The sequence below is a fragment of the Micromonospora sp. NPDC000089 genome (genome assembly GCF_042899365.1).
Classification (GTDB): Bacteria; Actinomycetota; Actinomycetes; order Mycobacteriales; family Micromonosporaceae; genus Micromonospora.
Genome location: NZ_JBIAZT010000003.1, coordinates 225,881 through 334,817 on the forward strand (window position 1 = coordinate 225,881; position 108,937 = coordinate 334,817).

General features: G+C 73.8%; 116 protein-coding genes, 3 tRNA genes and 1 riboswitch (2 of these 120 cut by a window edge). Of the genes, 55 read left to right on the forward strand and 64 right to left on the reverse strand.

The features are described 5' to 3' along the window. The 9 genes from clpB to ACFY3U_RS07680 form a co-directional block, all read left to right on the forward strand. A protein-coding gene (gene clpB / locus ACFY3U_RS07640) for an ATP-dependent chaperone ClpB (RefSeq protein ID WP_387196587.1) crosses the window boundary here: on the forward strand, positions 1 to 80 show its 3' end. The gene continues 2,512 nt to the left of window position 1, outside the view; only the last 80 of its 2,592 coding nucleotides appear in the window; the start codon falls outside the window, past its left edge; the stop codon is at positions 78 to 80. 107 nt (positions 81 to 187) lie between these two features. Continuing rightward, positions 188 to 565 (forward strand): hypothetical protein, encoded by a 378-nt coding sequence (locus ACFY3U_RS07645; protein ID WP_387196590.1) that lies wholly within the window; start codon positions 188 to 190, stop codon positions 563 to 565. Positions 566 to 703: 138 nt separating this feature from the next. Beyond that, positions 704 to 1,279, forward strand: a complete 576-nt coding sequence (locus ACFY3U_RS07650; protein ID WP_387196593.1) for a DUF4178 domain-containing protein — start codon at positions 704 to 706, stop codon at positions 1,277 to 1,279. Positions 1,280 to 1,350: 71 nt separating this feature from the next. Continuing rightward, on the forward strand, positions 1,351 to 2,151 hold the full coding sequence (locus ACFY3U_RS07655) for a hypothetical protein (RefSeq protein WP_387196596.1): 801 nt from the start codon (positions 1,351 to 1,353) through the stop codon (positions 2,149 to 2,151). Between the two features lie 127 nt (positions 2,152 to 2,278). Further along, a complete protein-coding gene (locus ACFY3U_RS07660) occupies positions 2,279 to 3,223 on the forward strand; it encodes a hypothetical protein (protein WP_387196599.1) in 945 nt (314 codons plus the stop codon). Between the two features lie 84 nt (positions 3,224 to 3,307). Continuing rightward, on the forward strand, positions 3,308 to 3,994 hold the full coding sequence (locus ACFY3U_RS07665) for a hypothetical protein (protein WP_387196602.1): 687 nt from the start codon (positions 3,308 to 3,310) through the stop codon (positions 3,992 to 3,994). Beyond that, positions 3,991 to 4,824 (forward strand): SDR family NAD(P)-dependent oxidoreductase, encoded by an 834-nt coding sequence (locus ACFY3U_RS07670; RefSeq protein WP_387196606.1) that lies wholly within the window; start codon positions 3,991 to 3,993, stop codon positions 4,822 to 4,824. Before ACFY3U_RS07665 ends, ACFY3U_RS07670 begins: the two co-directional genes overlap by 4 nt. Positions 4,825 to 4,989: 165 nt before the next feature. Next, a complete protein-coding gene (gene pyrE / locus ACFY3U_RS07675; RefSeq protein WP_387196609.1) occupies positions 4,990 to 5,529 on the forward strand; it encodes an orotate phosphoribosyltransferase in 540 nt (179 codons plus the stop codon). 57 nt (positions 5,530 to 5,586) lie between these two features. After that, entirely contained in the window at positions 5,587 to 5,964 is a 378-nt protein-coding gene (locus ACFY3U_RS07680; protein ID WP_088969178.1) for a helix-turn-helix transcriptional regulator, read from the forward strand. 191 nt (positions 5,965 to 6,155) lie between these two features. Here ACFY3U_RS07680 and ACFY3U_RS07685 read toward each other — a convergent pair whose 3' ends face one another. Next, on the reverse strand, positions 6,156 to 7,004 hold the full coding sequence (locus ACFY3U_RS07685) for a DedA family protein (RefSeq protein ID WP_387197603.1): 849 nt from the start codon (positions 7,002 to 7,004) through the stop codon (positions 6,156 to 6,158). Positions 7,005 to 7,222: 218 nt separating this feature from the next. On the opposite strand from ACFY3U_RS07685, the gene ACFY3U_RS07690 reads away from it, so the two are divergent. Next, a complete protein-coding gene (locus tag ACFY3U_RS07690; protein WP_387196613.1) occupies positions 7,223 to 7,732 on the forward strand; it encodes a DUF2690 domain-containing protein in 510 nt (169 codons plus the stop codon). A gap of 98 nt (positions 7,733 to 7,830) precedes the next feature. On the opposite strand, the gene ACFY3U_RS07695 is transcribed toward ACFY3U_RS07690, so the two are convergent. From ACFY3U_RS07695 to ACFY3U_RS07705, 3 genes are all read right to left on the reverse strand, one after another. Next, on the reverse strand, positions 7,831 to 9,438 hold the full coding sequence (locus tag ACFY3U_RS07695) for an LPXTG cell wall anchor domain-containing protein (RefSeq protein WP_387196616.1): 1,608 nt from the start codon (positions 9,436 to 9,438) through the stop codon (positions 7,831 to 7,833). 206 nt (positions 9,439 to 9,644) lie between these two features. Beyond that, the gene (locus ACFY3U_RS07700; RefSeq protein ID WP_387196619.1) at positions 9,645 to 11,231 is read right to left on the reverse strand and encodes an LPXTG cell wall anchor domain-containing protein; all 1,587 of its coding nucleotides are present in this window, start codon (positions 11,229 to 11,231) and stop codon (positions 9,645 to 9,647) included. Positions 11,232 to 11,383: 152 nt separating this feature from the next. Further along, complete coding sequence (locus ACFY3U_RS07705) at positions 11,384 to 11,602, reverse strand: hypothetical protein (RefSeq protein ID WP_387196622.1); 219 nt, start codon at positions 11,600 to 11,602, stop codon at positions 11,384 to 11,386. A gap of 137 nt (positions 11,603 to 11,739) precedes the next feature. Here ACFY3U_RS07705 and ACFY3U_RS07710 point away from each other — a divergent pair, with 137 nt between their 5' ends. Further along, on the forward strand, positions 11,740 to 12,123 hold the full coding sequence (locus tag ACFY3U_RS07710; protein ID WP_387196626.1) for a phage holin family protein: 384 nt from the start codon (positions 11,740 to 11,742) through the stop codon (positions 12,121 to 12,123). A 125-nt stretch (positions 12,124 to 12,248) separates the two neighbouring features. Further along, complete coding sequence (gene fbaA / locus ACFY3U_RS07715) at positions 12,249 to 13,271, forward strand: class II fructose-bisphosphate aldolase (protein WP_387196629.1); 1,023 nt, start codon at positions 12,249 to 12,251, stop codon at positions 13,269 to 13,271. A 70-nt stretch (positions 13,272 to 13,341) separates the two neighbouring features. On the opposite strand, the gene ACFY3U_RS07720 is transcribed toward fbaA, so the two are convergent. Continuing rightward, positions 13,342 to 14,553: an LOG family protein gene (locus tag ACFY3U_RS07720; RefSeq protein ID WP_387196632.1), complete on the reverse strand. Its 1,212-nt coding sequence runs from the start codon at positions 14,551 to 14,553 to the stop codon at positions 13,342 to 13,344. A 239-nt stretch (positions 14,554 to 14,792) separates the two neighbouring features. Here ACFY3U_RS07720 and ACFY3U_RS07725 point away from each other — a divergent pair, with 239 nt between their 5' ends. Further along, a complete protein-coding gene (locus ACFY3U_RS07725) occupies positions 14,793 to 15,218 on the forward strand; it encodes a DUF3151 domain-containing protein (protein WP_387196635.1) in 426 nt (141 codons plus the stop codon). Positions 15,219 to 15,267: 49 nt separating this feature from the next. Here the strand turns inward: ACFY3U_RS07725 and ACFY3U_RS07730 are convergent, their stop codons facing one another. Both ACFY3U_RS07730 and ACFY3U_RS07735 read right to left on the reverse strand, forming a co-directional pair. Further along, entirely contained in the window at positions 15,268 to 17,196 is a 1,929-nt protein-coding gene (locus ACFY3U_RS07730) for a chromosome partitioning protein (RefSeq protein WP_387196638.1), read from the reverse strand. Positions 17,197 to 17,272: 76 nt separating this feature from the next. After that, a complete protein-coding gene (locus tag ACFY3U_RS07735; RefSeq protein WP_387196641.1) occupies positions 17,273 to 18,283 on the reverse strand; it encodes a hypothetical protein in 1,011 nt (336 codons plus the stop codon). Positions 18,284 to 18,404: 121 nt separating this feature from the next. On the opposite strand from ACFY3U_RS07735, the gene ACFY3U_RS07740 reads away from it, so the two are divergent. From ACFY3U_RS07740 to ACFY3U_RS07760, 5 genes are all read left to right on the forward strand, one after another. Then, a complete protein-coding gene (locus ACFY3U_RS07740) occupies positions 18,405 to 19,694 on the forward strand; it encodes an adenylosuccinate synthase (RefSeq protein WP_387196644.1) in 1,290 nt (429 codons plus the stop codon). Positions 19,695 to 19,920: 226 nt separating this feature from the next. After that, the gene (locus ACFY3U_RS07745; RefSeq protein ID WP_387197606.1) at positions 19,921 to 20,829 is read left to right on the forward strand and encodes a type IV toxin-antitoxin system AbiEi family antitoxin domain-containing protein; all 909 of its coding nucleotides are present in this window, start codon (positions 19,921 to 19,923) and stop codon (positions 20,827 to 20,829) included. Positions 20,830 to 20,997: 168 nt separating this feature from the next. After that, on the forward strand, positions 20,998 to 22,251 hold the full coding sequence (gene purD / locus ACFY3U_RS07750) for a phosphoribosylamine--glycine ligase (protein ID WP_387196647.1): 1,254 nt from the start codon (positions 20,998 to 21,000) through the stop codon (positions 22,249 to 22,251). Between the two features lie 59 nt (positions 22,252 to 22,310). After that, complete coding sequence (locus ACFY3U_RS07755; RefSeq protein WP_387196650.1) at positions 22,311 to 22,829, forward strand: SigE family RNA polymerase sigma factor; 519 nt, start codon at positions 22,311 to 22,313, stop codon at positions 22,827 to 22,829. After that, positions 22,822 to 23,661 (forward strand): hypothetical protein, encoded by an 840-nt coding sequence (locus ACFY3U_RS07760; protein ID WP_387196653.1) that lies wholly within the window; start codon positions 22,822 to 22,824, stop codon positions 23,659 to 23,661. The genes ACFY3U_RS07755 and ACFY3U_RS07760 overlap by 8 nt, the downstream gene beginning before the upstream one ends. Positions 23,662 to 23,699: 38 nt before the next feature. Here ACFY3U_RS07760 and ACFY3U_RS07765 read toward each other — a convergent pair whose 3' ends face one another. From ACFY3U_RS07765 to ACFY3U_RS07775, 3 genes are all read right to left on the reverse strand, one after another. Continuing rightward, positions 23,700 to 25,262, reverse strand: coding sequence for an AMP-binding protein (locus ACFY3U_RS07765; RefSeq protein WP_387196656.1), 1,563 nt, complete (start codon positions 25,260 to 25,262; stop codon positions 23,700 to 23,702). A 151-nt stretch (positions 25,263 to 25,413) separates the two neighbouring features. After that, positions 25,414 to 26,628 (reverse strand): acyl-CoA dehydrogenase family protein, encoded by a 1,215-nt coding sequence (locus tag ACFY3U_RS07770; protein ID WP_387196659.1) that lies wholly within the window; start codon positions 26,626 to 26,628, stop codon positions 25,414 to 25,416. Between the two features lies 1 nt (position 26,629). Further along, positions 26,630 to 27,082, reverse strand: a complete 453-nt coding sequence (locus tag ACFY3U_RS07775; RefSeq protein WP_387196663.1) for an SCP2 sterol-binding domain-containing protein — start codon at positions 27,080 to 27,082, stop codon at positions 26,630 to 26,632. Positions 27,083 to 27,159: 77 nt separating this feature from the next. On the opposite strand from ACFY3U_RS07775, the gene ACFY3U_RS07780 reads away from it, so the two are divergent. Beyond that, a complete protein-coding gene (locus ACFY3U_RS07780) occupies positions 27,160 to 27,795 on the forward strand; it encodes a TetR/AcrR family transcriptional regulator (RefSeq protein ID WP_387196666.1) in 636 nt (211 codons plus the stop codon). Here the strand turns inward: ACFY3U_RS07780 and ACFY3U_RS07785 are convergent. The 3 genes from ACFY3U_RS07785 to ACFY3U_RS07795 form a co-directional block, all read right to left on the reverse strand. Continuing rightward, complete coding sequence (locus ACFY3U_RS07785; RefSeq protein WP_387196669.1) at positions 27,790 to 28,419, reverse strand: DedA family protein; 630 nt, start codon at positions 28,417 to 28,419, stop codon at positions 27,790 to 27,792. The genes ACFY3U_RS07780 and ACFY3U_RS07785 overlap by 6 nt on opposite strands. 89 nt (positions 28,420 to 28,508) lie before the next feature. Further along, positions 28,509 to 29,528: a MaoC family dehydratase gene (locus ACFY3U_RS07790; protein WP_387196672.1), complete on the reverse strand. Its 1,020-nt coding sequence runs from the start codon at positions 29,526 to 29,528 to the stop codon at positions 28,509 to 28,511. Next, a complete protein-coding gene (locus ACFY3U_RS07795; RefSeq protein WP_387196675.1) occupies positions 29,528 to 30,883 on the reverse strand; it encodes a 3-oxoacyl-ACP reductase in 1,356 nt (451 codons plus the stop codon). Before ACFY3U_RS07795 ends, ACFY3U_RS07790 begins: the two co-directional genes overlap by 1 nt. Before the next feature lie 56 nt (positions 30,884 to 30,939). On the opposite strand from ACFY3U_RS07795, the gene ACFY3U_RS07800 reads away from it, so the two are divergent. The 4 genes from ACFY3U_RS07800 (at position 30,940) to purB (ending at position 37,538) form a co-directional block, all read left to right on the forward strand. After that, entirely contained in the window at positions 30,940 to 32,232 is a 1,293-nt protein-coding gene (locus ACFY3U_RS07800) for an acetyl-CoA C-acetyltransferase (RefSeq protein ID WP_387196678.1), read from the forward strand. A 205-nt stretch (positions 32,233 to 32,437) separates the two neighbouring features. Further along, complete coding sequence (locus tag ACFY3U_RS07805) at positions 32,438 to 34,816, forward strand: hypothetical protein (protein WP_387196681.1); 2,379 nt, start codon at positions 32,438 to 32,440, stop codon at positions 34,814 to 34,816. Positions 34,817 to 34,919: 103 nt separating this feature from the next. Beyond that, entirely contained in the window at positions 34,920 to 36,032 is a 1,113-nt protein-coding gene (locus tag ACFY3U_RS07810) for a glycosyltransferase family 2 protein (RefSeq protein WP_387196684.1), read from the forward strand. 66 nt (positions 36,033 to 36,098) lie between these two features. Continuing rightward, positions 36,099 to 37,538, forward strand: coding sequence for an adenylosuccinate lyase (gene purB / locus ACFY3U_RS07815; protein WP_387196687.1), 1,440 nt, complete (start codon positions 36,099 to 36,101; stop codon positions 37,536 to 37,538). An 11-nt stretch (positions 37,539 to 37,549) separates the two neighbouring features. Here the strand turns inward: purB and ACFY3U_RS07820 are convergent, their stop codons facing one another. Then, entirely contained in the window at positions 37,550 to 38,164 is a 615-nt protein-coding gene (locus ACFY3U_RS07820) for a YbjQ family protein (protein ID WP_387197609.1), read from the reverse strand. 264 nt (positions 38,165 to 38,428) lie between these two features. Here ACFY3U_RS07820 and purS point away from each other — a divergent pair, with 264 nt between their 5' ends. The 4 genes from purS (at position 38,429) to ACFY3U_RS07840 (ending at position 43,025) form a co-directional block, all read left to right on the forward strand. Then, positions 38,429 to 38,692 carry a phosphoribosylformylglycinamidine synthase subunit PurS gene (gene purS, locus ACFY3U_RS07825; RefSeq protein ID WP_387196690.1) on the forward strand — a complete coding sequence of 88 codons (264 nt, stop codon included), beginning with the start codon at positions 38,429 to 38,431 and terminating at the stop codon, positions 38,690 to 38,692. Further along, the gene (purQ, locus tag ACFY3U_RS07830; RefSeq protein WP_387196694.1) at positions 38,689 to 39,375 is read left to right on the forward strand and encodes a phosphoribosylformylglycinamidine synthase subunit PurQ; all 687 of its coding nucleotides are present in this window, start codon (positions 38,689 to 38,691) and stop codon (positions 39,373 to 39,375) included. The genes purS and purQ overlap by 4 nt, the downstream gene beginning before the upstream one ends. A gap of 70 nt (positions 39,376 to 39,445) precedes the next feature. Further along, the gene (gene purL / locus ACFY3U_RS07835; protein ID WP_387196697.1) at positions 39,446 to 42,265 is read left to right on the forward strand and encodes a phosphoribosylformylglycinamidine synthase subunit PurL; all 2,820 of its coding nucleotides are present in this window, start codon (positions 39,446 to 39,448) and stop codon (positions 42,263 to 42,265) included. A 4-nt stretch (positions 42,266 to 42,269) separates the two neighbouring features. Continuing rightward, the gene (locus ACFY3U_RS07840) at positions 42,270 to 43,025 is read left to right on the forward strand and encodes a 2-phosphosulfolactate phosphatase (RefSeq protein WP_387196700.1); all 756 of its coding nucleotides are present in this window, start codon (positions 42,270 to 42,272) and stop codon (positions 43,023 to 43,025) included. A 210-nt stretch (positions 43,026 to 43,235) separates the two neighbouring features. Here the strand turns inward: ACFY3U_RS07840 and ACFY3U_RS07845 are convergent, their stop codons facing one another. Next, positions 43,236 to 45,257 (reverse strand): carboxypeptidase-like regulatory domain-containing protein, encoded by a 2,022-nt coding sequence (locus tag ACFY3U_RS07845; protein ID WP_387196702.1) that lies wholly within the window; start codon positions 45,255 to 45,257, stop codon positions 43,236 to 43,238. Between the two features lie 179 nt (positions 45,258 to 45,436). Between ACFY3U_RS07845 and ACFY3U_RS07850 the strand changes: the two genes are divergently transcribed. From ACFY3U_RS07850 to amcA, 5 genes are all read left to right on the forward strand, one after another. Then, positions 45,437 to 45,760, forward strand: coding sequence for a sterol carrier family protein (locus tag ACFY3U_RS07850; RefSeq protein ID WP_387197612.1), 324 nt, complete (start codon positions 45,437 to 45,439; stop codon positions 45,758 to 45,760). A gap of 171 nt (positions 45,761 to 45,931) precedes the next feature. Then, the gene (purF, locus tag ACFY3U_RS07855) at positions 45,932 to 47,458 is read left to right on the forward strand and encodes an amidophosphoribosyltransferase (RefSeq protein ID WP_387196705.1); all 1,527 of its coding nucleotides are present in this window, start codon (positions 45,932 to 45,934) and stop codon (positions 47,456 to 47,458) included. A gap of 63 nt (positions 47,459 to 47,521) precedes the next feature. Beyond that, positions 47,522 to 48,676 (forward strand): phosphoribosylformylglycinamidine cyclo-ligase, encoded by a 1,155-nt coding sequence (gene purM, locus ACFY3U_RS07860; RefSeq protein WP_387196708.1) that lies wholly within the window; start codon positions 47,522 to 47,524, stop codon positions 48,674 to 48,676. Positions 48,677 to 48,799: 123 nt separating this feature from the next. Further along, the gene (gene amcB / locus ACFY3U_RS07865) at positions 48,800 to 49,903 is read left to right on the forward strand and encodes a cyclophane-forming radical SAM peptide maturase AmcB (RefSeq protein ID WP_387197615.1); all 1,104 of its coding nucleotides are present in this window, start codon (positions 48,800 to 48,802) and stop codon (positions 49,901 to 49,903) included. Beyond that, positions 49,872 to 50,105, forward strand: a complete 234-nt coding sequence (gene amcA, locus ACFY3U_RS07870; protein ID WP_387196711.1) for a multiple cyclophane-containing RiPP AmcA — start codon at positions 49,872 to 49,874, stop codon at positions 50,103 to 50,105. The genes amcB and amcA overlap by 32 nt, the downstream gene beginning before the upstream one ends. A gap of 163 nt (positions 50,106 to 50,268) precedes the next feature. On the opposite strand, the gene ACFY3U_RS07875 is transcribed toward amcA, so the two are convergent. Together ACFY3U_RS07875 and ACFY3U_RS07880 are read right to left on the reverse strand one after the other, a co-directional pair. Further along, positions 50,269 to 50,487, reverse strand: coding sequence for a DUF3073 domain-containing protein (locus tag ACFY3U_RS07875; RefSeq protein ID WP_088641959.1), 219 nt, complete (start codon positions 50,485 to 50,487; stop codon positions 50,269 to 50,271). A 282-nt stretch (positions 50,488 to 50,769) separates the two neighbouring features. Next, the gene (locus tag ACFY3U_RS07880; RefSeq protein ID WP_387196715.1) at positions 50,770 to 51,852 is read right to left on the reverse strand and encodes a Glu/Leu/Phe/Val dehydrogenase; all 1,083 of its coding nucleotides are present in this window, start codon (positions 51,850 to 51,852) and stop codon (positions 50,770 to 50,772) included. Positions 51,853 to 52,025: 173 nt separating this feature from the next. Here ACFY3U_RS07880 and ACFY3U_RS07885 point away from each other — a divergent pair, with 173 nt between their 5' ends. Both ACFY3U_RS07885 and ACFY3U_RS07890 read left to right on the forward strand, forming a co-directional pair. Continuing rightward, complete coding sequence (locus ACFY3U_RS07885; RefSeq protein WP_387196719.1) at positions 52,026 to 52,865, forward strand: hypothetical protein; 840 nt, start codon at positions 52,026 to 52,028, stop codon at positions 52,863 to 52,865. Positions 52,866 to 53,116: 251 nt separating this feature from the next. Continuing rightward, entirely contained in the window at positions 53,117 to 53,326 is a 210-nt protein-coding gene (locus tag ACFY3U_RS07890) for a BldC family transcriptional regulator (RefSeq protein ID WP_007073996.1), read from the forward strand. 88 nt (positions 53,327 to 53,414) lie between these two features. Here the strand turns inward: ACFY3U_RS07890 and ACFY3U_RS07895 are convergent, their stop codons facing one another. After that, positions 53,415 to 53,795, reverse strand: coding sequence for a PPOX class F420-dependent oxidoreductase (locus ACFY3U_RS07895; RefSeq protein WP_387196722.1), 381 nt, complete (start codon positions 53,793 to 53,795; stop codon positions 53,415 to 53,417). A gap of 54 nt (positions 53,796 to 53,849) precedes the next feature. Here ACFY3U_RS07895 and ACFY3U_RS07900 point away from each other — a divergent pair, with 54 nt between their 5' ends. Next, positions 53,850 to 54,629, forward strand: coding sequence for a class I SAM-dependent methyltransferase (locus tag ACFY3U_RS07900; RefSeq protein WP_387196725.1), 780 nt, complete (start codon positions 53,850 to 53,852; stop codon positions 54,627 to 54,629). Positions 54,630 to 54,666: 37 nt separating this feature from the next. Here the strand turns inward: ACFY3U_RS07900 and ACFY3U_RS07905 are convergent, their stop codons facing one another. Beyond that, a complete protein-coding gene (locus tag ACFY3U_RS07905) occupies positions 54,667 to 54,966 on the reverse strand; it encodes a hypothetical protein (RefSeq protein ID WP_387196728.1) in 300 nt (99 codons plus the stop codon). 250 nt (positions 54,967 to 55,216) lie between these two features. On the opposite strand from ACFY3U_RS07905, the gene ACFY3U_RS07910 reads away from it, so the two are divergent. Together ACFY3U_RS07910 and ACFY3U_RS07915 are read left to right on the forward strand one after the other, a co-directional pair. Continuing rightward, positions 55,217 to 56,107 (forward strand): 3-hydroxyacyl-CoA dehydrogenase family protein, encoded by an 891-nt coding sequence (locus ACFY3U_RS07910; RefSeq protein ID WP_387196731.1) that lies wholly within the window; start codon positions 55,217 to 55,219, stop codon positions 56,105 to 56,107. After that, entirely contained in the window at positions 56,104 to 56,847 is a 744-nt protein-coding gene (locus ACFY3U_RS07915; RefSeq protein ID WP_387196734.1) for an enoyl-CoA hydratase/isomerase family protein, read from the forward strand. The genes ACFY3U_RS07910 and ACFY3U_RS07915 overlap by 4 nt, the downstream gene beginning before the upstream one ends. A 78-nt stretch (positions 56,848 to 56,925) precedes the next feature. Here ACFY3U_RS07915 and ACFY3U_RS07920 read toward each other — a convergent pair whose 3' ends face one another. After that, on the reverse strand, positions 56,926 to 58,278 hold the full coding sequence (locus ACFY3U_RS07920) for an ABC transporter substrate-binding protein (RefSeq protein ID WP_387196737.1): 1,353 nt from the start codon (positions 58,276 to 58,278) through the stop codon (positions 56,926 to 56,928). Positions 58,279 to 58,445: 167 nt separating this feature from the next. On the opposite strand from ACFY3U_RS07920, the gene ACFY3U_RS07925 reads away from it, so the two are divergent. After that, the gene (locus tag ACFY3U_RS07925) at positions 58,446 to 58,835 is read left to right on the forward strand and encodes a hypothetical protein (protein ID WP_387196740.1); all 390 of its coding nucleotides are present in this window, start codon (positions 58,446 to 58,448) and stop codon (positions 58,833 to 58,835) included. Between the two features lie 45 nt (positions 58,836 to 58,880). On the opposite strand, the gene ACFY3U_RS07930 is transcribed toward ACFY3U_RS07925, so the two are convergent. After that, positions 58,881 to 59,315 carry a hypothetical protein gene (locus ACFY3U_RS07930; RefSeq protein ID WP_387196743.1) on the reverse strand — a complete coding sequence of 145 codons (435 nt, stop codon included), beginning with the start codon at positions 59,313 to 59,315 and terminating at the stop codon, positions 58,881 to 58,883. 122 nt (positions 59,316 to 59,437) lie between these two features. Here ACFY3U_RS07930 and ACFY3U_RS07935 point away from each other — a divergent pair, with 122 nt between their 5' ends. Beyond that, entirely contained in the window at positions 59,438 to 60,145 is a 708-nt protein-coding gene (locus tag ACFY3U_RS07935; protein WP_387196746.1) for a DUF2786 domain-containing protein, read from the forward strand. Positions 60,146 to 60,215: 70 nt separating this feature from the next. Here ACFY3U_RS07935 and ACFY3U_RS07940 read toward each other — a convergent pair whose 3' ends face one another. Continuing rightward, positions 60,216 to 60,728 (reverse strand): SRPBCC family protein, encoded by a 513-nt coding sequence (locus ACFY3U_RS07940; protein WP_387196749.1) that lies wholly within the window; start codon positions 60,726 to 60,728, stop codon positions 60,216 to 60,218. A 203-nt stretch (positions 60,729 to 60,931) separates the two neighbouring features. On the opposite strand from ACFY3U_RS07940, the gene ACFY3U_RS07945 reads away from it, so the two are divergent. Then, on the forward strand, positions 60,932 to 62,017 hold the full coding sequence (locus ACFY3U_RS07945; protein WP_387196752.1) for a hypothetical protein: 1,086 nt from the start codon (positions 60,932 to 60,934) through the stop codon (positions 62,015 to 62,017). Positions 62,018 to 62,120: 103 nt separating this feature from the next. Here ACFY3U_RS07945 and ACFY3U_RS07950 read toward each other — a convergent pair. The 8 genes from ACFY3U_RS07950 to ACFY3U_RS07985 all read right to left on the reverse strand — a co-directional run bounded on the left by ACFY3U_RS07950 (position 62,121) and on the right by ACFY3U_RS07985 (position 67,678). Then, positions 62,121 to 62,194: transfer RNA gene (locus ACFY3U_RS07950), tRNA-Phe, on the reverse strand. A gap of 75 nt (positions 62,195 to 62,269) precedes the next feature. Beyond that, positions 62,270 to 62,343, reverse strand: a tRNA-Asp gene (locus ACFY3U_RS07955). A gap of 33 nt (positions 62,344 to 62,376) precedes the next feature. Continuing rightward, positions 62,377 to 62,449, reverse strand: a tRNA-Glu gene (locus ACFY3U_RS07960). A 144-nt stretch (positions 62,450 to 62,593) separates the two neighbouring features. Beyond that, positions 62,594 to 63,400 (reverse strand): polysaccharide deacetylase family protein, encoded by an 807-nt coding sequence (locus ACFY3U_RS07965; RefSeq protein ID WP_387196755.1) that lies wholly within the window; start codon positions 63,398 to 63,400, stop codon positions 62,594 to 62,596. A 72-nt stretch (positions 63,401 to 63,472) separates the two neighbouring features. Beyond that, positions 63,473 to 64,414, reverse strand: coding sequence for a MerR family transcriptional regulator (locus ACFY3U_RS07970; protein WP_387196758.1), 942 nt, complete (start codon positions 64,412 to 64,414; stop codon positions 63,473 to 63,475). After that, positions 64,404 to 65,009, reverse strand: coding sequence for an isopentenyl-diphosphate Delta-isomerase (gene idi, locus ACFY3U_RS07975; protein ID WP_387196761.1), 606 nt, complete (start codon positions 65,007 to 65,009; stop codon positions 64,404 to 64,406). Before idi ends, ACFY3U_RS07970 begins: the two co-directional genes overlap by 11 nt. Before the next feature lie 4 nt (positions 65,010 to 65,013). Next, the gene (gene crtI / locus ACFY3U_RS07980) at positions 65,014 to 66,495 is read right to left on the reverse strand and encodes a phytoene desaturase family protein (protein WP_387196764.1); all 1,482 of its coding nucleotides are present in this window, start codon (positions 66,493 to 66,495) and stop codon (positions 65,014 to 65,016) included. Positions 66,496 to 66,523: 28 nt separating this feature from the next. Then, positions 66,524 to 67,678: a polyprenyl synthetase family protein gene (locus tag ACFY3U_RS07985; RefSeq protein ID WP_387196767.1), complete on the reverse strand. Its 1,155-nt coding sequence runs from the start codon at positions 67,676 to 67,678 to the stop codon at positions 66,524 to 66,526. Between the two features lie 65 nt (positions 67,679 to 67,743). Here ACFY3U_RS07985 and ACFY3U_RS07990 point away from each other — a divergent pair, with 65 nt between their 5' ends. The 3 genes from ACFY3U_RS07990 to ACFY3U_RS08000 all read left to right on the forward strand — a co-directional run bounded on the left by ACFY3U_RS07990 (position 67,744) and on the right by ACFY3U_RS08000 (position 70,974). Continuing rightward, positions 67,744 to 68,661 (forward strand): phytoene/squalene synthase family protein, encoded by a 918-nt coding sequence (locus tag ACFY3U_RS07990; protein WP_387196770.1) that lies wholly within the window; start codon positions 67,744 to 67,746, stop codon positions 68,659 to 68,661. Beyond that, the gene (locus tag ACFY3U_RS07995; protein WP_387196773.1) at positions 68,658 to 69,986 is read left to right on the forward strand and encodes a cryptochrome/photolyase family protein; all 1,329 of its coding nucleotides are present in this window, start codon (positions 68,658 to 68,660) and stop codon (positions 69,984 to 69,986) included. The genes ACFY3U_RS07990 and ACFY3U_RS07995 overlap by 4 nt, the downstream gene beginning before the upstream one ends. Before the next feature lie 499 nt (positions 69,987 to 70,485). Continuing rightward, positions 70,486 to 70,974 carry a GNAT family N-acetyltransferase gene (locus ACFY3U_RS08000; protein WP_387196775.1) on the forward strand — a complete coding sequence of 163 codons (489 nt, stop codon included), beginning with the start codon at positions 70,486 to 70,488 and terminating at the stop codon, positions 70,972 to 70,974. Positions 70,975 to 70,978: 4 nt separating this feature from the next. Here ACFY3U_RS08000 and ACFY3U_RS08005 read toward each other — a convergent pair whose 3' ends face one another. After that, positions 70,979 to 72,028: a serine hydrolase domain-containing protein gene (locus ACFY3U_RS08005; protein WP_387196779.1), complete on the reverse strand. Its 1,050-nt coding sequence runs from the start codon at positions 72,026 to 72,028 to the stop codon at positions 70,979 to 70,981. A gap of 92 nt (positions 72,029 to 72,120) precedes the next feature. Between ACFY3U_RS08005 and ACFY3U_RS08010 the strand changes: the two genes are divergently transcribed. Further along, on the forward strand, positions 72,121 to 73,605 hold the full coding sequence (locus ACFY3U_RS08010; RefSeq protein ID WP_387196782.1) for a dihydrolipoyl dehydrogenase family protein: 1,485 nt from the start codon (positions 72,121 to 72,123) through the stop codon (positions 73,603 to 73,605). Here the strand turns inward: ACFY3U_RS08010 and ACFY3U_RS08015 are convergent. Together ACFY3U_RS08015 and ACFY3U_RS08020 are read right to left on the reverse strand one after the other, a co-directional pair. Continuing rightward, positions 73,598 to 74,359 carry a crotonase/enoyl-CoA hydratase family protein gene (locus tag ACFY3U_RS08015; RefSeq protein WP_387196785.1) on the reverse strand — a complete coding sequence of 254 codons (762 nt, stop codon included), beginning with the start codon at positions 74,357 to 74,359 and terminating at the stop codon, positions 73,598 to 73,600. The two genes, ACFY3U_RS08010 and ACFY3U_RS08015, sit on opposite strands and share 8 nt — an antisense overlap. 55 nt (positions 74,360 to 74,414) lie before the next feature. After that, positions 74,415 to 74,963: an RNA polymerase sigma factor gene (locus ACFY3U_RS08020; RefSeq protein WP_387196789.1), complete on the reverse strand. Its 549-nt coding sequence runs from the start codon at positions 74,961 to 74,963 to the stop codon at positions 74,415 to 74,417. 53 nt (positions 74,964 to 75,016) lie between these two features. Here ACFY3U_RS08020 and ACFY3U_RS08025 point away from each other — a divergent pair, with 53 nt between their 5' ends. Then, on the forward strand, positions 75,017 to 76,459 hold the full coding sequence (locus ACFY3U_RS08025) for a serine/threonine-protein kinase (RefSeq protein ID WP_387196792.1): 1,443 nt from the start codon (positions 75,017 to 75,019) through the stop codon (positions 76,457 to 76,459). Here the strand turns inward: ACFY3U_RS08025 and ACFY3U_RS08030 are convergent. The 5 genes from ACFY3U_RS08030 to ACFY3U_RS08050 form a co-directional block, all read right to left on the reverse strand. Next, positions 76,420 to 77,160, reverse strand: a complete 741-nt coding sequence (locus tag ACFY3U_RS08030; RefSeq protein WP_387196795.1) for a hypothetical protein — start codon at positions 77,158 to 77,160, stop codon at positions 76,420 to 76,422. The genes ACFY3U_RS08025 and ACFY3U_RS08030 overlap by 40 nt on opposite strands. A 115-nt stretch (positions 77,161 to 77,275) precedes the next feature. Further along, positions 77,276 to 77,911, reverse strand: a complete 636-nt coding sequence (locus tag ACFY3U_RS08035) for a dihydrofolate reductase family protein (RefSeq protein ID WP_387196798.1) — start codon at positions 77,909 to 77,911, stop codon at positions 77,276 to 77,278. A gap of 134 nt (positions 77,912 to 78,045) precedes the next feature. Continuing rightward, positions 78,046 to 78,243 (reverse strand): DUF397 domain-containing protein, encoded by a 198-nt coding sequence (locus tag ACFY3U_RS08040; RefSeq protein ID WP_387196801.1) that lies wholly within the window; start codon positions 78,241 to 78,243, stop codon positions 78,046 to 78,048. Between the two features lie 40 nt (positions 78,244 to 78,283). Continuing rightward, positions 78,284 to 78,475: a DUF397 domain-containing protein gene (locus ACFY3U_RS08045; protein WP_387196804.1), complete on the reverse strand. Its 192-nt coding sequence runs from the start codon at positions 78,473 to 78,475 to the stop codon at positions 78,284 to 78,286. Continuing rightward, positions 78,466 to 79,233 carry a DUF5753 domain-containing protein gene (locus ACFY3U_RS08050; protein ID WP_387196807.1) on the reverse strand — a complete coding sequence of 256 codons (768 nt, stop codon included), beginning with the start codon at positions 79,231 to 79,233 and terminating at the stop codon, positions 78,466 to 78,468. Before ACFY3U_RS08050 ends, ACFY3U_RS08045 begins: the two co-directional genes overlap by 10 nt. Before the next feature lie 191 nt (positions 79,234 to 79,424). On the opposite strand from ACFY3U_RS08050, the gene ACFY3U_RS08055 reads away from it, so the two are divergent. After that, the gene (locus ACFY3U_RS08055; RefSeq protein WP_387196810.1) at positions 79,425 to 79,628 is read left to right on the forward strand and encodes a hypothetical protein; all 204 of its coding nucleotides are present in this window, start codon (positions 79,425 to 79,427) and stop codon (positions 79,626 to 79,628) included. Continuing rightward, positions 79,625 to 79,873: a flavin reductase gene (locus ACFY3U_RS08060; RefSeq protein ID WP_387196813.1), complete on the forward strand. Its 249-nt coding sequence runs from the start codon at positions 79,625 to 79,627 to the stop codon at positions 79,871 to 79,873. Before ACFY3U_RS08055 ends, ACFY3U_RS08060 begins: the two co-directional genes overlap by 4 nt. A 370-nt stretch (positions 79,874 to 80,243) precedes the next feature. Here the strand turns inward: ACFY3U_RS08060 and ACFY3U_RS08065 are convergent, their stop codons facing one another. The 6 genes from ACFY3U_RS08065 to ACFY3U_RS08090 all read right to left on the reverse strand — a co-directional run bounded on the left by ACFY3U_RS08065 (position 80,244) and on the right by ACFY3U_RS08090 (position 86,379). Beyond that, the gene (locus ACFY3U_RS08065; RefSeq protein ID WP_387196817.1) at positions 80,244 to 81,305 is read right to left on the reverse strand and encodes a DNA glycosylase AlkZ-like family protein; all 1,062 of its coding nucleotides are present in this window, start codon (positions 81,303 to 81,305) and stop codon (positions 80,244 to 80,246) included. 13 nt (positions 81,306 to 81,318) lie between these two features. Continuing rightward, positions 81,319 to 82,296, reverse strand: coding sequence for a ribonucleotide-diphosphate reductase subunit beta (locus ACFY3U_RS08070; protein WP_387196820.1), 978 nt, complete (start codon positions 82,294 to 82,296; stop codon positions 81,319 to 81,321). A gap of 20 nt (positions 82,297 to 82,316) precedes the next feature. Further along, positions 82,317 to 84,698, reverse strand: coding sequence for a ribonucleoside-diphosphate reductase subunit alpha (locus ACFY3U_RS08075; RefSeq protein WP_387197618.1), 2,382 nt, complete (start codon positions 84,696 to 84,698; stop codon positions 82,317 to 82,319). A 193-nt stretch (positions 84,699 to 84,891) separates the two neighbouring features. Beyond that, positions 84,892 to 85,100, reverse strand: a riboswitch (cobalamin riboswitch). A 114-nt stretch (positions 85,101 to 85,214) separates the two neighbouring features. Then, positions 85,215 to 85,436: a hypothetical protein gene (locus ACFY3U_RS08080; RefSeq protein ID WP_387196823.1), complete on the reverse strand. Its 222-nt coding sequence runs from the start codon at positions 85,434 to 85,436 to the stop codon at positions 85,215 to 85,217. A 17-nt stretch (positions 85,437 to 85,453) separates the two neighbouring features. Then, the gene (locus ACFY3U_RS08085; protein ID WP_387196826.1) at positions 85,454 to 85,828 is read right to left on the reverse strand and encodes a hypothetical protein; all 375 of its coding nucleotides are present in this window, start codon (positions 85,826 to 85,828) and stop codon (positions 85,454 to 85,456) included. A 233-nt stretch (positions 85,829 to 86,061) separates the two neighbouring features. Continuing rightward, positions 86,062 to 86,379, reverse strand: a complete 318-nt coding sequence (locus tag ACFY3U_RS08090; protein WP_387196829.1) for a PadR family transcriptional regulator — start codon at positions 86,377 to 86,379, stop codon at positions 86,062 to 86,064. A 211-nt stretch (positions 86,380 to 86,590) separates the two neighbouring features. Here ACFY3U_RS08090 and ACFY3U_RS08095 point away from each other — a divergent pair, with 211 nt between their 5' ends. Next, positions 86,591 to 87,442: a Rieske 2Fe-2S domain-containing protein gene (locus ACFY3U_RS08095; RefSeq protein WP_387196831.1), complete on the forward strand. Its 852-nt coding sequence runs from the start codon at positions 86,591 to 86,593 to the stop codon at positions 87,440 to 87,442. Between the two features lie 107 nt (positions 87,443 to 87,549). Here ACFY3U_RS08095 and ACFY3U_RS08100 read toward each other — a convergent pair whose 3' ends face one another. From ACFY3U_RS08100 to ACFY3U_RS08155, 12 genes are read right to left on the reverse strand one after another with little or no spacing between them, the layout of a single operon-like run. Further along, on the reverse strand, positions 87,550 to 88,842 hold the full coding sequence (locus ACFY3U_RS08100) for a LysM peptidoglycan-binding domain-containing protein (protein WP_387196834.1): 1,293 nt from the start codon (positions 88,840 to 88,842) through the stop codon (positions 87,550 to 87,552). 15 nt (positions 88,843 to 88,857) lie between these two features. Continuing rightward, positions 88,858 to 89,289, reverse strand: coding sequence for a hypothetical protein (locus ACFY3U_RS08105; protein WP_387196837.1), 432 nt, complete (start codon positions 89,287 to 89,289; stop codon positions 88,858 to 88,860). Then, positions 89,286 to 89,753, reverse strand: coding sequence for a TadE/TadG family type IV pilus assembly protein (locus tag ACFY3U_RS08110; RefSeq protein ID WP_387196840.1), 468 nt, complete (start codon positions 89,751 to 89,753; stop codon positions 89,286 to 89,288). Before ACFY3U_RS08110 ends, ACFY3U_RS08105 begins: the two co-directional genes overlap by 4 nt. Next, positions 89,750 to 90,202 (reverse strand): TadE/TadG family type IV pilus assembly protein, encoded by a 453-nt coding sequence (locus ACFY3U_RS08115; protein WP_387197621.1) that lies wholly within the window; start codon positions 90,200 to 90,202, stop codon positions 89,750 to 89,752. The genes ACFY3U_RS08110 and ACFY3U_RS08115 overlap by 4 nt, the downstream gene beginning before the upstream one ends. A gap of 35 nt (positions 90,203 to 90,237) precedes the next feature. Further along, positions 90,238 to 90,429, reverse strand: coding sequence for a hypothetical protein (locus tag ACFY3U_RS08120; RefSeq protein WP_387196843.1), 192 nt, complete (start codon positions 90,427 to 90,429; stop codon positions 90,238 to 90,240). Between the two features lie 27 nt (positions 90,430 to 90,456). Beyond that, the gene (locus tag ACFY3U_RS08125; protein WP_387197625.1) at positions 90,457 to 91,314 is read right to left on the reverse strand and encodes a type II secretion system F family protein; all 858 of its coding nucleotides are present in this window, start codon (positions 91,312 to 91,314) and stop codon (positions 90,457 to 90,459) included. Then, positions 91,314 to 92,255 (reverse strand): type II secretion system F family protein, encoded by a 942-nt coding sequence (locus tag ACFY3U_RS08130; RefSeq protein WP_387197628.1) that lies wholly within the window; start codon positions 92,253 to 92,255, stop codon positions 91,314 to 91,316. The genes ACFY3U_RS08125 and ACFY3U_RS08130 overlap by 1 nt, the downstream gene beginning before the upstream one ends. Beyond that, positions 92,207 to 93,748, reverse strand: a complete 1,542-nt coding sequence (locus ACFY3U_RS08135) for a CpaF family protein (protein ID WP_387196846.1) — start codon at positions 93,746 to 93,748, stop codon at positions 92,207 to 92,209. Before ACFY3U_RS08135 ends, ACFY3U_RS08130 begins: the two co-directional genes overlap by 49 nt. Continuing rightward, the gene (locus ACFY3U_RS08140; RefSeq protein ID WP_387196849.1) at positions 93,738 to 94,538 is read right to left on the reverse strand and encodes a ParA family protein; all 801 of its coding nucleotides are present in this window, start codon (positions 94,536 to 94,538) and stop codon (positions 93,738 to 93,740) included. The genes ACFY3U_RS08135 and ACFY3U_RS08140 overlap by 11 nt, the downstream gene beginning before the upstream one ends. Positions 94,539 to 94,540: 2 nt before the next feature. Next, positions 94,541 to 95,191, reverse strand: a complete 651-nt coding sequence (locus tag ACFY3U_RS08145; protein ID WP_387196852.1) for an SAF domain-containing protein — start codon at positions 95,189 to 95,191, stop codon at positions 94,541 to 94,543. Beyond that, complete coding sequence (locus ACFY3U_RS08150) at positions 95,188 to 96,156, reverse strand: hypothetical protein (protein ID WP_387196855.1); 969 nt, start codon at positions 96,154 to 96,156, stop codon at positions 95,188 to 95,190. Before ACFY3U_RS08150 ends, ACFY3U_RS08145 begins: the two co-directional genes overlap by 4 nt. Continuing rightward, entirely contained in the window at positions 96,150 to 96,713 is a 564-nt protein-coding gene (locus ACFY3U_RS08155; RefSeq protein WP_387196857.1) for a hypothetical protein, read from the reverse strand. Before ACFY3U_RS08155 ends, ACFY3U_RS08150 begins: the two co-directional genes overlap by 7 nt. 523 nt (positions 96,714 to 97,236) lie before the next feature. Here ACFY3U_RS08155 and ACFY3U_RS08160 point away from each other — a divergent pair. Together ACFY3U_RS08160 and ACFY3U_RS08165 are read left to right on the forward strand one after the other, a co-directional pair. Next, a complete protein-coding gene (locus tag ACFY3U_RS08160; protein ID WP_387196860.1) occupies positions 97,237 to 97,929 on the forward strand; it encodes a prepilin peptidase in 693 nt (230 codons plus the stop codon). Between the two features lie 68 nt (positions 97,930 to 97,997). Further along, positions 97,998 to 100,355 (forward strand): glycoside hydrolase family 65 protein, encoded by a 2,358-nt coding sequence (locus ACFY3U_RS08165; protein ID WP_387196863.1) that lies wholly within the window; start codon positions 97,998 to 98,000, stop codon positions 100,353 to 100,355. On the opposite strand, the gene ACFY3U_RS08170 is transcribed toward ACFY3U_RS08165, so the two are convergent. Together ACFY3U_RS08170 and ACFY3U_RS08175 are read right to left on the reverse strand one after the other, a co-directional pair. Further along, positions 100,356 to 101,267 carry a hypothetical protein gene (locus ACFY3U_RS08170; RefSeq protein ID WP_387196866.1) on the reverse strand — a complete coding sequence of 304 codons (912 nt, stop codon included), beginning with the start codon at positions 101,265 to 101,267 and terminating at the stop codon, positions 100,356 to 100,358. Positions 101,268 to 101,333: 66 nt separating this feature from the next. After that, a complete protein-coding gene (locus ACFY3U_RS08175) occupies positions 101,334 to 101,801 on the reverse strand; it encodes a hypothetical protein (RefSeq protein ID WP_387196869.1) in 468 nt (155 codons plus the stop codon). Positions 101,802 to 101,953: 152 nt separating this feature from the next. On the opposite strand from ACFY3U_RS08175, the gene ACFY3U_RS08180 reads away from it, so the two are divergent. Next, a complete protein-coding gene (locus tag ACFY3U_RS08180) occupies positions 101,954 to 102,733 on the forward strand; it encodes an SAM-dependent methyltransferase (RefSeq protein ID WP_387196871.1) in 780 nt (259 codons plus the stop codon). 55 nt (positions 102,734 to 102,788) lie between these two features. Here ACFY3U_RS08180 and ACFY3U_RS08185 read toward each other — a convergent pair whose 3' ends face one another. Further along, on the reverse strand, positions 102,789 to 103,460 hold the full coding sequence (locus ACFY3U_RS08185) for a TetR/AcrR family transcriptional regulator (RefSeq protein ID WP_387196874.1): 672 nt from the start codon (positions 103,458 to 103,460) through the stop codon (positions 102,789 to 102,791). Positions 103,461 to 103,566: 106 nt separating this feature from the next. Here ACFY3U_RS08185 and ACFY3U_RS08190 point away from each other — a divergent pair, with 106 nt between their 5' ends. Together ACFY3U_RS08190 and ACFY3U_RS08195 are read left to right on the forward strand one after the other, a co-directional pair. Next, complete coding sequence (locus ACFY3U_RS08190) at positions 103,567 to 104,391, forward strand: alpha/beta fold hydrolase (protein WP_387196876.1); 825 nt, start codon at positions 103,567 to 103,569, stop codon at positions 104,389 to 104,391. Between the two features lie 55 nt (positions 104,392 to 104,446). After that, positions 104,447 to 105,445: an alpha/beta hydrolase family esterase gene (locus tag ACFY3U_RS08195; RefSeq protein WP_387196879.1), complete on the forward strand. Its 999-nt coding sequence runs from the start codon at positions 104,447 to 104,449 to the stop codon at positions 105,443 to 105,445. Positions 105,446 to 105,499: 54 nt separating this feature from the next. On the opposite strand, the gene ACFY3U_RS08200 is transcribed toward ACFY3U_RS08195, so the two are convergent. From ACFY3U_RS08200 to ACFY3U_RS08220, 5 genes are all read right to left on the reverse strand, one after another. Further along, entirely contained in the window at positions 105,500 to 105,916 is a 417-nt protein-coding gene (locus tag ACFY3U_RS08200) for a type II toxin-antitoxin system VapC family toxin (RefSeq protein WP_387196882.1), read from the reverse strand. Beyond that, entirely contained in the window at positions 105,898 to 106,152 is a 255-nt protein-coding gene (locus tag ACFY3U_RS08205) for a hypothetical protein (protein WP_387196885.1), read from the reverse strand. Before ACFY3U_RS08205 ends, ACFY3U_RS08200 begins: the two co-directional genes overlap by 19 nt. Positions 106,153 to 106,248: 96 nt before the next feature. Then, a complete protein-coding gene (locus ACFY3U_RS08210) occupies positions 106,249 to 106,839 on the reverse strand; it encodes a maleylpyruvate isomerase family mycothiol-dependent enzyme (protein ID WP_387196888.1) in 591 nt (196 codons plus the stop codon). After that, the gene (locus ACFY3U_RS08215; RefSeq protein ID WP_387196891.1) at positions 106,836 to 107,276 is read right to left on the reverse strand and encodes an SRPBCC domain-containing protein; all 441 of its coding nucleotides are present in this window, start codon (positions 107,274 to 107,276) and stop codon (positions 106,836 to 106,838) included. Before ACFY3U_RS08215 ends, ACFY3U_RS08210 begins: the two co-directional genes overlap by 4 nt. Further along, complete coding sequence (locus ACFY3U_RS08220) at positions 107,273 to 107,620, reverse strand: ArsR/SmtB family transcription factor (RefSeq protein WP_387196894.1); 348 nt, start codon at positions 107,618 to 107,620, stop codon at positions 107,273 to 107,275. The genes ACFY3U_RS08215 and ACFY3U_RS08220 overlap by 4 nt, the downstream gene beginning before the upstream one ends. A 76-nt stretch (positions 107,621 to 107,696) precedes the next feature. On the opposite strand from ACFY3U_RS08220, the gene ACFY3U_RS08225 reads away from it, so the two are divergent. Next, the gene (locus ACFY3U_RS08225) at positions 107,697 to 108,164 is read left to right on the forward strand and encodes a DIP1984 family protein (RefSeq protein ID WP_387196897.1); all 468 of its coding nucleotides are present in this window, start codon (positions 107,697 to 107,699) and stop codon (positions 108,162 to 108,164) included. A gap of 268 nt (positions 108,165 to 108,432) precedes the next feature. Beyond that, a protein-coding gene (locus ACFY3U_RS08230; RefSeq protein WP_387196899.1) for a class I mannose-6-phosphate isomerase crosses the window boundary here: on the forward strand, positions 108,433 to 108,937 show its 5' portion. Its footprint extends 446 nt past the window's final position; 505 of the gene's 951 nt are visible here — the first part of the coding sequence; its start codon is at positions 108,433 to 108,435; the stop codon falls past the right edge of the window.

The window sequence follows — 108,937 nt, forward strand, 5'->3', positions numbered from 1 at the left end:
GCGGCCAGGTGCGCGACGGCGACACCGTCCACGTCGACCTCTCCGACGGCAAGGACGCGCTGACCGTCACCGCCGTCTGAGCGTCACCCGTCGACGGGGCTCGTGCAGCCCGGGCCCCGTCGACGGCGGGACACGAAGTCCTTGATCAGCAGGGTGACGGGGTGCGCCGCGGGGAAAGGATGAGGGCATGTTGGGCATGGGCAAGAAGGACAAGGAACTGGACGCGGCCGTCAAGGAGCTCGCCGCGGCCGACACGGTCGCCTTCGGCGGCGTGGGGTTCGCCTCGCAGGTGCTGCCGGTCACCGAGGCGTACCGGCACGTCGAGCGGGTGCTCGACGAGCGGCCGGAGGACGGCCGCAAGAAGGTCGACTGGTTGCTCCGGCACGGTTCGCCGGCCGGCAGGGCGTACGCGGCCACGCTGCTGGAGCGGGTCGACCCGGCCGCGGCGCGCGAGGCGTGGACCGGGCTGCGCGACGACAAGGGCGAGCTAACCGCCTTCACCGGCTGCGTGATGAACAAGTCCACGCTCCGGGAGTACGCCGCCGAACGACTCGCCGATCAGTGAGCGGCGCCGCCCGCCGACCCTCGCCGCGCTCGGCGCCCGACGAGGGATGACGGCCCGGTAACGGCGTCGCCCAGCGGTTTCCCCGGCCGCGGCGGGGTTGTTACCGTTCCCGCCAGTGCTGGTGGGGAGGCGGGGCCGGTGAGCGGGTCGGTGGGGTACCTGGTGGCGGCGGTGCTCGCCGTCGCCGCGGCGATCGTGGGCGCGGTGCTGGCCCGCCGGCGGGCGGCCGGCTCCGATCCGCTGCCCGGCCCCGGTCACCCGGGGGACGACCCACGCCGGTTGAAGCCGGGCGACGTGGTGGAGATCCGCCGGGTCCGTCATCCGGTACGCGGCTCGGTGCACCTGGTCGAGGGCGAGTGGAGCTGGGCCGTGCACCTGCTGGACGCCGACGGGCCGAAGCGGTGGATCTCGGTCGGCGAGGATCCCGAGCTGGAGCTGCTGCTCTGGGCCGCCGAGCCCGGCGCGAAGCTGGCGCCCGGCGCCCCGGCCCTCGACTTCGCCGGCCGTCGCTACTCCTGGGCGGAGTCCGGCCAGGCCCGGTACTCGGCCACCGGCGACACCGGGCTGGACCCGAGCGGCACGGTCCGCTACCACGACTACCGGGCGGCGGACGGGTCCCGGCTGGCCTTCGAGGCGTACGGGGAGTCGGGCTGGGAGGTCGCCCGCGGCGAACGGCTGCGCCGTGCCGAGGTGACGGTGCACCCGCGGAACTGACCCGGGTCGACGGGCCGCCCGGGGTGCCGGAGTCGGCCCGCGGGGTCGGCCGGGCGGCTAGCGTCCAGGGTGTGCCGCTCCGGCCGTACCGCCGTCGACTGCCGCCGCGGGCGGTGGACGCCGCGGCGTACCTGCAGGCGTTCGTGCTCTCCGGCAAGTTCGTGACCGCCCGCACCGACTACTTCTACCGGCCCGCCGCCGGCCTGATCTACGGGGTGTTCGCCCTGCTGGTGGTGATCACCCAGGCGATCCGCGGCCGGACCCGGTTGACCGGCCCGGAACGGCTGGCCAACGCCCTGGACACGGTGGCCGGTGGAGTCGGGCGCGGGCTGACCACGCACCGGCGGGCGGACGCGCTGCGCCTGGTCCGTGGGGCCGACGCCACGGTCGAGGCGGCGATGGCCCGGCTGCTCGACGCGGTGCCGTACCGGCAGCCGCCGCCCCGCCGGTTCTGGCAGCCCTGGGCAGCCCGCGGCCGCGCCCTCGTCACCCGGCTGACCTCCCGCCGTTGGCTGGTCGCGCTGGTGGTGGTCTACCTGGTGGTCGAGCCGACGGTCACCGTGCTGGCCACCGTGGTGGACGGAGTGACCGGCGAGCTGGACCAGGCCCGCGAGTGGGGCGCGGTGCTCGGCGTGTCCGGCTCCGCGCTGGTCGCCGCCGTGCTCGCCGTACGGGCGGCGTTCCTGCTGCGCCGGAACCGGGCGCACGCCTTCCGGCTGTTCAAGCTGGCCCTCCTGGTCGACCTGCTGTTCGGTCAGATCTTCAACTTCACGGTCAACCAGTTCGGTGCGGTGGCGGTCCTCGGGGTGGCCCTGTTCCTGCTGGCGGTGGTGACCGCCGAGCACCGGCGGCTGCGCCGGCGGTCCGGCTGACCCGCCCGGCGCCCGGCGACGCCTCTCACCGGGCTCCCGCCGGCCCCGGGCGGCAGTTCGCCGATTACCGACGCGCCCCGGTGGGCCGGAGTCGATACGGTGGACGCGATCTAGGGGAAGGAGAATCATGGTCGATTCCCAGCACACTCCGGCCCGTATCCGACCGGCCGTGGTCACGACGTCCAGCTACCTGCTGATTCTGTACGCCCTACTGCAGGTGATCAGCCTGATCGTGTCGCTCAGCACCATCGGCACCGTCCGGCGGGTGCTGAACGACGCCTACAGCGGCAGCTCGGCGAGCGGTGCGCAGAACATCGCCGACGTGGCGGTCGCCTTCACCGTCGGCGCCGGCATTCTCACCCTGCTGCTCGCGGTGGGTCTGATCGTGCTCGCGCTGATCAACAACCGGGGCAAGAACGGCTCCCGGATCACGACCTGGGTGCTCGGCGGCATCCTGCTCTGCTGCAACGGCGGCGGGCTGATCAGCAACGCGACCGGCGGCTTCACCGGCGGCACGGGATCCACCAGCGGCGACATGCCCAGCGGCGAGGAGGTCCAGCGTCGGCTCAGCGACGCCCTGCCCGGTTGGTTCACCCCGGTCACCACCCTGCTCGGCCTGCTCAGCCTGCTGGTGCTGCTGACCGCGCTCATCCTGCTGGCGCTGCCGAAGGCCAACGAGTTCTTCCGCAAGCCGCAGCCGGCCTGGGAGCCTCCGGTGCCGGGGGCCGCCTACCCCGGTCAGTCGCAGCCCGGCTATCCGCACCCGGGCCAGCCGCAGACCGGTTACCCGCAGGCCGGCTACCCGCCGGCGGGGCCGGCGGACCAGCCGGCACCGTCCGCACCGGACGCGCCGTCGGCCACCCCCTCGACCGGTACGCCGGACGCCCCGACCGGCGGCGCCCCGCACGCCCCGCACCACCCGCAGGCCACCGGGGCGCCGGACGCCTCGCCCCCCGGCGGCCACGACGGCCCGCCGTCCACCGGCGGCTCGGACAGCTCCCCGGGTGGCTCGTCCACCGGCGGCTCGGACGGCTCCTCCGGCGGCTCGTCCGGCGGGGGCAGCTCGGACTGACCGGGCAACCGGCGGGCGCGTAGCCACGACACCGACGATTCCCTCCGAGTAGGTTGCTCCGTACGCCTACCGGAGGGAATCGTCGTGTCGTACCCGGATCAGGTGCCGGCCCGCCGGCCGGTGGTCGTCACGCTCGCGGCGGCGGTGCTGGGCATCATGGCCGTCGTCGCCGGGGCGTACGCGGTCGCGACGCTGCTCGCCCTCGGCGGCACGGTGGACCGGTTCCGCGCCGCCGCGCCCACCGCGGCGGCCGGCCAGGACGACGTCGACACGGTGGTGGCCCTGGTCCGCGCGGTGGTGATCGTGGGCGCGGTGCTGACCGTCCTGGTCGGCCTGCTGCTGGTCGGTCTCGCCGCCGGGCTGCTGGCCCGCCGCGCGGGCGCCCGGGTGGCTACCTGGGTGGTCTGCGGGTTCGGCCTGCTCTGCGGCTGCGGCGGCCTGGTCACGCTGATCGGTCAGCGGGTCAACCGGCTGCCGGCGGACGCCGGGTCCACCGAGCGCCTGGTGGGCCTGCTCGGTGACGCCTACCCCTCGTGGTGGTTGCCGGTGAACGGCGCGCTGCTGGTGGGGCAGGCGCTCGGTTACCTGGTGGTGGCCCTGCTGCTGGTGCTGCCCGCGTCGGCCGCCTGGTTCCGCCGCCCCCGCCCGACTCCGCCGCCCGGCCCGCACCCGCCGGCTTCGCCACCGTACGGCCCGCTCCCGCCCCCCGGCCCGTACCCGCCGCACCCGGCAACTCCCCACCCCACCGCACCCCCGCAGGAACGCCCGTGACATCGTCCGCGGACCGGGGCGCCGGTCGGCCGAGCCCTTCCGTCGAGCGGTGGGCGCTGGTCACCGGCGCCACCGCCGGCATCGGCGAGGCGTTCGCCCGCCGGCTCGCCGCCGAGGGCTGGCACCTGGTGCTGGTGGCCCGGGACGCCGCCCGGCTCGCCACGGCCGCCGCCGACCTCACCGGCCGGTACGGCCACCAGGTCGAGACCATCTCCGCCGACCTGTCCACGGACGACGGTTGCGCGGCGGTGGAACGGCGGCTCGCCGGCGGCGCCCCGGTCGACCTGCTGGTCAACAACGCCGGGATGAGCCTCGGCCGGTCGTTCCTCAGGTCCGCGGTCACCGACGAGGCCCAGTTGCTGCGGCTCAATGTGCACGCGGTGCTGCGACTGACCCACGCGGCCCTGGGCCCGATGACGGATCGACGGAGTGGGGCAGTGATAAATGTCTCTTCCGTCGCCGGTTTCGCGCCGGTCATGCCGGGCTCGACATATCCGGCCAGCAAGGCGTGGGTGACCAGCTTCAGCGAGTCCGTGGGGCAGTCGGTGCGGCCATTCGGCGTGACGGTGATGGCGCTCTGCCCCGGTTACACCCGCACCGGCTACCACGAACGCAACGGCATCGATATGTCCGGCACGCCCGGCTGGATGTGGCTGCGAGCCGACGATGTCGCCGCCGAGGCCCTTCGTCACCTGCGAAAAGGCAGACCGGTGAGCGTCCCCGACTGGCGGTACAAGTTGGCCGTGGCGGGCCTGCGGCACGCGCCGCGCCGGCTGCTGCGGGCGGCGTACCGGGACCGGCGGGGACGGGTGGACCCCGCCCAGGGGTGAGCCGGCGGGGTCGCGCTGGTGCCGGCCGGGGCGGTGTCGGCGTCCCCGGGAGCGGGTTCCGATCGCGCAGCGTAGCCGTCCATAGCCAGCCATCGGTCGCCCGGGCGGCTGACCGGGGTGGACCGGGCAGCTGCCACACAGCGAGGGGCAGTACCCTCTATCGCCATGGGGGACCACGACGACCTGCGTAAATTCATCACTGACCTGGCTGTCGTCCACGGCCGGGTGGTGCTCTCCTCCGGTGCTGAGGCGGACTGGTACGTCGATCTGCGTCGCGTCACCCTCCATCACCGGGCCGGGCCACTGGTCGGCCGAGTGATGCGGGAGTTGACCGCGGACTGGGAGTACGACGCGGTCGGCGGGCTGACCCTGGGCGCCGACCCGATCGCGATGTCGATGCTGCACGCCACGGCGGAGACCGAGCGGCCGCTGGACGCCTTCGTGGTGCGCAAGACCGGCAAGGCGCACGGTCTGCAGCGGCGGATCGAGGGGCCGGAGGTGAGCGGCCGGCGGGTGCTCGCGGTGGAGGACACCTCGACGACCGGCGGCAGCGTGTTGACCGCCGTCGAGGCGTTGCGTGAGGCCGGGGCGGAGATCGTGGGTGTGGCGGTTATTGTTGATCGAGGTGCTGGCGACGCGGTGCGAGCCGCCGGCCTGCCATATCGGGCGGCCTATACGTTGGCTGACCTCGGCCTTGTGGCGTAAAAATTTGCCGATTCGGATCTGCTGATATGCAGCCGAATCGATGCTTCTGGTGGAAGGATGGAATTCGTGGGAACTGCGTTGGCTGAAATGACCATGCCTCAGATCTCGCCGCTCGCCGGCGAGCCGATCGAACGTGCCGATGCCGAGCGGCTGGCCGGGGTGCTCAAGGCCCTTGCCGACCCCGCTCGACTGCGGCTGCTCAGCCTGATCCAGTCGGCCCCCGAGGGCGAAGCGTGCGTGTGCGACCTGACCGCGCCGCTCGGTCTCTCGCAGCCGACGGTCAGTCACCACCTGCGTATCCTCACCGAGGCCGGCTTGCTGGAGCGGGAGAAGCGCGGTGTCTGGGCGTACTACCGGCTGGTGCCGTCCGCGATCGCGACGATCGCTGATCTGCTCACCCCGCCGCGCAAGCGGGCCACCAAGAAGGCCCGCTGACCGAGCACGACTGTCACCCTGCCCGGGGTGACGACGTCCGGTGGCGTGCCAGGGGTGGCGTCATCGGGCGGTGACGCCTGCGCGTCACCGATCCGCCGCCGGGCTGCCCCGGTGACGTACGACGTTCGAACGGCCGGTCCCGCCCGGGACCGGCCGTTCGTCGTACCGATGTGCGCGGGATCCCCGGCCGGTCAGCTTCCCTGACCGGGCTGCTGGTCGTCGTCGGTGCGGCCGGGCCGGGTGCCGTAGGTGCGGGGCGGGAACTGCTGCCGCGGGTGCTCGGCGGACGGCTGCTCGATGGCGTCCCGGATCGCGTCCACCGCGCCGGCGGCGCTGGCGGTGGCAACCATCGCGACCGCCTCGGCGCGCTTGCGGGCCTTCCGGTCCCGGAGGAACTCGAAGAAGATCGGCAGCAGCGAGATCAGCACGATCAGCACGACCACCGGCAGGATGTAGCGGTCGATGCTGTCGCCGATGGCGTGGTAGATCTGCTCGGCGAGCAGGTAGCCGACCAGCAGGATGCCGTCCACCCAGAGGACCGCGCCGACGATGTTCCAGATCAGGAACGTGCGGGCGGGCATGCCGAGCACGCCGGCCACCGGGTTGAGGAACGTCCGCACGATCGGGATGAAGCGGGCCAGCACCACGGCCTTGGCCGGGCCGAACTTCTGGAAGTAGTACTCCGCCTTCTCCACGTACTCCCGCTTGAACAGCCGGGAGTTGGGGCGCTCGAACATCCGCCGGCCGTAGCGGGCGCCCAGCCAGTGACCGAGCTGCGCACCCAGGATGGCGAAGACCGGGCCGCCGATCAGCAGGCCGACCAGGGACAGCCGGGTGCCGTCGCCGAAGATCGCGTCAGCCACCGGCGACGCCGCGACACCGGCCAGGAACAGCAGCGAGTCACCGGGGAAGAAGAAGCCGACCAGCAGGCCGGTCTCGGCGAAGAGGATCGCCCACACGCCGACCAGCCCGAAGGTCTGCAGCAGATCCTTGGGATCGAGCGGGTTCAGCGCGACCGTCTCGACGACGGCCCGGGTCATCTCAGCTGTGTCCACGGCCACACAGGCTACCCGCACCTGCGCCCGCACCACCTTCGGACCGGTGGGCCGGGGTGCGGCGTCACTGATGTGCATGGGACCGCAGATGATGCCGAGTCGATGATCAGCCTGTGAACAGAACGTGGCCGGCCTTGCGACGCTTTCCGCAGACGGCATCCGGACACGAGCGATGCCTCAGGACCAGAGGACAAGGCATGCGAATGCGAATCCGAACGGGCATCGCCGGAATGGCCACCGCGGCGTCGGTGCTCGTCGCCACGCCGGCGATCGCGGCACCCTCGGGATCGGCGGTAGCGGCACCCGATGGCGCCGCCTCCGTCGCCCTCTCGACGCTGGCGGCCAGCGGCTGCGGGTCCAGCTGTGACTTCAAGGACCCGAACACGTTCAAGATCTACTACGACGGCACCCACTACACCACCTGCGTGGACGGTCGGCCCGGATACAGCGAGGCAGCCAAGACCGTCGACAGCGTCTGGTTCCCCGGTGGCACCATCTTCCTGCGTTACAGCCCGTTCTGCCGCACCATCTGGACCAAGCGCAGTGGCAGCGTCGGCGTCACCACGACGAGCTTCTACACCAGTGGCTCCAAGCGGACCTCGGCCGGTCAAATCTCGGGTACGGACTGGACGGAGATGCTGAACGACTCCGGCCTGCTCGGCCAGGGCAAGGGAGCCGATGGCCCGGCGGTCGCTTACACGATCAAGTACTGACCGAGCGATCCGTCACCGGTGCCCAGGGTCCCGCCTCGACGGATGACGGTGCCCCGTCGAACACCGGTTCGACGGGGCACCGGATGGTGGCGGGTGGATCAGGCGACGAAGTTGGTCCGGCGGCGCCGCGCGACCAGGTAGCCGGCGGCACCGGCGACGAGCAGCAGGCCGCCGGCGCCGGCGATCAGGGTGGTGGGGGAGCCGGTGATCGGCAGGGTGCCGCCGTCACCGTCGCCGCCGCCCTGGCCGTCGCCCTCGCCGCCGCTCGGGCCGGTGCCACCGCCGGCGCCGGCGGGGTTGAGCACGAGCTTGGCGGTGTCGTTGGCCGGGTTGGTGTCCTTGGTGAAGCCGTCGCACTCGCACGTGGCGTTGATGGTGACGGCGCCGGTGGAATTCGGCACCACCTGGTCGACACGCAGGCCGAAGGTGAAGGTCTGCCGGGTGCCGGTGGCGAGGTAGGTGCCGGTCTCGCACCGGTACGCCTTGGCGCCGGGCTTGCCGGCGTCCTGCTGGTCGGCGGTGCGGCCGTCGAAGGGCGCACAGGTGTCGGGCACGTCGACGGCGGTGGCGCCGGCGGGGACGGTCACGTCCACCCGGGTGATCGGGTTGCCGGAGCGGCCGAAGTCGAGCGACGCGGGGCCGTTGTTCTTGACGCCGACGATGGCCTTGACCACGGCGTTGGCCTTGCCGGTCACCGAGCCGCCGACGGCCGCCAGGTCGGCGCCGTTCTTCCCGGTGATGGTGATGTCGACGGTCCCCGTGTTGTCGCTCGGGTCCGGGTCCGCCTGGAGGCTGTTGGGATCGGGGTTGGTCTGGGTCGGCAGGAGCCCGAGCTCGTAGCCCTTGCCCGGCGTTCCGGTGGAGACCCCGATGTGGTCCAGGTAGGCCTTGTAGTCCTCGAATTCGGCGGTGGTGAACCAGGTGTAGGAGGCGTGCGCGGATCCGGGCGCGTAGGCGTCCTTGCGGACCTGCCAGGGCATGAACGCCGCCCAGATGTTGCCCCGCGGGAACGTGTCCCTACCCCAGGAGCAGGTGCGGATCTGGTCGCCGTCGTAGGTGCAGTTCCGGTGCTTCTCACCTGGTTGGATGGCCCGGTCGTGGTCGAAGACGGCGACGACTCCGTCAAGCCGACCTGCGGTGATGTTGATGAGAGTCATCTGGGTCGAGGTCTTCTCGCCCGGGGCCAGCGACGCCTCGACGGGTTGCGGCCCGCCGGCCGAGAGGTTCGCGGCTCCGCCGACGCGGACCTGGGCGGTGTGGGTGGCCGGGGAGTGGCCGTCGGCGGTGAGGGTCACCTTGATCTCGCCGGTGTCGCCGTCCTGGGCGGCACCGGTGGGCGCGATGCTGACCTTGAACAGGCCCTGCAGGCCCCAGTCGTCGAGGCCCACGGGCGAGGCCTCGGCGCAGACCAGCACGCCCTCCGCCGGGGACGAGCAGCCCTCGCCGTCGGCCTTGACGGTGGCCTTGCCGGCGAGGCCGCGGTAGTCGTACCGGACGGTGGCGCCGTCGAGCACGACCGGCTTCGCGGCGGAGAGCAGCGGCGAGATGACCTTCCCGTCGCTCTTCACGGCGACGGTGGTGTCGGGGAGGTAGATGTTGAGGTCAGCGGCCGGCGCGGCGGCGTGGCCGGGCGCGGCGGAGGCGGCGACGAGCGCGCCTGCGACGCCGAGGCCGGCCAGCCATCGCCGGGTCGGGTGCGTGAGCATGTCGGGTCCCCACGTGATGTCTGGCGCCGGACGCTTCCGGCGCGGATCGAGGGAGAGCCTAGGGAAACCGCTCCGGCCGTGCTGCCCCGGCGGCGGTCCGGCGTGGACGTTCGACCCGAACGGACGACCGGGCGCTCACCCGCCCCCGGAACGCCGGTGCCCCGCCGACCTGAGCGGTCGACGGGGCACCGGACGGTACGGGTGGATCAGGCTACGAAGCGGGTCCGGCGGCGACGGGCCACCAGGTAGCCGCCCACACCGGCCACCAGGAGCAGGCCGCCGACGCCGGCGATCAGCGCGGTGGACGAGCCGGTGATCGGCAGGGTGCCGCCGTCGTCGTCACCACCACCGCCCCCCTGGCCGTCGCCCTGACCGCCGCCGGTGCTGCTGGCATTGACCAGCAGCTTCGCGACGTCGTTGGCCGGGTTGGTGTCCTTGGTGAAGCCGTCGCACTCGCACTTGGCGTTGATGGTGACGGTGCCGGTGGCGTTGGGGACCACCTTGTCGATCCGCAACCCGAAGTCGACGGTCTGGGTCTCACCGGCCGCGATGGCGAAGTCCGTCCAGCAGCGGTACTGCCGGAATCCGGGCTTGCCAGCGTTCTCGTAGTCCTCGTCCTTGCCGGTGAACGGCACGCAGTCGTCGGGCACCTGCACGGCGGTGGTCCCGGTGGGTACGGTCAGGTCGACCTTGGTCACCGGGTTTCCAGAGCGGCCGAAGTACAGCGAGGCCGGGCCGTCGTTGCGCAGTCCGACGGTGGCCTTGACCACCGCGCCCGCCTCGCCGGTCAGCGAGCCGCCGACGGCGACCAGGTCGGCCCCGTTCTTGCCGGTGGCCGTGACCTCCATGCCGGACCAGTTGTTGTCCGGGTTGATGTCGGCCTGGACGCCACGGGCGGCCGACTTCCTGGCCAGCGTCAGCGGGCCACCGTCACCCGGCTTGCCGACGGAGATCCCCAGGCTGTCGAGGAATTTCGTGAAGTCCTCGAACTCGGCCACGGTCATCCAGTTGTGGTACCCGTAATCCTGGCCGGGCGCGTAGGCGTCCTTCGCCAGCGCGTACGGCACCTCGGCCGACCAGGTCTCGCCGGCCGCTACGGTGAGGTCGGGGAAGCTGCAGGTACGCAGCTCGTCACCCTCGTAGGTGCAGTTGCTGTACTTGCGGCCCGGCTTGATCGACGGGTCGTGGTCGAAGATGACGGCCGCGCCCTTCGCGGTGGTCTTGCCCGGGTTGCCGAGCACCAGCGGGGCGGTGAAGGTGCCCCCGGGCGCGGCGGAGCGCTGCACCTCGGGGCCGCCGGCCAGGTCGACCCCCTCACCGATGCGCACCTTGCCGGTGTTGCTGGCCGAGGTGACACCGGCGCCGCTGACGGTGACCTTCACGTCACCGGTGTCGCCGTCCACGGCGGCGGCGGTCGGGGTGATCTTCACGTCCGAGAGGCCGCCGTAGGCCCAGTCGTAGAGCTCGACCTCGAACGGGCTGGTGCAGACCAGCACGCCACGCTCCGGCGTGGCGCAGTCGCCGCTGCCGGACTCCGGCGAGAGCGTCACCTTGTCGGCGAGGTCGCGGTAGTCATAGCGGATGCTGAAGTCGTGCACCGTCACCGGCTCGGAGGCGTACACGGTGGGTGAAGCGATCTTGCCATCGCTGCCGAGGGCCAGGGTGGTGTCGTCGAAGTAGACACCGAGGTCGACGGTCGCCGCGGCGGCCGACGCCGAGGTGGCGGAGGCGGCGACGAGCGCGCCTACCGCGCCGAGCCCGGCGAGCCAACGCCGGGTCGAGGGCTTGAGCATGGGGGTGGTTCCTCCCGTGGGGGGTGTCCAGGTGGAGCCAGCGGATCTTAAGGGCGACTTAAGGCGCTGCGCTGTCCCGAAACCCGCGCGGGCGGGGCGATCGAGCCGAAAGGTTGATCACCGCCGAGCCGTGGCGCGGCGACGCTGCCGACTCAGCGGTAGTCGTCCTCGTCGGCGGTGACCACCCGGGCCTGCTCCATCGCGTCCCAGTCGTCGACCTCGAGGCCGCGGTGCGGGGCGTCGTCGTCGGCGCCCGGCTCGGCGTCCACCACGGTCGCCTGCTCGACCGCGTCGGCCGGCTCGGCCTCCGGGTCGCGCTCGGCCGGGTCGAGGTGGTCGCCCGGGGCGAAGTCCTCGTCGGGCTGGCCCATCGTCGTCCCTCCCTGCTGCCGGTGGAGTCCTCTCCCACACACCGTACGGGCTGCTCGCGGCCGGTGCCGGGCCGCCACCGGAAGCGACTCGACGGATCGTCCCACCGGGGGGTGCGCGGCGGTGTCAGGATGGAGGCGTGGGCTTCCTGATCCGACTGGTGATCACCGCGGTCGCGCTCTGGGTCACCACGCTGATCGTGCCCGGGGTCGACGTCACCGGCCGCAACGGCGCCACCTCGGCGCTCACCCTGCTGGCGGTGGCGCTGATTTTCGGCGTGGTCAACGCGGTGCTCAAGCCGGTCATCAAGGTGGTCGGCTGCGTCTTCTACCTGCTCACCCTCGGCCTGTTCGCGCTGGTGGTGAACGCGCTGCTGTTCCTGCTCACCGACTGGATCGCCCGGGTGCTGGACCTGCCGTTCCGGGTGGACGGGTTCTGGGCCGCCTTCTGGGGTGCGATCGTGATGGCGGTGGTGAGCTGGCTGATCAGCGTCGCCGTACCGGACCGGCTGGAGGGCCGGTGAGGGAGTCGGTTGTGCCCCGCGCCACCTCCTACGGGATACTGCCCGCGGTGGACAGCGCGGTCCGGCGCCAGCCCAGGACGACAGCGGCCAGACCGGCCGACAGCGGTAAGTAAGGAGCGCATCACATGCCCATCGCTTCCCCCGAGGTCTACGCGGAGATGCTGGACCGGGCCAAGGCCGGCCGGTTCGCCTATCCCGCGATCAACGTGACCTCCTCGCAGACCCTGAACGCGGCGCTGAAGGGCTTCGCCGACGCGGAGAGCGACGGCATCATCCAGGTCTCCACCGGCGGCGCCGAGTACCTGTCCGGCCCGTCGGTCAAGAACATGGTGACCGGCGCCGCCGCGTTCGCCGCGTACGCCCGCGAGGTGGCGAAGAACTACCCGGTCACCGTCGGCCTGCACACCGACCACTGCCCGAAGGACAAGCTGGACGGGTTCGTCCGGCCGCTGATGCAGCTGTCCAAGGAGCGGGTGGCGCGCGGCGAGGAGCCGCTGTTCCAGTCGCACATGTGGGACGGTTCGGCCGTGCCGGTGGCGGAGAACCTGGAGATCGCCGCCGAGCTGCTCGACCGGGCCGCCGAGGCCAAGATCGTCCTCGAGATCGAGGTCGGCGTGGTCGGTGGCGAGGAGGACGGCGTCGAGAACGCCATCAACGACAAGCTCTACACCACGGTCGAGGACGGCCTGGCCATGGTGGACGCGCTCGGCCTGGGCGAGAAGGGCCGCTACATGGCGGCGCTGACCTTCGGCAACGTGCACGGCGTCTACAAGCCGGGCAACGTCAAGCTCCGCCCCGAGGTGCTCAAGCAGATCCAGGACGCGGTCGGCGCCAAGTACGGCAAGGACAAGCCGCTCAGCCTGGTCTTCCACGGCGGCTCCGGCTCGCTGCTGGAGGAGATCCGCGAGGCGCTGGACTACGGCGTGGTGAAGATGAACATCGACACCGACACCCAGTACGCCTTCACCCGCCCGGTCGCCGACCACATGCTGCGCAACTACGACGGCGTGCTGAAGATCGACGGCGAGGTCGGCAACAAGAAGCAGTACGACCCGCGGACCTGGGGCAAGCTGGCCGAGGCCGGCCTGGCCGCCCGCGTCGTCGAGGCGTGCGAGCACCTGCGCTCCACCGGCACCAAGCTCAAGTAACCGCACCACACTCAAGTGGCCGCCCCGCCCGACGGCCGGCTCCCCACCCTGGGAGCCGGCCGTCGGCGTCTCACGAGGTGGCGGTGAGCACCCGGACGGCCTCCCGGACGTCGTCGGTGAGGTGCACGCTCGTCGACAGGTCACCGAACGGGGACGCCGCGAACAGCGGCCGCAGCAGCGACTCGATCGGCAGCTCCTTCGTCCAGTACTCCCGGTCCAGGAAGACGTACGCGCCGCTCGCCCCGTCGGTGCCGTAGTACGTCTTCGTCGCCGCCTGGAACACCTCCTGCACCGTGCCGGCCCGGCCGGGCGCGAACACGATCCCGCCCCGGGCCAGCCGCAGGATGGTGTCCTCCCGGATGGCGTTGGAAAAGTACTTGGCGATCTTCCCGGCGAACAGGTTCGCCGGCTCGTGCCCGTACAGCCAGGTGGGGATGGCCAGTCCGCCGCCGCGGGCCCAGTCCAACCCGGGGCCGCGCTGCTGCGGCACCGCGGGCGCCGCCGCGTACCGTTCCCGCACTGCCAGCGCGGCCGCCGTGTAGCGGTCGTGGTCGGTGAAGTCGGGCGCCGCCGCCAGCAGGTCGATCGCCGCGTCCAGCTCCTCGGCCGGCCAGCCGGCGAGGAACGCGCCCAGGTTCGCCGCCTCCATCACCCCGGGGCCGCCGCCGGTGACCACCAGCCGGTCGGCCCGGGCCAGCTCCCGGCCCAGCACCGCCGCCATCCGGTACGCCGCCGCGCCGCGCGGCACGGCGTGCCCACCCATCACCCCGACCACCGACTGCGGCCCGTGCGCGGTCAGCCAGGTGCGGACGGCGTCGACCAGCGCGTTGTCCACCCCGTGGTCGTGCAGCCGCTGGCCGAGCGCCTCCCGGACGTCCGGCAGCGCCCCGCCGTGCGCCCGGAAGTGCTCGTACACCCGGGTGTCGTACATCCCGGCGAACCCGCCCTCGGCGAAGCCGGCGGCGAGGTCGTCGGGGGTGTAGAGGTGGCCCGGCTGGGTCGGGTACGGCAGGCCGGAGAACGGCGGCACCACGTTCGCCCCGCGCCGGACCAGGTCCGCGCCGACCTCGCGGTTCGCGAACCGGCACCCCACGAACAGGGTGCCGGCGACGTCCGTGCCGGTCAGGTCGGGGACCGGGGCCAGGTCGAGGCGCAGCCCCTGGACCGTCAGGCCGGCGAGGGTGCCGGCGGCGTGGTGCCGGTCGAACTCGGCGCGGGTCTCGATCTCGTCGGGGCTGCTGTCGTGCGGCGCGATGACGTCCGCGGGAGGTGGGGTCGGCACGCAGCCATCCTGCCCGGACGAGGCAACCCGGCAAACCCGCCGGTACGACGGAAGCCCGGCGGTGGGTACCGCCGGGCTTCCGCGTAGCCGGGTCCTGGGGAGGCTCCGGACCAATAGTTGTAGTGGAAGACATCTCGCGGCGGCATGGGCCGCAGGCGTGACGAACACCTCCACCGTTCAGCCGACGCACCGGCCGGGCCCCCTCGCGCGCCGCGGGGCGAAGCGGGTTGAATGGGGCGATGCAGAACCTGTTGCCCGAGCCACCGGCCACTCTCCTGCCCGCGTCCGAGGACGCCGACGCCGCCCTGGCCGCCGCCCACGACGGTGGCGACAAGGCGTACGCCGAGGTCGCGGCCCATTACCCGACCTACAGCGCCGCCTGGGGTGCGCTGGCCACCCGGGCCTTCGACGCCGGCCAGATCGTGACCGCGTACGCCTACGCGCGCACCGGCTACCACCGGGGCCTGGACCAGCTGCGCCGCAACGGCTGGAAGGGGCACGGTCCGGTGCCCTGGTCGCACGCGCCCAACCAGGGCTTCCTGCGCTGCCTGTACGTGCTGTCCAAGGCCGCCGGCGAGATCGGCGAGGCGGACGAGGCGGCCCGCTGCGCCCAGTTCCTGCGCGACTGCGACCCGGCCGCCGGGGACGCCCTGGCCAGCGCCTGACCCCGAGGTCGACGGCCGGCCCGACCGGATCTCCGGGCCGGCCGTCGGCTCACAACCCCTCGGCCACCGCCGCCGCGATCTTCAGCCAGGCGTCCCGGGTGGCCGAGGAGAGCCCGGCGTACCGGATCGGCTCCCCGGTGTCGATCAACCGCTCGTACGGGGCCAGCAGCACCGCCCGGGTGCGGGCGGCGAAGTGCGCCTCGATCGCCGGCAGGTCGAGCTCCTTGCGCGACGGCGGCATCGAGACCACGGTCACCGCCTGCCGGACCAGCCGGTGCCGGCCGCTCTGCTCCAGATGGTCGAGCATCCGGGCGGCGGTCTCCGCCGAGTCGTTCCGCGCCGACATGGTGACCACCAACTGGTCGGTGGCGTCCATCGCGGCCTGCCAGTTCTGCGCCCGGACGTTGTTGCCGGTGTCCACGAAGATCAGCTTGTAGAAGCGGCTGACCACGTCCCGGATCTCGGCGAACGCCGCCGCGGTGAGCATCTCGCCACCGGTGGCCGACTCGTCCGAGGCGAGCACGTCGAACATCCCCTCGCCCTGCGAGCGGACGTACTGGGACAGGTCCCCGATCCGGCCGTGCGCGCCCTGGAACTGCCCGAGGTCGCGCAGCATGTCCCGGACCGTCCGGGAGTGGAAGTCCTGCTGGGCGCGCATGCCCAGGGTGCCCTGGGTCTCGTTGTTGTCCCAGGCCAGCACGTAGCCCCCGCGCTTCTGCCCGAACGTCATCGCCAGCAGCAGGATGGCCACCGTCTTGCCGGCGCCGCCCTTGGGGTTGACCACGGTCACCTGACGCAGGCCGCCGAAGTTGCGGCGCACCATTTCGATGTCCTGCCGCAGCTCCTGCTCGTGCCGCCCGGGCGGGAGCTTCACCAGCCCGATCCGGTTCACCACCGCCCGGACGCCCAGGGTGGCCACCGGGTCCGCCGGGCGGACCTGCCGACGCCGGGCGAAGTCCTCCGCCGTGGGCGCCCCGCCGCCCTCCGGCGCCCAGGTCGGGTCGGGGAAGCCGGCCGCCGGCTGCGGCTGCGGGTACGACTGCTGCGGCAACCCGGTGTACGGGGTGCCCTGCTGCCACGCCGGCGGCTGCGGCGCGGGCCCGGGCTGCGACGTCGGTGCGAGCGGTGCCGTCGGCCAGGCGTACTGCGTCAGCCCGGGCTGCGGCGTCGACCCGGGCTGCGGCGTCAGCTCGGGGTGCGGCGTCGGCCCGGGGGGTGTGGGCTGGCCGGGCGGTGGCGGCACCGCCGTGGGTGGGGCCGGTGACGTGGGCGGCGGGGGCGGGAACGGGCCCAGCGGGGTGCCCGGCGAGGGCGGAAACGGGCCCAGCTTGGGCGGCTCGGGCGGGGGCACCTCGTGGCCCGGGACGGTCGCGGTGCCGACCGCCTCGTCGGTAACGGACCGCTGCGGGGGCTGGCTCCAGGGCGACTCGTTCCGGGCCACCACCGGCGTCCCCGGAGCGCCCTCCAGCCCGTCCCGCCCAGGCCCGTGCGCGGCCGGTGCGGGCATGGACCCGGCTGGTCCGGGCGTCGACGCGGCAGGTTCGGGCCCGGAGGCGGCCGGTTCGGGCTCGCCGGGGCGTGCGGGCGGTGGGCCGCTGCGCTCGGGCCGGAGGCGGCCGGCCTGGTCACCGTGCCGGGGTGCCGGTGCGGCGGTGGGTCGGCGGGCCGGTTCGGCCGGGGCGGGCCGGGGCTCCGGCGCGACCGCCCGGTCCAGGGTGAACGGCAGGTCGAGGTCCACCGGGGCGGGCTGGTCGGGCGAAGGGCGGGTGGTCGGGTCGTACCCCTCGCCGTTCGGCGTCCAGCCGAACGACGGCGCGGGACCGACCTCGGCGTGCAGGGACGGGTACGTGACCGGCTGCGGGCCGCCCCAGGCCGGGCCCGGGTCGGCCGGCTCCGGCGGCCACAGTGGTTCGATGTCCCGCTCGGCCGGCGGCTGTCGGCCGGGCAACCGACCCCGGTCGGCGTTCTCGTCCACCACGGTTCCTCCCCAGTCCTCCCGCAAGAGGATAGGCCGTCCCGCTCCGATCACGGAGGGTAGCGAGCCCCCGGGCGGGTCACCCGGTGAAGACCGCCCAGGCGCCCCGCTCGGTCCACCAGGACCGCTTGCGGCTCAGCTCGCCGGTCACCCCGTCGTCCAGGAACGGCACCTTCTCGTCCCGTGGGATGACCGCGACCGCCCGCCCCCGGGCCCGGCGTACCTCGAAGCGGACCTTCTGCCGGCGCCACCGGGACCGGGTCAACACCGGCACGGCCACCGCCACCTCGACCAGCCCGTCCGTCGGGTCGGGCGCGGTGAGCAGCGGCAGCCGGTCGAGGGTGGCGTATCCACCGGCGTTGCCCACCGCGCAGGCCAGGATCGGGTCCTCGCCGTCGGAGAGCACCGCGTCGTCCACCTCCACCCGGCCGCGCCAGTGCAGCGGGCGGCCGGCGTCGTCGGCGGCGCCGAGCAGCGCGCCGTCCAGGGTGACCGAGCCGGCGTCGTTGCGCAGCAGGTCGAGCCGGCGTACGTCGCCGTCCAGCACCGCCGCGGCCACCGCGGCCGGGTCGCGGGGCAGCCCGAGCTGCGCGGCCAGGTCCCGCGCCGAGTCGCCCCGGGCCGGGTCGAGCGGGAGTACGCCGATCGCCGGCAGGTCCGGCACGGTCCGGTCGCCGGCCAGGTCCGCCGGGCGGCGGCTGGGCGGTGGGGCGTACCGGCGGACGAGCCGGCGCACGACGGCGCGCAACTGTGCGTCACTGGCGACGGCGACGATCAGCCGGGTCTTCGAGTCGGGGTCGGGCCAGTCGAGGCCGTCCGGGCGGGGCGGGCCGTCGAGCCGGGCCAGCACCGCGTCGATTTCGGCGTCCGAGCGGGCGGTGACCGTCTCCACCCGGGCGCCCCGCGCGGTCAGCGCGTCCGCGCACGCCAGCACCGGCACCCGTGGCGTCTCGCAGCGCTCCTGCGCGCTTCCGTCGCCCGTCTTCCCGGCGCTCTCGTCGGCGCCGCCGCAGCACGCTCCGCCGCTGCCGCAGCCCCCACCGGGAGCGTCCCGCTCCGAGCCGAGGGTGAGCAGCACCACGTCGTACACTCCGGCCTCCCGCCTTCGGACGCGACCCCTGCCGGCCGCACCGTCACTACTTGTTAGCCTGACACCCCGGGCTCGCCAACCGGTCGCCACCTGGCACCCGAGCCTTCTGGAGGCGGAGAAGATGCCAGCGATCGTGCTCCTCGGCGCCCAGTGGGGCGACGAGGGCAAGGGCAAGGTTACCGACCTGCTGGGTGAGCGGGTCGACTACGTCGTGCGCTACTCCGGCGGCAACAACGCCGGGCACACGGTGATCACTCCGGACGGGCAGAAGTACGCGCTGCACCTGATGCCGTCCGGCGCGCTGTCACCCAGCGCGATGATCGTGATCGGCAACGGTGTGGTGGTCGACCCGAAGGTGCTGCTGGAGGAGATCGACGGGCTCGCCGAGCGCGGCGTGGACGTCTCCCGGCTGCGGATCTCCGGCGACGCGCACCTGATCATGCCGCACCACCGGGCGCTGGACCGGGTGGTCGAGCGCTACCTGGGCTCCCGCCGGATCGGCACCACCGGCCGCGGCATCGGCCCGGCGTACGGCGACAAGGTCGCCCGGATGGGCATCCGCCTGCAGGACCTGCTCGACCCGGGCATCCTGCGCAAGAAGCTCGAGCTCGCGCTGCGCGAGAAGAATCAGCTGTTGTTCAAGATCTACAACCGCAAGGCGATCGACCTCGACGAGACCGTCGAGGAGTACCTGGCGTACGCGGAGCGGCTCAAGCCGTACATCGCGGAGACCCGGGTGATGCTCTGGGACGCGCTGGACCGCGGCGAGACCGTGCTGCTGGAGGGCGCCCAGGCCACCATGCTCGACATGGACCACGGCACTTACCCCTTCGTCACCTCGTCGAACCCGACGGCCGGTGGGGCGTGCGTGGGCGCCGGCATCCCGCCGACGGCGATCAGCAAGGTGATCGCGGTGAGTAAGGCGTACACCACCCGGGTGGGTGCCGGTCCGTTCCCGACCGAGCTCTTCGACGACAACGGCCAGCACCTGCGCAAGGTCGGCCACGAGTACGGCACGACCACCGGCCGGGAGCGCCGCTGCGGCTGGTTCGACGCGGTCGTCGCCCGGTACGCCTGCCGCCTGAACGGCGTCACCGATCTGGTGGTCACCAAGCTGGACGTGCTCACCGGCCTGCCCAAGGTGCCGATCTGCGTCGGGTACGAGATCAACGGCGAGCGCTTCGACGACATGCCGATGACCCAGACCGACTTCCACCACGCCACCCCGATCTACGAAGAGCTCGACGGCTGGTGGGAGGACATCACCAAGGCAAGAACCGAGGACGAGCTCCCGGAAAACGCGCGCCGCTACATCGCGAGGATCGAGGAACTCGTAGGCACCCGAGTGAGTGTCGTAGGAGTAGGCCCCGGCCGCGAGGAAAACGTCCTCCGCCACCCCCTCCTCCCCTAACACGCCCACCCCCCACCCCACCCCACCCGGGTCCACCCGGGCCCGGCCTCCTCGTTGATCAAGGAGTTTGGGTCAGAATCGGCGCGATTCTTGACGCAAACTCCTTGATCAACGCTCGTGCGCGCTCCGTTGTCCACAGGGTGGGCGGGGTTGTCCACAGGGGGTGGGCAGGGGGTGGGGTGGCTGGGAGCCTCGGTGCGTGGGCGAGATCGACGTTCTTCGGCAGGTGGCCGGCCGCCAAGGCGGGATGGTGACGACGGAGCAGGCACTCGGTGCCGGCTTCAGCCGCGATCAGATCCGCCACCTGTGCCGCTCGGGTCGATGGGTGCGGGTGGCCCGGGGTCGCTTCGTGCCCGCGCCGGTGGTGTCCCTCGGCGCTGGAGCGCTGCGTCGGGCCAGGCTTCGCGCGGCGGTCGACAGTCTCGGGCCGCACGCGTTCGCGGTGCTCGACACTGCTGCGGAGCTGCACCGGTTGGCCGGCCTCCGACCGACATCCACTATCCATGTGTCGGTGCCGGTGGACTGTCCTCGGCCGCAACGGCCCCGTGACCCGGCGCTCGTGGTGCACCAGCTCACCGTGGACCGTCGGGACCTGTGCGTCGTCTCCGGGGTTCGCGCCACGACCGTCCTGCGTACCGTCGCCGACGTGATCTTGCGGGTCGACCGCTGTCCGGCGGTCTGCGTGCTGGACTCCGCGCTGAACCGGCAGCTGCTCACCGAGGACGACATGTCGTTGCTTCCGGCGCTCATCGCCCGTCGGCGTGGTGCCGTCGGCGCGCGGGCCTGCCTGACCGAGGCGGACGGGAGGGCGCAGTCCCCACTCGAGACCCGGGCGCGACTGCGCTGTGTCGACGGCGGCGTTCCGCCCGACGAGCTGCAGATCGAGGTCCGCGACGACGAAGGTCATCTGCTGGGCATCGGTGACCTGGGCTGGCGCGCGGCACGGCTGATCGCCGAGGCCGACGGTCAGGAACCGCACCGCGGCCCCGAGGCGCTCTATGCGGATCGGACGAGGCAGAACCGCCTGGTCAACGCCGGTTGGCGGATCCTCCGCTTCACCTGGGCCGACACCCTCCGCCCCGACTACATCCCCTACGCGGTCAAGGCCGCCCTCGCTTCCACCCCGCCTCGTTGATCAAGAGGTCTGCGTCTGGATCCCCACGAATGCTGACGCAAACTTCTTGATCAACGGGGCGGGGCGGGGCGGGGCGAGGCGGGGCGGGGCGGGGCGGGGCGGGGCGAGGTGGGGTGGGGCGGGGCGGGGGCCGGGGGTGCGGTGGGGTGGTCGGTAGGGTGTGGGGTCGTGCGGGTTCTTCTGGTGGGTGGTGGGGGGCGGGAGCATGCGCTCGCGCTCGGGTTGACGGCCGACCCGGCGGTTGACGGGTTGGTCGTGGTTCCGGGTAATCCGGGGATCGCCGCGGTCGCTGCTGAGCTGCGGGCGGTGAACTCTGTCGACCCGGCGGCGGTGGCGGCGCTCGCAGTCGAGACCAGCGCGGATCTGGTGGTGATCGGGCCGGAGGCGCCGCTGGTCGCCGGGGTGGCCGACGCCGTGCGGGCCAAGGGGATCGCGGTGTTCGGGCCGTCCGCCGAGGCCGCCCGGCTGGAGGGGTCGAAGACCTTCGCCAAGGAGATCATGACCGCCGCCGGGGTGCCGACCGCGCGGGCGCACACCTGCACCGATCCGGAGAGCGCGGGCCGGGCCCTGGCCGAGTTCGGGCCGCCGTACGTGGTGAAGGACGACGGGCTGGCCGCCGGCAAGGGCGTGGTGGTCACCGACGACCGGGAGGCCGCCCTGGCCCACGCGCGCGAGTGCGGCCGGGTGGTGATCGAGGAGTACCTGGACGGCCCCGAGGTCTCGCTGTTCGTGGTCACCGACGGCGAGGCGGCGGTGCCGCTGCTGCCGGCGCAGGACTTCAAGCGGATCGGCGACGGCGACACCGGCCCGAACACCGGCGGCATGGGGGCGTACGCGCCACTGCCCTGGGCCCCGCCCGGCCTGGTCGACGAGGTGATGCGCGACGTGGTGCACCCGACGCTGGCGCAGCTGCGCCACCGGGACACCCCGTTCGTCGGGCTGCTCTACGTCGGCCTGGCGCTCACCGCCGCCGGCCCCCGGGTGATCGAGTTCAACGCCCGCTTCGGCGACCCGGAGACGCAGGTCGTGCTCGCCCTGCTGGAGACCCCGCTGGCCGGCCTGCTGCACGCCGCGGCCACCGGCACGCTGGCCGCCCACCCGCCGCTGCGCTGGCGCGACGGCGCCGCCGTGACCGTGGTGGTCGCCGCCGAGGGCTATCCGGCGAAGCCGCGTACCGGTGACGTGATCACCGGCGCGGACCGCGCCGGGATCATCCACGCCGGCACCGCCCGCCGGGCCGCCGACGGCACCCTGGTCTCCGCCGGCGGCCGGGTGCTCTGCGGTACGGCCACCGGCGCCGACCTGGCCGCCGCGCGGGACGCCGCCTACGCCCTGGTACGCGGCGTCGAGCTGGCCGGCTCCCAGCACCGCACCGACATCGCCGCCGCCGCGATCGACGGCACCATCACGCTGCCCGACTGAGCGAGCAACCTCCGGCCTCCTCGTCTCCGTTCGAACAGTGAGGCGAGGAGGTGGCGGGATTGCCTGCCGACATCGAGGGTTACCGCGAGTACGTCGCGGCGCGGCTGGAACCGCTGCGGCGCACCGCGTACCTGCTCTGCGGCGACTGGCACACGGCCGACGACCTGGTGTCGACGGCGCTGGTCAAGCTGCTGCGTCACTGGCGGCGGGTCTCCGCGATGGACAACCCCGACGCGTACGTGCGGCGGACCCTGCTGCGGGTCTGGCTCGACGAACGACGTCGCCCCTGGCGGCGGGAGTCCTCCTGGGCCGAGGTCCCGGACGTCGCGGTGCATGCCGGCAGCGACGCCACGGCCGACCGGGTCACGCTGATCGCACTGCTCGCCGAGCTGCCGCCGCGCCGCCGCGCGGTGCTCGTGCTGCGCTACTTCTGCGATCTCTCCGTCGAAGAGACGGCCAACGAGCTGGGCTGCACTGCCGGAACCGTGAAGAGCCAGGCCGCGCGGGCCATCGAGGCGCTGCGGGGCCGCCTCGTACCCGCGCCGGCCACTAGTCGGGAGGTGCGTACCGATGGATGAGATGTCGGCGCAGATGCGAGTCGCTACGGCCGCGGCGCCACCCACCAGGATCGACGTCGACGTGTTGATCAGTGCGGAACGGCGCCGCCGCCGGCACCGGTTGCGGGCCGTGAGTGGAACGGGGCTCGGGGCGGCCGTCGCCGCCGTGCTGGTCACACCCGCCCTGTTCGGCGGGAGTCCGGCTCCGGTGGCGGTCGCGCCGCCGCCGCTGTCCCCATCGGGCACTGGCGGTCCTTCGAGCGGGGCGCCGCTGTGCGCCGTCCCGGCGCCGAAGGCCAGCGGGCCCCCGGCACCCCTGCAGACCTACGACACCGTACGGGCCCGGCCGACCGAGGCCCCTGGTGCGGGCGTCCCTCGGCTGACCGCCGCCCTGCGGCAGGCGCTCGTCGACCAGATCGAGCGCGGGACCCGGGTGACCGGCGTTCAGCCGGGTTGTGCCGGACCGCAGTTCGATTACCAGGACCGGTACCGCGAGTACGAAACGGTGCTGGAGCTGCGCTCGGCTTCGGGTCGGGGGCATCTCGTGGTGAGCCTGCGTCCCACCCCCGCCGGGTCGAGGCCGGACTGTGCGCATGCTCCGGACCCGAACTGCAAGGTGCGCCGGGCGGCCGACGGCAGCGTTCTGCTGACCGCGACGACGACCGAACCGGGTGGTGCAACGTACCGCTGGGCCCAGGTCCGCCGTCCCGATGGCACGTCGGTCGAGGTCAAGACCGACAACTTCTTCATCCTCAAGGACGGCCGACCGGAGGTGACCGCGGCGGCCCCGCTGCTCACCCTCGACCAGGTGGTGGCGATCGCCGGCTGGCCGGCCCTCACCCTGTATCCGTGACCGGCGCGATCCGTCCGTGGGCCGGGGGCAGCGGCTGCTCAGCCGTAGTAGCGGCGCAGTTCCCGGCCGAGCACCTTGCCGGTGGCGTTGCGCGGCAGGTACTTCACGAAGATCACGTCCCGGGGCACCGAGAAGCGGGCCAGGTAGTGCCGGACGTACTCGCGGACCGCCTCCGGGTCGAGGGTCTCGCCCGGGTGCAGGCCGAGGAAGGCGGCCAGCCGCTGGCCGTACTCGGGGTCGGGGACGCCGATGACGGCGGCCTCGCGCACCTGCGGCAGCCGGGTGAGCAGGTCCTCCACCTCGGAGGGGAAGACGTTCTCGCCGCCCGAGACGATCATGTCGTCGGCCCGACCGTCCACGAAGAGCAGGCCGTCGGCGTTCAGCCGGCCCAGGTCGCCGGTGTCGAGCAGCCCGTCGCGGGTCTCCCGGCGGGCCCCGGAGGTGTATCCCTCGAAGAGCATCTCGTTGCCCACGAAGATCCGGCCGACCCGCCCGTCGGGCACCGGTCGCCCGTCGTCGTCGAGGATCTCCAGTCGGGTGCCGTGCGGCGGGCGGCCGGCGGTGGTGGGCGCCTCGCGCAGGTCGGCGGGGGAGGCGATGGACGCCCAGGAGACCTCGGTCGAGCCGTACAGGTTGAACACCACGTCGCCGTAGACGTCCATGAAGCGCGACGCGAGGCCGCCGGGCAGCGCGGAACCGCTGACCGCGACCACCTTCAGCGGCGGCAGCGGGTCCGGTGGCGGCACGTCGAGCAACCGCTGCACCATCACCGGTACGGCGAAGAGCGCCTGGCACCGGTGGGTCACCAGCGCGGCCAGCGTGGCGGCCGGGTCGAAGCGGCGGTGCAGCACGATGGTGGCGCGCAGCGCGAAGGCCACCTGGAGGGCGGCGTACCCCCAGGTGTGGAAGAGCGGCGCCGCGATCAGCACGGTGTCCTTCGCGTGCAGCGGGATCCGGTCGATGATGGACACCAGCGGGCCGAACCCGTGCGGGGTGGGCCGGCGGGCGCCCTTGGGGGCGCCGGTGGTGCCCGAGGTCAGCACGATGGTCCGGCCGTCCCGCTCCGGGGGCTGCAGGTCGCCGGGGAACGTGCCGGCGAGGAGCTCCTCGTGGCCACGCTCGTCGACCCGGTTGACCTCGGCGGGCAGCCCGGTCAGCCGGTCGGCGAACTCGGCGTCGTGCACCAGCACCCGCAGGCGCTGTTCCTCGGCGACGGTGGCGAGCTGCGCGGCGGAGAGCCCGGTGTTGACCAGCACCGCGTCGGCGCCGAGCACGGTGGCCGCGACGACCGCCTCGATCAGGCCCCGGTGGTTGCGGCAGAGCACCCCGACCCGGTCGCCGGGCTGCACGCCGAGCGCGGTACGCATCGCGCGGGCCAGCCGTTCCGCCCGGTCGAGCAGCTCGCGGTACGTGGTGGTGTCGCCCCGTTCGTCGATCACCGCGATCCGGTCGGGGTCACGGGCGGCGGCCTGGCGCAGCTCGCCGGCGAGGCTCCAGCCCCACGTGCGCAGCGCGCCCAGCTGGGAGGCGACCCGGATCGGCCGGCCCGGGGTGAGCAGCCCACGGCGGGTCAGTGTCGCCACGACGAACGGCAGGTCCATGGCGTCGGCCTCCTTCCCGGGGTGCGGTGAAGGGCCCCACGGGGCCCTTCACCGGGGTGTCACCAATCGATCATGCACCGGACGCCTGCCGGTGCCAAAGCCGCGCCGGCGGATCCGACCGTGGGTCACCGACCCGGTACGCGCCGTCGGGTCAGCGGATCTGCATCCCGGAGATCGCCCGGGAGATGACCAGCCGCTGGATCTCACTGGTGCCCTCGAAGATGGTGTAGATCTTCGCGTCCCGGTACCAGCGTTCGACCGGATGGTCGCGCAGGAAGCCGGCGCCGCCGAGCAGCTGCACCGCCTTCTCGGTCACCGAGACCGCCACCTCGCCGGCCTTGAGCTTGGACATCGAGCCCTCGCCGGCGGTGAACGGCCGGTTGTTGCGACCCATCCAGGCGGCCCGCCAGACCAGCAGCCGGGCCGCGTCGATCTCGGTGCGCATGTCGGCGAGGGCGAACGCGACGGCCTGGTTGTCGATGATCGGCCGGCCGAACTGGACCCGGTCCTTCGCGTAGTCCAGGGCGTACTCGTAGGCGGCCCGGGCCACCCCGATCGCCTGGGCGCCGACCGTCGGCCGGGACAGCTCGAAGGTGCGCATGGCGGCCTGGCCGGAGGTGCGCCGACCGGACCGGGCCCGGGCCAACCGCTCGTCCAGGGCGTCCCGGCCGCCGAGCAGGCAGCGCCCCGGCACCCGTACGTCGTCGAGGAAGACGTCGGCGGTGTGCGAGGCGCGCAGCCCGAGCTTGCGCAGCTTGCGGGTGGCGCTGAGCCCGGCCGTGCCGGGCGGTACGACGAACGCGGCCTGCCCCCGCGAGCCGAGCGACGGGTCGACCGAGGCGGTGACCACGTGCACCCCGGCGATCCCGCCGTTGGTGGCGTACGCCTTCTGGCCGCGCAGCACCCACTCGTCGGTGGCCTCGTCGTACTCGGCCCGGGTGCGCATCGCGCCCACGTCGGAGCCGGCCTCCGGCTCGGACGTGCAGAACGCGGCCACGGCGGGTCGGTCGACGTCGCCGAAGCACTGCGGCACCCACTCGAGCAGCTGCTCGGGGGTGCCCGCGCCGTAGATGGCGGCGACCGCGAGGGAGGTGCCGAAGATGCTCATCCCGATGCCGGCGTCGCCCCAGAAGAGCTCCTCGCTGGCGATCGGGAGGGAGAGGCCGGTCGGGTCGGCCCAGCAGGTGGCGAGGAACTCGAAGCCGTAGAGCCCGACCTTCGCCGCCTCCTGGACGATCGGCCAGGGAGTCTCCTCCCGGGCGTCCCACCCGGCCGCGGCCGGGCGCACGACCTCGCTGGCGAAGCCGTGCACCCAGTCGCGCAGATCCCGCTGTTCCTCGTTCAGGTCGAGCGAGAACTCGGCCATCTCAGGCCTTGGGGATGTCGAACAGGTTGGCGATGTTGGCGGCCAGGCCCAGGTCGCCCTTGGCCTTCAGCTTGCCGGTCATGAACATCATCACCGGGTTGGCCGCGCCCGCGACGATCTTCAGAAACTCCACCGGGCCCATGGTGAGGCTGAGCTTCGGGTCGCGCTGCGGGGTCTCGTTGACCACGCAGGTGCCGTTCTCGACGACGACCTCGTAGCTGTCGGTGCCACCGTCGGGGCGGCCGGTGATGTTCCAGTGGATCACCGCGTTGGTGGCGCCGGCCCGGTCCGCCCGGAACAGTTGCGGCATCCGGCTGAAGACCTCGTGCAGGATCTTGCCGCGGGCGTCGCCGGACATCACCTGGGCGATCTTGTCGTCCGGGGTGGACTTGACCAGCTGGGCGAACTCCTTGGGGCCGACGTTGGCGAAGGCGCTCGGGTCGAAGTCAGTCATGGGGGATGCACCTCTCGGGGCGGGCCGACTTTGGTTACTCCGGCGTAACCTTACGCACGAGTAGGTATGCTCGCAAGGTGTCCAGCAGCCCGACCTTCAAGCGCCTGCCCCGGGCCGTACGCGAGCAGCAGATGCTCGATGCGGCGGTCAAGGTCTTCTCCCGGCGTGGCTTCCACGCCGCCAGCATGGACGAGATCGCCGAGGACGCCGGCATCTCCAAGCCGATGGTGTACGCGTACCTCGGCACCAAGGAGGAGCTCTTCGTCGCCTGCCTGCACCGCGAGGGCACCCGGATGACCGAGGCGATCGCCGGCGCCGCGGCCCCGGACCTGCCCGCCGACGAGCGGCTCTGGCGCGGCCTGCGGGCGTTCTTCGGCTTCGTCGGGGCGCACCGGGACGGGTGGGCGGTGCTCTACCGGCAGGCCCGCGGCTCCCAGCCGTTCGCCACCGAGCTGGCCGCGATGCGCGCCCGGCTGGTCGAGGTGGTCGCCGGGATGCTCGACCACGCGCTGCGCGCGCAGGGGCGCGAAGTGGCCGAGACCGAGCTGGAGGTCGTCGCGTACGCCCTGGTCGGCGCCGCCGAATCGCTGGCCGACTGGCTCGCCGACCACCCCGAGGCCGACCCGGAGAAGACCGCCACCCGGATGATGAACGTGGCCTGGCTGGGCGCCGGCCAGCTGCTCCAGGGGGTCACCTGGCGGGCGCCGTCATGAGCCGTCCCCGCGCCGGACGGCGGCCCTGCGGTGCGCCCGCCGGCGCAACCAGCGGGCCAGCTCCAGGCCGACCGTGACGACGACCGAGAGGCCCACCCCGGCCAGCACGCCACGCACCGGGTCCCGCTCGAAGGCCAGCCCACCGAAGTAGCCGAGCAGCCCGCAGTAGACCGCCCAGGTGCCGGTGGCGATCGCGTCGAAGAGCAGGAACGACCGTCGCGGGTAGCAGACCGCGCCCATGGTCAGGGTGACCGCCGTCCGACCGCCCGGGACGTACCGGGAGGTGGCCAGGATCAGCCCGCCGCGCGCGTCCACCGCCCGGCGGGCCCACTCGGAGCTGGCCCGCCGGCGGCTGTCCGCGGGCAGCCGGGCCAGCCGGTGCGCGCCGCCGCGCCGGCCGATGGCGTACGAGACGTGGTCGCCGGCTAGCGCGCCGAGCGCGGCCACCACCATCACGCCGATCAGGTTCGGCCCGTCACCGGTGGCGAACACCGCGGCGGCGATCACCACCGTCTCGCCCGGCACGGCCGGGAAGAACGCGTCGACCGCGGTCACCACGACGATCACCAGGTACACCCACGGCGAAGTGACGGTGTGGTGGAGCAGGTCGAGCACCGACTGCATGCCCCCATGCTCCGGTGACCGACCGGGCCGGGAGGCGCATCCGGCCAGAACGGCCGGCGCCGGGGACGCCGGCACGCCCCCGGCGCCGGTCAGCGGACGGTGCCGACCAGGTGCGGCCGCCCGCTGCGCGCGTCGTGCAGGGCCACCTCCCAGCCCGGGGTGGCGCTGAACGCCACCGTGGACGGCAGCGGCACCGGCGTCTTGAACGCCACGTCGACGGTGTACGCGTCGGGCAGCCGGCTCTCCAGCGCGGCCAGGCAGCGGGCCTTGCTCCACATCCCGTGCGCGATCGGCCGGGGGAACCCGAACAGTCGCGCCCCCAGCCGGGAGGTGTGGATCGGGTTGTGGTCGCCGGAGACCCGGGCGTAGTCCCGGCCGACCCGGGCGCCGACCCGCCAGTGCGCGGTCGCGGCCGGCGGCGCGGGCCGGTCGGCCCGGTCGCGCCGGGCGCCGCCGCCCGCCGCACGCTCCTTGCCGAGGTACGTCGAGACGCCGCGCCAGACCTCCTCCCCGTCGACGGAGGCGACCAGGACGACGTCGAGCTGCCGGCCGCGCTCGTGCGGGCGCAGGTTCTCCGCGTGGGTGCTGAAGTCGAGCGTCTCGCCGGCCTCGATCGGCCGGTGCGCGGTGATCCGGTTGGCGACGTGCACCACCCCGGTCAGCGGGATCGGGAACTCGGGCGTGGTCATCAGCCGCAGCGCCAGCGGGAACCCCAGCACGTGCGGATAGCTGGCCGGCAGCCGGTCGGTCAGCCGGAACCCGCAGACCCGGTCGTACTCGGCCAGGTGCGCCCGGTCGACGGTGATCCCCCGCACGGCGAGCTTCGTCGCCGGGACGGTGGCCGGCCGGCGGGACGGCCCGAGGCCGGGCACCGCGCCGAGCAGGGCCCGCCGGTAGAGCGCCCCCGCAGCCGGCATCCGGGGCAGCTCCAGCCGGGCCCGGGAGGCGTGCGCGGACAGGTCGTGGGTGGCCTCGTCGTCGACGTCGTGGCCGGCCGGGGCGGCCGCGCGGACGGCGGCCAGCTCCCGGGCGGAGATCACCTCGGTCGGGCCGTCGATCAGCTCGTGCAGCGAGAAGTCGTCGGAGTGTCGTTCCTGCCGGCCCGCCATCACGCCCCCAGCAGACTCTGGCCGCAGACCCGGACCACGTTGCCGCTGACCGCGCCGGACGCCGGCCAGGCCAGCCAGCCGATCGTCTCGGCCACGTCCACCGGCAGGCCGCCCTGGGACATGCTGTTCATCCGGCGGCCGGCCTCGCGCAACGCCAGCGGGATCCGCGCGGTCAGCCGGGTCTCGATGAACCCGGGGGCGACCGCGTTCACGCTGACCCCGCGGCCGCGCAGCATCGGGGCGAGCGAGTCGACCAGCCCGATCACCCCCGCCTTGCTGGTGGCGTAGTTGGTCTGGCCGCGGTTGCCGGCGATCCCGGCGATCGAGGAGACCGCGACGATCCGCCCGCCGGCCGGGATCAGCTCGCGCTCCAGCAGCACGTCGTTGATCCGCTCCTGGCTGGAGAGGTTCACGTCGATCACCTGGTCCCACCGGTCGGCGTCCATCCGGCCGAGCGTCCGGTCCCGGGTGATGCCCGCGTTGTGCACCACCGCGTCGACCCGGCCGTGCCGGGTGGCGAGGTGCTCGGCGAGCCGGGTCGGCGCGTCCGGGGCGGTCAGGTCGAGCTGCACCGCGCTGCCGCCGATCTCGTTGGCCACCGCGGCCAGCGCGTCGCCCGCGGCGGGCACGTCCAGCGCGACGACCGTGGCGCCGTCCCGGGCGAGCACCTTCGCCAGCGCGGCGCCGATGCCCCGGGCCGCGCCGGTGACCAGCACGACCTGCCCGTCCAGCGGGCGGTCCCAGTCGGCCGGCGGCTCGGCCGGGCCGGCGCCGATCCGGACCACCTGCCCGGAGACGTACGCGGAGCGACCCGAGAGCAGGAAGCGCAGGGTCGATTCGAGGCTGATCGGGGTGCCGGCGTCACCATCGGCGGTGACGTACACCAGTTGGGCGGTGACACCCCGGCCGAACTCCTTGCCGATGCTGCGGGTCAGGCCCTCCAGCGCGCGCTGGGCGGTGGCCTCCCGGGCGGTGCCGCACTCCTGCGGCGGGGTGCCGAGCACGATCACCCGGCCGCTGGGCAGCACCGCGCGGGCGTACGGGTGGAAGAAGTCGTACAGCTGGCGCAGGCCGGTGGAGTCGGTGATGCCGGTGGCGTCGTACACCAGGGCGCCGAAGCGGGCGTCGGCGTCGGCGGCGCCCGGTTCGCGCGGCTCGACCCCGGCGGCGGTGAGGATCTTCCCGACCGGCCCGGCGAGCCGGCCGCCGGTGGCCGCGCCGAGCAGCGCCGGCCCGGGCAGCAGCGGGTCGCCGGGCGCGTGCCGGCGCAGTAGCGGCGGGTCGGGCAGGCCGAGGCGCTTCACCAGCGCCCGGCCGGCCCCGGATTGGACGAAGCTCGCGTACCTGTCGGTCATGGGCGTAGCCTACTGGCCAGTAGGTTGTGGGCAAGTCCTGAAACGGAGGCGGGATCGTGCAGAGCATCCGGCGGGTCGCGGTCATCGGCGGCAACCGCATCCCCTTCGCCCGGTCCGGCTCCCGGTACGCGGGCGCGTCCAACGCGGACATGCTGGGTGCGGCGCTGGACGGCCTGGTGGCCCGGTTCGGGCTGGCCGGGCAGCGGGTCGGCGAGGTGGTGGCCGGCGCGGTGCTCAAGCACTCGAAGGACTTCAACCTCACCCGCGAGGTGGTGCTCGGCTCGAAGCTCGACCCGCACACCCCCGCGTACGACATCCAGCAGGCCTGCGGCACCGGCCTGGAGGCGGCCATCCTGGTCGCCAACAAGATCGCCCTCGGCCAGTACGACGTGGGCATCGCCGGCGGGGTGGACACCACCTCCGACGCCCCGCTCGCGGTCAATGAGGAGCTGCGCCGCACCCTGCTGCGGCTGAACTCGGCGCGGACCGTCGGCGAGCGGCTGAGGATCGCCGCCAAGCTGCGCCCGCACCAGCCGTTCCGGCCGGAGATCCCGCGCAACGCCGAGCCGCGTACCGGGCTGTCCATGGGTGAGCACGCCGCCCGGACGGCGGTGCGCTGGGAGATCGACCGACAGGCCCAGGACGAGCTGGCGCTGCGCTCGCACCAGCGGCTCGCCGCCGCGTACGACCGGGGCTTCTTCGACGACCTGGTCACCCCGTACCTCGGGCTGACCCGGGACCAGAACCTCCGCGCGGACACCACCCTGGAGAAGCTCGGCGCGCTCAAGCCGGTCTTCGGCCAGCACGGCCCGGACGCCGAGCGGGCCACCATGACCGCCGGCAACTCGTCCCCGCTGACCGACGGCGCCTCCACCGTGCTGCTGGCCAGCGAGGAGTGGGCGCGGGAGCACAGCCTGCCGGTGCTGGCCTGGTTCTCCTGGCACGAGACCGCCGCGGTCGACTTCGTGCACGGCGACGAGGGGCTGCTGATGGCCCCCGCGTACGCGGTGCCGCGGATGCTGTCCCGGGCCGGCCTGACCCTGCGGGACTTCGACTACTACGAGATCCACGAGGCGTTCGCCTCGCAGGTGCTGGCCACCCTGGCCGCCTGGGAGTCGCCGGAGTTCTGCAAGGACCGGCTGGGCCTGGACGCCCCGCTGGGCGCGATCGACCGGGCGAAGCTCAACGTCAACGGCTCCTCGCTGGCGGCCGGGCACCCGTTCGCCGCCACCGGCGGGCGGATTGTGGCCACCCTGGCCAAGCAGCTCGCCGAGGCCGGCGGCGGTCGGGGCCTGATCTCCATCTGCGCGGCCGGCGGGCAGGGCGTGACGGCGATCCTGGAGCGCTGATCGCCTTTGATCGATGCCCATACCGGCGTCACCCGAAAGAGTGTCATGCGGCCATAATGGGTCGCCACCCGGCGTGTCGGGGGCAGGGGACTCTCGTATCCGGATCGGGGCCGGCATTCCATGGGTACCAGCGTGAGTGGCCGTCGGGCCACCTCGTCCACCAGCGGTGCGGTGGTCGGCCGCCGGGTTCAACCGGTGTCGTGCCGTGGCTGAGGCCGCCGTGATCACCGCGCCGGAAGCGGTGGAGCCGTCGCCCGTCGCCGCCCGTCCTCGCGCGGTCGGACGCCGGTTGGTGTCCGCGGCCGCCTGGACGTCCGTCCTGGTCGTGCTCGTGCTGGCCTGGTGGTGGACCGACACCCCGGTCGCGAACATGATCGCCTATCCGACCTACTGGCTGCTGTGCCTGGTGCTGCCCGGCGCCCTGGTTCATCGGGCGCTGCGGGGCAGCCGCGGCAACCTCCAGGAGGATCTCGGCTACGGCGCCGCCACCGGCCTGCTCCTCGAGCTCGCCGCCTGGTGCGCCGCCACCGCCACCGGCCAGCAGGCGTCGCTGCGGTGGTGGCCCGTGCCGGTGGTGCTGCTCTTCCTCGCCGTGCCCCGGCTGCGCCGGCACTGGCGGATGGGGACGTCCCGTCCGCTGCCGGTCGGCTGGGACCTCGCCATGGCCGCCCTGTCGATCGTGGTGATCTGCTGGGCCGCGACCCAGTGGCGGGACCTGCCGTTGCCGCCGGTGGAGTTCATCTACTACCAGGACCTGCTCTACCACCTCGGCTTCGTGCACGAGCTGACCCGGACCATGCCCTTCGAGCTCCCGCAGGTCGCCGGCGAGCCGCTGCGATACCACTACCTGTCCGACGCGCACATGGCCAGCGCCTCGCTGATCACCGGCAGCCAACCGGCCATCGTCCTGCTGCGCCTCTGGCTGGTGCCGGTGGCGGTGACCGCGATGGTGGTGACGGCCGGGCTGGCGCGGGATCTCTCCGGCTCCTGGTGGGCCGGCCCGGTGGCGGCGGCCGGGGGGTACGTCGGGGTGTCGATCACCCTCGGCACGCCGACGATCGCCACCGGCACGATGCCACTCTCGCTGATCAGCCCGTCCCAGACGTACATGCTGCCCCTGCTGGCCCTGCTCGCCGGCCTGTGCATGGAGGTGGTCCGGGGGCGTCCCCTCGGCCCCGGCTGGGCGCTGACGCCCGCGCTCGGTCTCGCCTGCGCCGGGGCCAAGTCCAGCTCGTTGCCGCCGCTGATCGCCGGCCTGGCCCTCGCCGTGCTGGTCGCCGGCGGGCGCGCCCGGCGGGTGCCGTGGGCGGCGTTGTCGCTGCTGGCCGTGCTGGTCGGCGCCATGGCGGTCGGTTACCGGCTCTTCGCCGGTGGCGGCGCCGGAGTGCTGTCCCCGCAGGTCTTCGGTCTGCTGCGGTTCCTGGCGCCCTACTCCACCACGATCGGTGCGGGCAGCGACCGGACCGCCGGCGGCCTGTTGCCGCCGGGGCTCGCCGAGGCCGGTGTCGCCGGCTGGCTCTTCTGCTTCGCCGTGCTGGTCTGGTGGGTGGTGATGCAGGCCCCGCGCTTCGTCGGCCTGCTGATGCTCGCCCGACGGGGCGAACGCTCCGGCGCGGGGGACCCGGCGGCCTGGCTGATCGCCGGTGCGACCGTCGCCGGTACCGGCGCCACCTGGTCGTTCTTCCACCCGTCGGTAAGTCAGATCTACTTCTACACGGCGGTGATCCCGTTCGGAGCGCTGCTCACGGCGTGGTTGCTGGCCGCCATGCGGCCGCCGTGGCCGGTGCTGGCCGTCGCCGCGGCGCTGGGTGTGATCGCCCAGCTGACCCTGCCCGCCTCGACGCCGCCCGGACCGGACCGGGCGGCCTGGTTGTGGGGGCTCGCCGACCCGGTCGCCCGGGTGATCGGGCTCTGCCTGCTGGCGGCGCTGCTGTCGGCGGTGCTGGCGCACCTGGTGAGCCGCCGGCGCGTCCGCGGCGAGGGCGAGTCGTCGACCACGGGCGCCCGCCGCCCCAGGGCCATGCTGGTCGCCGGGATGACGGCGGCGCTGCTGGCGGCCAGCGTCGCCGAGGGTGTCGCCGGCCCGACGCGGATGCTGCTGGGCGGGCCCGCGGCGCCTCCGGAGGCCGGCCACCCGCTCGCCGTCACCGAGGACGAGATGCGCGCGGCGCTCTGGTTGGACGCCACCGCGGGGCCGGACGACGTGGTGGCCACCAACGTGCACTGCCGCCCGGCGCAGACCAGGCCGCACTGCGACGCCCGGGCGTTCTGGGTCACCGGGCTCGGCGGCCGGCGGGCCCTCGTGGAGAGCTGGGGCTACACGGACGAGGCTCTCGCCGCGAACGGCCGCGACGGCTTCGGCTATCCCCGGCAGCCGGCACCGGACCCGGCGGTGTTCGCGTTCAACGACGGCGTGTTCACCGATCCCACCCCGACGGCCCTGGAGCGGATGCGCCGGAAGTACCAGGTCCGCTGGCTGCTCGCCGACTCGCGCGCCGGGCAGGTGTCACCGGAGCTGGCCCGGCTGGCCCGGGTCCGGTACGTCGCCGGCCCGGTCACCATCTACCAACTGGATCCACCGTGAGCCCGCGTCGGGCACCCGGCGGCCGGAGGGCCCGCCTCCGGCCGGGTAGCGTCCTTCACTCGTACTGCTGCGCGCATTCTGTACCCGAACGGGGCCGGTAGCGATGGAATCAGTGATCTCCGAGCCGACCATCCTCTCCGTGGTCGTCCCGATGTTCAACGAGGCGGCGGTCATCCCCGCCCTGGTCGATCGGCTGCGGCCGGTGCTCGACGCGCTCGGCGTCGACTACGAGGTGGTGGCCGTCGACGACGGCAGCCGGGACGACACCGCCGCCCTGGTCGCCGAACGGGCGCGCGAGTGGCCGCAGCTGCGGCTGATCCGGCTGCGCCGCAACAGCGGGCACCAGGCCGCGCTGACCGCCGGGCTGCACCGGGCCCGGGGCCGGTGGGTGGTGAGCATCGACGCCGATCTGCAGGATCCGCCGGAGGCGATCGCCGAGATGCTCCGGCTGGCGCGCGAGGACGGCGTCGACGTGGTCTACGGGGTCCGCTCCGACCGCAGCACCGACACCCCGTTCAAGCGGAACACCGCGCGCGGCTACTACTGGCTGATGCGCCGGTTGGTCGGCGGCGACATGCCCGCCCAGGCCGGCGACTTCCGGCTGGTGAGCAGGGACGTCGTCGAGGTGCTGCGCCGGCTGCCGGAGCGCGCCCCGGTCTACCGGCTGCTGGTGCCCTCGCTGGGCTTCCCCAGCGCCGAGGTGCGCTACGTACGGGAGGCGCGCGCCGCGGGGGAGACGAAGTACCCGCTGCGCCGGATGGTCGCCCTCGCCTGGGACAGCACGGCGAACTTCACCGCCGCGCCGCTGCGGGTCGCGACCTGGCTCGGCCTGATCAGCTTCGTCGCCTGCCTGGCGTTGGTCGCCTTCGGGGTGACCGCGTACGCCTCCGGCACCGCGATCCCGGGTTGGACGTCCATGTTCGTGGCGGTGCTCATGCTCAGCGGCGTGCAGTTGATCTGCCTCGGCCTGCTCGGCGAGTACGTCGGCCGGATCTACGCCACCGTCCAGAACCGGCCGAGCTTCCACGTCGGCTACGACTCCCTCGACGGCCCGCCCCTGCCAGCGACCTCGGCGGACGCCGGCGCCGACCCGGACGCCGGCACCGACCCGGACGCCGCGCCGGTCGACGCCCAGCTGCCGCATCCGCGCGACGGCGAGCGGCCGACGCCCGGCGACGCCACCTCGTCGCGATCGGTGGCCGCCGCCCGCGGCTGACGCCCTTCGCCGCGGCCGCGCCCGCGGCGAAGGGTGGTATGGCCCCGGCCGCGGCGGGCGGCGCAGATGCCGGACAATGGCCCGGTGACGATCCCGAACGTGCTCGCCAACCGGTACGCCTCGCCCGAGCTGGTCGCCCTCTGGTCGCCCGAGGAGAAGGTCCGGATGGAGCGGCGGCTCTGGCTCGCCGTCCTGAAGGCCCAGCGGGACCTCGGCGTGCCGGTGCCCGACGGGGTGGTCGAGGCGTACGAGCGGGTGGTCGACGACATCGACCTGGCCTCGATCGCCGAGCGGGAACGGGTCACCCGGCACGACGTGAAGGCCCGGATCGAGGAGTTCAGCGCGCTCGCCGGGCACGAGCACGTGCACAAGGGGATGACCTCCCGGGACCTCACCGAGAACGTCGAGCAGTTGCAGGTCCGCGCCTCGCTGGAGCTGATCCGCGCCCGGGTGGTCGCCGCGCTGGCCCGGCTGGCCTGGCACGCGGACGAGTACTCCGGCGTGGTGCTGACCGGCCGGTCGCACAACGTGGCCGCGCAGGCCACCACGCTGGGCAAGCGCTTCGCGTCGGCGGCGGAGGAGCTGCTGATCGCGTACGAGCGGCTGACCGAGCTGATCGAGCGGTACCCGCTGCGCGGGATCAAGGGCCCGGTGGGCACCGCCGCCGACCAGCTCGACCTCTTCGACGGCGACGCCGCCAAGGTGGCCGAGCTGGAGCGCCGGGTGGCCGCCCACCTCGGGTTCCGCCGGGTGCTGGACAGCGTCGGCCAGGTCTACCCGCGGTCGCTGGACTTCGACGTGCTCTCCGCGCTGGCCCAGGTCGCCGCGGCGCCCTCGTCGCTGGCCACCACGATCCGGCTGATGGTCGGCCAGGAGCTGGTCACCGAGGGCTTCAAGCCCGGGCAGGTCGGGTCCAGCGCCATGCCGCACAAGATGAACACCCGCTCGTCGGAGCGGGTGAACGGCCTCGCGGTGATCATCCGGGGCTACCTGTCGATGGTCGGCGAGCTGGCCGGCGACCAGTGGAACGAGGGGGACGTCTCCTGCTCGGTGGTCCGCCGGGTCGCCCTGCCGGACGCGTTCTTCGCCGCCGACGGGCTGTTCCAGACCTTCCTCACCGTGCTGGACGAGTTCGGCGCGTACCCGGCGGTGATCAGCCGCGAGCTGGAGCGCTTCCTGCCGTTCCTGGCCACCACGAAGATCCTGGTCGCCGCGGTGCGCCGGGGCGTCGGCCGGGAGGTCGCCCACGAGGTGATCAAGGAGCACGCGGTCGCGGTCGCGCTCGGCATGCGGGAGCGCGGCGCGGCGGAGAACGACCTGTTCGACCGGCTGGCGGCCGACGGCCGGCTGGGCCTGACCCGGGCCGAGATCGACGCCCTGGTCGCCGACCGCACCGCCTTCGTCGGCGCCGCCGAGGCCCAGGTGCACAGCGTCACCCGGCGGATCAGCGAGGTGGTCAAGGCCCACCCGGAGGCCGCCGTCTACTCCCCGCCCCCCATCCTCTGACACCCCGCCGGTCAGGTCTTGCGGGTGGGGGTGTCGGCGGCCGAGGAGAGGTTGGGGGCGCTCGCCGGTTCGGCGATGCCGCCGGGGGCCTCGGCGAAGCCCGGCTCGTGCGCGGTCTCCGCGGCGATCAGCGGCTGGTCGTGCGGCATCTCGTCCGGGACCTTGGCGGCCACGATCACCGCCGTGCCGTACGCGCAGATCTCCATCCACATCTCGCCGCAGTCCCGGCTGTCGAACCGCATCCCGATCACCGCGTTCGCGCCCAGCCGCAGGGCCTCCTCGCCGAGCCGGGCCACCGAGTCGGTCCGCCACCGGGTGAGGTTGTCCGGCGCCATCGGGTCGTACGCGCCACCGCGCAGGTTCTTCACGCCCTCGCGGTACGGGTTGCGGGTCCGGGCCATCGAGGAGACCACCTCGCCGAGGATCTGGCGGATCTCGTAGCCGGGCAGTTGATCCGTCGTCACGACCAGCACGGTTCCGATCGTGTCAGCCGTCGCGCGACCGGTTCGTGAGCCGTGTTCACCTGATCGGATGCTGCAAAACGGCGCGGCCCGGACGGCGGGCGCGTAGGCGGCGAACCGGGCCGGCCGGCCCCGCTCCGTCGGACATCGGCCAGTGCGCTTGATCGAACCGTTACCGGCCGCAACACCCCGGATCGTCCCGCCCCGCTCAGGTAACGATTTGATAGCCCTCCTGGTCGGCAAAACGCCTGGTCAGACCCCTTTCGGGCGGTCGGTGCGCGGGCCGGCCGCCCGAGTCGTGCCGGTCACGTCGATCATTGACCGGACTGCGTCCGGCCGGTGCGTTCGGAGCGGAATCTGCCAGGTACGCTGGCTGCGCTCGCCCGTAGTGGGCCGGCACCCAACTGCGTACACAGTCAGGAGTGCCCAGTGCCTCGCGTCGTCGTCGACGTCATGCTCAAGCCCGAGATCCTCGATCCGCAGGGCCAGGCCGTCGCAAACGCGCTGCCCCGGCTCGGCGTCGATGACGTCGCCTCGGTTCGGATCGGCCGGCGGATCGAGATCGAGTTCACCGGCGCACCGGATCTGGACCGGGCCCGGGAGATCGCCGACAAGCTGCTCGCCAACCCCGTCATCGAGGACTTCACCGTCCGCGTGGTCGAGGCCGACGAGACCGTGGACGCACGCCGGTGACCGCGCGCGTCGGTGTGGTGACGTTCCCCGGCTCGCTGGACGACGGGGACGCGGCCCGGGCGGTCCGGATCGCCGGCGCCGACCCGGTCCGGCTCTGGCACGGGGACGCGGCCCTGCACGGCGTGGACGCGGTCGTCCTGCCCGGCGGCTTCTCCTACGGCGACTACCTGCGCTGCGGCGCCATCGCCCGGTTCGCCCCGGTGATGGAGTCGATCGTCGACGCGGCCCGTGGCGGCCTGCCGGTGCTCGGCATCTGCAACGGCTTCCAGATCCTCTGCGAGGCCCACCTGCTGCCCGGCGCGCTCACCCGCAACCAGCACCTGCACTTCCGCAACCGCGACCAGGTCCTGCGGGTGGAGTCGGCGGGCACCGCCTGGACGAACGCCTTCCAGCCCGGCCAGGAGATCCTGATCCCGGTGAAGAACGGCGAGGGCTGCTACGTCGCGGACACCGCCACGCTGGACGCGCTGGAGGCCGAGGGCCGGGTCGTCGCCCGCTACGTGGGCGGCAATCCGAACGGCTCGCAGCGGGACATCGCCGCGATCAGCAACCCCGCCGGCAACGTGGTCGGCATCATGCCCCACCCGGAGCACGCGGTCGAGGCGCTCACCGGCCCGTCCCTGGACGGCCTCGGCTTCTTCACCTCGGTGCTCAAGCACCTGGTGGGGACCCCGGGCCGGTGAACGTGCCCGGCCGGAACATCGGTCTGCTCCACCGCCCGGCGGGCGGCGACCAGCGCAGCGAGGAGAGGTCATGACCACCCACCAGGACCCGGCCGTACGGGAGACTCCGGCCGCCGTGGTGCCGCAGGGCGGCCCGGCCCACGCAGGTCGGCACGCCGGCCCGGCGCCGGCCGCCGACTGGGCCGACGGCGTGGACACCGTGCAGCGGGCCGCCGGCAGCCCTCAGGAGCTCCAGCCGTACGCCGAGCTGGGCCTGCGCGACGACGAGTACGACCGGATCCGGCACATCCTCGGCCGCCGGCCCACCCAGTCCGAGCTGGCCATGTACTCGATCATGTGGAGCGAGCACTGCTCCTACAAGTCGAGCAAGGTGCACCTGCGCCAGTTCGGCGAGAAGGCCCCGCCGAGCGACCGGATGCTCGCCGGCATCGGGGAGAACGCCGGCGTGGTCCGGATCTCCGACGAGCTGGCGGTGACCTTCAAGGTCGAGTCGCACAACCACCCGAGCTTCGTCGAGCCGTACCAGGGCGCGGCGACCGGCGTCGGCGGCATCGTCCGGGACATCCTCGCCATGGGCGCCCGCCCGGTGGCCGTGATGGACCCGCTGCGCTTCGGCGCGGCCGACCACCCGGACACCGCCCGGGTGCTGCCCGGCGTGGTGGCCGGCGTCGGCGGCTACGGCAACTGCCTGGGCCTGCCGAACATCGGCGGCGAGCTGGTCTTCGACCCCTGCTACCAGGGCAACCCGCTGCTCAACGCGCTCTGCCTGGGCGTGTTGCCGGTGGACCGGCTGCAGAAGAAGGACGCGGCCGGCCCGGGCAACGTCGTGGTGCTGCTCGGCGCCAAGACCGGCCGGGACGGCATCGGCGGCGTGTCGGTGCTGGCCAGCGCCTCCTTCGACGAGGGCAGCGAGCAGCGCCGCCCGTCGGTGCAGGTGGGCGACCCGTTCACCGAGAAGCTGCTGATCGAGGCCTGCCTCGAGCTGTACGACGCGGAGCTGGTCGTCGGCATCCAGGACCTGGGCGGCGCCGGCCTGACCTGCGCGCTGACCGAGACCGCCGCCTCCGCCGGCACCGGCATGCGGGTCTGGCTGGAGCGGGTGCCGCTGCGCGAGCCGTCGATGGAGCCGCACGAGATCCTGGCCAGCGAGTCCCAGGAGCGGATGCTGCTGGTGGTCGCGCCCGACAAGCTGGACGCGGTGCTCAAGACCGCCGACAAGTGGGGCGTGCTGGCCACCGCGATCGGCGAGGTCACCCCGCCCGGGCCGGACGGCCTGCCGGGCCGGCTGCTGGTCACCTGGAACGACCACGTGGTGGTCGACGTGCCGCCGGGCTCGCTGGTCGATGACGGTCCGGTGTACGCGCGCCCGATGCGGGAGCCGGCCGACCTGATCCTGCTGCAGGCCGACCGGGCCGAGACGCTGCCCCGGCCGAGCACCCCGGACGCGCTGCGGGAGACCGTGCTGCGCATGATCGCCTCGCCGAACCTGGCCGACAAGACCTGGGTCACCGAACAGTACGACCGATACGTGCTGGGCAACACCGTGCTGGCCCAGCCGGAGGACTCCGGCGTGATCCGGATCGACGAGCGCACCGGGCTGGGCGTGGCGCTCTCCGTCGACGGCAACGGCCGGTACACCCGCCTCGACCCGTACCACGGCACCAAGCTGGCGCTCGCCGAGGCGTACCGGAACGTGGCGGTGACCGGCGCGAAGCCGATCGCCGTGACCAACTGCCTCAACTTCGGCTCGCCGGAGGACCCGGGCGTGATGTGGCAGTTCGCCGAGGCCGTGCGCGGCCTGGCGGACGGCTGCCTGGAGCTGGGCATCCCGGTCACCGGCGGCAACGTCAGCTTCTACAACCAGACCGGCGCCGCGGCGATCCACCCGACCCCGGTGGTCGGCGTGCTCGGCGTGCTGGACGACGTGGCCGCGCGGGTGCCGATGGGCTTCGTCCCGCGCGCCGGTGGCGACCACGACCAGCTCTTCCTGCTGGGCGAGACGCACGTCGAGCTCTCCGGCTCGGAGTGGGCCTGGGTGACCCACGAGCACCTCGGCGGCCTGCCGCCGCAGGTCGACCTGGCCCGCGAGCGGCAGCTGGCCGAGCTGATGGCCGAGGCGGCCCGGGTGGGTCACCTCAGCTCGGCGCACGACCTCTCCGACGGCGGCCTGGCCCAGAGCCTGGTCGAATCCTGCCTGCGCCGGGGCGTCGGCGCCCGGATCGCGGTGCCGGAGCGGTTCGCCGACGGCTCGCTGCCGTTCGTCTTCCTGTTCAGTGAGTCCGCCGGTCGGGTGCTGGTGTCGGTGCCGCGCGGGCACGAGAAGGCGTTCACCGCGCTCTGCGGCGAGCGGGGCGTGCCGTGGGAGCGGATCGGGGCGACCGACCCGGGCGCCGGCGCCCTCGAGGTGCAGGGCCAGTTCCGGATCACCCTGGACGAGCTGCACACCGCGCACACCGAGACCCTGCCCCGGCTCTTCGGTGGCCCCGAGGCCGCCAAGGTCCAGGTCGAGGCGGTCCGGACCGGCACCACGACGGTCGCCCCGGCGACCGCCGCCCAGCCGGTGGACGTGCCGGCGGCCGCCGCCCCGGGCGCGGCCGAGCAGCCGGGCGCGGCCGAGCAGCCGGACGCGCCGGACGCGCCGGGCGCGGCCGAGCAGGTGGGCGTGCCGGCCGCGGCCGAGTCCGCGGCGCCCGCCCGTCCGGAGTCGTCCCCGCAGGCGACCGCCCCGCAGGCGACCGCCCCGCAGGCGACCGCCGCGCCGGAGGCCGCCGCGGCGGCCGGGCCGGCCCACCCGAGCACGGAGGTCACCGGAGATGCGGCTACCGACGCTCCGGCGGCCCCGGCCGGTGCCGGTGCCGACGAGCAGCCGTCCCCGCCCGCTGAGCGCTGAGGCGTTGGCCGCGACCGTCTACGCCCAACCCGGTTCCGGGGCCCGCTTCGACTGGGGCCTGACCGGGGCGGCGGAGCTCGGTCGGGTCTGCGCCGTGCTGGTGGTGGTGGACGTGCTGTCGTTCACCACCGCCGTGGAGGTGGCCGTCGGCCGGGGCATGCGGGTGCACCCGTTTCCCTGGGGCGAGCAGGCGGCCGACTACGCGCTGCGGGTGGGCGCGGTCGCCGCGGTGGGCCGCCGGCGGACCACCCCGGAACACCCGTGGTCGCTCTCCCCGGCGGCGCTGAGCACCGCCCCGGTGGTGGCCGACCTGGTGCTGCCCTCCCCGAACGGCTCGGCGATCAGCGCCGCCGCGAGCGCCACCGGGCTGCCGGTGGTCGCGGCGTGCCTGCGCAATGCGCGCGCCGTCGGGCGTTGGCTGCGCCGCCAGGGGTACGGCTCGACGGACGCGCCGATCGGGGTGATCGCCGCCGGTGAACGCTGGCCGGACGGCATGCTGCGCCCCTCGGTCGAGGACCAGCTCGGCGCGGCCAGTGTGCTGGACGCGGTGTCCGGGGTGCCCGGCGGCCTGTCGGTGGAGGCGGCGACGGCGCTCGCGGCGTTGGCCAGCATCCCGGACGTCCCGGCCGCGATCCGTGGCTGCGTCTCCGGCCGGGAGCTGATCGAGGGCGGCTTCGGCCAGGACGTCGAGGTGGCCGTCCAGGTCGGCGTCTCCGACGTGGTGCCGGTGCTGCGGCAGGGCGTCTTCTCCGCCGCCTGACCCGGCGGGCGACGCAGCGTCCGCGCCGACCACGGTCGGCACGGCCAGGACGCCGCAGTCGCTGCCGTCCGCCGTCGCCGCCCGCGAGGTGGAGGACGGCCCGGCCCACCTGCAAGGCGCCACGACTCCGGTGACACGGCGAAGGGCCGCCCTCGCGGACGGCCCTTCGTGATGCCCTGCTCAACCCGGTCGAGGCGGTGCCCCGACCGGTCAGTCGTCCAGCCAGTCCAGTCGGCGTCCGCCGCGGTCCTGCGGAGCGACGTCCGCCGGCCGGGCCCGACCCGAGGCGGCGGCCTGGTCGCCGTAGTGGTTGTCACCCGGTCGCTGGTCGTAGGCGTGGTTGTCGTACCCGCCGGAGCGCTGCTGCGGCGGCTGCTGGCCGTAGCCGCCCTGGTCGTAGCCGCCCTGCTGGTCGTAACCGGTTTGCTGGTCGTAGCCGCCGGGCTGGTCGTACCCGCGCTGGGCGCCGCCGTAGCCGGCCGACTGGTCGTAGCCGCGCTGGGCGCCGCCGTAGCCGGCCGACTGGTCGTAGCCGCCGCGCTGCTGGTCGTACCCGTTGTCGTGGTCGCCGGCCGGGTAGCCGCCGTCCTGACCGCCGGCGTAGCCGTAGCCACCGGAGGGCTCCGCCCCGTGCCCGTAGCCGCCGGGCTCGGGCTGGCCGTAGGCGCCCGCCTGCTCGGGCTGGTAGGTGCTGGTCGGGTACGGGTCTGCCGGCGGGGTGTACGACTGGGTGCCGTCGCCGGTGTACCGGCCGGTCGGCTCGTCGTACCGCTCGCCGTAACCGCCGCCCTGGTCGGCGCCGTAGCCGCTCTGCTGGCCGTAGCCGCTCTGCTGGCCGTAGCCGGGCGCCGAGGCCGCGCCGTAACCGCCCGCCGCCGCGCCGGCCGCGCCGTAACCGCCACCGGAGGCCGGGGCGCTGCCGTAACCCCCACCGGAGGAGGGGGCGTTGCCGTAGCCGGCCGGCTGGCCGTAACCGCCCGGGGCGGGCTCGTCGCCGTAGCCGGCACCGGCCCAGCCGCCCGCCGCGGCGCCGCCGTAGGGCTGCGCCGGCGCGCCGTACGGATCCGGCGGCACGTCGTCGACGACCGGCCGCTGGAGCATCGTCGGCGCGTCGCCCAGCGCGGTGCCGCCGACCATGGTCGGGTCCGGGCCGGCACCGACCCGGTCGACCACCCGGGTCTGGTCGTCCGGGCCGCGGAACGCGCCCCGCGCCGCGGGCACCGCGCCGACGCCGGCCGGGCCGGCCGCGTCGTCGTCCTCAGCGTTACGGCGGCGCATCATCAACAGCACGATGGTGCCCACCCCGGCGGCCACCAGCAGGCCGCCGAGCAGGATGATCAGGAACGAGCCGATGCCACCGCCGTCGTCCTCGGTGGCGGCCGGCGCCGCCGCGGCCGGAGCGTCGGTCGCCTCCGAGTCCTCCTCGGTGGCCGCCGGGGGCGGCGCGGCCTCGGCGGTCGCCGACGGCGTCGCGCTCGGGCTGACCTCGACCTTGATCGCCAGAGGCAGCCGCTGGCCGGTGATGCTCTGGCCGGCGTTGGCGTTGAACGACTTGGTGGCGACGATGGCGTCCTTGCTGGCGCCCAGCTCGAGCCGGCCCGGGACGATCGGCTTCTCGGTGCTGCCGGTGATCCGGAAGTTGCCGCTGTCGTCGCTGGTGGTGCTGAACTGGTGCTGCTGGGAGTCGACCAGCATCACCACCGCGTTCGGGACCGGCTCGCCGTTGGCCGCGATGGTCACCTTGCCGGAGACCGACTTGACCGTCTGCACCTGTTGGGGCTGCTGCGGCGGCGGCGGTTGCTGCGGCTGGGTGGTCTGCGGCGCGGCCTTGGCCTTCACCGTCAGCGCGAAGTCCCCGGTGGCGGGATCGGACTTGTCCGGCTGGACCTGCGCGGTGATGGTGCCGTTGGCGTCCGCGGCGTTGTCGTTCGCCTTGAGGGTCAGCAGGACGGTCTTCGGCGAGCCGCTCAGCGGGACGTCGCCACAACCGCTGGTGCAGCTCACTCCGGCCGGTAGGCCGGTGAGGGCAACCTTGGCGGTGGTGTCCTCCGGCCCGGGGATCACGGTCAGTCGTACCGTGGTGTCACTGCCGGCGTTGAGGTTCACCGAGCCGGGCGACACCCGGGCCTCGGCGGCCAGGGCCGGTGTCGCGGGGACGGTGAGCAGGGCGCCGGCAACCAGCGCTGCGACCACACCGGCCCGCTGCTTCCAGGCATGTCGGTGTGTTGACACGTCCACCGCCTTCCGGTCTGACCTCCCCGGCCGGGGTCGGGGATCATCACGGTACGAATACGCCGTCGGCAACTATGCCTTGTCTGACCGGATCGGCGCGACCCAGGGCCAGCGAGCGGTGCCGCGCGACCGAGTCGTATCGTCCCGTCGTGTCCTCTCCGTACATTAAGTCCGCCGCGGTGGCGGCGGCGCTGACGGCGCTCGACGAGGGGCGTACGCCCGATCGGCCGGTGTACCGGGAGGCGGTCCGTGCCCTTCTGACCGCCCTCGCGGAGCGCGCCCCCGGCCGATCGGTGGAGGTGCGTGTCCCACCTTACGGTGCAGTTCAGTGCGTTCCCGGTCCGCGACACACCCGCGGCACCCCGCCGAACGTGGTGGAGATGGATCCGCCGACCTGGCTGGCGCTCGCCACCGGCCGGCTCTCCTGGGCGGACGCGGTGACGGACGGTCGCGTACGGGTGAGCGGCAACCGAGCCGACCTCTCCGCCCTGCTGCCGCTCTAGCTGGGCCGGAAGGGGCTGATCGGTGACACCCCGGAGCCGAATCGTGACTATCTGTATCGACTTCGATTCGCGTACACTGTCGGACGACGACAGTGGTCCCGGCCGAGTAGTGCGGATCAGTGCCTGCTGAGCCCGCCCGGCGGAGTCCCAGACCAGCATGAGGGAGCGGCAGTGCCCCGAGGCGACGGCCGGCTGAGCCACGATCTCGACCCCCAGCGTCCCGGCCCCCAGGACGCCTGCGGCGTCTTCGGCGTCTGGGCCCCCGGCGAAGAGGTCGCGAACCTCACCTACTTCGGCCTCTACGCGCTCCAGCACCGCGGCCAGGAGGCGGCCGGCATCGCGGTGAGCGACGGCTCCGGCGTGGTGGTCTACAAGGACCTCGGCCTGGTCGCCCAGGTCTTCGACGAGCCGACCCTGGCGAGCCTGCGCGGCCACCTGGCGATCGGCCACGCGCGGTACTCCACCACCGGCGGCTCGACCTGGGAGAACGCCCAGCCGACCATCCGCTCGAACACCTCCGGCACGACCATCGCGCTGGCCCACAACGGCAACCTGGTCAACACGGCCGACCTGCAGAAGGAGGTCGCCGACCGGGGCCTGGTCGCCGACGGCGCCACCAACGACACCTCGCTGGTGACGATGCTGCTGGCCAGCCACCCGGACCTCTCGGTGGAGGCCGCCGCGCTGCGGGTGCTGCCCCAGCTGCGCGGCGCGTTCAGCTTCGTCTTCATGGACGAGTCGACGCTCTACGCGGCCCGTGACCCGCACGGGGTGCGCCCGCTGGTGCTCGGTCGGCTGGAGCGCGGCTGGGTGGTGGCCAGCGAGACCGCCGCGCTCGACATCGTCGGCGCCAGCGTGGTCCGGGAGGTGGAGCCGGGCGAGCTGATCGCGATCGACTCCGACGGCCTGCGGTCGGCCCGGTTCGCCGCGCCGGAGCCGAAGGGCTGCCTCTTCGAGTACGTCTACATCGCCCGCCCGGACGCCACCATCGCCGGGCGGAACGTGCACGCCGCCCGGGTGCAGATCGGCCGGCAGTTGGCCAAGGAGCACCCGGTCGAGGCGGACCTGGTGATCCCGGTGCCCGAGTCCGGCACCCCGGCCGCGATCGGCTACGCGGAAGCGTCCGGCATCACCTACGGCGCCGGCCTGATGAAGAACCCGTACGTCGGGCGCACCTTCATCCAGCCCTCGCAGACGCTGCGCCAGCTCGGCATCCGGCTCAAGCTCAACCCGCTGCGGGAGAACGTGCGGGGCAAGCGGCTGGTGGTGGTGGACGACTCGATCGTGCGGGGCAACACCCAGCGGGCCATCGTGCGGATGCTGCGCGAGGCGGGCGCGCTGGAGGTGCACGTGCGGATCTCCTCCCCGCCGGTCAGCTGGCCGTGCTTCTACGGCATCGACTTCGCCACCCGGGCCGAGCTGCTGGCCAACGGGCTGGACAACGAGGGCATCCGGCGCTCGATCGGCGCGGACACCCTCGGCTACGTCTCGCTCCCCGGCCTGATCGCCGCCACCGAGCAGCCGAAGACCCGGCTCTGCCGGGCCTGTTTCGACGGCGAGTACCCGATCGAGCTGCCGGCCGGGAACCTGATCGGCAAACACCTGCTCGAAGGAGTAGGGCGTCGGGTCGCCGGCGCCGCCGAGCACACCGCCCCACCCCTCGTCGCCACTCCGGGCGGCGCGACCGTCCACCCGTAGCACCGCCGGGGCCGTCCGGGCACACTGCCGCAGGCGGCGCCGAGAACCACAAAGGGGAGAACCGTGACGCACGTGTCCGAGCGCAGCGGCGCAGGAAGCAGCCCGACCGGCGCCGGCGGCGACCGCCAGCCGTGGACGGGCGGCGCCGGCCGCACGGCGCGCAAACGCTCGGTCTCGTACGCCGACGCCGGAGTGTCCATCGACGCGGGCGACCGCGCCGTCGAGCTGCTGAAGTCCAAGGTCAAGTCGACCCGGCGGCCGGAGGTGATGGGCGACCTGGGCGGCTTCGCCGGCCTGTTCCGGCTGGACACCAAGAAGTACAAGAACCCGATCCTGGCCTCGTCCACCGACGGCGTGGGCACCAAGCTGGTGATCGCCCAGCAGATGGACATCCACGACACGGTCGGCATCGACCTGGTCGCGATGGTGGTCGACGACCTGGTGGCGTGCGGCGCCGAGCCGCTGTTCCTGCTCGACTACATCGCCACCGGCGAGGTCGTGCCGGACAAGGTCGCCGAGATCGGCGCCGGCATCGCCGACGGCTGCCGGTACGCCGGCTGCGCGCTGCTCGGCGGCGAGACGGCCGAGCACCCGGGCGTGCTGCGCCCCGACGAGTACGACATCTCCGCGACCGGTGTCGGCGTGGTGGAGGAGAGCGACATCCTCAGCCCGGAGCGGGTCGAGGTGGGTGACGTGGTGATCGCCATGCGCTCGTCCGGCCTGCACTCCAACGGGTACTCGCTGGTGCGGCACGTGCTGCTGGGCGCCGCCCGGATGCGGCTGGACGTGGTGATCGAGGACTTCGGTCGGCAGCGCACCCTCGGCGAGGAGCTGCTCACCCCGACCAAGATCTACGCGCAGGACTGCCTCAAGCTGATCGCCGAGGCCGAGGTGCGGGCGCTGGCCCACGTCACTGGCGGCGGCATCCCCGGCAACCTGGTCCGGGTGCTGCCGGAGCACGTGGACGCGGTGGTCAACCGGTCCACCTGGAAGCCGCAGCCCGTCTTCGACCTGCTCCAGTCCAAGGGGCGGATCGACGACCAGGACATGGAGGCGACCTTCAACATGGGCGTCGGCATGTTCGCGATCGTGTCGGCCGAGGACGCCGACCGGGCGCTGGCCACCCTGGCCGGTCGCGGCGTGGACGCCTGGCAGGCCGGCGAGATCATCGAGGGCACCGGCAACGTGCAGATGATCGGCCAGCACACCCGGGGATGATCACGATCGGGTGATCATCCGACCACCTGATGGGGGGTTCACCCGAGTGGCCGTCGCCGCCTAGCCTGAAGGGCACTTCGAGCCGGGCGGAGGTGGCGGATGGCCACTGGTACGGGCAGCGGGATGCGCGGCGTCGCCGCCGTCCCCTCGTACGTGGTGATGCAGCCGACCACCCTCTGCAACCTGGACTGCGCCTACTGCTACCTGCCGATGCGGGCGGCGGACCGGCGGATGCCGGTGGCCGTCGCCGAGGCGGTGGCGGCGTCGGTGAACCCGTGGGCGGCCGCCGGCCGGTTCTCCGTGGTCTGGCACGGCGGCGAGCCGCTGGCGACCGGGCGGGAGCACCTGGCCGCCCTGATCGCCCCGTTCGGTCCGGCGGTGGAGCACCACGTGCAGACCAACGCCACGCTGATCGACGACGCCTGGTGCGCGTTCTTCGTCGAGCACGGGGTCCGGGTCAGCGTGAGCGTGGACGGGCCGCGGGAGCGCAACGGCGAGCGGGTCACCCGGGGCGGGCGGCCGGCGTACGACCGGATCCTGGCCGGGGTGGAGACGCTGCGCCGGCACGGGCTGCCGTTCTCGGCGCTCGCGGTGGTCTCCCGGCCGGAGCCGGGCCGGGCGACCGAGCTGTACGACTACTTCCTCGAGCTGGGCTGCGAGGTGCTGGGGGTCAACATCGAGGAGACCGAGGGGGTCAACACCCGCAGCAACGCCCGGGACGCCGGCGCGGTGACCGGGTTCTGGGCGGAGCTGGTGGCCGCCTGGCGGAGGGATCCCCGGATCCACCTGCGCGAGGTGGAGTGGTCGCTGCGCTACGCGGGCGCCGTGCTGGACGGCACGGCGGAGGGGCTGCTGCCCCGGCAGCTCGACCCGATCCCGACGGTCGGGCACGACGGCTCGGTGGTGGTGCTCTCGCCCGAGCTGGCCGGCTTCACCGACCCGGCGTACGGGGATTTCAGCAGCGGCAACGTGCTGGCGACCCCGCTGGCCGAGATCCTGGCCGGCGCGGCGGGCACCCCCTGGGTGGGCGAGTTCCTCGCCGGGGTGGAGGCCTGCCGCTCGTCCTGCCCGTACTTCGGCTTCTGCGGCGGCGGCCACGCGGCGAACCGCTACTTCGAGCTGGGGCGGTTCGACGGCACCGAGACCGACCACTGCCGCAACAGCAAGATCCGCCTACTGGAGGGAGTGTTGGAGCATGCCCGAGACCACGAGTCACCGGCAGCCTGAGCGCGTCGACGCAGGTGTCCCCGAGCCGGTCGTCCACCGGGTGCGGGAGGCCGCCGCGGGGCTGACCGTGCTGCTGCGGGAGGCCGAGGCCGCGCGCCGCTCCCGGGCTGAGGTGTCGGGCGACGGCGCCGGCGCGGTGTGCGCCTGGAACCACTTCGAGAACATCCCGACGTTCTACAACTGGAACAACCGGCCGCGCTGAGCCGGCCGGAGGGGGACGCGCCCACCGCGATCAGGGACCTGCCGACCGGCCGGCACGCTGGCCGGCCCTGCGGGGTCCCTGATCATCGGTGGTGTGGCGCCGCTTGGTCGGGCACATACGTGAGCACGCGGGGAGTTACCGCGTGCTCAACTGTGACCGGAGGTCAGCGGGTCGGAGGAGCCCAGGGGTCCGGGTCGTCGTCCGCATGATCCTCATCATCGTCGTCGACATACTCTTTGTAGTCGTCGTCGAAGTGCTGCTCAGACTTCCCACCAGCACCCGCCAACTCGCGCTGCAAGGCGGTGAGGTCGGTGTTCGGGGAGTGGTACTTCAACTCCCGGGCCACCTTCGTCTGCTTGGCCTTAGCACGGCCGCGCCCCATGGCTCGACCCCCTCGCACAGAATGCGGGGCAGCCCGAAGGCGGGCCCCGATGACGTCAGGCATCTCTCGTGGCTCTTACGGTACATGGGGATGCCGCGGTTCGGCACCTCGGGTTACCGTTAGCCGGCCCTGCGCGTCGCAGTCATCCGGCCGTCACCGATTGTACCGGGTAAGGGGCACCGACCGGGGGTGCCCGTGACACCGGTCAGCCAGCCCGGAAACACCCCAAAAGCCCCGGCGCGTCCCCCGGGGCGCGGGCGGGCCCGCACCCCGGGAAACGGGTCAGCGCAGGTGGATCGTGCGCAGCCGGCCGACGTCGGCCATCCGCCGCTCGGCCAGCCGGTCCGCGGCCACCGCCGGGGGCACGCCCTCGTCGTCGGCGAGCCGGAGGATCTCCCGGGTGGTGTCGTAGATCTTCGTGGCGCGCAGCTTGGCCCGGTCGAAGTTGAAGCCCTCGATCTCGTCCGCCACCTGGATCACGCCGCCCGCGTTCACCACGTAGTCGGGGGCGTAGAGGATGCCCCGGTCGGCGAGCAGCTTCTCGATGCCGGGGTGGGCGAGCTGGTTGTTGGCCGCGCCGGCGACCACCTTGGCGCGCAGCGCCGGCACGGTGTCGTCGTTCAACGCGCCGCCCAGCGCGCACGGGGCGTACACGTCGATGTCGGCGGCGGCGAGCGCGGCGGCGTCGTGCACCAGCTCGACCTGCGGGTGGTTGGCGCCCACCCATTCCACCGCCTTCGGGCTGACGTCGGTGGCGACCACCTCGGCGCCGTCGTCCAGCAGATGGCCGGTGAGGTGCTTGCCGACCTTGCCCAGGCCGGCCACGCCGACCCGGCGACCGCGCAGCGTCGGGCTGCCCCAGACGTGCTCGGCGGCGGCGCGCATGCCCTGGAAGACGCCCCAGGCGGTGAGCACCGACGAGTCGCCGGCGCCGCCGTGCTCGACGCTGCGGCCGGTGACGTAGCTCGTCTCCCGGGCGATCACGTCCATGTCGGCGACGTACGTCCCGACGTCGCAGGCGGTGTAGTAGCGCCCGGCCAGCGACTCCACGAAGCGGCCGTACGCGCGCAGCAGCGCCTCGCTCTTGAGCTGCTCCGGGTCGCCCCAGATGACCGCCTTGCCGCCGCCCAGGTCCAGCCCGGCCAGCGCGTTCTTGTACGCCATCCCGCGGGACAGGTCGAGCACGTCCGCCAGCGCCGCCTCCTCGCTGGCGTACGGGTAGAACCGGGTGCCACCGAGCGCGGGGCCCAGCGCGGTGGAGTAGATGCCGATGATCGCCTTCAGCCCGGACTGCTTGTCCTGGCAGAACACGACCTGCTCGTGACCGGTGGATCCCGGGTCGTCGGTACTCGCGAATACGCCCATGGCTTGCTCCTGGAGTCGGTGGCGTCCTTGTGGGACGCGGACCTGGTGGACGCCGGCGGGATGCTGCCGGTGTCGCTGAGCCTAATATCGTCCGGGCTCGCGCTGTCGTCCACGTCACTGCCCACGCGGGGAGGTGGGGGCGGGCCGGCCCGCTTTCGTGGGAGGATCGCGCGGTGCCGTCGCTCTTCGCTTCTTACCTGCGCGTGTACGAGCCGCTGGCCGCCTTCGACCGGGAGCGCCAGTCCTACTGGCGGCGGTACGTCCGCGAGGGGCGGGCGGTCGCCCCGCTGGAGGGGCCCGGCCGGCAGCGAACCGCGGTGATCGAGGCGCTCGGCGCCGGCTGGACCCGGCTGCCGGACCTGCCCGAGGAGGCGTACGTCGTCGAGGCGGACGACACCCTGCTGGTCTGCCCGTGGAACCTGCGGATCCGGGTGGCCGAGGCGGCGTTGAGCGCCCGCGAGGGGGTGCCGCCGGTGCTCGCCGACGCGTTCGTGCCGCCGGTGCTCGCCGGGCAGGCCAAGGCGGTGGTGGACGACTGGCGCAGCGGGGCCCGGGTGCTCGAGCACGGGGTGCCCCGGCTGCACGAGCAGACCGCCACCTGGGGGGTGCCGCTGCGCTGGTTCGTGCTCTTCGAGCCCGCCGAGCGCGACCTGGTGACCCAGCCGGGGCGGCGGGCGCTGCGCTACCGCACCGAGATCTCCAAGGCCCGGCGGCGGGCCTCCCGGGCGCTGTCGGTGCTGCGCAAGTCGGTCGGCGAGGCGCCGATCACCGAGGCGGTCGAGGAGGCCGCCCGCTGGCTGGAGGAGTTCCACCCGCGGTCGGTGCTCGAGCTGGACTACGGCGGCCTGGTGCAGCTGCTCTCCGACGAGACGCTCACCGCGGACGACTCGACCGAGCTGGTCGCGACCGGGCTGGCCGGGCTGTCCCGGGGCGAGGCCGAGGAGGCGTCGGCCGCGTACGACCGGTTGGTGGCGCGGTGGCGCGCGGTGCAGCTGCTGGAGCGGTGCAACTGACGACGAACCGCCCGGAACCGGACGGCGATTCGAGGAGCGTTCGTAATCTACGCATCACGAACCGTGATCATGAGTCCGAATAAGGTACTTTCTGGCGTGTGAAAGTCAGATAAATCGGGCATGGTTCATCCGTCCGTCTAGGGACCTTCGGCCGTTCGGCCCATGTCGGACATCGGGGACTAGCCGGACCATGGGAGACGCGTCGGCCGGCGGGACCCCGGCCGATGTCTATACATGTGGAGGAGTGACCGATGGCATCGCGAACGCACGAACCAGAGCCGCTACTCACGCCGGCCGAGGTGGCGTCGATGTTCCGTGTCGACCCTAAGACGGTGACCCGGTGGGCCAAGGCGGGGAAGCTCAGCGCGATCCGGACCCTGGGCGGCCACCGTCGGTACCGCGAGTCGGAGGTGCGGGCCCTGCTGCAGGGGCAGATTCCCCAGCAGCGTCAGGGGGACTGACCGGCCGACAGCGCCGAGAGTTTCGGTCTTCAGGGGCGGGCGGGCGTCGCGACAGCGACGGACCACCGCCCCTGAACCGTGTCCGGGGTCAGCCGCGCACGGTCACCCGGATCCCGATGGTGCCCTCGCTGCCCCGGCGCAGCCGGCTGCCGAGCAGGGTGAGCCGCCCGAGCATCCGGTACTTCTGCTTGATCAGGCCCCGCACCCGGTCGCTCTCGGCGGGGTCGCAGAGCACGGCGTGCCCGGGCACGGCCTCGCCGTGCGGCCGGCCGCGCACGTCGCACGGGGCCACCGTCACCGAGCCGTCCCGCCGGATCCGCTTGACCTTGCCCGAGTCGGCGGCCGTCCAGACCGCCAGCGTGTCGCCGTCGCGGACCGACCACACCGGGGTCGGCACCGCCCGGCCGTCCTTACGGAACGTCGTCAGCAGGACGTACTTCTCCGCCGCGAGGCGGTCCAGGTCGGTCACGCCGCCCAGGATACGGCCGCGACACGGCCACCGGAGGGCAAGTAGCGTGGCGTGGTGACCGGGGAACCCACGATCGGCGACGTGTTCGGCGAGCTGCTGCGCGACGCGTACGCGGTGCACACCGGGATCGGGCCCCGGCCGCTGGTCGGCGGGCGCCTGCCCCGGCCGGTCATCGAGATCATCGAGCGGGACGACGGCCTGATCAACGGCGCGCCCGCCGCACACTATCTGGACGGCCCCGAGCACTGGCAGCCGTACGACCACCGGGCCGTGGCCCGGGCCCGCGGCCGGACGCTGGACGTCGGCGTCGGCGGCGGCCGGATCGCGCTGCTGCTGCAGGAGCACGGGGTGCCGGTGACCGGGCTGGACACCTCGGCCGGCGCGCTGCGGGTCAGCCGGCACCGCGGGGTGACGGACCTGGTCCTGGGCACCGTCGACGAGCATGTCGCCGACGGCCGCCGCTACGACACGTTCCTGCTGCTCGGCAACAACCTCGGGCTGATCGAGGGGCGGGAGCGGGCGCCGGGCTTCCTCGCCGCGCTGGCCGCGCTGGCCCGCCCCGGCGCGCAGGTGATCGCGCACGGCACCGACCCGTACGGCACCACCGACCCGGTGCACACCGGCTACCACGAGCTGAACCGGCGGCGCGGCCGGCTGGGCGGCCAGCTCCGGCTGCGGCTGCGCTACCGGGAGCTGGGCACCGAGTGGTTCGACTACCTGGTCTGCACGCCGGACGAGCTCGGCGAGCTGGTCCGCGGCACGCCCTGGCGACTGACCGACGTGGACGACCGGGACGCGCCGTACTATCTGGCCACCCTGCGGCTGGTCGGCTGACCGGGGCCCCCGGGAGCGGGGACCCCGGCGCGCCGGCTCAGACCTGGACGGTCGGGGGCAGCTGCTCCGGCGGCAGGCCGCCGTCGCCGTCGACCACCTCGTCCGGCGTGCCGTCCTCGTCGAGGTCGACCATGGTGATGTCGACCTTGCCGTCGCCGTCGGTGTCGAACTGGAACAGGTCGGCCTTGCCGTCGCCGTCGGTGTCGACCACCCAGACGTCGGTCTTGCCGTCGCCGTCGGTGTCCGCGCGGAGCAGGTCGACGCGCTCGTCGCCGCGCGTCTCGACCGTCTCCGTGCGCTCGGTGGTGCCGTCCACGGACTCCGGTGCCTGGCTCATCTCGACTGGTCCTTCCCTCGGTTGACGCCCGCAGTACCCGATCGCGGTCCGCGCCACGCCTCGGCCCGGCCCCGCGTGCCGGCCGCGTCCGATCACGGCCGTCGTCCCGGGCGGTTCAGGCTGCCACGTCGGCGGTGCGACCGGGATCCGCCGTCCCGCCCTGCGGGCCGCACCGCATGGACGGTCGTGCGGGCCGCCGCCGCGCGACCCCTGGCGTGCCGGCGGGCGCCGCGCTGCATAGGGTCGGCGCATGAACGATCGTTTCGTCGTCGTCGGGGCCGGCACCATGGGGCTCGGCATCGCCTACGTGGCGGCCGGGGCGGGCCATGCCGTGGAGCTGGTCGAGGTGGATCCGGACCGGGCGGCGGACGCCGTCGACCGGCTCGGCGAGCTGTGGGACCGGGCGGTGCGGCGCGGAAAGCTCGACGCCGACCTGGCCGCGACCAACCGGGCCCGGCTCACCGTGCGCACCACCCTGGACGAGGTCGCCCCCGAGCCGGACGTGGTCGTCGAGGCGGTGCCCGAGCGGCCCGACCTCAAGCGCGCCGTGCTGGGCGCCGCCGAGCGGCTGCGGCCGGCGCTGCTGGGCAGCAACACCTCCAGCATCCCGATCGCCGAGCTGGCCGCCGGGCTGGACCGGCCCGAGCGCTTCCTCGGGCTGCACTTCTTCAACCCGGTCTGGGCGATGGCGCTGCTGGAGGTCGTGGTCGGCCCGGCCACCGCGCCGGAGACCACCGACGCGGCCGTCGCGCTGGCCGGCCGGCTGGGCAAGGACCCGGTCGTGGTACGCGACCTGCCCGGCTTCGCCACCTCCCGGCTCGGCGTGACGCTCGGCCTGGAGGCGATCCGGATGGTCGCCGACGGCGTCGCCGAAGTGGCCGACATCGACAAGGCGATGGTGCTCGGCTACCGCCACCCGGTCGGCCCGCTGGAACTCACCGACCTGGTCGGGCTGGACGTCCGGCTGGACATCGCCCGCACCCTGCAGGCCGCGTACGGGGACCGCTTCGCGCCGCCCGCGCTGCTGGAGGAGATGGTCGCCGCCGGCCGGCTCGGCAAGAAGACCGGCCGGGGCTTCTACACCTGGGTCGACGGCCGCAAGGCCGAGGGCCCGGCCGGCTCGGAAGGGGCGGCGGCGTGAGCGGGCTGCGGATCGAGGAGCGGCCGGACCGGCTGGTGGTGACCCTGAGCCGGCCGGAGAAGCGCAACGCCATCGACGCCGACCTGATCGCCGAGCTGCATGCCGTCTGCGCCGAGCTGGAGGCGCGGCCCCGGCTGCTGCTGCTCACCGGCGGCACCGAGGGGATCTTCGCCGGCGGTGCCGACATCGGCCAGCTGCGCGAGCGCGGGCGGCTGGACGCGCTCGCCGCGATCAACCAGGCGGCCTTCGCCCGGATCCGGGCCCTGCCCATGCCGAGCGTCGCGGCGGTGGACGGCCCGGCGCTGGGCGGCGGCGCCGAGCTGGCGTACGCCTGCGACCTGCGGGTCTGCACGGCCCGGGCGGTGTTCGGCCAGCCGGAGGTACGGCTGGGCATCCTGGCCGGGGCCGGCGCGACCCACCGGTTGCCGGCGCTGGTCGGCGAGGCGCGGGCCAAGGAGCTGCTCTTCACCGGCCGGCGGGTGGACGCCGACGAGGCGTCGCGGATCGGCCTGGTCAACCGGGTGGTGGCCGAGCCGGGGGAGCTGCTGGACTGCGCGCACGGGCTGCTCGACGAGATGGCCAAGGGCTCCGCGCTGGCCCTGCGGCTGACCAAGCTGGCGGTGGACGCCCCGGCCGCCGCGCACCCGCAGGTCGACCTGGTCAGCCAGGCGGTGCTCTTCGAGGACGAGGAGAAGCGGCGGCGGATGACCGAGTTCCTGGAGCGGCGCGGCCCGCGTTGACCACCGTGGACGAGCGCGACGGCCGCACCGGCTCACCGGTGCGGCCGTCGTCGGACCTGGCGCGCTGTGGCGCCGCGGTCAGTGCCGGATCGGCACGCCGGCGTCGGCCAGCGCGTTGATCAGCCCGGCGCTCTCGCCGAAGCCGATGATCAGCACGGCCTCCGGCCCGTACGCCTTGATCTCCTTCGCGGTGCCCGAGAAGTCCACCGGCGGCGCCTTGGGGTTCGCCGGCGGCTGGTAGGTCATCAGCTTCACCCGGTCGGCGCCCACGCCGGCCCGCTCCAGCTCGGCGCGCACGGTCTCCTGGAGGCCCTCGCCGTACGAGTCCTTCCGGGCCACCAGCGCGATCTTGCGCGGCCCGTCCCGCAGGATCACGTCCGCGAGCGCCCGGCCCTGCAGGCCGTCCGGCGGCGAGGTGCGGAAGTAGAGCCCCTTGTCGTCGGCCTCGGTCAACGCGGCGTCGGTGTTGGACGGTGAGAAGAGGATGCGGCCGGCGGCCACCACGTCCGGCAGCACCGCGCTGGAGATCCCGGACGCGCCGGCGCCGATGATGACCTGCACCTTGCGGCGGATGTGCGAGGCGACGGTGGCCTTCGCGACGGTCGGGTTGGTGCCGTCGTCGCCGTCGATCCAGACCATCGGCTCGCCGAGCACGCCGCCGGCGGCGTTGATCTCGCGCACCGCCAGCGTGGTGCCGGCCGCCAGCGGCGGGTTGGCCAGCGCCAGGTCACCGGTCTTGGGCAGCAGGCCACCGAGGATCAGCGGGGAGCCGTCGCTGCGGTCGGTGCGGCCGGGCTTCTCCTTCTTGGGCTTCGGCGGGGTCTTGGTGCTCGCCCCGGACTCGTCGCCGGCGCCCACGAACTCGGTCTTCGCGTCGTTGATCTTCTGCGCGTCGAAGTGCAGCGTGGCGTAGCTGGCGGTGGCCGGCTCGCCCGCGTCGGTGAAGCCGGCCCGGGTCAGCGACGGGCCACGGTACTCGACGTCCTGCCCGTCCCGGGCCAGCGCGAGACAGCTCGCCGGATCCGTGCACCGCTGCCCGTTGTTGGTCACCCCGACGATCTGCTTGGCGATCTCCGACGGGTTGGTGGTGCCGGCCAGCTGCGCGGCGATCGCGCTGATCACCACCGCGTCGTACGACTCCGCCGCGTAGAGGAAGTCGGTCAGCTTCGGGTCGACCGCCAGCAGCCGCCGCTTGAAGTCCTCGGTCAGCGGCGTCAGCGGGGTGGTGCCCTTCATGCCGTCGACCAGGTCGGCCCGCCCCTTCAGCTCGGCGGCGTAGGAGTTCAGCATGTTGCCGTCGGTGCCGTAGAGCCGAAGCTGCGGGGTGGCCGCCGCCTCCGGCTCGTCGGTCGTCCCGCAGGCGGTGGTGGCGAGCAGGAACACCGCACTGGCCGCCAGGATGGCCGCGCGCGGGCCGCGTGTTACGAGCATGGTCTTCCTTCCTCCGGGGGAGGTCCGCTGGGCACCTTAGCGTGCCGCCGCGCCGGGTGGGAGCGTGGAGCCGGCCCTCGTCGGAGGCCCGTGGACCCGCCCGTACGCTCCGTCACCCGGTGTGCGGCGCGGGTCACCGCTTGACCGGCGGTCCTACTGTTCCGCGGGTGACCGACGTACCGGAGCAGACTCTCGACGACGCGGCCGCCGTGCTCCGTTCCGCCCTGGACGGTGACGGCGCCGGGGTGGTGGGCACCTTCGACGCGGTGGTGGACCGGGCCGGTCTCACCGGGGCGTACGGGGTGGCCTGGTGCCTCGCCGCCACCATGGTGGGCGATCCGCCCCCACCCGGCGCCTGCGCGCTGGACTTCCCCGGCATCGACGAGGCCGGCTACGACGCCCGGTGGGTGGCCCGCTTCGTCAGCGCGTACGCCAACTGCGACGCGGACACCGGCGAGGCGCTGTTCGGCGCGGCCGTTGCCGACGGTCAGCTGCCGGACTGCCTGCTCACCCTGGCCGGCTCCACGGTGGCCACCCTGCGCGACCGGGCCGGCTGACGGCGCGGCGCCCGGCCCACCGGCCCGGGCGCCGCACCCGACGGATCAGAACGCGTGGTACGCGACCAGCGACTCGTACTCGAAGCGCAGGTTGGAGAAGCGCACCTTGAATCGCACCCCGTCCCGGACGTCGGTGGCCACCGTCGTCCAGCCCGAGCCGGCCTTCAGGTACGTGATGTAGTTGCAGCGGTCGGTCTTGTCGATGAAGATCACGCAGGCCTCGGTGCCGAAGTTACTGGCGTTGCGGACGTTGATGTCGCCGCACCGGCTGGTCGTGGTGTACGGGCCGGCGTCGCCGCCCCACCCGCCCTGCAGGAAGTACGAGCGGACCGCGCCGCCGTAGCAGGTGGCCAGCGGCGCGGCCAGGTTGCCGGGCGAGACGGCCACCGGGGTCGCGGGAGCGGCCTGGGCCGGTGCGCCGAGCGCGAGCAGCGACAGCGTCGCCGCCCCCGCCGCCAGGCGCGCGGGGTGTGATGCCATGGGGACCTCCTGGGAAGGGTGAACCCTGCGTTGCGGGCAGGAAGCCGAGCGTAGCGACGATCACCGTCGATGTCAGCCCGGTGGTGGGCCGGCCGGGGACGAGTTGTGGTAGCTCTGGTGTCATGTCCGAGGCGATGCTCAGCAAGGTCCGCAAGCTGCTGGCCAAGGCCGAGGACCCGGCCTGCACCCCCGCGGAGTCCGCCGCCTTCACCGCCAAGGCCACCGAGCTGATCGCCCGGTACGGCGTGGACCGGGCCCTGCTGGCCGCCCGCGACCCGGCCAGCGACCCGGTCGGCGACCGGGTGGTCGACCTGCTCGCCCCGTACGCCCGGGACAAGGCCGCGCTGCTCGCCGCGGTCGCCGACCCGTTGCGCTGCCGCTGCGTACGCCGTCGGCAGGGTGCCGGGTTCGCCATGCACCTGTTCGGCTTCGCCAGCGACCTGGAACGGGTGGACCTGCTCTTCACCTCGCTGCTGGTGCAGGCCGCGCACGGGCTGGCCGCGACCCCCGTACCGGCCGGCGACCACCCGGCCGCGTTCCGCCGCTCCTGGCTGGCCGGGTTCGCCGGGGTGATCGGTGCCCGGCTGCGGGAGGCCGAGGCGGGGGCGGTCGCCGAGCGGGGTGCGCCGTCGGTCGCGCTGGTGCTCGCCGACCGCTCGGACCGGGTGGCGCACCGGGTGACGGAGGTCTACCCGCGGCTGCGCACCGCGCCACCGCGCCGGCTGGCCGGCACCGGCTTCGGCGCCGGTGCGGCGGCGGGCCGCCGGGCGGATCTGGGCGGCGCCGGGGCGGTCGACCGCTCCGGCGCGCCGGCCGGCATCGAGGGCTGAACCGGCCCGCCCGGACCGAGCACGTCGGCGTCCGGGGTGACGCGCCGGCCCAGTCCGGCACGGCGGGCGGTCAGGGCTGTCGCTCGACCGTGGCCAGGTAGCGGCTGAGCAGCTCGTGCCAGCCGGCGGTGAGCGCCTTGCGGTAGCCCTCAGCGGCGTCACCGTGCCGGTCGAAGTGCCGGTGTTCCACCTCGACCCGGGTCTGCCCGGACGGATCCGGCAGGAACAGCACCTCGACCTCGCTGGCCAGCGCCGGATCCGGCACCGGCACCCGGTCCGGGCCGATCTGCCAGGTGAAGACCAGTCGGCGGGGCGGATCCCAGGTGAGCACCCGACCCCAGTCGTTGCGGAACCCGTACGGCCCGAACTCGTAGAGCATGCCGCCGGCCCGCGGCTCGATCCCCAGCTCGGCCAGGGCGGCCGGCCCGGACCAGGTGTACTCCGGCACCCACCAGTCGGTCAGCGCCCCGGTGAACAACGCGAAGGCCCGCTCGGCGGTGGCTGGGGCGAGGAGGGTGCTGCGGAGCGAGTAGCGCCCGACGTCCTGACGGACACGATCCGGATCCGCCATCTCCTGTCCCATAGGCCCGGACAGTACCGGCTCATGCCGCGCTGTGCAGCTTCGCATTCTGCCCCGTTGCGGACAGTCGGGTACCGGCAGGGCCGACACGTACGGCAATACCCAGGTCACGGTGGGTCGAGCGGTGGGGTGATGGTTACCGGCAATTCGGGTAACCGCGCCGGACGGGGCCGGTCGGCCGGGTCGAGCGTCGGGGAGCGGAGAGCATGGGCGAGAGCGCAGCGGCACGGCAGCCGGACCGGGTCGGTCCCGACCGGGAGGACGAGCCGGACGTCCTGCTCGACATCCCGAACGTCTCGGTCGACTCGATCCGGCTGGAAGTGGAGGAGCTGGACGCCGACGTCTCCCTGCGGGTCCGGCTGGCCAACCTGCTCCAGTTGGACGCGGGGGTGCGGGTGCACCTGGGCCGGGTGGAGCTGGACATCGAGGGCGTGCAGGCCGAGGCGCTGCTGAAGGTGCGACTCGAGCGGCTGGTGGAGATCCTCGACCGGGCGCTGACCACGCTCGACCGCCACCCGGAGATCGTCCGGTCACTGGCCCGGACCACCACCCACGCCCTGGACGACGTCAACCGGGTCACCGACCGGGTCGGCGAGGTGGCCGAGCCGCTCGTCGGTCAGGTCGGCGCGCTCGGCCAGCAGGTCGGCGGGCTCGGCCAGCAGGTCGGTGGAGAGGTCGGTGGGCTGGGCGAGCAGGTCGGCCGGGCCGGCGAGCGGGTCGCGGGTGCGGCGGACCAGGCCGGTCGGCGGCCGGACCGGCAGCTGGGCTCGATCAGCGCGAGCGCGTGGCAGGACGGGGAGCGGATCGCCGGCACCGACGTCGGGGCGGACGTGCCGAGCGGCCGTCCCCAGCCGCCGACGGCCCCCGACCGCCCGGTCGGCCCGAAGCCGGAGTCCCCGGCCGGTCCGCTGCCGGTCGGCTCGCCGCCGGAGCCGCCGCTGGGACCGGTCGGCCCCGAACGTGCCGCCGGGGCGAAGGAGTCGCCCGCCGGCACGGAGCGCGACGACAGCTCCGGCAACCACCGGCCCGAGAAGGCCGCCCCCGGCGGTACGGACCGGCCCGAGGGCGTCGGCGGTGCGGGTACGGGGCCGCGCGAGGGCGCCGACGGTGGCGGGGATGCGGGCCGGGCGGAAACGGGTGACCGGCCGGGCGACGGTGCCGAGGGTGGGGTGTCGCAGCAGGCGTCGCAGCTCGCCGGCCAGGCGGGCGAGACGCTGCGTCAGGCCGGCCGCAGCGTCTGGGAGGCCATCCAGAACGGGATGGCCCAGCGCCGCCAACGCCCCGACCGCTGAGTCGACCGACCGGGACGTGACGGGGATCTCGCCGGGACACAAAGCAGAGCGCCGACCGGCGTTTCCGCTGGTCGGCGCTCAGGTAGCCCGGCGAAAGGCTATGTGGCCAGGGGCGGGGTCGAACCGCCGACCTTCCGATTTTCAGTCGGACGCTCGTACCAACTGAGCTACCTGGCCGTGGTGCTCCGGCACATGCTACCGCAAGGCCGATACGCAGAACGCCGCGCATGAGGTGCGCGGCGCAAGCGCTTGCGGTCCTGACGGGACTTGAACCCGCGACCTCCGCCTTGACAGGGCGGCGAGCACTCCAACTGCTCCACAGGACCTTGCTGATCGTGCATCCGACCGGAGTCGGACCGTGCCCCCAACGGGATTCGAACCCGTGCTACCGCCTTGAAAGGGCGGCGTCCTGGGCCGCTAGACGATGAGGGCGGCCCCGCCATCATTGCACACTCGCAACATCAAGCGGACTTGCTCCCATCCGGCCCCGCCGGAGGCATGAGAAGCATATGTCATGCCCCGTCAGCCGTCCAAACCGGTATGGCCGGCAGCACAAACCGCAGCTCAGCGGGCCTGTCAGTGGAGGCGGGCGATGCCGAACCGGTGCTTGAGGTCGGCGAGCAGCCGCGGGCAGGCGGCCAGCGTCCCGCCCCGGTCACCCCCGCCGTCGTGCATCAGGATCACCGCGCCGGGCCGGGCGTGGCCCTCCACCCGGTGGACGATCATGTCGGTCGGAGGCTTGGCCCAGTCCTGCGGGTCGACGCTCCAGTGCAGCGGTCGCATGCCGAGCTGCCGGGCGACGGTGATCTCCTCCGCCGTCCACCGCCCGCCCGGCTGCCGGAAGTAGGGCACCTTGGCGCCGGGCACCGCGGCGCGGATGGCCTGGTTGGTCCGCTCCAGGTCGGCGCGGATCTGGGCCACCGGCCGGCGGCCGAGGTCCATGTCGTGCCGCCAGCTGTGGTTGCACAGCTGGTGGCCCTCCCGCACGATCCGGGCGACCAGCTCGGGATGCGCCCGCACCTGGACGCCGACCAGGCAGAAGGTGGCGGTCACGTGCGCCGCCCGCAGCTGGTCGAGCAGCTTCGGCGTCCACACCGGGTGTGGGCCGTCGTCGAAGGTCAACGCGACCCCGCGGGCGCCGCTGGTGCGGCTCAGCCCGGCCGGCAGGGTGGCCGGCAGCGGACGCAGCGGCGGCACGGTCGGGGTCGGCCTGGCCGACGCGGGCGGGCGGCTCGGCGTGGCCGACGGGGTCGGTGCCGGCGTCCCGGTCGGCGCCCCCGGGCGAGGTGTCTCGGCCTGTGGCATCCCGGTTGTCCGGTCGCCGCAGCCGGCGACCAGGAGGAGCAGACCGAGGGTGATCGCCAGGACATGGCGGGGACGCATCGCAACTCCGAGGGATCGGGTACGCGGACGCCCCCGACCGTAGTGGACGGTGGCACGCGCCGGGTGACCCGGTCAGTCCGTGGTCGACTGGTCCAGCGAGTCGCGGACGGCCACGGCGAGCGACACCGCCTCGGCCAGGTCCACCGGCCGGACCACCCCGGCGGGCAGCGTCTCGGCCCGCCAGCCGGGCCCGGCGGCCAGCACCAGCAGCGGCCGCCGGGGCACCGCGAGCAGGGCGCTGAGCTGGCGCGGGTCGGCGGTGGCCCGGGTGTGCGACCAGATCACCACGGCCGCCGGCCCGGTCCGGTTCACCGCCTCGATCAGGGCGGCCACCGGCACCCGGGCGCCGAGGATCCGGTACGCCACCCCGGCCTCGGTCAGCGCGGCGGCCAGCGCCTCCAGGGGTAGCGTGTGCTGCTCCTCGTCGGCGCAGGAGAGCAGGATGCGGGCCGGCCCGGTGGCGTGACCGGTGCCGGCCACCGCTGCGAACGCCTCCGACACGCAGCGCGAGACGACGTGCTCCACCTCGATCAGCCCGGCGGTGGCGACATGTCGCTCGCCGATGCCGGCGAGCACCGGGCGCAGCAGCCCCTCCCAGGTCGCGACCACCCCGTCGGTGGCCAGCGAATGGTTGATCGTCTGGCTGATCGCGGCCGCGTCCAGCCGCATGGCGGCCCGGGCCAGGCCGCGCGCCGCCGGGCCGGCCCGGCCGACCGGGATGGTCTGCCCGCCGCCGTCCCGGCCCAGCCCGGAACGCAGCCGCAGCTCGACGCCGGGGGCGATGGTCGGGCCCTGTTTCGCCCAGCGGGCCGCCTCGGCGGGGGTGACCCCCTCCGCGGTGAGCTTGCGCATGATCTCCAGCCGGGCCAGGTCGGCCGGCGTGTACCGCCGGTGGTGACCGGGGGTGTGCTGGCTGGGGCCGAGGCCGTAGCGCTGGTGCCAGGTGCGCAGCGTGGTGACCGCGACGCCCAGTCGGCGTGCCACGGCCCCCGCGCTCAGCGCGTCATCGGCCACCCGACCGCTCCGACGCCTCGTCCACCCGCGGCAGCGCGGGGGTGGTTTCACCGGCCGGCCGGGCCGGGCGCAGCAGCCGGCTGACCACCCCGCCGAGCCAGGGGGCGTACGCGCGCGGCTCGGCGTCGATCTCGGCCATCAACCGGACCGGGTCGGTCCAGCGCAGCTCGGAGACCTCGGCCGGGTCGGGCCGCAGCGGCAGGTCGGCCGGTACGTCGGCGCGCAGCACGTGGTCGTACTCGAACTCGACCCGCCCGGTGGCCGGGTCCTCGGCGTAGTAGAGGTAGACGCCGACCTCGGTCAGCTCGACCGGCCCGGCGCCGAGCTCCTCGGCCAGTCGCTGGTTGGCGGCCTCGGCCAGCGACTCACCCGGCCGGGGGTGACCGCAGCAGGAGTTTCCCCACCGCTGCGGGAACCGGGTCTTCACCGCTGCCCGTCGCTGCAGCAGCACCTGCCCGGCGGGGTCGACGAGCAGCACCGAGAAGGCGCGGTGCAGCCGCCCCGGGGCCTGGTGCGCGGCGGCCACGCTGGCCTCGCCGAGCACCCGGCCGCCGTCGTCGACCAGCTCGACGAGGTGTCCTTCGCGGGAGGTCACGTCGTCACCGACCCAGGCCGGTGACCCGGTTGGCGGCCAGCTTGCCCGAGATCAGCACCATCGGCACACCCACGCCGGGCTGCGTGCCGGAGCCGGTGAAGACCACGTTGGACAGCGTGCGGTGCAGGTTCGACGGGCGGAACGGGCCGGTCTGGAAGAGGGTGTGCGCGGCCGCGAACGGCGTACCGGCGGCCATGCCCTGCTCCTCCCACTCGGCGGGGGTGATCGTGCGCAGCACCTCGACGCCGGCGCCGAAGCCGACGTACCCGCGCTCCTCCAGCGTGCCGATCAGCTGGTCGGCGTAGCGGCGACTGAGGTCGCCGCGCCAGTCGAACGGGGCGCGCTCGAGGTTGGGCACCGGGGCGAGCACGTAGTAGGTGTGCCGGCCGGCCGGGGCGACCGAGGGGTCGGTCCGGCTCGGGTTGGTGACCAGCAGCGACGGGTCGGTCATCAGCTCGCCGCGGCGGATCACCTCGTCGAAGGTGCCCTTCCACTTCCGTCCGAAGTGGATGTTGTGGTGAGCGATCTTCTCATACCCCTGCGTCGATCCGACGTGCAGCACCACGCAGGACGGCGAGTAGGTGAGCTTCCGCTGCCGGCCGGAGGGCAGCAGGTCCCGGTAGGCGACCGGCAGGTCGGGGTTGAGCACCACCACGTCGGCCGGGATCATCTCGCCGTCGGCGGTGAGCACGCCGGTGGCCCGGCCGTTGGCGGTCTCCACCCGGGTCACCGTGGTGCCGTACCGGAACTGGACGCCGTGCTTCTCGGCGGCCCCGGCCATCCCCTTGGAGACCGCGTGGATGCCGCCGCGCGGGAAGAACACCCCGGCCACCGAGTCGAGGTACGCGATCACGCTGTAGATGGCCAGCGCGTCGTGCGGGGCCAGCCCGGCGTACATCGCCTGGAAGGAGAAGATCCGCTGGGTGCGCGGGTCGGAGAAGAACTGGTTGATCTTCGTCTGGAGCCGGCCGAAGGCGCCGTTGGCCAGCAGCTTCAGCAGGTTGGCGGTGAGCAGGTCGGTCGGGGCGTCCAGGTTGCGGTCGATGAAGTCCTTGCGCTCCCAGTTCCACAGGTTGCGCGCGTAGTCGACGAAGCGCAGGTAGCCGTCGGCCTCCCGGGGGCCGCAGACCCGGGAGATCTCGGCCGCCATCCGGGTGGTGTCGGTGATCACGTCCAGCGTCGAGCCGTCCGGGTAGTAGGCCCGGTAGGCCGGGTCGACCGGGGTGAGGTCGAGCCAGTCGTGCAGCTCCTCGCCGACCGCGCCGAGCGCCTCGGCGATCAGGTCGGGCATGGTGAGCACGGTCGGGCCGGTGTCGAACTCGTACCCGTCGACGCTGAGCCGGCCGGCCCGGCCGCCGGGCACCGGCTCGCGCTCCACCACCGTCACCTGCCGGCCGCTGCCGGCCAGGTGCAGCGCGCACGCCAGCCCGCCCAGGCCCGCGCCCACGACCACCACCCGGTCCGTACGTCCGCTCACGGTGCGCACGAGACCACCTCCTTCGCAAAGTCGCTCATCATGCCCGCCGACTGGTGGCGGCGGTGGCGAGGCCGGTCAGCGCGGTGCGCGCCGTCTCGTCCATGGACGTGGTCTGCAGTGCGGTCAGCGCCTCGGTGACCCGGTCGGCGATCATCCGCTCGATCCGCTCCACCGCGCCGGTGTCGACCACCACGTCGGCGAGCCGGGCGACGTCCCGCGGTGAGGTGACCGCGCCGGCCCGCTCCAGCGCCCGGCGCTGCGTCGGGTCGGCCAGCTGCCGGGCCAGCATCAGCAACGCGGTCGGCTTGCCGGTGCGCAGGTCGTCGCCGGCCGGCTTGCCGGTGGTGGCCGGGTCGCCGTAGACGCCGAGCAGGTCGTCGCAGAGCTGGAACGCCTCGCCGACGGCCAGGCCGTAGCGGGTGTACGCGGCGATCTGTGGCGCGTCGGCGTCGACGCCGGCCAGGCAGGCGCCGAAGAGCAGCGGCCGCTGGACGGTGTAGCTGGCGGTCTTGTACCGCGCCACCCGCAAAGCCCGGTCGACCGACCAGCTCGCCGGGTCGTTCTCGCCGAGCACGTCGAGGTACTGCCCGGCGACCGTCTCCACCCGCATCTGGTCGTAGCAGCGGCGCACGTCCAGCAGCCGGGAGGGCGGCACCGCGGCGTGGCTGAGCAGCCGGTCGGCCCAGACCAGGCAGAGGTCGCCGACCAGCACCGCGACGGCCTCGCCGAACCGGTCCGGGTCGCCGGTGTGGCCGGCCGCGACGTGCCGGGCGGCGGCGGCCCGGTGCGTGGTCGGCCTGCCCCGTCGGGTGTCGGAGGCGTCCATCACGTCGTCGTGCACCAGGGCGAAGGTGTGCAGCAGCTCCAGGGCGGCCAGCGCCGGCAGCACCGACGGCAGCGGCTCGTCGGAACCGACGATCCCGCGCCAGCCCCAGTAGGCGAAGGTGGGCCGGACCCGCTTACCGCCGGCCAGCACGGCGTCGCGGGCCGTAGCGGCGAAACCCCCCATCGCCGCGTCGATCTCAGTGAGTGAGTCGATCTCGGCGGCCAGGAACGCCGCCAGCGTATCGTCGACCCCTCCGATCAGGTCTTTCGTGAACGCGGCCAGCACGCCGCGGACCGGGTCGTCGGTCGCTTCCGGCTGCGCCGGCGCGACGCGGAGCGCGTTACCCGCAACTGCGTCGTTGGCCATGTGGGTGAGCGTACCCTAGGCTTACGAATTGCGTCGATTGCTGCGTCGAATTTTGAGGAGGGCCGGTGGACACCGATCTCACCGCGGCCTATGCCCGCTGCCGGGAGCTGCACAAACACCACGGGCGTACCTACTATCTCGCCACCCGGCTGCTGCCCGCGTGGAAACGGCGACACGTTCACGCCCTGTACGGATTCACGCGCTACGCGGACGAGATCGTCGATCGCACCGAGGACCTGCCGCCCGCCGAGCGCGCCGCCCGGCTGGACGAGTGGTCGTCGCGCTTCGTCGCCGGCCTGCACGGCGAGCCGGTGGACGACCCGTTGCTGCCCGCGGTGCTGCACACCATCGCCGTCTTCGATCTCGACCGGGACGACTTTGCGTCGTTTCTGCGCAGCATGGCGATGGACCTGACGGTCATGTCGTACCCGACCTACGACGACCTGCTCGACTACATGGAGGGCTCGGCGGCGGTCATCGGCACCATGATGCTGCCGATCCTGGGCAGCTCCGACCCGGTGGCGGCCCGTGAGCCGGCCCGCCAGCTCGGCTTCGCCTTCCAGCTCACCAACTTCATCCGGGACGTCGCCGAGGACCTCGACCGGGGCCGCACCTACCTGCCCGACGAGGACCTTGCCAAGTTCAACGTCACCCGCGAGGACCTGCTCGCGGCGAAGGCGGCGGGCCGCACCACGCCGAGGATCCGCGAACTGATCGAGTACGAGGTGACCCGCGCCCAGGCCCACTACGCCGCCGCCGCGCCGGGCATCACCATGCTCGCGCCCGCCTCGCAGGCCTGCATGCGCACCGCGTACGCGCTCTACGGCGGGATCCTCGACGAGGTGGCAGCGCAGGACTTCGACGTCTTCGTCCGCCGGGCGCTGGTGCCGCAGCGCCGCCGGATGGCGGTGGCCGCCCGGGCGCTGGCCACCCGCACCGGCACCCCGGTGGTGGTACCCGGACCGGCGCCGGCCGCCCGATGAGCGCGACCGGTGGGCGTACCGCGGTGGTCCTGTTCACCCGCGACCTGCGGGTGCACGATCACCCGGCGCTCGCCACGGCCTGCGCCGCGTTCGACCGGGTGGTGCCGCTCTACGTGCTGGACCCGGCGCTGGCCGATCGGTCGCCGAACCGCACCCGGTTCCTGCACCAGAGCCTCGCTGAGCTGCGCGAGGCGCTCCGCAAGCGCGGGGGTGACCTGGTGGTCCGCCGGGGCGACCCGGTCGCCGAGACGATCAAAGTGGCCCGCGCGGTGGGCGCCGAGGGGGTCGGCCTCTCCGCCGACGTCAGCCGGTACGCCGGCCGACGCGAGCGCCGGCTGCGCGAGGAGTGCGAGCGGCACCGGCTCTTCCTGCGGCTCTTCCCTGGCGTCACCATCGTCGAGCCGGGGGCGCTCAAGCCGGGCGGGGGCGACCACTACCGGGTGTTCAGCCCGTACCACCGGGGTTGGCTCGGGGTGGACCGGCGCGAGGAGCTGGCCGCGCCGAAGCGGGTCCGGCTGCCGGACGGGATCGACCCCGGGAAGCTGCCCGCGCTCCCGAAGGGGGAGTCGCCGGACGCCGCGGTGGGCGGCGAGTCCGTGGGGCAGCGCCGGCTGAAGGGGTGGCTGCCCACCGTCGGGCGGTACGACGACATCCACGACGACCTGGCCGGCGACCAGACCTCCCGGCTCAGCCCGTACCTGCGCTTCGGCTGCCTGTCCCCGCTGGCGGTGGCGAACCGGGCCGACCGGGACGGCCCGTTCGTCCGGCAGCTGTGCTGGCGGGACTTCTACTACCAGGTCACCGCCGCCTTCCCGGACATCGCCACCAAGGCGTACCGGCGCGGGGCGACGGAGGACTGGCGGTACGACGGGGACGCGATGGCGGCGTGGACCGAGGGGCGCACCGGCATGCCGATCGTGGACGCCGGGATGCGCCAGCTGGGCGCCGAGGGCTGGATGCACAACCGAGCCCGGCTGATCACCGCCGGCTACCTGACCAAGGTGCTCGGCCTGGACTGGCGGCCCGGGCTGGAGGTCTTCTCCCGCTGGTTGCTCGACGGGGACGTGCCGAACAACTCCGGCAACTGGCAGTGGGTGGCCGGCACCGGCAACGACAGCCGGCCGTACCGCGGCCTCAACCCGGTCCGCCAGGCCGAGCGGTACGACCCGACCGGCGGCTACGTCCGACGCTGGGTGCCCGAGCTGGCGTCGGTCGAGGGCAAGGCGGTGCACCAGCCGTGGCGGCTGCCCGACGAGGTACGCCGCAAGCTGGACTACCCGCCGCCGCTGGAGGTCCCCGGCGCCGACCCGGTCTGGATGCGCTGACCCGCCAGCCGCCAGCCGCCAGCCGCCAGCCGCCAGCCGCTCGACGCTCTCGGCGCGGTGCTCGGGCTGCTCGGGGCTCCGTGCTCCGCGCCCGGGCTCCCGCGGCTCGGCCGCGCCGTCGGCTCGGACTCGGGGGCCGCCCTCGCGCCCTCGCGCCTCCGCGCCACGCGTTGGTCTCCGCATCGGCCGATCACGTGGCGTGATTTCTCGGCGTCCTCTGATGCACCCCTTCGCAGACTTTGCTCTGCTGCCATATACGCGACAGGCACTGATAGTCACCGTCGTGACCTTGACCTCCGGTACTCGCCCGCGCCAAATTCCCTGCTCAGTGCAGTGATGCGTTGGTGGCAGCAGAGCAAAGCGAGCGAAGGGGGCAGTTGGTGCCTAGCGGCGGTGGCAACCCAGCGTGATCGGGGCGACGATCACGGAGAGTGCTAGCATCGCGGGCCCCGGGCGTATCTTGCTGGCCGGGCCGGCCAGGTCGGGCCACGCTTGACCCATGCGACCCGAGATTCGTGCCATCGACCCCGCCGACGTTCCCGCCGTCGTGGAGTTCTCGCTCCGCGCCTGGGCGCCGGTCTTCGCCTCGTTCGGCGCGGTGCTCGGGGAGCCGATCTACCGAGCGATCTATCCCGACTGGCGGGAGAGCCAGGCGCGGGCCGTCGCCGAGGTCTGCCAGGACCCCGGCAACGACGTCCACGTCGCCGTGGTGGACGGGCGACCGGTCGGGTTCGTGGCGATCCGGGTCGCCGAGGACCGGACCGAGGGCGAGATCTACATGCTCGCGGTCGACCCGGACCAGCAGCGTCGGGGGATCGGCTCCGCGCTGACCGGGTACGCCGTCGAGTGGCTGCGCGCCGCCGGGGTCACCCTGGCGGTGGTCGGCACCGGCGGCGACGACGGGCACGCCCCGGCCCGCCGGACGTACGAGAAGGCGGGGTTCGTCGGCCTGCCGCTGGTCCGCTACTACGCCCGCCTCGACGGCTGACCCGTCACAGGCAGGAGTGCAGCGCCTCCACCAGCTCGTCGACCCGGTCGTGGTCGGCGAGCCGGGTGGTCGCGTACGCGAAGGTGTAGCCGCGCTCCGGGTCGGCCCAGGCGCTGCTGCCCCCGATGCCGCCCATCCCCCAACTGCCGTCCGGCTCCCACTGCATGCCCAGCGTCCAGTGCGCCTCGCGGTCGAGCACCAGGTCCGGGCCGGCGTACTGCACCCGGGTGGCCTCGGCGACCAGGTCGGGGCCGAGCAGTCGTACCCCGTCGAGGGTGCCGCCGGCGAGCAGGCCCGCGTAGAGCCGGGCCAGCGCGGACGCGGTCGCGTGCAGGTTGACCGCCGGGATCTCCGCGGCCCGCCAGCCGTCGCTGTTCACCACCGCCAGGTCACGGCCGCCGGGCGGGTTGTCCAGCGCCCGGGCGCGCAGCGACCCCGGCTCGCCGCCCGTCCGGTCCGGCCAGCCCGGATCGCCGTACGACAGGTCGGCGCACCGGCGCCGGTCGGCCGCGCTCAGCCCGAAGCCCAGGTCGAGGCGCCAGGGACCGGCGATCTCCTCGGCCAGGAAACGCCCCACCGACCGGCCGTCCACCCGGCGGACCAGCTCGCCCACCAGGTGCCCGTACGTCCAGGCGTGCTCGCCCGCGACGGTGCCCGGCGCCCACTCCGGGTCGGCGGCGGCCAGGTCGGCGCAGAGCAGCGCCCAGTCGAAGACCGCCTCGGCCGGGCGGGGCACCGGGAAGGCCGGCAGCCCGGCGGTGTGACTGAGCACCTGCCGCACGGTCGCCGGGGCGCGGAACCCCGGCCAGTACGCGTCGACCGGGGTGTCCAGGTCGACCCGCCCGCGGTCGACGAGCGTGAGCAGGCAGAGCGCCGCCACCGGCTTGCCCACCGAGTAGACGTTGATCAGGGAGTCCGGCCGCAGCGCATGCCCGCCGACCAGGTCGACCACCGGGCTGCCGTCGTACCAGATGGTCAGGCCGGCGCCGGTCTCCCGGCCGTCGGCGAGCAGCTCCCGGAAGCGGTCCCGGACGGGAGCGAAGCGCGCGTGCATCGGGCCACGGTAGGCGGTGGGAATGATTACGGCCACGGGAATTCCGGCGGACAATGGTGGCCGGCCCCGGGCCGGTGCGTAATGCTGGCCCAATGGCGGAACCGGAACTGGTGGACGTGGTCGTTGTGGGGCTGGGCGTGGGCGGCGAGGAGGTGGCCGGGCGACTCGCTGAGGCCGGCCTGACCGTCGTCGGGGTCGAGCGCGACCTGGTCGGCGGGGAGTGCCCGTACTGGGGCTGCATCCCGAGCAAGATGATGATCCGGGCGGCGAACTCGCTGGCCGAGGCGCACCGGGTCAACGAGCTGGCCGGCTCGGCCCAGATCCAGCCGGACTGGGCGCCGGTGGCGAAGCGGATCCGCGAGGAGGCCACCGACACCTGGAACGACCAGGGTGCGGTGGACCGGTTCACCGGCAAGGGCGGCCGGTTCCTGCGCGGCAGCGGCAAGCTCGACGGCCCGGGCCGGGTACGCGTCGGCGAGCGGGTGTTCCAGGCCCGGCACGGCATCGTGCTGGGCACCGGCACCCGCCCGTCCGTGCCGCCGATCGACGGGCTGGCCGACACCCCGTACTGGACGAACCACCAGGCCATCGAGGTCGAGGAGCTGCCGGAGACGCTGCTGGTGCTCGGCGGCGGCGCGATCGGGCTGGAGCTGTCGCAGGTCTTCGCCCGGTTCGGCGTCCGGGTGACGGTGATCGAGGCGTCCGACCGGGTGCTCGCGGTCGAGGAGCCGGAGGCCTCCGCGGTGGCCGACGCGGCGCTGCGCGCCGACGGTGTGGAGATCCACACCGGGGTCAAGGCGGAGCGGGTCAGCCACGACGGCACCACGTTCACCGTGCACTCCGGCGACCGGCAGTTCACCGGCGAGCGGCTGCTGGTGGTCACCGGACGGCGGGCCCACCTGGAGGAGCTGGGCCTGGACAGCGTCGGGGTGGACGCCTCGCAGCGCTACCTGCCGGTGGACGACCGGCTGCACGTGACCGACGGCATCTGGGCCGTCGGCGACCTGACCGGTGAGGGCGCCTTCACCCACATCGCCATGTACCAGGCGGCCATCGTGATCGCCGACCTGCTCGACCGCGCCCGGCATGCCGAGGGCGGCGCGGACGCCAGCGGCACCGCCAGCGTGACCGGCGGGGCGATGGGCGCGGCCAGCGCGGTCGGCGGGGCCACGGCCGGGGCCGGCCCGACCGGCGCGGCCGGCACGGTGCCGCGCGCCGACTACCGGGCGCTGCCCCGGGTCACCTTCACCGACCCGGAGGTGGGCGCGGTCGGCCTCACCGAGAAGCAGGCCCGTGACCGGGGCATCAACGTGCAGGTCGGCTTCGCCGAGCTGTCCTCGTCCACCCGGGGCTGGATCCACAAGACGCCGAGCGACGGCTTCATCAAGGTGATCGCGGACGCCGACCAGGGCGTGCTGATCGGCGCCACCTCGGTCGGCCCGGCCGGCGGCGAGGTGCTCTCCGCGCTGGTGGTGGCGGTGCACGCGGCCGTTCCGGTCAGCCAGCTCCGGCACATGATCTACGCGTACCCGACCTTCCACCGGGCGATCGAAACCGCCCTCAAGGACCTCAGCTGACGGACCCGTGGCGGCCGGCGCCCGCGGTGAAGCGCGCCGCGCCGGCCGCCGCGTCGGTGGCCAGCGAGTCGATGCCGTACGCCAGCTCGGTGGCGAGCGCGTCGGGCTCGGTCAGGCCGGCCGTGGCCAGCACCGCGGCGCGGTCGTTGCGCAGGCAGGTCTGCGGGTGCCGGGCGATCTCGGCGGCCAGCCGCTCGGCCGCCGCCCGGGCCTCACCCGGCGGCACCACCCGGTTGACCAACCCCATCGCGTACGCCTCGTCGGCGCCGACCGCGCGGCCGGTGAGGATCAGGTCCATCGCCCGGCTCTGACCGATCAGCCTGGGTAGGCGTACCGTGCCGCCGTCGATCAGCGGCACGCCCCAGCGGCGGCAGAACACCCCGAGCGTGGCGTCGGACTCTGCGATCCGCAGGTCGCACCAGAGCGCGAGTTCGAGGCCGCCGGCCACGGCGTACCCGGAGATCGCGGCGATGACCGGCTTGGACAGCGACATCCGGGTGGGGCCCATCGGGCCGTCGCCGTCGGGCTCGACGCGGTTGCCGCTGGGCGTACCGATGGCCTTGAGGTCGGCGCCCGAGCAGAACGTGCCGCCGGCCCCCCACAGCACCGCGACGGCGGCCGCGTCGTCGGCCTCGAAGGCGCGGAACGCGTCGGCGAGCGCCCGTGAGGTCGGCCCGTCCACCGCGTTGCGGGACGCCGCGCGGTCGAGGATCACCGTGGTCACCGGCCCGTCGTGCGTCACGTGTACGGCCACCGGCACAGCATGCCGGGGTGCTGCGACGCGCGCCAGCTCCATCGTGGCGATTCCGTCACGCGGCGCCGAGCGAGGCCCTCACGTGTTGGCGGGCGCGGTGGACCTGTGACTTCACCGTGCCGACGGGCAGGGCGAGCTGGGTGGCGATGTCGTCGTAGTCGAGCTGGCACAGATCCCGCAGGACCAGCACGGTCGCCAGGTTGGACCGGTGTGCCTCCAGGCGTTCCAAGGCGTCCAGGAAGTCGAGCCGGGAACCGGCGATCACGCTCGTGGTGCGCGGGTCGGGACGGTCGGCCGCCGCTTCGGCATCCACCCGCTCGGCCGCACGACGCTTCAAGGACCGGTAGGTCTGCCGAGCACAGTTGGTGGCCACCACGTACGCCCAGGTGGAGAACGCCGAGCGCCCCTCGAAGCGGTCGATCCTGCGGGCCACCTGGAGCAACGCGTCCTGGCATGCCTCCTCGGCGTCCTGGGGGCACGGCAGGATCCGCCCGCAGTGCCGCAGCAGCTCCGGACGAATCGCGGCCAACAGCGCGTCGAGTGCCCCCGTGTCGCCGGCGGCGGCCCGCTGGGCGAGAGCCTCGGTCTCGGGCCTGAACGCCATGGTGGATCCTCTCGGATGATCGCGGCGGTGCGACCGCAGGCTATCGTGACGTGGTGTCGGTGCCGGAGCAGGTCGGTCGGTATCGCATTCGTCGTCGCCTCGGCTCCGGCGCGTTCGCCACCGTGTGGCTCGCCGACGACGAGGAGTTGGAGACACCGGTCGCGATCAAGGTCCTGGCCGACAACTGGACCCATCAGCTCGACGTCCGGAACCGCTTCACCGAGGAAGCACGGATCCTGCGGCGGGCCGAGTCGGAACGGCTGGTCCGCGTGCTGGACGTCGGCGAACTGCCCGACGGTAGGCCGTACCTGGTGATGACGTACGCCTCCGGCGGCACCCTCGCAGAACGGCTGGAGAGCGGGCCGATGCCGGTGCAGCAGGCCCTGCGGATCGCTGCTGACCTCGCACGGGCCGTAGCGGTTCTGCACGAACTCGGCACCCTGCATCGTGACCTCAAGCCGTCCAATGTGTTCTTCACCGGCGAGGGCGCGGAGGAACGGGTGCTCGTCGGTGACCTGGGCCTGGCAAAGGCCCTCGCGCACGGCTCCGGCTTCACTGTGGTCGCCGGGTCACCCGGATACATGGCGCCGGAACAGGCGCAGCCCGGCGGTGGCCTCGACGAGCGCGCCGACGTCTACGCCCTCGGCGCGCTCGCCTACCACCTGCTCACCGGTCGGCCACCCACCGCGCCCGTCTCGGTGCAGGCCGTCGCGGCGGCGGCTGCGGAGCCCCTGGCCCGCCCGTCGAGGGTCCGGCCGGAGGTTCCCCCGCACGTGGACGGCGTGGTGCTGCGGGCACTGCACGTCATGCCGGCCCGGCGTTGGCCCTCGGCGACGGCCTTCGCCTCCGCGCTGGCTGCTGCCGCCGCCGGACCACCCGCCCGGCGGCCGGTGCCGGCGGGCCGGCTGACCGCGCTGTCGGCGCTCGCGGTGGTGGCCGTCCTCGTGGGTACGGCCTCCGGCGCCGGACCACCACCGCAGCCCCAATGGACCCGCGTGTCGGACGCCTCCGAGGCCCTCTCGGTGGCCGTGCCGTCGACCTGGGCCAAGGAGGTGCGTCGTTTCGGCTGGAACCCCCGGTCGGTCCTGCTTCCCGCGGAGCGGGCTCCGGGTCTGGTCGTCGCCTCGGAGCTGTCGACCTGGTCGGACGCGACGAGCGCCGTTCCGGGGGTGTTCATGGGCGCGGCCAGGTCGCTGCGGAAAAGTGCCCCCGCCCTGCCCGACCACTCCGGGTGCCGACTCCAGGCCGATCGAAGGATCGTGATCCCCGCGGGGGGCACCTTGGTTCGCCGATGGACGAGGTGCGGCGACACCGGCCTGTCCTTCTCCGAGGTGCTGCTGACACCGAACGCGGGCGACTACGGCGTCTACCTGCAGATCCGGCAGGTCGGCGGGGCCGACCACACGGAGGAGATCCTTCGCGGCATCCAGCTCGGTGCCGCGCTGGCCCCGGGGGCTCAGGATCGGGTCCAGGTGTCGCCGCCGTCGTTCCGGTAGCGGCGGACCTCACTGCCGCCGTCGGCCTTCCGGACGGTGGTCACGATCGTGCCGCCCTCGACGCGGTACGAGGTGAACGTCATCCGTCGGTTCGGCCCGGGCGTCGGATCGGCCACGATGAGGCCGCGGGCTTGCCGGGTCCGCTGGTCGAATCCGACCTGAACCGGAACGAGTGCCTGCTCCATGGCGTCGCTTCCGCACTCGATGAGGATCAGCGCGTCCTCGGTGACCGGGCTGCTCGCCGGCTCCTCGGTCAGGTACTCCGCGTAGACCGGCTGCGCGCCGCCGGGCAGCATGGTGCAGTTGTTGGCACCGGCGGACGCCCTGCCGTCACGGAACGTGGCGTCGGTGAAGCCCATGTAGCTCAGTGACCGGAGCGTCATGTTCGCCCAGTCGGTCTTGCGGATCACACTCGTCCGACTGGAGCTGGGCACACCCGTGGGCTTGGGGCGCGCAGTCGGAGCTGTTGGTCCGGCGCCGGTGCCCGCCGTCGACGAGCCGGCGGGGGCGCCGGTTCCCCTCTGCCTGGGCGAGCCGACCGACGCGTCGGGGCCGGCAGGGGTCGACGCGGTCGGGCCGGAGACGGTGGCCACCGGGACACCGGCGGGGCCGGCGTCTCCGGTGACGTTCTGCGGCCCGGTGGTGCAGGTGGTCAGCAGCGAGAGGCTGAGAGCGGTGGTCGACAGCAGTAGCGAACGCATGGAAGAGCTCCGTCCGTGGAAGTTCGTCGTCATGCTGTTCGATGCAGCTTCACGGCAACCGGTTCGGATGATCGCGGGAATTTCCTGGACCAGTTTGCCCCCACGGCCGGCCCGCTCAGCGCCCCACTTCATACCTGATGTGGGTGACCGTCGGCGCGGCCACCACTTTGACCGGCCGCAGCGCCACGTCCAGCTCGTCGTCGAAGAGCGGGGTGCCGCCGCCCAGCACGATCGGCACCACGTGCAGCCAGAGGCTGTCGAGCCGGCCGGCGGCGAGGCACTGCCGGACCGCGCTGGCGCCCCCGGCGACCGCCACGTCCGCGTCGCCGGCCGCCTGACGGGCCGCGTCCAGCGCGGCGTCCAGCCCATCGGTGACGAAGTGGAAGGTGGTGCCGCCCTTCATGACCAGCGGCTCGCGCGGGTGGTGGGTGAGCACGAAGACCGGGGTGTGCCACGGCGGGTCCTCACCCCACCAGCCGATCCACTCCGGGTCCCAGTCGCCCTCGCCGCCGCCGAACATCCGACGCCCCATCACGTACGCCCCGATGCCGGCGGTCAGCTCGGCCACCACCTCGGCGTCGACGTTGCGCTCCCCGCCGGTCTCGCCGTGCCGGCTCCCCCAGCTGTCGGTGGCGAAGAGCCACTCGTGCAGCCGCAGGCCGCCCCGGCCGAGCGGATGCTCCCGGCTCTGGCCGGGCGCGGCGGCGTAGCCGTCGAGCGATACGGAGATCTGCGCGGTGATCTGCTTCATGTGGGGTGGACGGGTTGCCGCCTCGAAACTCATCGCCCGCCTTCGCCCGCCGTTCCGGCCGGTCGCTCGTGGCGCTCGGGCGGTCGGCCGCCGGTGGGATGTGGAGACGCTATGGACCTAATGTCGTAAACGATTCAGGCTCGGGCGCGGGTCGGGGGCTGGGATGCGAAGGCGCGCCAGGCAGTGGGGGTGAAGGTGAGCGCGGGGCCGGCCGGGTCCTTGGAGTCGCGGACGGCGACGACGCCGGGCAGGCTGTCGGCGACCTCGACACAGTCGCCGCCGTTGCCGCTGCTGCGGGTGCTCTTGCGCCAGCGCGCGTTGCTGGTGTCCATGTCGACTCTCCCTACCGAGGCAGGCCGCCTGGCCCGTGATTCAGCGACGCGACGGGGGCTGAGATACGAAAGCGTGCCAAGTGGCGGGGGTGAAGGTAAGCGTTGGACCGTCCGGGTTCTTCGAATCCCGCACGGCAACCAAGCCGGGAAGGTTGTCAGCGACCTCGACGCAGTCGCCACCGTTGTTGCCGCTCTTGCTGCTCTTGCGCCAGCGAGCGTTCGTCAGGCCCATGATTGTGTCGCTTCCCGGAGCAGATCGAGAGAGTTGGCGCGAGGCAGGGCCTCACCCCGTATCCGTTCCCACCGCAGATCAAGGGTAGCAACGTCCGTCGCTTGGTCCAGGATCTGAGCCTGCACCTGACTGTCGACGTGCGCCACCCTGCCGCCGCCGCTCAGTTCGGCGATGGTGAAGGGTCCTCCAAGCCCCGAGTAGATGCCGGTGGTAGCAGGGACGATGTGGATCTGAACCGAGGGAAGATCGGCGCAGGCGAGCAGATGAGCGCACTGTTCACGCATCAATCCGCTGTTACCATCGGCCGTCCGACGGAGAACCGACTCGTCGATGACAGCAACCAGCAAGGGCGGTCGCTCCCGATGAAGAAGAGCCTGCCGCTCCAGCCGGCCGGCGACAAGTTCCTCGACCTCGTGTGAGGTGAGCGCCTCGTTCGCAAGTGTGGCACGGGCGTAGGCGTCGGTCTGTAAGAGCCCGGGGACCCAGGCGAGTTGAAACGCCCGGAGTGCAACCGCCTCTCGTTCGATGTCGGCCCACTGACGGAACCATGCCGGTTCACGCCGCTTGAGGATGTCCGGCCATAGGTCCTTTACGTCCCTCTGCAAGATCGCCGCTACCTGTGAACGATGGCGGGGTTGCGGGACCCGTCCCGGGTTTACCCAACGCTGGGCTGTCTTGGGGTCGACCCCGATCTGGCCTGCGAGGGAGTCCGCAGTCTCCCCCGCCTCCGTCATAGCCGCGATCAGGCAGTGATTCATTCCGCTCCTCAGTGGACGTCCTCGACACCGACGCGCCATATCTTAACGCTGTGTGTTTGTCCTGTCGCTAGCCGCGAGGGTGGTCTGCAGATACGGCGCGGTCGGTGGAGGTGCAGAGCCCGGCGACCGCGTCAGCACGGGGCCGTCCCGCCGCCGGGGCGGCCCCCTCCACCCGAGCGAAGGGAGCCCACGTGCGAATCCGGTTCTGGCGCCACCGCGAGCCCGCCCCCACGACCCTCGTCCCACGGCAGCGAACACCGCTGAACGACCGGCCGGCCTGGTCGGACCGGCCGACCGCCGTCTACCCGACCTCGACCCCCGGCCGGGCCGGCAACCTGACGCCCGCGCAGCGCTGGCGGGCCGGCGGCTGGCGCCGCAACGGGGGTACGCGGTGAGCCGGGTCACCCGGCCGCACCTGCCGATGCGTCCACTGTGGCGGTGCCGGGGCTGCGGCGCGGAGTGGCCCTGCCAGCCGGCCCGGTTGGCGCTGCTGGTGGAGTACCGGGAGGACCGGACCGCGCTGCTGGTCCACCTGAGCACCCTGATGGCCGAGGCCGGCGCGCAGTTGGCCCAGCTCAACGGGCAGGTGGCGCCGGAGCGGCTGACCGACCGCTTCCTCACCTGGGCCCGCGCCCGCTGATTCGTTTACGACATCAGCGCCCTGATGGCGAGGTCGGCGCGCAGTTGGCCCAGCTCAACGGGCAGGTGGCGCCGGAGCGGCTGACCGACCGCTTCCTCGCGTGGGCCCGCGCCCGCCGATTCGTTTACGACATCAGCTCCAAAGGGCACGCCGGCACCATCCCCGGCCGCCGGCAGCCGCGCCCTGATTCGTCCACGACATCAAGTTCGTAGCGTGCGCCGGCACCGCCTTCGGCTGCCGGCAGCCGACGCCCTGATTCGCCCACGACATCAAGTTCGTAGCGTGCGGTGGAGCGTCCGGCGGCTGCCGGAACGGCGTGCGAAGAGGCGTCGCGGACCGCGCCGGGCGTGGGCGCCGGCCCGCGGCCGGCTCAGCGTACGGCGATCTTCTCCAGGCCCAGCCAGGACGCCAGCGCCGCCAACTCGGCGTCGACGGCGGCGGTCATCTCCGGGGTGAACGGCACGTCCCGGTGGATCGCGTCCACCCGGAGCACCGACGCCTTGCGATCGGCGGTGGCGTCGACCTTGCCGACCAGTCGGTCGTGGTGCAGCACCGGCAGGGCGAAGTACCCCCACTGTCGCTTGGCCTTGGGGACGTACATCTCGAGTTTGTAGTCGAAGTCCCACAGCTCCAGGGCGCGCTTGCGGTCGTGGATCAGCCGGTCGAACGGCGACAACAGGGCGGTACGCCCGGCGAACGGCTGGTCGAGCGCGGTCGGGTCGACCCGCCACTCGCCCCGCGTACCCTCGATCGTCGCCGGCTCGCCGGCGTCGCCGACGGCGGACGGGCGGGCCACACCCAGCGCGCGCAGCCACCGCTCGTCGCGTCGCCGGCGGGCCTCGGCCAGCGGCACCACGACGGTGTCGGCGGGAAAGACCCGCTCGGCGAGGTCCCACAACCGCTGCCGGCCGGACCGGCCGGAGATGGCGATCTCGCCGCGGGCCGCCAGCAGCTCCAGCATCTGCGTGACGTTGCGGTTGTTCGTCCAGCCCGTCGAGGGCCAGGCGACCACGCTGGTGTCCGGCACGTCCCGGGACAGCAGCGGCCCCGCGTCCCGCAACCGCGCGAGTACGTCCCGACGGAACGGCTCGTTCGCCACCAGCCACTGCCGGCGGCGCGCGTCGTCCGGCAACTCGGCCATCTCGGCCAGGTGCAGACCGAGGTCCGCCATCGGGCGGATCAGCGCGCGGTGCTCGAACGCCGTCCGGTGCTTCCCGATCGCGTCCAGCAGGTGCGCCGGGCGGTGGCCGGCGCCGAGGCGGGACCAGGCCACCAGGTCGGCGCTGGGCGCCACCGCCGCCGTCGGGTCGAGCTGCAGGAAGGTCAGCCGGTCCAGCACCGTCGCCAGGTCCGCCGGGCGACGGGCGTCGAGCAGTTGGGCCCGGACGGCGATCCGCCGGGCCGCACCGCGATCGAGCCGATGGGTCCGCATGCCCCGAGGCTAGTCAGAACTCGTCGTCCAGGCTGACCTCCCCACCCACCGCGACCTGGTACGCCGACACCCGTCGCTCGAAGAAGTTGGTCAGCTCCTGCACGTCCTGCAGCTCCATGAACGGGAACGGGTTGCTCGACCTGTACGCCGGGGGAAGGCCGAGCCGGGCGAGCCGCGCGTCCGCGACGTACTCCAGGTAGCGGCGCATGTCGGCGGTGTTCATCCCCGGCAGGCCGTCCCCGCACAGGTCCCGGGCGAACGCCAGCTCGGCGGTCACCGCCTCGTCGAGCATGGCGCGTACCTGGTCGGCCATCTCGTCGTCGAACAGCGACGGCTCCTCGGCCCGGACGGTGTCCACCACCGAGAAGGCGAACTCCATGTGCATCGACTCGTCGCGGAATACCCAGTTGGTGCCGGTGGCCAGCCCGGAGAGCAGCCCACGGGAGCGCAACCAGTAGACGTACGCGAACGCGCCGTAGAAGAACAGCCCCTCCACGCAGGCGGCGAAGCAGATCAGGTTGAGCAGGAAATTCCGTCGCTGCCCCCGGGTCTCCAGTTGGTGCAGCGAGCCGATCGAGTCGATCCAGCGGAAGCAGAACTCCGCCTTGTCCCGGATCGACGGGATGTGCTCCACCGCCGCGAACGCCTTCACCCGCTCGTCGTGGTCGGGCAGGTAGGTGTCCAGCAGGGTCAGGTAGAACTGGACGTGCACCGCCTCCTCGTACAGCTGGCGGGACAGGTACAGCCGGGCCTCCGGGGCGTTGACGTGCTGGTACAGGTTGAGCACCAGGTTGTTCGCCACGATCGAGTCGCCGGTGGCGAAGAACGCCACCAGGCGGTGCACCAGGTGCCGCTCGCCGTCCGACAGGGTCGCCAGATCGGGTACGTCAGAGGCCAGGTCCACCTCCTCCACCGTCCAGGTGTTGCGGATGGCGGCCCGGAACCGCTCGTAGAACTCCGGGTACCGCATCGGTCGCAGGGTCAGATCCATGCCGGGATCGAGCAGCGTCGTCACTGGCAGGCCTCGCAGATCTCGGGGTTCTCCAGCGAGCAGGCGACCGCCTCGCCGTCGCTCGCCACGGACAGGGTGACCAGGGCGGGTCCCGGGCCGGTCGCCCGCCGGGCCGCCGGGACCGGGGCGGCGTCCGGAGTCGCCGCGGCGACCGTGGTCTGGGCGATCCGGGTGGCCGGGCGGGAGCGCAGGTAGTACGTGGTCTTCAGGCCGGAGCGCCAGGCGTACGCGTACATCGAGGAGAGCCGGCCGATTGTCGGGCTGGCCTGGAACAGGTTCAGCGACTGCGACTGGTCCACGTACGGCGCCCGGGCGGCGGCCAGGTCGATCAGCGCCTTCTGCGGCAGCTCCCAGGCGGTGCGGTGCAACGACTTCAGCTCCGCCGGCAGGTCCAGCTCCTGCACCGAGCCGTCCGCCCGCTTGAGCGCGTCCCGGGTCTGCGGCGTCCACCGGCCCAGCCGCTTCAGGTCGGCCACCAGGTGCCGGTTGACCTGGAGGAACTCGCCGGACAGCGTCTCGCGCTTGAAGACGTTCGAGACCAGCGGCTCGACGCACTCGGCGCAGCCGGCGATCGAGGCGATGGTGGCCGTCGGGGCGATCGCCACCAGCAGCGAGTTGCGCAGCCCGTACCGGCCGATCTTGGCGCGTACCGCCGCCCACGCCTCGGGGCGGGTCGGCCGGGCGTCCGGCCAGTGGTCCGGGTGCAGCACCCCGCCGGCCGCCCGGGTCAGCGGGTACGCCGGATGCGCCCCGCGCGCCGCGGCCAGGTCGGCCGACGCGTCGTACGCGGCCAGTGCGATCTCCTCGGCGATCCGGGTGGACAGCGCCAGCGCCTCCGGCGAGTCGAACGGCAGCCGCAGCGCGGCGAACACGTCGGCCAGCCCCATCACGCCCAGCCCCAGCGGTCGCCAGCGCCGGTGCGCGGTGGCCGCCTGCTCGGTCGGGAACCAGTTGCGGTCGATCGCCCGGTCCAGCGCGCCCACGGCCAGCCGTACCGTCGCGCCCAGCGTGGTGAAGTCGATCCCGGCGGCGCCCCTCCCGCCCCCGCCCCCGACGGACCCCGGGGCCGCGCTTTCCGGCAGCAGGTGCGCGGCCAGGTTGATCGAGCCGAGGGTGCAGACCGCCGTCTCGTCGTCGCTGGTCACCTCCAGGATCTCGGTGCACAGGTTGGAGTGGTGCACCACGCCGCCGCCGTTGCCCACCTGGTTGCAGGTGCGGTTCGCCGCGTCGGCGAAGGTCAGCCAGCCGTTGCCGGTCTGTGCCAGGGTGCGCATCATCCGGGCGTACAACGTGCGGGCCGGCAGGGTGCGCACGGCCCTGCCGGCGGCCTCCGCCACCCGGTATGCGGCGTCGAACGCGTCGCCCCACAGGTCGACCAGCTCCGGCACCTCCTTCGGGTCGAAGAGCGACCAGTCGGCGTCCGCCTCGACCCGGCGCATGAACTCGTCCGGCACCCAGTTGGCCAGGTTCAGGTTGTGGGTGCGCCGGGCCTCGTCCCCGGTGTTGTCCTTGAGCTCCAGGAACTCCTCGATGTCGGCGTGCCAGGTGTCCAGGTAGACGGCGGCCGCGCCCTTGCGCCGACCGCCCTGGTTGACCGCCGCCACGCTGGCGTCCAGGGTGCGCAGCCAGGGCACGATGCCGTTGGACCGGCCGTTGGTGCCCCGGATCAACGAGCCGCGCGAGCGCACCCGGCTGAACGAGATGCCGATCCCGCCGGCGAACTTCGACAGCTTCGCCACCTGGGTGTAGCGCTCGTAGATCGACTCCAGCTCGTCCTTCGGCGAGTCGACCAGGAAGCACGAGGAGAGCTGCTGGTGCCGGGCGCCGGCGTTGAACAGCGTCGGTGAGCTGGGCAGGTAGGCCAGCCGGGCCATCGACGCGTACAGGGCGGCGGCCTCGTCGACCGTGTCGGACAGCCCGGTCGCCACCCGCAGCCAGAAGTGCTGCGGCCGCTCCAGCACCGCCCGGGTCTCCGGGTGGCGCAGCAGGTACCGGTCCCGGACCGTCTTCAACCCGAAGTACTCGAACGCGTCGTCGTGCGCGTGGTCGATCAGGCCGTCGAGGGCGGCGGCGTTCGTCGCCACGAAGCCGGCGAAGCCCGGGTCCAGCAACCCCCGCGCGTACGCCCCGGCGACGCTGTCGCTGAACGTCACGATGCCCTGTGCGGCCGTCTCGTGGGCGATCCGCCCGGCGAGCAGCCGGGCGGCCAGCGCGGCGTACGCGGGCTCCTCGGCGATCAGCCCGGCCGCCGCCGCGACGGCCAGCTCGGCCAGCTCCGCGTGGTCCGCCCGGGCGGTACGCCCCGACCCGACGAGCGCGAGGATCCGCTCCGGGTCGGTGTCGGGCAGGTCGCGGTGGTGCCGGTGCAGCAGCTCCCGCAGGTCGTCGAGGGTTCTCTCGGCTGGTGTCTCGCTCGCGGCGAGGATGGGTGACGCCGTCACGTGCTCTCCCGTGGTCGGTGTGGACCGTGGGTGGGCACGACGGCACGCCGGAACCCCGCCGGTCAGTGTGCCGGCGGTGCCCGTACGGCTCGACAGCCCTCCCACGAGGCCTCGAGGTGGTGCGGCGCACCCGGTCGAGGTGCGCCCTGCTGGCAGGTCTTCGGACTCGCGGGCCGGCGCATGTCGCGCTTGCCTACTAGCCGTCGCTTCCCGGGCCCCGTCGGGCCCAGTGCTTGGTTGACGGCGGTCGTTCCCGCTCACCGCTGCGGGGCAGCCCCGGATTCGCACCGGGTTCCCTGTTCGGCCCGACGCCTGGCGGGCGCCGGAGCCTGGCGGACACGTACGTGTCACACCAGCAGTGAAAGTGATCCTAGATGTAGTGGCTAATGAAAAGCCAGCACACCAGATGCTGTGGGCGTGTCGGCGCAAAGGGGAGCGGTTCGGGTGGGCGGCCCGTCATCGCCCGGAGGGGCGGCGGTGGGCCGCGCGGCCGGCGGGTGGGTCCTGTCGGACGGCGCGGATGAGCAGCGCGAGTCGTTTCGGGCGCTCACGATCGTTGATGACCCAGCCGAGCAGGGCCGCCGTCAGGCCACCGGCGGCAAGGAGGAGCACGACGGCGGGCCAGCCGGTCACGGCGATCGCGGAGGCCACGCCGCCGCCGGCGGCGAACGCGCTCAACCTGCGAACGGCCACCGTCATTCGCCCCCCTCCGTCAGTGGGTCCTCGCGGAGGCTGCGCCGTAGTGCAGGGGCGGAGAGCAGCAGCCTGACGGCGTAGGCCACCTGGTTCGGCCCCTGGAGCTGCGCCAGCTCGGCGCGGAACTCCTCGCCGTAACGGGGTCGTTCGACTGCCGGTACGAACCGCAGGGCCACGGTGATGATGCGGCCCGCCGCAGGCCTCCAGCGTTCCCGCGCCGGGTGTGCCGCCGCCTCGATCCGAGTGGTGGTCGGCGGACCGGCCGCCGAGTCCGCGGCCGATGGGTGAGCTGCCCGCACCTGCGCCTGTCGGGCCCTCCTACCCACGAAGTAGCGACGGGTGTTGACGGCGATGGCGGCCGCATCGCGCGACACCCGCAGTGACGATTCCTGCTCGGCCCGGGACGGCCGTCGAAGCACGTTGCCGTCGAGTGTCCGTCGCGGCAGCGGGTCACGAGCGAGGTGTGATCGGGGTCGTGGAAGCGGGGTGGTCGCTCCGGCAGACCGTCGGAGCCCTTCCAGCACTCGGACCATTACCTCGTCGGTGGACTCCATCGCGGGCTCGGCACCCGTTGCCGGGGTTGCGGGCTCGTCGCTTTGTGGCCTGTTCACGCAGGTCCTCCGGCCAGCCCCGGGCGCAGGGTCTTCAGTCGATGCACCGAGGAGGAGGCCCGGACGAGGGCGCGGTGCGCTTTCTCCGCCCCGTCAGGAGTCATCGAGTAGTAGCGACGGCGCGGCCGGCCCGCCTCGCGCGGGTCGAGCTGCTCCCAGCGGGAGCACACCCAACCCTGGCGTTCCAGCCGGGCCAGGATCGGATGGACCGTGCCACTGGCGAGGCCGGCGGCGGTGCACAACTCCAACCCGTAGAACTCCCGCTCAGGTTGATCGAGAAAAGCTCGCAGCACGAGTTGGGTGGGCAAGGTCATGCGGACCTCGGTAGGCATGCTTGAAATCTACCAAGGCTAGGTAGAGAAAGGCTATGCCCAGATCAGGCATCTACCTCCGGTTCGGGACGGAAGTCGGCGGCACTGCCGGTCGTCCGGTCCTGGCTGCACCACCCGACACTGGCGTCACCCGTACGGTGGATTCACACCTGCCGCCCGGTTTGCCGCCGCTGCTGCCGGGAAGTCCGACAACGTGCGAGAGCTGATGACCAAACTCGAGCAGACCACCGCGCTGGACAGTGTCGGCGACACGCTGCAGCGCGCCGTCGAGGCCGCCCTGCGCCCGCAGAAGGTCCGCGACCTGCTGCACGGCGTCTGGCTGGGCCACCCGCTGCACCCGGCGATGGTGCAGGTGCCGGTGGGTGCCTGGCTCAGCGCCGCCGTGGTCGATCTGCTGCCGGGGCAGCGCCGCGCCGCCACGGCGCTGGTCGCGCTCGGCACGGTCAGCGCCGTACCGGCCGCCGTGGCGGGACTCAACGACTGGGCGGCGCTCGCCCGGGACCAGCGCCGGGTCGGGCTGGTGCACGCCGCCGCCAACACCATCGGGCTGGCGCTCTACGCCGGGTCGCTGGCCGCCCGGCTCTCCGGCCGGCACGGTCGCGGGCGGATGCTGGCGTACCTCGGGCTGGGCGCGGCGAGCGCCGGGGCGTACCTGGGCGGGCACCTGGCGTACAAGCAGGGCGCGCAGGTCAGCCAGAGCATCTCCGAGCTGCACCTGATCGGCGACGAGTGGCAGGCCCTGGGCGACCTGGCCGCGCTGCCCGACCGCAAGCCGGTCACCCGCGAGGTGGACGGCGTGTCGGTGCTCGTCTACCGGCGCGGCGACGAGGTCACCGTGATGCTGGAGCGCTGCCCGCACCAGAGCGGCCCGCTCGGCGAGGGCGACGTGGAGCAGATCGGCGGGCATGCCTGCGTGGTGTGCCCCTGGCACGGCTCGGCGTTCCGGCTCGACAACGGCGAGGTCGTGCAGGGGCCGGCCGCCACCGATCAGCAGCTGCTGCCGACCCGGGTGGCCGACGGCGTCCTGCAGACCAAGCTCCCCTGACCCGAGTACGGTCCTACCCTTCGCGCCGCAGCCGATTCGTTCACGTCATCAGGTTCGTAGCGTCCGCGGCAGGGACGCCACCGCCGGCAGCTGACCGGACGTGCCGGTCAGCCTCTGCGGTGGCGGCCGCTCATCAGGTCCCGGGCGGCCGACGCCCGCCGGGCGGCGGCGCTGCGCGCCCCGGACGCCATGCCGCCCGACTGCCGGGCGGCCAGCGTGCGGGCGGCCGAGGTGCGGCCGGCGGTGACCCGGGCGGGTCGGCGGCGCAGCCCGAGCACCGCGCCGATCTGCGCGCCGATGATGCTGGCCACCGCGAGCACCGCGGAGACCGCCAGCGGCCGGTTGATCCCGTCGTCCTCGGTGGCCCGGGCGGCCCCGGCGGCCATCGCCGGTGGCGCTCCCGCCGGCCGCTGTGCCGGCGGCTGCGCGGTCTGCGGCCGGGCGGTCTGCGGTGCCCGCGGCCCGACCTTGTGGCCCGGCGTGGGCGTCGGATCGGCCGCCCGGGACGTCGCCGGGCCGGGCGTACGGGCGCCGGGCGTCACCGAGCCGGGCGCCGACGGCTGCGGCGTAGGCCGGCCCGAGCCCTCGTCCGCGGGGGAGCCGGCGTGCTCGTCGGGGGTGGCCGAGGACCGGCCGGGCGCGGTCGGGCCGGGGGACGGCTTGCGCGGCGCGGGCGTCACCAGCCGTCCGGCGGCGTGCCGACGGGCGCCGGAGTCCGTGGCCTCCGCCGGCAGCTTGATCAGCTGGCCGGGGCGGATCCGGTCGGCGTCGCGCAGCTGGTTCAGCCGGGCCACCTCGGGATAGCGGTCGAAGTCGTCCAGGTACCGCTCGGCCACCTCGCCCAGGTAGTCACCCCTCGCCACCCGGTAGGCGGGGGCGTCGGCGGGCGAATGCTCCTGCTGGCCGGTCAGCCCGGGCGCGGTGGCCAGCACCGGCTGGGCCACCAGGTCGGTGCCGGCGGCGGTGGCGTACGGGCCGGTGGTGGCGGGCTGGGACATCGCCGCCGCGGCGCTCGCCGCGGGGCTGGCCGCGATGATCAGCGCGACCGAGCCAACCAGCGCCGCCGCCGCCCGCTGCTGCCGGCTCATCCCGGGCAGCCGGGGCGCCGGTCGCCGCGCCACCTGGGCGCCCAGCTCCACCAGCACCGAGAAGGCGAACGTCGCCCAGCCGAACCAGCCGACCACCGCCAGCGCGCGCAGGAAGAGCTGGCCGTCGTCCCGGCTGGTCAGCGTGCTGCCCACCTCGGCCAGCGTGGGCAGGTGATCCGGCAGCGGATTGCCGGCGAAGGCGAGCAGCGCCACCGGCGCCCCCGCCACCAACGCGACCAGTACGACCAGCGAGCCGAAGCCGGTGAGCAACTGCCCGGCCCGCCGGGTGGCGGTGCCCCGCGAAGCGGTCATGGCGGCCTTCCCTTCCTACGGTCGGTCGGTGAGCGCCCGGGCGGTGGCCTCGCCCGAGACGGTGACGGTGCGGCTCATGCCGAACAGGCCGACCATCTGCCGGCGGTGCACGACGGTCACCCGGACCTGGATCTGCTTCTCGCCGGCCACCACGGGGAAGTCCACCCGGTAGCCGGAGACGTCGTCGTTCCCGTCGAGGTACTGCGCGACGGCCGAGCGGGCGGCCCGCTCGTCGATCACCTTGGGGCGGCCCTCGATGGCGGCCTTCCGGTCGATCATCTGGCCGCCGCTGCGGGCCGCCTCGGCGGCCAGGTCGTCGGCGCGTTGCAGGCTGCGCAGCTGGCCGGCCCCGTCGTACGCGACGCCGATGATGGTCAGCACGCCGAGCATGGCGACGGCCAGGAACAGGCTGATCCGTCCCTCGTCGCGCGGCCGCCGGGCGGTCATCCCCGGCTCCGGTAGGCGTCCAGCGGGGAGGCGAAGGTGGCCTCGACGCGCCTCGTGCCCGCCGTGGACAGGCCGGGGAAGCGCAGGTCCCGCAGCGACACGGTGCAGCGCACCCGCACCCAGATGCTCACCGGCTCGCCGAGCAGGTTCGGGTCGTACGCGTCGGCGAGGCTGACCTTCCGCGCCGCCCGGGTGGACCCCCAGACGGCCACCTCCGGCGGGCCGGCGCAGTTTAGTCCCCGCCAGTCGAGCTGTCGGCGGGCGGCGTTCCGGGCGGCCGCGTCGGCCGTCGGGGCGTTACGGGAGATCGAGGCGGCCCGGGCGGCGTCGTGCGCGGCGGCCTCCACCGCCTCGTCGGCCACCGCGACCCGGCCGGCCACCCCGGCCAGCAGGATCAGCACGATGAACGCCGGGGCCAGCACGGCCACCTCCACCGAGACCGATCCCCGGTCGCGCCGGCTCACGGCCCGACCCACCGTTCGGCGGTGCCGTGCGCGGTCTGCCGGACGGCGAAGCTGACCCCCGGGATGACCGACAGGGAGTGCCCGGTGACCGTGCAGGTCACCTCGGTGCCACCATCCACACAGGACGAACTGGCGCCGACCAGCCAGCCCCCGGCGGCGCCGAGGAACTTCGCGGCGCGGGCCTCGCCGGCACCGCTCGGCGCCTCCAGCACCCGCTGCGCGTTCACCCCGCTCTGCGCGGCGTTCAGCGCGGTGGAGCGGGCCACGAACCAGCTGGCCACCTGGACGGAGGCGAAGAGCAGCACCAGCACCGCCGGCATCACCACCGCCAGCTCGACCGGATTCGCGCCCCGGTCCGTACCCCCGGTGGTGAGGCGTCGGCGGACGGCCCGCAGGGCGCGGGCGAAGGGCCGGCCGGGCGGGCCCCCGGGCCGGGCGGTCGGGACCACCCGGCCCGTGGGGTCGACGGCCCGACGGGTACGGCTCACTTGTCGGGGATGGCGTTCATCCAGGTCTCGGCCTTGGTCATGACCAGGGCCGTGACCGCGACCCCGGCCGCCACCAGACCGGCGATGATCACCGCGGTCGGCACCGGGCTGTCGCCCCGGTCGGTCTCGCGGCGCAGGTCGGACAGGCGCGCCAGCATGGCGACATAGAGGAACGTGACGACGTTCACGGGGGTCTCCTTCTCGGGCGGGGTGCATCAGAGTCGGGCGACGAACGGATAGAGGACGAAGCCGAGCAGGACGAAGACCAGCAGCGCGCCGGGAATGTCCAGCCGGCTGGTCACCCCCTCGGCGCGGGCCAGGTTGTCGGTGCGGATCTGGTCGCGCAGCGAGTCGGCGCGGCTGCGCAGGGTCTCGTGCACCTGGGCGCCTTCACTGCCGGACGAACGCATGATCGCGCCGACGTCGCCGAGCTCGACGATGCCGATCCGGTCGGCCAGCTCCTGCAGCTCGTCCCAGGGGGAGTGCATCTGCATCTGGGCGATCCGCAGCGCCTCGCGGATCCGGTCGAAGACCCAGCCGTCGCAGACGGCGGCAGCCCGCTCCAGCGACTGCACCGGCCCGTGCGCGGCCGACAGCTGCAGCGCCACCAGGTCCAGGTAGGTGCAGACCGCCTGGCGGAACTCCTCCCGGGCGGCGTCCGCCTTGGCCAGCATCGACCGGTGCGCGAGCAGCGCGCTGACCAGCGCCAGACCGAGACTGCCCAGCACCGGGACGACCACCGGCAGCGGCGAGCCGGCCAGGAACAGCAGCGCCCCCAGCACGGCCGGGGTGGCCAGCCCGACCAGCGCGGAGAGCAGGATCGACCAGGCGTACTGCTCCGGGGTCCGGTCGATCAGGGCGAGTTGCCGGTGCGGCGGGCTCAGCCAGCGGGAGAAGCCGCCCAGCCAGTCCAGCCGCCGGGAGACGGCCACGGTGCCCGGCGGCTGGTGCAGCCGTTGCAGGGCGGGGCCGAGCGCCGGGGACGCCGGCAGCGCCTCGCGGACCACCAGGAACAGGCCGAGCCCCACCGCGGCCCCGCCGACCACGGCGACGGTCAGCTGCCAGTTGCCGATCACGCGATCACCTCCGCCGGGTCGGGCGGGGGCAGGAAGCGGGCCGGCGGCGGGGGCTGGCTCATCGAGCGCACCCAGACCAGCAGCACGACGAAGGCGGTGCCGAGCAACGCCATCACCAGCTGCCCGAAGAGGCTGCCGTACGGCTGGACGTAGTCCCGGTTGAGCAGCCCGTACGCCAGCACGGCCAGGGTCATCCCGGTGAGGAAGCGGACCGCGAAGCGGGGTTGGGTCCGCTTCGCCTCCACCTCGCGTCGGGTCGCCACCTCGGCGGCGGCGGCCGCGGCGATCGAGCCGAGCACGTCGCCGAGGCGTTCCCCGCGGTCGCTCAGGTGCAGGATCAGCGCTGCCACCACCTGGTCGCAGACCGGGTCGCCGATCTCGTCGGCGAAGGCCAGCAGCGCGGCCCGGGCCGTCCAGCCGGCCTGGAGGCGGGCGGCGAGCAGCCGTACCTCCTCCTGGATCTCGTCCGGGACGGTGGCGATGGTGCCGATGATCGACTGTTGCAGGCCCTGGCCGGTGGAGGAGACGTCCTTGAGCCGCCGGGTCCACTCGCCGACCGCCTCGATCCGGGCGATGGCCCGCTCCTCGGCCCTGCCGACGGCGAACAGCCACGGCACCCCGGGCACCGCCGCCGCCACGATCAGGCCCACCACCGGCAGGCCGGTGAACAGGAACGCCAGCGCCCCGGCGACCAGCGCCACCACCAGCCGCAGCTGGTGGGTGCGCCGCTCGGCGCCGGTGCCAGAGCCGAGCCAGAGCCGGCTCAGCCCCCGCCCGGCGCCGGGGCGGGCGGTCGGCGGCGCGGTGGTGCCGACCAGCGCCACCACGGCCAGCACCAGACCGGCCACGCAGGCCGCCCCGGACACCATCGCGACCAGCTCGATCTCGCTCATCGGCGCACCGCCGGGGCCAGCCGGCTGTGCAGGGGCCGCCGCCAGGCGCCCGCGCCCGCGTCGATGAACCGGGTGAGCAGCCGGGCGTCATAGCCCACCCGCAGCAGCTGGGTGCGGACCCGTTCCGGCAGGTGCCGGGGGATCGCCCGGCCGTCCGGGCCGGGGCCGAAGACGGTGGTGGTGATCATCCGGTTGCCCTCGCCGACGCCGACCACCTCCTCGACCTGGGAGACGAACCGGTGCTTGCGCCCGCCGATCGCGGTCTCGTCCTCGACGGTCACGTAGACGATCAGGTCCAGCGCGTTGCCGGCCATCCGGCGGGCCTGGTCGACGGTCATCTCCCGGCCGTGGGCCAGCGCCAGCTCGATGATCCGCTCGCTCACCCCGGCCGGGGTGCGGGCGTGGATCGTGCACATCGACCCGCGGCTGGTGGTCATCGCCTGGAGCATCGGCACGATCTCCCGGGACCGCACCTCGCCGACGATGATCCGCAGCACGCCCATCCGCAGCGACACCGGGATCAGGTCGGCGATGCTCACCTCGCCGGCCGGCCGCCCGTCCATGCCGCGCTCGCCGTGCCCCTCCCGGGACTCGAAGCTCATCACCGCCCGGTGCCGGTGCCCGCGGCGGGCCGGCAGCAGCTCCCGGCTCTCCTCCAGCAGGACGTACGGCTCGTCCGGCGGGATCTCGTCCATCAGCGCCCGGATGACGGTGGTCTTTCCGGCCCCGGCCAGCCCGGCGACCATGATGTTCAGCCCGGCCCGCATCGAGGCGCGGAGGAAGTCGCGCAGCAGCGGGTCGATCATCTCGTCCAGGTCGGGGCGGCTGCCGGCGATGTCCTCCAGGCTGACCTCGAGCGTGTTGTGCTTGCGGATCACCGCGTACGGGCGGTGGCTGACCAGGAACACCGCGGCGAGCCGGCTGCCGTCGGGCAGTTGCAGATCCAGCGTCGGCTTCGAGGTGGACAGCGAACGCTCGGTGGCGCCGGCCCGGCGGGCCGCCGCCTGGAGGATGTCCACCAGCTCCTCGTCGCTGTCGGCGATCGGCTCGGCCCAGTCGACGCCGCCGCCGTGCCGGGTGATCCGCACCTGGTCGCAGCCGAGGATGTGCACCTCCTCGATGGTGTCGTCGACCAGCAGCGTCTGCAGCCGGCCCAGGCCGACCAGCTCGGCGGTCACCTGGTCGAGCAGGACGCGTTCCTCGTCGGCGGTGAACGGGGTGCCGGCGCGGCGACGGGAGTCGGCGTAACCGGAGACGACCTGGACGGCCAGTCGGGCCCGCTCGACCTCCTCGGCGTTCGCGTCGAACTCCCGGCCACGCTGCCACTGGGTGAGCCGTTCGCTCAGCTCCCGGCGCAGCTCGCGGACCACCGCGAAGTCCGCCCGCGGCCGGGCCGGCGGGGCCGGTGGCGCGGCCGGCAGGGAGGGGCGCGGCGGCTGGTGGTGCCGGCCGTTGGGCGACGGCGGCAGCGGCGGCGCGGTGGAGGTCGCGCCGGGCTGCTGGCCGCGCGGGTCGGTGTGCACCGGCTCAAACCGCACCGGGCACCCCCTGCTGCGCGGGCCAGGCCAGCCGGGCCCGGCGGCGCTCCAGCAGCGCGCCGACCGGCACCTCCAGGCCGCCGGCCGCGCGCATCAGCGGCCGACCGGTCTTCACCGTGCCGCCCAGGCTGAGCACCTCGGCGGTACGCCGGTCCTCGGGCAGTTTCGCGATCACCGGCACCCCCAGCGCCTTGCCGATCTCACCCCGGCCGTGGCCGTCGCCGACCACCAGCAGCCGCAACGTGCCCGGCGGCACCCGGTGCTCGGTGAAGTCCCGCTCGATCGCCCGAATGGTCGACCGGGTGGCCGACAGGTCGGGCAGCTGCGCGCGGGTGACCAGCAGCACCACCGCCGCGGCCCGCAGCACCGGCCACGGTGGACCGGGCACCTGCAGCCGCCCACAGTCGACGATCACGTCGTACGGCGGGCGACCGCGCTCCAGCGCGCCGAAGTAGTCGGCGAACCGCTGCCAGAGCGGGGCGACGCTGCCGGCCTGCACCGGGTCGACCACGCCGGGCAGCAGCAGCCGCTCCCGTCGGGGCGCGTCCAGGTCGACCAGCTGGGACCAGAACGACGACTCCAGGCTGCCGTCGCGCAGCTCGCCGACGGCCAGCTCACCGATGCCCCGCGGCCCGTCCAGGGCGCCGCCCAGGTAACCGGCGAGGATCGTCCCGCCGGACGGGTCACACTCGGCCAGCACCAGCCGGCGGTGCCAGCTCAGCGCGCAGGCCAGCGCGGTGGTGGTGACGCCGGGCGAGCCCTTGGCCGAGACCAGCGCGATGATCGCCATGCTCAGGCCGCCTCGGCCAGCACGAGGGCGATCCGGTCCTGCGCGGCCAGCACCACCACGGCCGGTACGTCCCGGACGGGCAGCGCCAGGTAGACCACCACGTCGTCGTTCTCCGGGGTGGCGGTGTCGATCACCGTGCCGGTGAACCGGGTGCCCGGCGCCTGGCTCTCCGCGTCCTTGTCGGGGGTGCTGATCAGCAGCACCTTGTCGCCGGGGTGCAGCTTGCGGGCGGGCACCTTGGCCGGCTCCAGGCCCAGCGCGATCTGCTGCTGCCCCTTGACCAGCAGCGGCGCGTCGGTGAGCTGGTTCAAGCTCAGCAGGGTGCCCTCGGTCAGCGAGACGGCGGCCCGCTTGCCGACCACCTCGTTCAACCGCCGGGCCGGCACCGGGGAGAGCCCCTGCCCGCCGGAGACCTGCACGCTGACCAGGTCGTCGGCGGAGAGCTGCCGGCCCACCTCGACCGGGCGGGCCAGCGCCAGGTAGCTGCCGGTGGCCTTGACCGAGGTGACCGCGAACGCGGCGCCCAGGCCGCCCAGCGCGATCAGCAGCACCGCCAGCCCGAGCAGGCCGGGGCGGGTACGCCGTTGCCGCAGCACCTTCGGCGGCGCGACCGGCGCGTCGACCGGGGTTCCGTTACGGGTTGCCAGGCTCACCGTGCCACCACCTGTAGCTCGTCGATGTCGATCGGTACCGCGTTGCTGGTCCGGGTCTGCGGGATGTCGCCGCTGTCGCCGCCGCTGGAGGTCCAGTGCACCGACCAGTACGTGGTGGCGCTGATCCGGTAACTGCCGGCCTTGGTGTAGCCGGTGTCGTAGCCGCAGGTGGGCGAGGTCTTCCCGGCGCGCCGCCCGGTGGCGGAGTACGGGGTGCCCGCGCCGGGGCAGGACTTCTTGTCGCCGTTGCCCATGTTCCAGAGGATCCGGTCGACCTTGGCGGTGATCGTCACGGTCAGCCCCCGGTCCGAGGCGTCCGCGCTCTGCGGGCCGAAGTACTCCGGCCCCGGGCTGGCCCACATCCAGACCGGCAGGCCCACCAGGCCGGCACCCTCGCGGCGGCGGGGCGCGACCGACGCGCGCGGCGCCCGCAGGGTGAGCTTGGCGAAGGCGCGCCGGGCCAGCTCCTCCGGGTCGGGCGGGGCGCCGAACCCGGGCGGCGGGGCGTCCCGCAGCTCCTCGCGCTGGTCGCCCAGGTTGCCGCCGTTGCAGGTGACCAGGTACCACTGCTTGCCCTCGGGCGTGCCCGCCGGCTGCGGCTCCTCCAGCTTGTAGTAGCAGCCGTCGCCGTTGTTGAACCAGCCGAGGAACTCGTTGTAGCAGGGCAGCGGCGCGCCGTTCCACTGGCACTTCGCGGTGGTGCCCCCGCCGCCGGAGTCACCGGGGCCGCCTCCGCCATCCGGGCCGCCTCCGCCGCCGGGGTCGCCCGGGATGCCCGGGTCGTCGTCCCAGACGCTGCAGTCGTCCTGGCCGGGCGGGCAGTTGCCGCCGGGGCCGCCGGCGTACGCGACGGGCGGCGCGACGGCGACCACGAGCAGCGCCAACAGCGCCCCGGCGAGCAGCCGGCGGGGCGTCCCGGCCCGGGTCGGCCAGGCCGGGGCGCGCCCTCCTCCCCAGGTCAGCACGGCTGGTCCTGGTGCGCGGCGCCGGTGTTGATCAGCCAGCGGCCGTCCGGGTACCGGGTGGCGGTGGCGGTGGCCAGGTAGCGCCTGCCGGTGGAGCCGGGCACCACCCGCTTGTCCCGCGCGTAGACGAGGCGGTAGCCGGTGGCGTCCAGGCAGTCCTGGATCTCCACCGTCTGCGGGTTGGCGTCCAGGCTGACCGCGGTGACCGTGGGCGCCGAGCGCAGCGTGCCGGTGCGTACCGCGCCGTGCCGGCGGGCGTCGCCGATCGCCACCCGCACCCGGGTCAGCAGGGGGTCGGCGAGGTAGCGGGTGAGCGCGGGGTGCCGCGGGTCGCTGGTGCGGTTCGCCTCGCGGGAGGCGTCCAGGTAGCCGGCGTACGCGGCGAGCGCCGCCTGCTCAGCGGCCCGTTCGGCGGCACTGGGGGTGGTCGGGGTGGCGTCGGCCCGGCCCACGGCCGGGCCGACGGTGTCCGGGGCGCCACCGCAGCCGGCGGTCGCGCCGACCACGATGACCAGGCAGGTTGTCCAGCGCCGGTGCTGCCCTGTGCGCAACGCCATGCCCTCCTCGGTACGCCCCGGCGCCGCCTGCGGCGGCTTCCGGGCATGCGGCAGCGCGCCCGGAACCGGTGCTGCTGGCCGGGATTCCTGCTGTCGCACCTACCTGTGCGGAATCTTGCGAGAGGTGTCTCGGTCGGGTCGACGGTTACTGGCCGGGGTTGCGTCGTACCCAAGGGGCGAGCATAGGCTGACGTCCGCCGATACAACAGAGGCAATTGAATCGAACACTCTGAGTGACTGACGGTGGGTGAGGGGCATGGGCGAGGTGGCGTCCGGGGCGCCGGTGCGACCGGGGTGGCCCGATCGGACGGCGCCGGCCGGCGATCGTGCCGTCGGGTCGTCCGCGCCGGCACCGTGGCCCGGGGTTATGGGGTCCGTCGATGGGCCTCGTCCGATCCGTCCCCCGGCCGGCACGGCCCCCACCGCGTCGCCCGCCGGCACCGCCGCGTCGACCGGGGCGAACGCCGTGGACACCGGATCGTCGCCTGGGCGTCACACCGAGCCGTGGCTCACCTCACGCTCCGTGTCGGCCCTCGCCCTGGCCCCGGTGCTGCGGCGCGCGGTGGCGCGGTACGCCGTACCCCCGGGGTCGCCGCCGCGGACCGGCTGTGCCGGCTGCGGGGCGCCGCTCGCCCGGTGGCCCGGCCCGGCCGGTCGGTGCCCGGGCTGCCGGGCCCGGATCGGCGCGCCGCCGGGCGGCGTCGAGCTGACCCTGCTCGCCGCCCTGGCGGTGCTGGTCGCCGTCGACGGCGGCCTCGCCGAGCGGGCGGCGCTGGCGTGGTGGCTGGGCTGGGCGGTCCCGCTGCTCTGGGTGGACCTGGCCGTGCGCCGGCTGCCGGACCGGCTGACCCTGCCGGCCGCGGCGGGCGTGGCCGCGCTGCTCGGGGTGGCCGCGCTGACCGGCCCCGGCGGCGGGCCCTGGTTGCGGGCGGTGGTGGCGGGCGCCGGTCTCGGCCTGGCGTTCGCAACCACCACCGTGCTGCTCGGCTCGTGCGGCTTCGGCCTCGGCGACGCGAAGCTGGCGCTCGGCGCGGGCGCGCTGCTCGGCTGGTACGGCTGGCCGGTGCTGGCGGCCGGCCTGGTGCTCACCTTCACCCTGTCGGCGGTGGTCAGCCTGGCGCTGCTGGCGGCCCGTCGGGCCCGGTGGTCGAGTCACCTGCCGTTCGGCCCGTTCCTGATCGTCGGCACCGTCGGCGCGCTGCTGCTGGCCGGCTGACCGACGACTCAGCGAGTTCACAGCGGCACCGCGATTGGTGCCCCGCCAGCGCTGGGTAATCACGGTGCGTGCAGGCAGACGACAGCTGGCGGATCCGGCGGACTCACGCGGACCTCGACCGGCTCGGCGAGACAGAGTCGATCTTCGCGCTGAGCAACGGCTGGATCGGCTGGCGGGGCACCCTCGACGAGGGTGAGCCGTACGACATGCCGGGCAGCTACCTCAACGGCTTCCACGAGCGGCGGGAGCTGACCTACCCCGAGAACGGGTACGCGTTCCCGCAGCTCAGCGACGTCGTGATCAGCGCGCCGAACGCCGCGCTGATCCGGCTGTACGTGGTCGGCGAGCCGCTGGACCTGCGCACCGGCACGGTGCGCGCCCACGAACGGGAGCTGGACCTGCGTGCGGGTGTGCTGCGCCGGCACACCGAGTGGATCTCCCCGGCCGGGCACGGGGTGCGGATCCGCAGCACCCGGCTGGTCTCGCTGCCGCACCGCCCGGTCGCCGCGGTCCGCTACGAGGTGGAGCCGCTCGGCGACCACCCGGTGCCGCTGCGGCTCTGCTCCGACGTGCAGGCCAACGAGCGGGTGCCGGAGCGCGCCGACGACCCGCGGGCCGCGTCGATCATCCACGACCCGCTGACCGCCGAGCGCCACCACCGCGACGGCGCCGCCGAGGTGCTGGTGCACCGCACCGAGCGGAGCGGGCAGCGGGTCGCGGTGGCGGTCGAGCACCACGTCGAGGCGCCCGACGACCTCTCCATCGCCGCGGACCGCACCGACGACCGGCTCCGCACCACCGTCGAGGGCCGGCTGCGCCCGGGCGAACGGCTGCGGGTCACGAAGTTCGCCGCGTACGAGTACGGCCCGGTCGACGACACCTCGCCGGACGAGCTGGCCGACCTGGTGGCCGACGCCGCCGCCGATGCCCGACAGCGGGGCTTCGACGCGCTGGTCGCCGCCCAGCGGGAATCCCTGGACGCGCTGTGGCGGACCGCCGACGTCGAGCTGGACGGCGACCCGGAGCTCCAGCGGGCCGTCCGGTTCGCGGTGTTCCACCTGTTGCAGGCGGGCCGCCCGGACGGTGCCCGGACCATCCCGGCGAAGGGGTTGACCGGCAACGGGTACGACGGCCACGTGCTCTGGGACACCGAGAGCTACGTGCTGCCGGTGCTGACCTACCTGGCGCCGGAGGTGACCCGCTCCGCGCTGCGCTGGCGGCACGCCCACCTGGCCGAGGCCGCCGAACGCGCCGCCGAGCTGCGGCTGCCCGGGGTGACCTTCCCCTGGCGGACCATCGGCGGCCGGGAGTGCTCCGGCTACTGGCCGGCCGGCACCGCGGCGCTGCACGTCAACGCGGACATCGCCGACGCGGTGCTGCGGCACGTGGCGGCCACCGGCGACGACGACCTGCTGGCCGGGATCGGGTTGGAGCTGCTGGTCGGCACGGCCCGGCTGTGGGCCGGCTTCGGGCACTGGTCGGACGACGGGCAGTTCCACCTCACCGGCGTCACCGGGCCGGACGAGTACGCCGCGCTGGTCGACGACAATGTCTTCACCAACCTGATGGCCCGGCGCAACCTGCGCGGCGCCGCCGACACCGCGCAGCGGTTCCCGGAGCGGGCCGCCGCGCTCGGCGTCGACCCGGCCGAGGTGGCCCGCTGGCGGGCCGCGGCCGACGCGGTGCACCTGCCGTACGACCGCAAGCGCGGGGTGCACCAGCAGGCCGCCGGCTTCACCGAGCAGCCCGACTGGGACTTCGCGGCGATGACGGAAGACGACTACCCGCTGCTGCTGCGCTTTCCGTACCTGGAGCTCTACCGCAAGCAGGTGGTGAAGCAGGCCGACCTGGTGCTGGCCATGCAGCGCCGCCCCGGTGACTTCACCGCCGAGGAGAAGGCCCGCAACTTCGCCTACTACCAGGCCCGGACCGTCCGCGACTCGTCGCTGTCGGCCGGCCCGCAGGCGGTGCTCGCCGCCGAGGTCGGCCACCTGGACCTGGCGTACGACCTGTTCGCCGAGGCCGCCCTGCACGACCTGGCGGATCTCGGCGACAAGACCACCGACGGGTTGCACCTGGCCGCGCTGGCCGGGGCGTGGACGGCGCTGGTGGAGGGCTTCGGCGGGCTGCGCGACGACCGGGGCGGGCTCTCCTTCGACCCGCGGCTGCCGGCGGCCATCGACCGGTTGGCGTTCAGCCTGCGCTGGCACGGCCACCGGCTGCGGGTGACGCTGACCCGGGACGAGGCCCGCTACGAGCTGCCGGACGACCCCACGGCCACCGTCGAGCTGACCCACCACGGTGAGCCGGTCCGGGTGACCGGTGCGGCGCCGGTGACCCGGCCGATGCCGCCGGTGCCCGACCCGGGCCCGGAGCCGCCGTCGCCGCACGGCCGCCGGCCCGCCCGCCGCTCCCGCGCCGCCTGACTACGTCGGAATCGGGCGTACGTAGAGCAGCGGACCGCCCTCGCCCGGCGCCGCGCCGGCGTGGAAGAGGTACAGCCCGACCACCAACGCGGGCTCTCCGGCCGGAGTGGTCAGCGCGGTGACCCGTGGGTTGGCGAAGGCCGTGCTGCCGGCGTGGGTGCGGATGGCCAACGGGTGGGCCGTTCCGGTCGACGGGTCGTAGAGGAAGGTCCGCCAGGACTGCCACACCCGTCGGCGGTGCTGGCCCTCGATCAGCAGGTACGGGCGGTCCCGCCAGACGAACCGGTCCCGGCCGCCGATGTTGCCGCGTACGCCGAACCGCTCGATCGCCGCGTCGAGGTGCGGCTCGGCGCTCGCGGTCCACCGGTCGAAGTCCACCAGTCGGCCGCGCCCCTGCCGGTCGACCCGGCCCCGCCGGAAGTAGTGGAAGCCCACGTCGACGACCGACGGGGCGAGGACGGGATAGATGTTCGGGGTGCCCTCGGCGTACCGGCCCGGCGGCACCAGGGTGTGCGGGGCGTCGAACACCCGGTCGGGCGCGCCGGTCAGCAGCCGTTCGAGGCTGTCGTAGCGCTGGAACCGCAGCCACGCCGGCTCTCCACCGCCGCCGGCCTCCACGACGAGCAGGAAGCCGCCGTCGGGGAGGGCCGTGACGGTCGGTTGGGACGCGGGCCGGTCCAGCGTGGCGCGCCACGCCCAGGTCAGCAGGTCGTCGGAGGTCGCCACCGCCACCTCGAACAGGCCGTCGCCGACGCCGACGTGGTAGACCGCCAGATACCCGCCGGCGGGATTTCCGATCACCTTGATCGTGTCCATGCTGCGGCCACGATCGTCCCGGATGTCGTACCGGGCGGTCGTCGCCGGTACGTCCTCGAGAAACGCGATCAGCTCGTGCGTCGCCGCGTGGGTCAACCCGGCCACCTCCGCGACAGCTGTACCCGGATGTTGGCCCGGCGTCACGTCGGGGGAGGCGCGTGCTCAGTCGGCCTCCGGCGGGCGGGCGGTCATCTGCTCGCGCACCGCCTCCAGCGCCTCGAAGGCGTACGCCCAGTTGTGGCACTTGAAGCTGCGCAGGCCCTCGATCGGGGTGTGGCAGTCCAGGCAGTACACGCCGGCGATCCCGTCCGGGACCTCGGTGTTGACGTACTTGCGGTCACCGAGGATCACGGTGGCGATCATCGCCGGGTCGTGCACCCCCTTCAGCGCGGACGACACGATGTCCAGCCAGCTCATCCGCCGGCCGCACTTCGGGCAGTCCGGCTGGTCGCCGCTGACCCAGAGCGGCGCGCCGATGCTGCGCGCCGGCATGTTCAGCAGCTTCTCGATCCGGCGTACGTCGTGCTCCGACGTGGTCCAGCGGTGCTCGCCGGGCAGCGACGCGGGGGAATCGTAGACGGCCCGGAACAGGGCGGGATCGACCTCGACGGTCTCGCGTCGACCGGTCATCGGCGTGCCTCCTCGTCGCCTCGGGCCCCCACCGTCGTCCCTGGTGGCGGGCCGCTTCAACCGGATCAACGACACGGCGGGTCAGCGGATCGTGGCGCGGGGTGCTAGACATCGAGTCGCGCCCCGCCGCCGTCGATCCCCGGAGCCTCGCCGTGACCCAGCCGTCGGACACCGACACCCCGAACGTCGCCCGGATGTACGACTACTACCTGGGCGGCTGCCACAACTTCGCCGCCGACCGGGCCGCCGCCGAGCGGGTGCTGGAGATCTTCCCGGACACCGGGGTCGCCGCCCAGACCAACCGGCACTTCCTCGGCCGGGCGGTGCGCTACGCCGCGCAGCGGGGTGTCCGGCAGTTCCTCGACATCGGCGCCGGGCTGCCCACCCAGGGCAACGTGCACGAGGTCGCGCAGGCGGTCGCTCCGGACGCCCGGGTGGCGTACGTGGACCACGACGAGGTCGCCGTGGCGTACGCCCGGCGGTTGCTGCCGGCCGACCCGCGCACGGTGGTGGTCCGCGGCGACCTGCGCCGGCCGGCGGAGATCCTCGACCACCCGGACGTCCGGTCGACGATCGACTTCGACCGGCCGGTGGCGGTGCTGCTGGTCGCGGTGCTGCACTTCGTGTCGGACGCCGACGACCCGTGGGCCGCGGTGGCCCGGCTGCGCGACGCCACCGTCCCCGGCAGCCTGCTGGTGCTGTCCCATCTCACCCTGGACGGCGCGCCGCCGGCCGCCGCCCAGCAGGGCGCCGCGGTCTACCGGCGCAGCAGCGCTCCGCTGGTGCCGCGCCGGCACGCCGACATCGCCCGCTTCCTCGACGGGTACGACCCGGTCGAACCGGGCCTGGTCCGGCTCGCCGACTGGCGGCCGGACGGCGCGCCCGGAGCCGGGGTGTCGCACGGCTACGGCGCGGTGGGCGTGCGCCGCTGAGCCGATCACCGCGCCGGTCGGTCACCGACGCGCGCGGCCCGCGGGAGCCGGCCGGTCAGTCCGCAGTGAGCAGGCCGGTGAGCAGGCCGCGCAGCGTCCGTTCGAACAGGTTCCGGCGGGGCGCCGGGGAGCCGGGCGCCGCGAACGCGGCCACCAGATGCGGGTACGCCGCCAGGTCCACGCCGTCGAAGCTGAGCGACCCGGACGCGGCCTCGTTGCGGGCGAAGAGCGACACCACGCCGGTCAGCATCGCGATCGCCTCGAACTTGGCGGTGACCGGGCACTCGACCGGCGTCAGCACCGCCAGGCAGGCGTCGAAGTAGCCGAGCGCGTGCGGCCCGGGCGCCCCTGATCGCTGGGTGGCGTCGATCAGCCAGGGGTGCCGGCGGTACAGCGCGAGCTGCCGGCGGGCGATCGCCAGCAGGCCGGCCAGCCAGTCGTCACCGCGGTCCGGGTACGGCGCCAGCTCGCCCACCGCCGCGTCCGCCATCAGGTCGAGCAGGTCGTCCCGGGAGCTCAGGTAGCGGTAGAGCGAGCCGGCGCCGGTGCCCAGCGCGCCGGCCACCGCCCGCATCGACACGGCGTCGAGCCCGGCGGAGTCGGCGAGCGTGATCGCCGCCGCAACGATGGCGTCCCGGCTGTGGGCGGGGGCCGGCCCCCGCGCGCCGCGCTCGGGCCGGGCCCAGATCGGCGGCCGGCGGCCGGAATTCGAGGCTGCGTCGGTCACCGGTCTACTGTAAACTGCAAACGGTGTTCGCGGTTTCGGCTCGCGGTGTGGTGGCGATCCGGGCCCGCGGTGTCGGTTCGACGCGACCTCGACGGAAGGAGCAGCCATGGAGCGGATCACCGCGCCCGACGGCGCGCAGCTCGCCCTGCACAGCACCGGCGCCGGCCCGGGCCTGGTCCTGGTGCACGGCGGCGGGATCACCATCCACGAGTACCGCCGGCTCGTCGCGGCCCTCGCCGACCGGTTCACCGTGCACAGCTACAACCGCCGGGGCCGGGCGGACGCCCCACCGAGGCGGGAGCCGTACACGGTCGACCAGGAGATCGACGACCTCGACGCGGTGCTGACCCACACCGGGGCGCGCAACGTCCTCGGGCACAGCTCCGGCGGTTATCTCGCGCTCAGCGCCGCGCTCCGGCTGCCGATCGAGCGGCTCGCCCTCTACGACGCCGCGGTCAACGTCGACGGCCTGATGGCCACCGACTACCTCGAGCCCGCCGAGCGGGCGGCGGCCGCCGGCGAGACCGCCCGGGCGCTGGCGATCGTCGGCGCCGGGGTCAACAGCCACACCGCCGCGGCGCGGCTGCCGCTCGGCGTGCAGACGGCGATGACCCGGGCGTTCCTGCGTACCCCGATCGGCCGGACCATGGGCGACCTGCTGGTCACGACGCTGGCCGAGACCCGGATGATCGCGGAGGACGGCGGCCCGGCCGCCCGGTACGCCGGGGTCGCCGCGGAGGTGCTACTGGCCTGCGGCTCCGAGGCCCCGCCGTACTTCGCGAAGATCAACGAGGCGCTGGCCGGGGCCATGCCCCGGGCCCGCACGCTGGTGGTGCCGCGCAGCCGGCACGACGCGATCGCCATCGCCCGGCCGCGGCTGGTCGACCCGATCGCCGAGTTCTTCGCCGCTCCGGTGTCGACCCAGCGGTAGGGGTCGCCGCCCGTCGTTAGACTCGTCGATGTCGGCCAGTCAGGGACGGTGAAGCATGCGCCACCGGTCGCGCTCCGGTCGTGCCGACCACGGGGCGGCTCGGGCGGTCGTGACCCTGGCCGTGGTCGCCTGCCTGGCGGCCTGCACGCCGCCGGGCAGGCCGACGCACGAGAGTGCGGCGCCGACTCACCCCGTCTCCACCGGTGCCGCGCCGGTCGACGGCTGCGGACAGCGGGCGACCGGCGGCGCCGACCGTACCCTCGACTTCGCGGTGGACCCGGCCACCAGCGAGGGGCAGAGCCGGCGGACGGCGCTGGTGCACCGCCCGGCCGGCGTCGCGGCGGGTACGCCGCAGCCGGTGCTGCTGGTCTACCACGGCCACGGCGGCACGGCGGAGGGCGCCGCGGCCGCCACCGGCTTCGACCCGGTGGCGGACCGGGCCGGCTTCCTGGTGGTGTACCCGCAGGGCCTGCCGGACGGTCGCGGCGGGCCGCCGATGTGGGCCAGCGCCGGGCCGGTGGACCACGGCATCGAGGAGCTCCCGGCCACCCGAGCCCTGCTGGACGCGCTGACCGGCGGGTACTGCGTGGACCGGTCGCGGATCTACGCGACCGGCATCTCCAACGGCGGCGGGATGGCGAACTACCTCGCCTGCCACCTGGCCGACCGGATCGCCGCCATCGCCTCGGTGGTCGGCAACATGTACACCCCGAAGGACGGCGGCTGCCGGCCGAGCCGCCCGGTGTCGATCCTGGACATCCACGCCGCCGACGACCCGATCGTGCCGTACGACGGGGACCCCGGCGACACGACCTGGCAGCTGCCCGCCGTGGCCGACTGGTTGGCCGGCTGGGCCGCGCTCGACCGGTGCACGGGCTCCACCGGCCAGGCCTACCAGGGCACCGGCGAGGTCCGGCGCTGGCGGGGCTGTTCCGGCGGCTCGACCATCACCGCTTACCGGGTGACGGGCGGCCATCGGTGGCCCGACTCGCTGGCCGGCACCCCGACGGCCGAGGCGGTCTGGGACTTCCTTGAAACGCACCGGATCGGATAGCCACAGCAAGTGCGGAGCCGCCGGCACAGCCCGGATCATCCAGGTGCTCCGCCGTCAGGACGTCGCGAGCAGCCGAATCTCGCAGCGGACGCCGCTGGCCTTGGCGAGCCGACCGTCACCGGTCACGAGCGGGCAGGTCATCAGCTCCGCCACCGCTACGTATGCCGCGTCGTACGCCGTGACATTGCCGCGCAACTGCCACATCCGGTCGAGCAGTGGCGCGATCCCCACGTCGTCGATGACCAACATGGGCAGGGTGGTTATCGCCTCCTGAGCTCGGGTGGGACCAAGCTTCCCGCCGAGGACCTTGCCTCTGATGACGGACATGACCTCGACCAGCAGGTGGCTCGGCGCAGCCCAGTGCGGGTCGCGGGTCAGTTCCGCCCGAGCCGCGTCACCGACCGGACCGTCATCGACCAGAGCGTCGGCCAGGACCGAGGCGTCCACGACGATCACGCGGCGCTTCCCCACGGACCGCGCTGCTCCCGCTGGTCGTTCAGTTCGTCGGCGCTTTCCCCCGGTAGCGAGTGCGTGCCGTCCGACCGGCCGGCGAAGCGGTCGAGGACCGCAGTGTTGCGCAGCCGTCGAGCCTGAGTCTCCACCAGCTCGAGGAGATAGGCCTGGAGTGACTGCCCTCGCGCCTTGGCCTGAGCTGCCAGGGCATCCCGTACGTCTTCCGGTACATCCCGGATCTGAAGAGCGACCATGCATTCATTATGCATGCAATGCGGTCGGTGGTGATGAGCCTTGAAAGGGAGGCGCGGCGGCTACGAAGGCCATGATCCCCCGGCGGTCGGCCCGCGTCATCGCAGCGTCCGGCCGTCCGGCAGCGTACGGCCGCTCAGCAGGGCCACCAGAGACCCGCTGTCGGCCCGCACGACCCGTCCGTCGCCCCAGCTCCAGTCGGTGTCGGTGGCCTCCAGCCGGACCCCGGTCAGGTCGATCCCGAACAGGGCGCCGTCGGCGGCGGTGAGCTGGTCGAGGACGGCGACAACCGCCTCCGGCGCAGCGACCGGCGCCCGATCGAGCGCGATCGTCACGTCCAGGGAGTGGATGACGGCGTGGCTGAGCGCACCGGCGGCACCGCCGCCGGGCGGCTGCCAGCCGTGCAGTCGGGGTGACCGGAGCTGGTCGAGCAGGTCGGCGACGGGTAGCGCGGCGTCCCGTTCGGCAACCGCGTTCGACAGCACCGCGAAGTCGCCGTGGGCCGCCGCCAGCTCGGCCCCGAACCGCTCGTGGGTCAGCCGCGCCGGCATGGTGACGTGCGCGACCACGTGGCGAACGAGCCACTTGTCGCACAGCGTCGGGGCGTCCCAGATCTCGACGGGCGAGTCGGCGAGGAGGTCGGCGAACGCGAGGTAGGTGGGCGCCACGAAGGACTGCGGATCGGTCACTGTCGGTCTCCCGGTGCGAGGCGGGCCAGATGCTCTTCGAGCCTGTCGAGTGAGGTGAGGAAACCGGCGCGGGCCTCCGGCAGGCACATCAGCTCGGGCACGTGCCGCTGGTGGATGACCACGGCGGTGCCGCCGTCGCCGAGGTCGTCCAGGGTGCTGGTGGTGTGCATCCCGGTGGCCGGCTCGACCCAGGCGAGCCGCTCGGGCGGGACGACCTCGGTGAAGGTGGCCGTCATCCGGTGGCTACCGAGCTCGCCGACCATCAGGGTCTCGAAGCGCCCGCCGGGGTGCAGCTCCACGACGATGCCGTCGATCGGGGTCGACATGCCGCTCGGCCCCCAGAACCGGGCGAGCTCGGCCGGCTCGGTGAGGCACCGCCACACCAGCTCGCGTGGCGCGCGGAAGACCCGCCGGTAGACGAGCTCGTCGTCGCTCACCGTTCCTCGCCCTGCTGTACGCGGGCCAGGTGGCCCTCCAGCCGGTCCATCCGGTCGGACCAGGTGCGCCGGCTCTGCTCGATCCAGGACAGCGCGGTGTCGAGGGCCGCCGGTTCGAGCCGGCAGGGCCGGGTCTGCCGGTGCCGCCCCTGGCTGATCAGACCGGCCCGTTCGAGCACCCGGATGTGCTGCGAGACGGCCTGCAGGCTCATCGCGTACGGCTCGGCCAGCTCCTTGACCGTCGCCTCGCCCGTGCTGAGTCGCGCCACGATGTCGCGTCGGGTGGGGTCGCTCAGCGCGGTGAACAGGGCGTCAAGGCGGTGGTCCCGGGTGGCGGTCGGCATGGGGCTTACTCAAGCATCTACTTAATCAAGTGTCAACTGGAGCGCGGCGGTGATCTTCGGTGGCCATACTGGGCCCATGAAGCTGGCTGAGGCCCTGGCGCTGCGCGCGGACGCGGCGCGGCGCGCCGAACAACTCCGGGCCCGGATCACCGCCAGCGCCCGCTACCAGGAGGGCGAGGCGCCCGCGGAGGACGCGTCGGCTCTCCTCACCGAGGTGAGCGAGGTGCTCGGTGAACTGGAGTCGCTGATCCGGCGGATCAACCGCACCAACGCCGCCACCGGGTTGGAGGGGATCGGCACCCTCACCGACGCGCTCGCGCGTCGGGACGTACTCCGGCTGCGGCACGGTGTGGTCGCGGCCGCGGCGGACGCCGCCGCGGGCGACGGCCAGCGCGGCTACCGTCAACTGCGCTCCGAGTTGAAGATGATCCCGGCGCTGCCGGTGGCGGAGCTGCGCCGGCAGGCGGACGACCTCGCCCGGCAGCTTCGCGAGGTGGACACGTTGATCCAGCGGACGAACTGGGAGGTCGAGCTGCTGGACTGAGGAGTCGCGGAGCAGGTAGCCGACGTGGAGGCGTGCACGGAACCCCCGAGCCGGGGGGATATCCGGCTCACCCGTCGCGCGCCGAGGGCAGGCGCCGGGGTTCGATTCCCCGATTAACATCGCACGCCCAGCACACCTCACAGGTGACGGCGCACAGGGTACGGCACACCACCAGGTGCAGATCCACGACGGCGAGGGTGGGACAGGGGACCTCCGCGACCCTCCAGCAGATGGCCGAGCGGTTCGGCGTTGGGGCAGACTGTCGACGATGACCATTCAGGTGTTGCCCGCCAACCAGCCCGAGACGTTCTACCGCGGTGCCGGCCGGATCGCCGAGTTCCGTGCCCTGCCGGCGCTGCCCGACCGCCCGGAGGACTGGGTCGGCTCGGTGACCAGCCGGTTCGGGCTCGCCCCGTCCGGCCTGTCGACACTGACCGACGGCCGGGAGCTGGCCGAGGCGATCGCCGCCGACCCGCGCTGGTGGCTCGGCCCGGACCGCGCCGACACCGGGGTGCTGGTGAAGCTGCTCGACGCGGGGCAGCGCCTGCCGTTGCACGTGCACCCGGACCGTCGCTTCGCCACCGCGCACCTCGCCTCGCCGTACGGGAAGACCGAGGCCTGGGTGATCGTCTCCGCGCGGCCCGGCGCGTACGTGCACCTGGGGTTCGCCCGGGACGTGCCGGCCGACGAGCTGGCCGGCTGGGTGGGCGGGCAGCAGACCGAGGCGATGCTCGCCGCCACCAACCGGATCCCGGTCGCGGCGGGTGACGCGA

What these genes read in the sequence shown, in the direction of transcription:
- ACFY3U_RS07645 (WP_387196590.1), top strand. Translation starts at nt 188, where the DNA reads ATGTTGGGCATGGGCAAGAAGGACAAGGAACTGGACGCGGCCGTCAAG.
- ACFY3U_RS07660 (WP_387196599.1), top strand. Translation starts at nt 2,279, where the DNA reads ATGGTCGATTCCCAGCACACTCCGGCCCGTATCCGACCGGCCGTGGTC.
- pyrE (WP_387196609.1), top strand. Translation starts at nt 4,990, where the DNA reads ATGGGGGACCACGACGACCTGCGTAAATTCATCACTGACCTGGCTGTC.
- ACFY3U_RS07680 (WP_088969178.1), top strand. Translation starts at nt 5,587, where the DNA reads ATGGAATTCGTGGGAACTGCGTTGGCTGAAATGACCATGCCTCAGATC.
- ACFY3U_RS07685 (WP_387197603.1), bottom strand. Translation starts at nt 7,004, where the DNA reads ATGACCCGGGCCGTCGTCGAGACGGTCGCGCTGAACCCGCTCGATCCC.
- ACFY3U_RS07690 (WP_387196613.1), top strand. Translation starts at nt 7,223, where the DNA reads ATGCGAATCCGAACGGGCATCGCCGGAATGGCCACCGCGGCGTCGGTG.
- ACFY3U_RS07695 (WP_387196616.1), bottom strand. Translation starts at nt 9,438, where the DNA reads ATGCTCACGCACCCGACCCGGCGATGGCTGGCCGGCCTCGGCGTCGCA.
- ACFY3U_RS07700 (WP_387196619.1), bottom strand. Translation starts at nt 11,231, where the DNA reads ATGCTCAAGCCCTCGACCCGGCGTTGGCTCGCCGGGCTCGGCGCGGTA.
- ACFY3U_RS07705 (WP_387196622.1), bottom strand. Translation starts at nt 11,602, where the DNA reads ATGGGCCAGCCCGACGAGGACTTCGCCCCGGGCGACCACCTCGACCCG.
- fbaA (WP_387196629.1), top strand. Translation starts at nt 12,249, where the DNA reads ATGCCCATCGCTTCCCCCGAGGTCTACGCGGAGATGCTGGACCGGGCC.
- ACFY3U_RS07725 (WP_387196635.1), top strand. Translation starts at nt 14,793, where the DNA reads ATGCAGAACCTGTTGCCCGAGCCACCGGCCACTCTCCTGCCCGCGTCC.
- ACFY3U_RS07740 (WP_387196644.1), top strand. Translation starts at nt 18,405, where the DNA reads ATGCCAGCGATCGTGCTCCTCGGCGCCCAGTGGGGCGACGAGGGCAAG.
- ACFY3U_RS07760 (WP_387196653.1), top strand. Translation starts at nt 22,822, where the DNA reads ATGGATGAGATGTCGGCGCAGATGCGAGTCGCTACGGCCGCGGCGCCA.
- ACFY3U_RS07765 (WP_387196656.1), bottom strand. Translation starts at nt 25,262, where the DNA reads ATGGACCTGCCGTTCGTCGTGGCGACACTGACCCGCCGTGGGCTGCTC.
- ACFY3U_RS07770 (WP_387196659.1), bottom strand. Translation starts at nt 26,628, where the DNA reads ATGGCCGAGTTCTCGCTCGACCTGAACGAGGAACAGCGGGATCTGCGC.
- ACFY3U_RS07775 (WP_387196663.1), bottom strand. Translation starts at nt 27,082, where the DNA reads ATGACTGACTTCGACCCGAGCGCCTTCGCCAACGTCGGCCCCAAGGAG.
- ACFY3U_RS07785 (WP_387196669.1), bottom strand. Translation starts at nt 28,419, where the DNA reads ATGCAGTCGGTGCTCGACCTGCTCCACCACACCGTCACTTCGCCGTGG.
- ACFY3U_RS07790 (WP_387196672.1), bottom strand. Translation starts at nt 29,528, where the DNA reads ATGGCGGGCCGGCAGGAACGACACTCCGACGACTTCTCGCTGCACGAG.
- ACFY3U_RS07795 (WP_387196675.1), bottom strand. Translation starts at nt 30,883, where the DNA reads ATGACCGACAGGTACGCGAGCTTCGTCCAATCCGGGGCCGGCCGGGCG.
- ACFY3U_RS07810 (WP_387196684.1), top strand. Translation starts at nt 34,920, where the DNA reads ATGGAATCAGTGATCTCCGAGCCGACCATCCTCTCCGTGGTCGTCCCG.
- purB (WP_387196687.1), top strand. Translation starts at nt 36,099, where the DNA reads ATGCCGGACAATGGCCCGGTGACGATCCCGAACGTGCTCGCCAACCGG.
- purL (WP_387196697.1), top strand. Translation starts at nt 39,446, where the DNA reads ATGACCACCCACCAGGACCCGGCCGTACGGGAGACTCCGGCCGCCGTG.
- amcB (WP_387197615.1), top strand. Translation starts at nt 48,800, where the DNA reads ATGCGCGGCGTCGCCGCCGTCCCCTCGTACGTGGTGATGCAGCCGACC.
- amcA (WP_387196711.1), top strand. Translation starts at nt 49,872, where the DNA reads ATGCCCGAGACCACGAGTCACCGGCAGCCTGAGCGCGTCGACGCAGGT.
- ACFY3U_RS07875 (WP_088641959.1), bottom strand. Translation starts at nt 50,487, where the DNA reads ATGGGGCGCGGCCGTGCTAAGGCCAAGCAGACGAAGGTGGCCCGGGAG.
- ACFY3U_RS07880 (WP_387196715.1), bottom strand. Translation starts at nt 51,852, where the DNA reads ATGGGCGTATTCGCGAGTACCGACGACCCGGGATCCACCGGTCACGAG.
- ACFY3U_RS07890 (WP_007073996.1), top strand. Translation starts at nt 53,117, where the DNA reads ATGGCATCGCGAACGCACGAACCAGAGCCGCTACTCACGCCGGCCGAG.
- ACFY3U_RS07905 (WP_387196728.1), bottom strand. Translation starts at nt 54,966, where the DNA reads ATGAGCCAGGCACCGGAGTCCGTGGACGGCACCACCGAGCGCACGGAG.
- ACFY3U_RS07910 (WP_387196731.1), top strand. Translation starts at nt 55,217, where the DNA reads ATGAACGATCGTTTCGTCGTCGTCGGGGCCGGCACCATGGGGCTCGGC.
- ACFY3U_RS07920 (WP_387196737.1), bottom strand. Translation starts at nt 58,278, where the DNA reads ATGCTCGTAACACGCGGCCCGCGCGCGGCCATCCTGGCGGCCAGTGCG.
- ACFY3U_RS07930 (WP_387196743.1), bottom strand. Translation starts at nt 59,315, where the DNA reads ATGGCATCACACCCCGCGCGCCTGGCGGCGGGGGCGGCGACGCTGTCG.
- ACFY3U_RS07935 (WP_387196746.1), top strand. Translation starts at nt 59,438, where the DNA reads ATGTCCGAGGCGATGCTCAGCAAGGTCCGCAAGCTGCTGGCCAAGGCC.
- ACFY3U_RS07940 (WP_387196749.1), bottom strand. Translation starts at nt 60,728, where the DNA reads ATGGGACAGGAGATGGCGGATCCGGATCGTGTCCGTCAGGACGTCGGG.
- ACFY3U_RS07945 (WP_387196752.1), top strand. Translation starts at nt 60,932, where the DNA reads ATGGGCGAGAGCGCAGCGGCACGGCAGCCGGACCGGGTCGGTCCCGAC.
- ACFY3U_RS07965 (WP_387196755.1), bottom strand. Translation starts at nt 63,400, where the DNA reads ATGCGTCCCCGCCATGTCCTGGCGATCACCCTCGGTCTGCTCCTCCTG.
- ACFY3U_RS07985 (WP_387196767.1), bottom strand. Translation starts at nt 67,678, where the DNA reads ATGGCCAACGACGCAGTTGCGGGTAACGCGCTCCGCGTCGCGCCGGCG.
- ACFY3U_RS07995 (WP_387196773.1), top strand. Translation starts at nt 68,658, where the DNA reads ATGAGCGCGACCGGTGGGCGTACCGCGGTGGTCCTGTTCACCCGCGAC.
- ACFY3U_RS08000 (WP_387196775.1), top strand. Translation starts at nt 70,486, where the DNA reads ATGCGACCCGAGATTCGTGCCATCGACCCCGCCGACGTTCCCGCCGTC.
- ACFY3U_RS08005 (WP_387196779.1), bottom strand. Translation starts at nt 72,028, where the DNA reads ATGCACGCGCGCTTCGCTCCCGTCCGGGACCGCTTCCGGGAGCTGCTC.
- ACFY3U_RS08010 (WP_387196782.1), top strand. Translation starts at nt 72,121, where the DNA reads ATGGCGGAACCGGAACTGGTGGACGTGGTCGTTGTGGGGCTGGGCGTG.
- ACFY3U_RS08020 (WP_387196789.1), bottom strand. Translation starts at nt 74,963, where the DNA reads ATGGCGTTCAGGCCCGAGACCGAGGCTCTCGCCCAGCGGGCCGCCGCC.
- ACFY3U_RS08030 (WP_387196795.1), bottom strand. Translation starts at nt 77,160, where the DNA reads ATGCGTTCGCTACTGCTGTCGACCACCGCTCTCAGCCTCTCGCTGCTG.
- ACFY3U_RS08035 (WP_387196798.1), bottom strand. Translation starts at nt 77,911, where the DNA reads ATGAAGCAGATCACCGCGCAGATCTCCGTATCGCTCGACGGCTACGCC.
- ACFY3U_RS08040 (WP_387196801.1), bottom strand. Translation starts at nt 78,243, where the DNA reads ATGGACACCAGCAACGCGCGCTGGCGCAAGAGCACCCGCAGCAGCGGC.
- ACFY3U_RS08045 (WP_387196804.1), bottom strand. Translation starts at nt 78,475, where the DNA reads ATGGGCCTGACGAACGCTCGCTGGCGCAAGAGCAGCAAGAGCGGCAAC.
- ACFY3U_RS08050 (WP_387196807.1), bottom strand. Translation starts at nt 79,233, where the DNA reads ATGAATCACTGCCTGATCGCGGCTATGACGGAGGCGGGGGAGACTGCG.
- ACFY3U_RS08065 (WP_387196817.1), bottom strand. Translation starts at nt 81,305, where the DNA reads ATGCGGACCCATCGGCTCGATCGCGGTGCGGCCCGGCGGATCGCCGTC.
- ACFY3U_RS08070 (WP_387196820.1), bottom strand. Translation starts at nt 82,296, where the DNA reads ATGGATCTGACCCTGCGACCGATGCGGTACCCGGAGTTCTACGAGCGG.
- ACFY3U_RS08090 (WP_387196829.1), bottom strand. Translation starts at nt 86,379, where the DNA reads ATGACCTTGCCCACCCAACTCGTGCTGCGAGCTTTTCTCGATCAACCT.
- ACFY3U_RS08100 (WP_387196834.1), bottom strand. Translation starts at nt 88,842, where the DNA reads ATGACCGCTTCGCGGGGCACCGCCACCCGGCGGGCCGGGCAGTTGCTC.
- ACFY3U_RS08105 (WP_387196837.1), bottom strand. Translation starts at nt 89,289, where the DNA reads ATGACCGCCCGGCGGCCGCGCGACGAGGGACGGATCAGCCTGTTCCTG.
- ACFY3U_RS08140 (WP_387196849.1), bottom strand. Translation starts at nt 94,538, where the DNA reads ATGGCGATCATCGCGCTGGTCTCGGCCAAGGGCTCGCCCGGCGTCACC.
- ACFY3U_RS08155 (WP_387196857.1), bottom strand. Translation starts at nt 96,713, where the DNA reads ATGGCGTTGCGCACAGGGCAGCACCGGCGCTGGACAACCTGCCTGGTC.
- ACFY3U_RS08175 (WP_387196869.1), bottom strand. Translation starts at nt 101,801, where the DNA reads ATGACCGGTCGACGCGAGACCGTCGAGGTCGATCCCGCCCTGTTCCGG.
- ACFY3U_RS08190 (WP_387196876.1), top strand. Translation starts at nt 103,567, where the DNA reads ATGGAGCGGATCACCGCGCCCGACGGCGCGCAGCTCGCCCTGCACAGC.
- ACFY3U_RS08195 (WP_387196879.1), top strand. Translation starts at nt 104,447, where the DNA reads ATGCGCCACCGGTCGCGCTCCGGTCGTGCCGACCACGGGGCGGCTCGG.
- ACFY3U_RS08205 (WP_387196885.1), bottom strand. Translation starts at nt 106,152, where the DNA reads ATGGTCGCTCTTCAGATCCGGGATGTACCGGAAGACGTACGGGATGCC.
- ACFY3U_RS08220 (WP_387196894.1), bottom strand. Translation starts at nt 107,620, where the DNA reads ATGCCGACCGCCACCCGGGACCACCGCCTTGACGCCCTGTTCACCGCG.
- ACFY3U_RS08225 (WP_387196897.1), top strand. Translation starts at nt 107,697, where the DNA reads ATGAAGCTGGCTGAGGCCCTGGCGCTGCGCGCGGACGCGGCGCGGCGC.